Consider the following 111583-nt stretch of genomic DNA (forward strand, 5'->3'; position numbering starts at 1 on the left):
CGAACAGGCGGGCCCATGCGTCAGCGCGTCCACGGCACTTGGCGACCGGGCGGGTATCGCCCTGGCGGCCCAGCACGATGGGTTTGATATCCAGCGCGCCGCCCAGCAGCACGCTGGCCAGGCTGATGCTGCGATCACCGCGCACCCGCGAGCGGGCGCGTGCGTAGCCCAGGTTGTCGGGCACGTAATACGTGTGGGTGGCGTCGATGATGCGCTGCAGTTCGCCGCGGATGTCCTTGGCCGGCACCTGCGCGCGCAGCAGGTCCTGCAGCACCATGGCGGGAATGCCGGAGCCGGCAAACATGTTGCGAGTGTCGATGACCCGGAACTGGAACGGACGGGCGATACCTTTTTCCTGGCGTGCCTGGCGGATGGCGCTGGTGGCCAGCAGGCTGCCGTGGCTGGCAGCCTCGTGGATCGGGCTGCGGCTGGCGGTGATGGTCAGGCAATAGACCGAGTCGTAGTCCAGCGCGAAGTGTTCCAGGAAGAATCGGCTCATCTGTGCCGCATCCAGCGGCAGGGACTGTCCGGTGGCGCCTTCGCCGTTGGCGTTCTCGCGCATGTAGCGGGCGGTGGCGCTGGCGTCATGCTGGTCGATGTAGGTGGTGCTGCCGATCCGGATCGGAATCGGAATCACCGCCACATCCGCGCTGGCGAGAAAGGCCGGCGCCACATCGCAGGAGGCATCGATCACGATGCCGGTACGCGCCGGGCGGCGCGGGTTGCTGCTGAGGTCACCGCTGGCTGCGGTTGTTTCCGGGTCAAGCACCTGCATCTGGCGTCCTTTCGCGATGGGTAACCGCGAAGAAAAAACATGCGGCAGGGGCGCGGGTCAAATACACGATGACCGGACGCGGCAGGAGGCTCACATCCCCTTGATTCCATGGCGCACGCGTGGTGTCTGCATGCGCCGGCGTATGTGCGGATTGCGCGAATTTGCGGCGCGGTCAGTCCGGCGCATAGTGGATGGACAGCACGGCGAAGGTGTGCGGTCCGGCGGGTAGCTCCACGGTGAATTCGTCATCGACGCGCTTCTTCAGCAGCGCGCGCGCCAGCGGCGAATCGATGCTGATCCAGCCGGCGGGCGCGTCGGTTTCGTCCGGACCGACGATGCGATAGATCACCGTTTCGCCCGAGTCCACGTTCTCCAGTTCGACTGTCGCACCGAAGAACACCGCGTCCGGATCACTGGGCCGGGTATCGACCACACGCAGGGCTTCCAGCCGTTTGCTGAGGTAGCGCACGCGGCGGTCGATCTCGCCCAGCTGCTTCTTGCGGTAGGTGTATTCGGCGTTCTCCGAACGGTCACCTTCTGCGGCGGCGGCGGCCAGTGCCTTGACCACTTCCGGCCGGCGCTGCCGCCACAGCTCATCGAGCTCGGCCTTCAGCCGCGCATGGCCTGGCGCGGTGATCAGTGCGGTACTTTTTTCAGCGGGAGGGCGCCAGCGGCTCATGGAGTCAGCGCTTTCCGCCGAAGATGCCACCGAGGATGCCGCGCACGATCTGGTTGCCCAGCTTGGTGCCGACGGTGCGGGTGGTCTGCTTGGCCATGGTTTCGAGCATGCCCTGGCGGCGCCTGGTGCCGAAGATCGCATCCTTGATCGCCTGGCCAAAGCCGCTGTCCTGTTCGTCGTCCTGCTCGCGGGTGCGGGCCTTGGGGGCGTCGGCCTGTTCCACCACCTTCTGCGCACGCTGGGCCAGCCGTTCGGCGGCCGATTCGCGATTGATGGCGGTGTCGTAGCGGGTGCCGACCGGGCTGCCTGCGCGTACCTGCGCACGCTCCGCCTCGGTGATCGCGCCCATGCGGCAGCGTGGCGGCGCGATCAGGGTTTTCTGTGCCGGCGAGGGAATGCCCTTGTCCTGCAGTGTGGAGACCAGGGCTTCGCCGGTGCCCAGCTGCGAGAGCGTGGCGGTGACATCCAGTTTGGGGTTGGGCACGAAGGTCTCGGCGGCGGTCTTGACCGCCTTCTGGTCGCGCGGCGTGAACGCGCGCAGTGCATGCTGCACGCGATTGCCGAGCTGGCCGAGGATGTTGGCTGGCACGTCATCGGGAAACTGCGAGCAGAAGTACACGCCCACGCCCTTGGAGCGGATCAGCCGCACCACCTGCTCGATGCGCTGCACCAGCGCCGGCGGGGCATCGTCGAACAGCAGGTGGGCCTCGTCGAAGATGAACACCAGTTTGGGCTTTTCCAGGTCGCCCACTTCCGGCAGTGTTTCGAACAGCTCCGACAGCAACCACAGCAGGAAGGTCGAATACAGGCGCGGCTTGAGGATCAGCTGGGCGGCGGCGAGGATGCCGATCACGCCGCGGCCGTCGTGGTTGACGCGCATGATCTCGGCCAGCTCCAGTGCCGGCTCGCCGAAGAAGGCTTCGCCGCCGTCCTGCGACAGGCGCAGCAGCGCACGCTGGATCGCCGCCACCGACTGCGCGCTGACCAGTCCGTACCCGGTGGAGATGTCTTTGCGCTCTTCGGCGACCAGGTTCAGCAGCGCGCGCAGATCATCCAGGTCCAGCAGCAGCAGGCCGCGGTCGTCGGCCAGCTTGAACACGATATCGAGCACACCGGCCTGGGTGTCGTTGAGCTCCAGGATGCGCGCCAGCAGGGTCGGGCCCATCTCACTGACGGTGGTGCGAACCGGATGGCCGAGTTTGCCGTACAGGTCCCAGAACACGGTGGGACTGGCGGCCGGCGCGTAGCCTTCCACACCGATGTCGGCCGCGCGCTGGGCCAGCTTGTCGCTGATCTCGCCGGCGACCGCCAGACCGGCCACATCGCCCTTCACGTCGGCCAGGAACACCGGCACGCCGATCCGCGAGAAGCCCTCGGCCAGCGTCATCAACGTCACCGTCTTGCCGGTGCCGGTGGCGCCGGCCACCAGGCCGTGGCGGTTGCCAAAACGCGGGAGCAGGGTGACGGCGATGTCGTCGGTGACGCCTTTGCCGAGCAGGATCGGGTCCATGGAGGCACTCATAGATGAACGAAGGGGGATTCTACCGGCCGACTATATCGGCGCCGCAGCCATGTTGCCCCCGGGCAAGCGGGGCGGCTACCCTGCCTGACCCTTCGCGTGCAGTGCTGCTGATGTCCGTTTCCCTGTCTTCCCTCCGCACCTGGCCGCTGCTGCTGGCGACCAGCCTGTTGATCGCCGCTCCTTCGGCCCACGCGCTGTCGGCCCGTGACCAGGCCAAGGTGAGCGCCCTCCACGAGCGCATGACCGCCGCGGAAAAGCGCTATACCGATGCGCTGGTGCTGATGGACAACGCCGATCCCAAGGGCAGCAGCGAGGGCGATGCGGCGCTGGAGGACATGGAAGATGTGATCGCCGACTGCATCGCGCAGAAGGGCTGCCAGGTCGGTGGTCTGCTTGCCACCTACAAGCGCCTGCTCAAGCAGCGCGCGGACAGCGCCGGCGAGAGCGACGGTGACGAGGCCATCGGTCCGCTGGAAGCCGATCCGGACCATGTCGCGCCACTGGTCGCCGATGTGCCGGAGGCGGCGCGCGCGGCGGCCCTGTTGAACGACCACCGCCACGCATTCGATGACATGGTCGAGTACAACCCGGCGGTGCAGGCCGGCATCCGGCGCTGGCTCACCGACATGCGTCCGGCGTTGCTGACCAGCTATGAGAACTACATGAACCTGCGTGCGGTGATGTGGCCGGAGTGGGAGAAAAGCGCGCTGCCGGAAGCGTTGCTGTTCGGCATCATGGCCAAGGAATCCAACGGCCGTGTGCATGCCTCCTCGCGCGCCGGCGCGGCCGGGCTGATGCAGTTCATGCCCGCCACCGGCCGCCGTTTCGGCCTGGGCCCGGACGGCACCGGTTTCGATACCCGGTTTGATGCCCGCAGCGCGGCCGAAGCCAGCGCCGCCTACATGAATGAGCGCATGCGGGTGCTCAACAAGAACATCGAGTATGCGCTGGCCGCTTACAACGGGGGCGAGGGGCGCGCGGCCCGTATCTACCGTGAAGCCGGCGGGCAGAGCTTCTGGACCGATTCGGCCTATTCCCAGTTCCCGGGCGAAACCAAGGACTATGTGCCGATGGTGATCGCTGCGGCGTGGATCTTCCTGCACCCGCAGCAATATGGCGTGGAGTTTCCCAAGGTCAACGCGCAGCCGGCGACGCTGCGCCTGGCCAAGTCGACCACCATCTACGAGCTGACCATCTGCCTGGGCAGCGCCGGTACCCGTGACGGCTACATGCGCGTGTTGCGCAACCTCAACCCGCGCTACGAGGCCGACGGCTGGATTCCGGCCGGCACCACGATCAACGCGACCACCCGTATCGCCGGGCTGTACAACCGCTACTGCGTCAGCGGCCCACGCGCGGATCTGGCCCGTACCCTGATCACCGCCGATCTGAATGCCGCGATCAAGCGCCCGTCGGCGGCAACATTCACCGGCAGTGTCGCGGTAGGGGATGTGCAGTCCATGCAGGCAGCACAGGGGGCGGGCCCTGCGGCCGTGCCGGCACCACGTCCGGCGGCTCCGGCGCGGCGCGCCGCGCGAACCTACAAGGTCGCCAAGGGCGACACGCTGGGCCGTATCGCCAGCCGCTTCCAGTGCGAAGTGCCTGCCCTGGCACGTGCCAACGGCCTGCGCGCACCAGCCTACGCGATCAAGCCGGGCCAGAGTCTGAAGCTGGAAGGCTGCGGCCGCTGAGCGGCCTGCGGGCGGGACACGAAAAAGGGCGCCCGGTGGCGCCCTTTTTCCATTGTTCCCACAGGTGCGGGTTACTTCAGCCGCGCCAGCGCCTGCCCAAGTTGCACCGGGCTTTCGGCCTTCAGCGAGGGATCGAATTCGGCCACGCCCGGCGGCAGCAGCATGATCACCGTGGAGCCGTAATTGAAGCGCGCCATCTCGTCGAAGCGTTCCAGCGTGATGCCCTTGCCACGCCAGTCCTTGCGGGTGATGCGATCGCCATAGGCGGGGATTTCCTCCCCGCTCCACACCGTCTCCACGCCCGAAACCAGCAGTGCGCCGACCATCACCTGCACCATCGGGCCGAAGTCGGTGTCGAAGTGGCAGACCAGCCGCTCGTTGCGGGCGAACAGGCGCGGCACGTTGGCCACCGCGTCGGTGCCAACGCTGAACAGACGGCCGGGCACGTGCACGGTCTCGCGCAGGGTGCCGGTCCACGGCATGTGCACGCGGTGGTAGTCGCGCGGAGACAGGTACACCGTGGCGAACAGGCCATTGTGGAACGGCGCCGCGTCGGCGGCGTCGCCCAGCAGCTCGGCGGCGGTGAACGACTGGCCCTTGGCCTGGAAGATGCGACCGTCCTCGATCGGGCCCAGCTGGCTGATGCGGCCGTCGGCCGGCATGGTCAGGGTGTGCGGGTCGGCCGCGGCCACGCGCGCGCCGGGCTTCAGGGCGCGGGTGAAGAAGGCGTTGAAGCTGGGGTAGCTGCGCGGGTCCGGGTTGGCCGCTTCGGCCAGGTTGACGTTGAACTTCTCCGTCACCGTATCGATCAGCCAGCGTGAGAGGCGCGGGTTCTGCGAGTAGGCCAGCGAACGGGCCATCGAGGAGAGCAGGCGATGCGGCAGGACGTAGCTGAGCGTTGTTACCAGACTCATGGGGCGGTTTTCTCGGTGAGCTTGAGCAGGTCCGTGGCGATGGCCTGCGGGTTGAACGGTGGACGCATCAGCCCGGCCAGGCGGCCCTGCGGATCGAGCACGGCGATGCTGGCCGAGTGATCCATGCTGTAGTCATCGGGGTTTTCATCGAAATGCTTGCCGGGGGACTTCTGGAACACCATGCCCAGCGAGGTGGCAAAGCGCTCCAGCGAGGGGATGTCGGCCGTGGCGGCAATCGTGTCCTTGTGGAAGGCGTGGGCGTACTCGCCCAGCCGCGCCGGGGTGTCCCGTTCCGGGTCCACCGAAACCAGCACTACGCGCGGACGCAGGCTGTCAGGCAGGGATTCCCATTGCTTCTGCGCGGCGGCCAGCTCGGTCAACGTGGTCGGGCACACATCCGGGCAGGAGGTGAAGCCGAGGAAGACCAGCGTCCAGTGTCCGCGCAGCTCGCCGGGAATCAGGCGGGTGCCATCGGATTGGGCCAGATCGAACTCCGGCAAGATACGCGGCGTACCGTAGAAGATGATCGAGCTGCTGCCCTCGGTCTGCGCGTTGTCGGGGCCGAAAACCTTCTGCGCCAGAACCAGTCCCAGGCCGGCGGCCAGGGCGATGGCCAGGATGATGCCGATATTGCGATTGAACATGGGCGGTATTTTCCGTACAGGTGCCAGGCGTCGCAGCAGGCGCTCGGCCACGGGCAGGACCCGGGAGTGTAGGGGATTGCAGTGGCCCACCAGCACGCGAGGGCGCGGTTTGCCGTCGGATTCGGCGCCCGATGGCGGGTGTTGCCGAAGTTTCGGCTGCAACTGGGCGCTCAATATACCGGGCACGCGCCTATAATCGCAGGCCATTCTGTACTCCTGTATCGCCATGACTGCCCAAGCGGCCGCTGAACTCCACACGATCGTCGATCTGATCCGCTACGGCGCCAGTCGTTTCAATGCCGCCGGCCTGACCTTCGGTCACAGCTATGACAACGCGTTGGACGAGGCGACCCAGCTGGTCCTGCACAGCCTGCACCTGCCGCCGGACCTCGGCCCGGCCTATGGCTCGGCGCGCCTGCTGCAGGAAGAGCGCGAGCAGGTGCTGGCACTGTTCCAGCGCCGTATCGATGAGCGCCTGCCGGCGGCCTATCTGACCGGCGAGGCCTGGTTTGCCGGGCTGAGCTTCAAGAGCGATGCGCGCGCGCTGGTGCCGCGTTCACCGATCGCCGAGCTGATCCTGGGCGGTTTCGAGCCGTGGCTGGCCGGCCGTGAGGTCACCCGTGCACTGGACCTGTGCACCGGTTCGGGCTGCATCGCCATCGCCATGGGCCACTACTACCCGAACTGGCAGGTGGATGGCAGCGACATCAATGATGCCGCGCTGTCGCTGGCCCATGAGAACAAGCAGCGCCTGCTCGCGCACAACGTCGAGATCATCAAGTCCGACCTGTTCGACGGGCTGGAAGGCCGCGTCTACGATCTGATCGTCACCAATCCGCCGTACGTCACCAACGACGAGACCGATGCGCTGCCGCAGGAGTATTCGCACGAGCCGGATCTGGCGCTGCGCGCCGGCGACGACGGGCTGGACCTGGTGCTGAAGATCCTGCGCGACGCGCCGGAGCATCTCACCGAAGACGGTCTGCTGATCTGCGAAGTGGGTGATTCCGAGCAGCACCTGGTCAAGCTGCTGCCGGAAGTCTATTTTGCCTGGATCGAATTCAAGGTCGGGCAGATGGGTATTTTCGCCGTCGAAGCGGCCGAACTGCGCGCCCACCACGCGCGTATCGCTGAACTGGCCAGCGTCCGCTGAGGGCGCCGGTTTCACAGAACAACGCCGGTGGTATCCACGCCGGCACGCAGGCGTCTGCAAAGGTCGTGCATGTCCAGTAACTCGTTCGGAAAGCTGCTTACGGTCACCACCTTCGGCGAGTCACACGGGCCGGCCATCGGTTGCGTGATCGACGGGTGTCCGCCGGGACTGGAGATCAGCGCCGAAGAGTTCGCCCACGATCTGCAGCGCCGGGCCACCGGCAAGAGCCGCCACACCTCGGCGCGGCGCGAAGCCGACCAGGTGGAGATCCTGTCCGGTATCTACGAGGGCAGGACGACCGGTACCCCGATCGGTCTGCTGATCCGCAACACCGACCAGCGCAGCAAGGATTACAGCACCATCGCCGCGCAGTTCCGTCCGGGCCACGCCGATTACAGCTACTGGCAGAAGTACGGCATCCGTGACCCGCGCGGTGGTGGCCGCTCCTCGGCGCGCGAAACCACCATGCGCGTCGCCGCCGGCGTCATCGCCAAGAAGTGGCTCAAGCAGCGCTATGGCGTGAGCGTGCGCGGCTATCTGTCGCAGCTGGGCGAAATCGTCCCGGCGGGGCACGACTGGAGCGCGGTCGAGGACAATCCGTTTTTCTGGCCCGATGCCGCCCAGGTGCCGGCGCTGGAGGCGTACATGGATGCGCTGCGCAAGTCCGGCGATTCGGTCGGTGCGCGCGTGACCGTGGTCGCCGACGGTGTGCCGCCCGGTTGGGGCGAGCCGATCTACGGCAAGCTCGACGGCGATATCGCCGCGGCACTGATGAGTATCAACGCGGTCAAGGGCGTGGAGATCGGCGACGGTTTCGCCAGTGCCGCGCAGAAGGGTACCGAACACCGGGACCTGATCACCCCGGACGGCTTCCAGTCCAACCACGCTGGCGGCATCCTCGGCGGCATCGCCACCGGCCAGCAGATCGTCGCGTCGATGGTGCTCAAGCCGACCTCCAGCCTGCGCCTGCCCGGTGCCACCGTGGACACGGGCGGCAACGCGGTGGAGGTCATCACCACCGGTCGCCACGATCCGTGCGTCGGCATTCGCGCCACCCCGATCGCCGAGGCGATGCTGGCGCTGGTGCTGATGGACCAGGCCCTGCGCCACCGCGCGCAATGCGCTGGTGTGGGCGAGATGACACCGCGTATTCCCGGCAGTGTCGATGGCTGAGCAGCGGCCACGCGTCTGGGTATCGCAGCCCCTGTTCGACGATACCGTCGCGCAGCTGGGGGCGTACTGCGATGTGGTGGCCACACCGGAAGTCACCGCGCACGACAGTGCCGCATTGGCCGCGCAGCTGGCGGGCATGGACGGTGCGCTGGTCACGCTCAACGACCGTATCGGTGCGGCGGAAGTTGCCGGCGCGGCGCGCCTGAAGGTCATCGCCAATGTCGGCGTCGGCTACAACAACCTCGATATCCCCGCGTTGAGCGCGGCCGGCATCCTCGCCACCAATACGCCGGACGTGTTGACCGAAACCACGGCCGATCTGGGATTTTCCTTGCTGATGGCGGCGGCGCGGCGCATCGTCGAATCCGACCGCTGGCTGCGTGAAGGCCAGTGGGGGCAGTGGTCGTTCACCACCATGCTCGGCGCCGATCTGCATGGCAGCACGCTGGGCATCCTGGGCATGGGGCGGATTGGCCAGGCGATTGCCCGCCGCGGCCACCACGGCTTCGGCATGCCGGTGCTGTACCACAACCGCTCACAACTGCCGGCCGAGCAGGAGCAGGCAGTCGGTGCACGCTATGTCGGCTTCGATGAATTGCTGGCCCGTGCCGATCATCTGCTGCTGGTGCTGCCGTACACCGCGCAGAACCACCACATCATCGATGCCGCCGCACTGGCGAAGATGAAGCCGACCGCCACGCTGGTCAACATCGCCCGCGGCGGCATTGTCGATGAGCGGGCGCTGGCCGACGCACTGGCCAATGGCCGGCTGGCCGCAGCGGGGCTGGATGTCTACGAGAACGAGCCACAGGTGCACCCCGAACTGCTTGGCCTGCGCAATATCGTGCTGACCCCGCATATCGGCAGCGCCTCGCTGGCCACGCGCCGGGCGATGATGCAGCTGGCGGTGGATAATCTGCTCGCCGGCCTGGGGCTGGGGCCGGATGCCGGCCATCCGGCCAATGCGATCAATGCCGACGTGCTGGCCTCCGGTGCGGCGCGGCTGGCTGTTGCCAGCAGCAAAACCATCATCAAAAAACGGTAGGGAGCCTCCGCGGCGGTTTGCCGGAGGTTCCCCGAACCTGGCTCGACGTGTGTCCCCCCTCTCCCTTTTTTCGAGTGCACCCCATGAGCAATGAAGCCCGTCGTTTCCATGTAGCCGTCGTTGGCGCCACCGGCGCGGTCGGCCAGACCATGTTGTCGATCCTGGCCGAGCGCAACTTCCCTATCAGCACGCTGACCCTGCTTGCTTCCGAGCGTTCGGCCGGTCAGCAGGTCGACTTTGAAGGCGACAAGATCACCATCCAGGACCTGGCCACGTTCGACCCGGCCGGCGTCGAGATCGCTCTGTTCTCCGCCGGTGGCGGTATTTCCCGGGAATTCGCGCCCAAGTTCGCCGCAGCTGGCGCGGTGGTGATCGACAACTCCTCCACCTTCCGTTACGACGATGACGTGCCGCTGGTGGTGTCCGAGGTCAACCCGGAAGCGGCGAAGAACCGTCCGCGCGGCATCATCGCCAACCCGAACTGCTCGACCATGCAGCTGATGCCGGTGCTGGCGCCGATCCACCGCGAATACGGCATCGAGCGCGTCAACATCGCCACCTACCAGTCCGTGTCCGGTGCCGGCCAGACCGGTATGGAAGAACTGGGCAAGCAGACCGCGCAGCTGCTCGGTTTCCAGGAGATCGAACCGAAGAAGTTTCCGGTGCAGATCGCCTTCAACCTGATCCCGCATATCGACGAGTTCCTCGACAACGGCTTCACCAAGGAGGAAATGAAGCTGGTCTGGGAAACCCGCAAGATCCTCGGCGACGACAGCATCCTGGTGAACCCGACCGCGGTGCGCGTGCCGGTGTTCTACGGTCACTCCGAGGCGGTGAACATCGAGACGAAGAAGAAGATCAGCACCGAGCAGGCGCGCGAACTGCTGGCCGCCGCACCGGGGGTGAAGGTAGTGGACGAGCGCAAGGCCGGCGGCTATCCGACCCCGGTCACCCATGCCTCGGGCACCGATCCGGTCTATGTCGGCCGCATCCGCGAGGACATTTCGCACCCGCGCGGGCTGAACATGTGGGTGGTGGCGGACAACATCCGCAAGGGGGCTGCGCTCAACGCCGTGCAGATCGCCGAGCTGGTGGCCGCCGGCGGGTGATCGGAAACAACGGGGCCGGCCCGCCGGGCCGGCTCGCAAATCGGCACGTGTTTCCTGCGGTATTCGAAATCGGGGCGAGCCGTTATATTGGCTCCATGAAAAATAGGGGCAGGGGCGCCATGCGCTCGATACAAGGCGTGCTTGTTCTCATCCTGGCGCTGTTCAGCAGCGCCGCGATGGCCTTGGGGCTGGGCGACATCCGCGTGCTGTCCAAGCCAGGCCAGCCCTTTCTGGCGGAGATCCCGATCATTTCCAGCGATCCGGGGGAGCTGGAAAACGCCACGGTTGGTCTGGCTTCGCCGGTCACCTTCGAACGTGTGGGCCTGGCCCGCCCGCAAGGACTGGTCAGCGAGTTGCAGTTCCAGTTCGCGCAGGACCGTGAGGGACGTGCGGTCATCCGCGTTACCAGCGCCGCGCCGGTACAGGTGCCGGCGCTGGGCTTCCTGATCGAAGTCGATTGGGGCAAAGGGCGGCTGGTGCGCGAATATTCGGCACTGGTGGCCGCGCCGGAAACCGCCACCGCGGTGGCCGAGCCGGTGATTGAAGCCCCGGCGGCGGCACCTTCCAACCTGATCGTGCGCGAGCCCGAACCGCTGCGCGAAGCGCCGCTGCCCAACGCACCGGCGGCTCCCGCCGCGGCGCCGTCGACGCCAGCTCCGGCGCCCGCGCGTCCTGCGGCGGCGCAGATGCCTGGCCAGCTGGCGCCGGTGCAGCGTGGCCAGAGCCTGTCGCAGGTCGCCAGAGAGCTCGCGCGCGAAAGCGGCACTTCGCTGAACCAGACGATGGTGGCGCTGATGCGCGCCAATCCGGAGGCGTTCATCCGCGGCAACATCCACCTGCTCAAGCAGGGCGCGGTGTTGCGTACGCCATCGCAGGAAGAGTTGGCGCGGGTGGATGCGGCCGAGGCACGGGCCATGGTGCGTGAGCAGACCGCGCAGTGGCGGCAGGCGCGCGCGCCGGTTCCGCAGCCGGCGGTCGCCGATGCCGCCGCACAGCCGGCGCGTTCCGCTTCTCCGGCGGCCGCGGCCACCGGCGCGCGGCTGGAGATCGCCGCGGCGGCCGCCGGTGCACAACAGACCGCAGGAATGACAACCGGCCTCGACGCCGGGGGCGAGGGTGACATGCTGGCAAATGAACAACTGCGGCAGGCCAAGGAAGATCTGGCCACACGTGATGCCGAATTGCAGGAACTGCGTGATCGCGTCGGTGAGCTGGAGAAACTGCAACAGCAGCAGCAAGCGCTCATTGCGATGAAGGATTCGGACCTGGCGGCCGCCCAGATGCGACTGGCCGAGGCCGGCAGGCGTGAGGACGGGGCTTCATTGGGCTGGTTGTGGTTGGGTCTCATACTGGTGGTGGTTGGCGGGCTGGGCTGGTGGCTGTCGCGCCGTCGCAAGCCGCTGCCGCCTGCCCCGCGCCGCGACTTTGGTGCCGACGGGCTGGTGGCGGCGATGCCGGTGATGGGCATGGCCGCCGATCAGGTGGACGATCAGAGCGCAGATGCCGCCCGGGGGCGGGATTCCGAGGCTGAAGCGGTTGTGGTCCAGCCAGTGGCAGAAGACCACGTCGCGGTGCAGCCGGACGCCTATGAAGAGCCGATGCCGGCATGGCTGAGGGGCGGTCCGACGATCTATGCCGAGCCGCTGCCGCCGACTGTTGAGCCGGCGCCCGCGGCGCTGGGGGAAGCCTCGCCCCCGGTGGTGGAAGCGCCCGAGCCGTCGGCGATAGTGCAAGCGGCCGAAGTGCCGGAATCGGCCTGGGATGCGGCTGACACCGCGGCGGTGGCGCCCCTGAGCCCGGCGCCGGCCGGTCGCGAGCGGCTGGAACTGGCCATCGCCTATCTGGACCTGGGTGACGCGGAAACCGCGCGCACACTGCTGGGCGAAGTGATGCAGGGCGGCGATCCGCAGGCGCGGGACGAAGCCCTGGAACTGCTCGGCCGGATGCGGTGACGGAGGTTGCGATGAAGCGCGAGCGTGGTATCGATTACGTGGAATTTGCCTCATCCGACCCGGCCGCCAGTCGCCGCTTCTTCGAGCAGGTGTTCGGCTGGCAGTTCGAGGACTACGGCCCGGACTACACCGCGTTCGATGACGGCCAGCTGCAGGGTGGCTTCTTCCGCGGTACACCGGTGACCACCAGCGCCGGCGCGCCGCTGGTGGTGCTGTATGCGGCGCAGTTGACGCCGGTGCAGGCCCTGGTGTCGGCGCATGGCGGCGAGGTGGTCAAGCCGGTGTTCGTGTTTCCCGGCGGCCGCCGCTTCCAGTTCATCGAGCCCGGGGGCAATGAGCTGGCGGTGTGGTCCGAGCGCGACAGCGACTGACCGCGCCGCGATGTCCGCGGCTGCGAAATTCCAAGAGGTTTGACGATGCGTTACGCGCTGGGCGTGGAGTATGACGGCAGCGAGTTCAAAGGCTGGCAGCAGCTCGGTGAGAGCGGCTGTGCCAGCGTGCAGGCGACGTTGCAGGATGCGCTGTCCTCGGTGGCGAACGCGCCGATCCATGTGGTCTGTGCCGGCCGTACCGATGCCGGCGTGCATGGCGAATGCCAGGTGGTGCATTTCGACAGCGAGGTTGCGCGCACGCCGCGCGGCTGGATGTTGGGAACGACCACACGGCTGCCGCCCTCGGTCTGCGTGCGCTGGTGCGTGCCGGTCGACGAGGAGTTCAACGCCCGCTTCTCGGCCCGTGCACGTCGCTACCGCTACCGGCTGATGAACCGGCAGGTCCGGCCCGCGCTGTACCGGCAGACCCTGAGCTGGGAGCGGCGGCCGCTGGATGCCGATGCGATGCACCGGGCCGCGCAGGCGCTGCTGGGCGAGAACGATTTCAGCTCGTTCCGCAGCGCGCAGTGCCAGGCGTTGCACGCACGCCGTGAGCTGCAGGCGATCTCGGTCCGCCGTCATGGCGAGGTGGTGGAGGTCGAAGTGCAGGCCAATGCGTTCCTGCACCATATGGTGCGCAATATCGTCGGCTCGCTGCTGATGGTGGGGGCGGGCGAGAAGCCGGAAAGCTGGATCACCGACGTGCTGGCGGCCCGTGATCGCAATCAGGCCGGGCCCACCGCGCCGCCGCAGGGGCTGGTGTTCGTCGGTCCGCTGTATCCTGAGCACTGGCAATTGCCGGCCGAGGTGACGCTGTGAGTCGCACGCTGTTCCGTACCCGCATCAAGTTCTGCGGCATGACCCGCGCCGGTGACATCCGTCTGGCCAGCGAGCTGGGGGTGGATGCGATCGGCTTCATCTTCGCCAAAGGCAGCGTGCGCCGGGTGGCGCCGGCCGAGGCGCGCGCGATGCGTCAGGCGATCGCACCGATGGTGGACGTGGTGGCGCTGTTCCAGAACAACAATCGCGAGGAAGTGCGCGAGGTGCTGCGTGCGGTGCGGCCCACCGTGTTGCAGTTCCATGGTGATGAGGACGACGGTTTCTGCCGCAGCTTCAACATGCCGTACCTGAAGGCGATCGCGATGGGCGGTGGCACCGAGATCACCGCGCGCGGGCTGCAGCAACTGTATCCGCATACGGCCGGCTTCCTGTTCGACAGCCACGCGGTCGGCGGCAGTGGTGGCACCGGGGTCTCGTTCGACTGGTCGCAGATTCCGCCGGGCGTGCATCGCCCGTTCCTGCTGGCCGGCGGTCTCCGCCCGGAGAACGTGCACGACGCGATCCTCGCCACCCAGCCGTGGGGCGTGGATGTGTCCAGCGGCATCGAGTCGGCGCCGGGCCTGAAGGACGGCTACAAGATGCGCCAGTTTGTCGAAGAGGTGCGCCGTGCCGACATGGCCGCCGACGACACCACCGAGGCGGGTTCAGCCCTGTAACTGGCGCTGCAGCCACTGTGCCAGCAGTTCCACGCGCGGGTCGTCGCCACGGGTGGTGCACAACCCCCAGCTGCCGTCGGTATCGACAAAGCCCCACGGGGCGACCAGCCGGCCACGGGCCAGCTCTTCGGCCACCAGCGGCTGTGGCGCGATGGCCACACCGAGTCCGGCGACGGCCGCTTCCAGCAGGTAATAGAGATGCTCGAAACCGGTGCCGTAGTGCAGGTGCTGGTGATCGATACCGTTGCGCATGGCCCAGGTTGGCCAGGCCTGCGGGCGCGAGCGGGTGTGCAGCAGCGCGTGCTCGTGCAGGGCGCCGGGCGGCTGCTGTGCCAGTAGCTGCGCGCCGGGCATGGCCGGGCTGAACACCGGCCCGATCCGCTCCGGCGCCAGGGTGTGGACCTGCCAGCCCGGCGGCCACGGCGCCTGGCCGAGCATCAGGGCGGCATCCAGGCCTTCCAGGCGCGGGGTGAAATCGCCTTCCTGCGCGGCCAGGTGCAAGGTCAGCTGCGGCAGGTCGTGCTGCAGGTCGGGCAGGCGCGGAATCACCCAGCGGGCGAGGATGCTGCCGGGGCAGCCAAGCACGAACGCAGCGTTGCGTTGTGGCCGGCGCAGCGCCGCCACGCAGTCAGTGATCTGCGCAAAGGCCGCCGAGCTGGCCTCGAGCAGGCGATGTCCTGCGGCATTCGGGCGGATGCCGCGGCCATCGCGTTCGAACAGGGTTAGGTCCAGCTCCTCTTCCAGTGCCCGCAACTGGCGGCTGACCGCGCCGTGGGTGACGTGCAGTTCCGCTGCGGCCAGGCTGACGCTGCGCAGCCGTGCGGCGGCCTCGAAGGCACGCAAGGCATTGAGTGAGGGCAGGGCGCGATCGTCTTTCATGGCGCACGTCTGACCGCTACGGATGACGGGAATGCCGGTTTTGCAGGAGCAAAAGTCGGCCCTGCGCCACCCTTCGGGCGGTTTCGTCCTGAGAAACGACTGTCCTGCTGTTTTTTCATGTGAGTTTTTCTAACACATGGATCAGGATTTATCGATATTCATGTCAGCTTGGGTGGGCTAGATTGCAGTCCTGTTCCTTGTTGCCGTGATTGCCATGACCGCCTCACCGATCGACGATTTCCACGCCTTCCCGGACGCCCGGGGCCACTTCGGCCGCTATGGCGGCAGTTTTGTCGCCGAAACGCTGGTTGGCCCGCTGCAGGAACTGGCCGCCGCTTACGACCAGGCGCGGGTTGATCCGGCCTTTATCGCCGCCTACGACAAGGACCTGAAACACTACGTTGGCCGGCCGAGTCCGATTTACCATGCCGAGCGTCTGAGTCGCGATGTGGGCGGTGCGCAGATCCTGCTCAAGCGCGAGGACCTCAACCACACCGGCGCGCACAAGATCAACAACACCATCGGCCAGGCGCTGCTGGCCGCGCGCATGGGCAAGACCCGCATCATCGCCGAGACCGGAGCCGGCCAGCACGGTGTGGCCTCGGCGACGGTGGCCGCGCGGCTGGGTATCGAGTGCGTGGTCTACATGGGGGCCACCGATATCGAGCGGCAGAAGATCAACGTCTACCGGATGAAGCTGCTCGGGGCGACGGTGGTGCCGGTGAGCAGCGGTTCGGCCACGCTCAAGGATGCGCTCAACGAGGCGATGCGCGACTGGGTGACCAATGTGCGCGACACCTTCTACATCATCGGCACCGTGGCCGGTCCGGACCCCTATCCGCGCATGGTGCGCGACTTCAATGCGATTGTCGGGCGCGAGGCGCGCGCGCAGATGCTGGAGGATTACGGCCGCCTGCCCGACGCGATCACTGCCTGCGTTGGCGGCGGCTCCAACGCCATCGGCCTGTTCCACGCCTTCCTCAACGATCCTGAAGTGAAGATCTACGGTGCTGAGGCGGGCGGTGATGGCATCGCTACGGGTCGCCACGCCGCGTCGATATCGGCCGGTCGGCCGGGTGTGCTGCACGGCAATCGCACCTATGTGCTGTGCGATGACGATGGCCAGATTACCGAAACCCATTCGATTTCCGCCGGCCTGGATTACCCGGGCGTCGGTCCGGAGCATTCGTTCCTGGCCGACACCGGTCGCGCCCAGTACGTGGGCATCACCGACGAGGAAGCGCTGGCCGCCTTCCATCGCCTGACCCGTACCGAGGGCATCCTGCCGGCACTGGAGTCCAGCCATGCCGTGGCGCAGGCCATCAAGCTGGCGCGCGAACTGCCGAAGGACGCGCTGGTGCTGTGCAATCTGTCCGGCCGTGGCGACAAGGATGTGCACACTATCGCCGCGCGTGAGGGGCTGGTGCTGTGAGAGCCGCCGCGATGCGAGCTCCGTTGCCGATCGGCCTGGCCGTGGTGTTGACGGCGTGCACGCTTTCTGCGCTACCGCCGGCGGCGACGGCGTCCGCCGCGTGTGTAGCACCGGAAGGGGATTGCGCCACCTTCACCGGCCACGCCGTCCGCGTGGTCCTGCGCCTGGAAACACTCCATGGTCTGCTGACCCCGCTTTACTGGGGCCAGCCCGACGCGGTTGAACTGATTGAAGGATGTGCCTGAGATGTCCGTAACCCGAATTGACGACTGCTTCGCCCGCCTGCGTGCCTCCGGTCGCAAGGCGCTGATTCCTTTCATCACCGCCGGCGATCCTTCGCTGGAGGCGACCGTGCCGGTGATGCATGCGCTGGTCCAGGCCGGCGCCGATGTGATCGAGCTGGGCGTGCCGTTCTCCGATCCGATGGCCGATGGCCCCACCATCCAGCGCAGCTCCGAACAGGCGCTGGCACGCGGGGCTGGGCGGCAATATGTGCTGGACACAGTGGCGCGCTTCCGCAAGACCGATGTGGCCACGCCGGTGGTGCTGATGGGCTATCTCAACCCGGTCGAGATCCGCGGCGCTGTCCGTTATGCACAGGAGGCGGTCGCTGCCGGTGTGGATGGCGTGCTGCTGGTGGATCTGCCCCCGGAAGAGGCCGAGGATATCCGCGCAGCCTTCACTTCCGCCGGCTTGGCGCTGATCCTGCTGGCGTCGCCAACCAGCAGCCCGGTCCGTCTCGATGCCTTGTGCGAAGCGGCGCAGGGGTACCTGTACTACGTGAGTTTCGCCGGCGTCACCGGTGCCTCCGAACGACTGGACAGTGCGGCCGCGGGCGAGCGCCTGCGGCTGTTGCGGGCCGGTGCGAAAGTGCCGGTGGTGGCCGGTTTCGGTATCAAGGACGCCGCCAGTGCGGCGGCGATGTCGGTGGATGCCGATGGCGTGGTGGTTGGCAGTGCGCTGGTGGCGCGCATGTCCGCCGCGGCCGATCCAGCCGGGGCCGCGGTATTGGCGGGCGAGTTCCTGCGGCCGTTGCGCGCGGCGCTGGATGGCGCTGGCTGAGCCCGGGCAGGCCGGTTGCCCGCGCCCCTTGTAAGGAGTGAAACGTACGCGGGGGTAGGGTTTGCGTCGTCCTGGCATAGGCCCGGATGTGTGCAGGCGGGGGGGGGGCGCCACCGTCGCAGGGGTGAGCTAGACTGTGGGCCCTGTCGCGGCCGCAAGGTCGCCCTGAACGGAACCGTCACCCCGCATGAGTTGGCTCAGCAAGTTGATGCCGTCCGGCATCCGTACCGACAACACGCCTTCCAAGAAACGCAGCGTCCCCGAGGGCCTGTGGGAAAAATGCAGCAGCTGCGGCGCGGCCCTGTACCGCCCGGAACTGGAAGAGAATCTCGAGGTCTGCCCCAAGTGTGGCCATCACATGGCCATCCGCGCCCGCGCGCGCCTGGCCTCGTTGTTTGATGCCGACAGCACCACCGAGATCGCCGCCCGCCTCGGGCCGACAGACGTGCTCAAGTTCAAGGACCAGAAGAAGTACGCCGAACGCATCAAGGCCAGCCAGAAGAACACCGGCGAGTACGACGCGCTGGTGGCGATGCGCGGCCTGCTGAAGGGCCGCCCGCTGGTGGCCTCGTCCTTCGATTTCGCCTTCATGGGCGGTTCGATGGGATCGGTGGTCGGCGAGCGCTTCTCGCTGGCGGCGGAAACCGCACTTGAGCTGGGCTGCCCGTATGTGTGTTTCTCCGCCAGTGGCGGCGCGCGCATGCAGGAAGGCCTGTTCTCGCTGATGCAGATGGCCAAGACCTCGGCCGCGCTAGGCAAGCTGCGTGACGCGGGGTTGCCGTATATCTCGGTGCTGACCCATCCCACCACCGGGGGCGTGTCGGCCTCGTTCGCGATGCTCGGCGATATCAACATCGCCGAGCCGCACGCGCTGATCGGCTTTGCCGGCCCGCGCGTGATCGAGCAGACCGTCCGCGAGAAGCTGCCGGAAGGCTTCCAGCGCTCGGAATTCCTGCTCGAGCACGGCGCCATCGACCAGATCTGCGACCGTCGCGAAATGCGCGACCGCCTGGCCGAGCTGCTGGCGATGATGATGCGACAGCCTGAGAACGAAGACGAAGCGGCCTGATGAGTACACGCAAGTATTTCGGCACCGACGGCATCCGTGGCCGGGTCGGCCAGGGCGTCATTTCCGCTGATTTCGTGCTGCGTGTGGGCAATGCGCTGGGGCGGGTGTTGCTCGAACGTACCGGGCGCCGGCCGACCGTGGTGATCGGCAAGGACACCCGCATCTCGGGCTACATGTTCGAGGCGGCGCTCGAGTCCGGGCTGGTAGCCGCGGGGGCCGATGTGCAGCTGCTGGGGCCAATGCCGACCCCGGCAGTGGCGTTTCTGGCCCACACGCTGGGTGCCGACGCCGGCATCGTCATCAGTGCCTCACACAATCCGCATCACGACAATGGCATCAAGTTCTTCTCCGGTGAAGGCGAGAAGCTCGACGATGCCACCGAGCTGGCGCTGGAAGCGGCACTGGAGGCGCCATTTTCTACGGTCGAGTCCGACCGGTTGGGCAAGGCAATGCGTGCCCGCGACGCGGTCGGCCGCTATATCGAGTTCTGCAAGGTCAGCGTGCCGCGCGATTTCTACCTGCGCGGGCTCAAGATCGTGCTGGACTGCGCCCATGGCGCGACCTATCACATCGCTCCACTGCTGTTCCGCGAACTGGGGGCCGAGGTGATCGCCATCGGTGCCGAGCCGAACGGCATCAACATCAATGACGGGGTGGGGTCCACCCACATTGACAACCTGGCGCGCAAGGTTGTCGAGGTGGATGCCGATCTGGGCATCGCCTTCGACGGTGACGGCGACCGTGTGCTTATGGTGGACGATACTGGTGCCGCCGTGGACGGTGATGGCCTGCTCTATATCCTGGCCAAGGCCTGGCAGGCCAGCGGTCGTTTGCGTGGGCCGGTGGTCGGTACCTTGATGACCAATTACGGGCTGCAGCAGGCGCTGGAACGGCTGGATATCCCGTTCGTGCGGGCCAATGTCGGTGATCGCTATGTGCATCAGGCGCTGGTCGAGGGCAAGGGCGTGCTGGGGGGCGAGGCGTCGGGACACATCCTGTGCCTGGACCGGGCCACGACCGGTGACGCCATCATCAGTGCGTTGCAGGTGCTGGAAGTGCTGGGAAGTGCCGGCCAGACCCTGCGCCAGGCGGGTGCGGGGCTGGTGATGGTGCCGCAGAAGACCATCAATGTGCGCCTGGAGTCGGGGGCGCGCGAAGTGGTCAGGAGTGCGCCGGTGCAGGCGGCGCTGGCCACGGCGCAGGCGGCGGTTGCCGGACGGGGCAGGGCGTTCCTGCGGCCGTCGGGCACCGAGCCGGTGGTGCGGGTCACCGTCGAGGCCGACCAGGCCGGGTTGATGGCGGACACGCTCGAAGCACTGGCCGACGCCGTCCGTTCGGCTGCCGCACAGGTTTGAGCTGGATCATGGTGTTGCTGTCGGGGTCCCGGTTCCAATAGCTGGCGCCCCGTTTCCTTCTCTGGAGTAGTTGAATGAGTTCCCGTATTCCCACCCTCGACATCACCCGTTTCGATACCGACCGTGACGCCTTCGTGGCTGAGCTGGGCGCGGCGTATCGCCGGTGGGGGTTTGCCGGTATCCGCAATCACGGTATCCCGCAGGCCGAGATCGATGCCGCCTATGAGGCCTTCAAGGCGTTCTTCGCGCTGCCGGAGGCTGTGAAAAAGCAGTATCACGTGGCCGGTGGTGGTGGTGCTCGCGGTTACACGCCGTTCGGGGTGGAGACCGCCAAGGGTTCCAAGCATTTCGACCTGAAGGAGTTCTGGCATATCGGCCGTGAGATTCCGGACGATTCCAAGTACCGCGAAGTGATGCCGCCGAACCTGTGGCCGAGTGAGGTGCCCGGCTTCAAGGAGTACGGGTACGGTCTTTACCAGAAGCTGGACCAGCTGGGCTCGCGCGTGCTGTCGGCGCTGGCGCTGCACATCGGTCTGCCGGAGGACTATTTCGCCGACAAGACCAACAACGGCAACTCGATCCTGCGGCCGATCCACTACCCGCCGATCACCACCGACGACATCCCCAATGTGCGTGCCGGCGCCCATGGCGACATCAACTTCATCACCCTGCTGGTCGGCGCCAGTGCCGCCGGCCTGGAAGTGCAGTCGCACGAAGGCGAGTGGGTGCCGTTCACCTCCGATGCCGACACCATCGTGGTCAATATCGGCGACATGCTGCAGCGCCTGACCAACCACGTGTACCCGTCCACCATCCATCGCGTGGTCAATCCTCCGGGCGAGCTGGCTCGCCAGCCGCGCTACTCGGTGCCGTTCTTCCTGCATCCGAATCCGGATTTCCTGATCGATGTGCTGCCTTCGTGCGTTAGCGCGGAGAATCCGAGCCGTTACCCCGAAGCGATTACCGCCCATGGCTTCCTGGAAGAACGCCTGCGCGAGATCAAGCTGAAGTAACGCGTTGGCCGGCCGGTCTGTCCGGTGCGGCTCCGCCACAACGCCGTCGCGGCCTGCGGGTCCGGCGGCGTTTGTGCATGTTGTCCCGGATTGTCCGGTGTTGTCCTGTCGATGGCCGCAATTCGGCTATCCTTCGCCCACCTTTTTACGGGGAGTCATTCCTGAATGCGCCAGAAGATCGTTGCCGGTAACTGGAAGCTGCATGGCAGCCGTCAATTCGCCACCGAACTGGTGGGCCAGGTGGCCGCTGGCCTGCCGCTTGAGGGGGTGTCACTGTTGATTCTGCCGCCACTGCCGTATCTGGGCGATCTGATCGAGGACTTCGAGCGCACGGAACTGGCATTCGGGTCGCAGGATGTCAGCAGCAACGAAAAGGGCGCCTATACCGGCGAGGTCTCCGCCGCCATGCTGGTGGATGTCGGGGCAACGCATGGGCTGGTAGGGCACTCGGAGCGCCGCCAGTACCATAACGAAAGCAGTGAGCTGGTGGCACGGAAGTTCCTGGCGGCCATCCATGCCGGACTGATCCCGGTCTTGTGTGTCGGTGAGACGCTGGAGCAGCGTGAGGCCGGTCAGACCGAGCAGGTGATCGCCTCGCAACTGGCGCCGGTCCTGGATCTCGCCGGAGTCGATGCATTTGCCAAAGCGGTGGTGGCCTATGAGCCGGTCTGGGCGATCGGTACCGGAAAGACCGCGACGCCAGAGCAGGCGCAGGCCGTGCATGCGTTCATTCGTGGCGTAGTGGCCAAGGCCGATGCTAGAATCGCTGATTCGTTGCCGCTCCTTTATGGTGGCAGCGTCAAGCCCGACAATGCTGCAGAGCTGTTTTCACAGCCTGACGTCGATGGCGGGCTGGTAGGTGGCGCTTCGCTGGTGGCGGCTGATTTTCTGGCCATCGCGAGAGCAGCGGCCGGTCGCTAATCGGGTGGAATTGTCCGGGACGGATTTCAAATGCTGATGTTGATCCTCAATGTGGTCTATGTGCTGGTGGCGGTCGCGATGATCGCGCTGATCCTGATGCAGCGTGGCTCGGGTGCTGCGGCTGGCTCGGGATTTGGTGCGGGTGCGTCAGGTACGGTGTTCGGCGCGCGTGGCGCCTCGAATTTCCTGTCCAAGAGCACCAAGTGGCTGGCGGTGGTGTTTTTCGGTATCAGCCTGTTCATGGCCTGGTATGCAAGCCACGGCGCGCGTCCGGCGGGTGAGGGGCTCGGGGTCATGTCCCAGGCAGTAGCGCCGGCAGTGGCTCCTTCGGTGCCCGTGGGTGAGTTGCAGTCGGTGCCGCAGGTGCCGGCAGTGGGTGATGTGCCGCAGGCGGCCGCTCCCACGGAAAATATTCCGGTCCAGAGTGAAGAAAAGCCCGTCGAGGGCGCACAGAAAGACTGAAGACGGTTACAATACGCGGCGCACTGCAAAACAGTTGCGCTGACGTAAGCCCAGGTGGCGGAATTGGTAGACGCACTACCTTGAGGTGGTAGCGACGAGAGTCGTAGGGGTTCGAGTCCCCTCTTGGGCACCATTAGTATTTGCGGGTTCGCGGGGCGCGTTGGCGCCCCGTCATCACATTCCCGACAATCACCCATGCCGCGGCGCCCGCAGGTGCCAAGGCAGAGGCAAGAGAGAATCGCTGTGCTGGCCGAATATTTGCCGTCTCTGCTGTTTCTGATCGTCGCCACCGGTATCGGTATCGCGCTGATGCTGATCGGCCGGTTCCTCGCTCCGCGTAGCCCGGACAGTCAGAAGCTTTCGCCGTACGAGTGCGGCTTCGAGGCGTTTGAGAACGCGCGCATGAAGTTCGACGTGCGCTATTACCTCATCGCCATCCAGTTCATCGTCTTTGATCTGGAAATCATCTTCATCGTGCCTTGGACCCAGGTCTTCATGGAGCTGGGCGCCCGTTCGCTCGTCACCATGGGGCTGTTCGTAGGCATGCTGTTCCTCGGCTTTATCTACGTGTGGAAGAAGGGAGCGCTGGAATGGGAGTGATCCAAACTCTCGACGGCCTGATGAACAACCCGATCCCGGAAGGGCGGGTCGACGACATCCTGCGGCCTGAAGGCGACAATCCGCTGCTCGAGAAGGGCTATGTGACCACCAGTGTCGATGCGCTGTTGAACTGGGCGCGTACCGGCTCGATGTGGCCGATGACCTTCGGTCTGGCCTGCTGTGCGGTGGAGATGATGCACGCCGGTGCGGCGCGTCTGGATCTGGACCGTTACGGCATCGTGTTCCGCCCGTCGCCGCGTCAATCGGATGTGATGATCGTGGCAGGCACGCTGGTCAACAAGATGGCGCCGGCGCTGCGCAAGGTCTATGACCAGATGCCGGATCCGAAGTGGGTCATCTCGATGGGCAGCTGCGCCAACGGTGGCGGCTACTACCACTATTCGTATTCGGTGGTCCGTGGCTGTGATCGCGTGGTGCCGGTGGACGTGTACGTCCCGGGTTGCCCGCCGACCGCCGAGGCGCTGGTGTACGGCATTTTGCAGTTGCAGAAGAAGATCTGGCGCACCCAGACCATCTCTCGCTGATTTCCCTTTCAAATCAAGAGCACGCCAGCCCCCATGGCCCAGCAAGCACATTCATTGATCGATCGACTTCGCGCCCGTTTTGCCGGTGCGCAGGTCTTCGTGATCGAACCGCGCGGCGAAGTTACGTTGGAGGTGGCTGCGGCCGACTGGCACGCAACCGCCTTGGCGCTGCGTGACGAGTTCGGCTTCGAGCACCTCACCGATCTTTGCGGCGTCGACTATCTCGGCTACGGCAGTGATGAGTGGGATACCTCGGATGTGTCCTCGCACGGCTTCAGTCGTGGTGTGGAAGGAAAGAGCACGGGCCGCTTTGCCTGGGGTGAGTTCCCCAGTCATGAGTCGACCGCTGGTGCGACGCCTGACGCTATGCCGAAGCAGCGTTTTGCCGTGGTTGCCCAGCTGCGTTCCTACCAGCACAACCAGCTGCTGCGCATCCGTTGTTTTGCGCCGAACGAAGAGTTGCCGGTGGTCGCTTCGCTGACCAGCGTCTGGCCGGGTGTGAACTGGTTCGAACGCGAGGCGTTCGATCTGTTCGGCGTGATTTTCGAAGGTCACCCGGACCTGCGCCGGATCCTGACCGACTATGGTTTCGTGGGCCATCCTTTCCGCAAGGATTTCCCGCTGATCGGCAACGTCGAAGTGCGTTACGACGAAGAGAAGAAGCGCGTGATCTACGAACCGGTGACGTCGGTCGAGCCGCGCGTCGGCGTGCCACGCGTCATCCGCGACGACGCCCGCTTCCAGACTGCGGAAGGCGAGCGCGCGCAGACGGAGGCAAGCAAGTGAGTGAGTTCAAACAGGCCTCGCAGGCCTTCGCCAGCAATCCTGTTGAAGCCCAGCAGGAGATCCGCAACTACACGATGAACTTCGGTCCGCAGCATCCGTCTGCGCACGGCGTGTTGCGTCTGATCCTGGAGATGGATGGCGAGACCATCATGCGCGCCGATCCGCATATCGGCCTGTTGCATCGTGGTACCGAAAAGCTGGCCGAATCCAAGCCGTTCAATCAGTCGATCGGCTACATGGATCGCCTGGATTACTGCTCGATGATGTGCAACGAGCATGCCTATGTGCGTGCCATCGAGAATCTGGTCGGGATCGAAGCGCCGGAGCGGGCGCAGTACATCCGCACCATGTTCGACGAAATCACCCGCATCCTGAACCACCTGATGAACATCGGCACCGGTGCGCTGGACCTGGGTGCGATGGCGGTGATGTTGTACACCTTCCGTGAGCGTGAAGAGTTGATGGACTGCTACGAGGCCGTTTCCGGTGCTCGCATGCATGCAGCCTATTACCGCCCGGGTGGTGTCTATCGCGACCTTCCCGATGCGATGCCCAAGTATAAGGAATCGCGCTGGCACAAGGGCAATGCGCTGAAGCGTCTGAATGCTTCGCGCGAGGGTTCGATGCTCGACTTCCTAGAGAATTTCACCAATGAATTTCCCAAGCGTGTCGACGAATACGAAACCCTGCTGACCGACAACCGCATCTGGAAGCAGCGTACCGTTGGTATCGGCGTGATCACGCCCGAACATGCGATGGCATGGGGCATGACCGGCGTGATGCTGCGTGGTTCGGGTGTGGCCTGGGATCTGCGCAAGAAGCAGCCCTACGCCAAGTACGATGCGGTGGATTTCGACATTCCGCTCGGCACCAATGGCGATTGCTATGACCGCTACCTGGTCCGTGTTGCCGAGATGCGCGAATCCAACCGCATCATCAAACAGTGCGTGCAGTGGCTCAAAGCCAATCCCGGTCCGGTGATGGTCCAGAACTTCAAGGTCGCGCCGCCCTCGCGCGCGGAAATGAAGGACGACATGGAAGCGCTGATCCATCACTTCAAACTGTTCAGCGAAGGCTATTGCGTGCCAGCCGGTGAGACGTACGCGGCAGTCGAGGCGCCGAAGGGCGAATTCGGTTGCTATCTGCTCTCCGATGGTGCCAACAAGCCGTTCCGCGTGCATCTGCGCGCGCCTGGCTTCGCCCATCTGTCCTCGCTCGACTCGGTCGTGCGTGGTCACATGCTGGGTGACGTGGTGGCGATGATCGGTACCTACGATCTCGTGTTCGGTGAGGTCGACCGGTAATGCCGGTGAACTGCACAACGCTCGATGCCCGCGTGGCTCTGCTGCCGCGGGCCTCGCTTTTCCAGAATTTGCTATTCGTTGAGGTCGGCCGATGAAGGCGACAGGTAATTTCGAGGCGGCGCGTGACGTCGACCCGATGGTGGTGCTGAGCGACAAGACCCGTGCTCACATCGATCACTGGCTGGCAAAGTTTCCGCCCGATCGCAAGCGCTCGGCGGTGCTGCAGGGCCTGCATGCGGCCCAGGAGCAGAACCAGGGCTGGCTGAGCGATGAGCTGATCGCCGCCGTGGCCAAGTATCTGGATCTGCCGTTCGTGTGGGCGTACGAAGTGGCGACTTTCTACTCGATGTTCGAGACCGAGAAGGTCGGCCGCAACAACGTTGCGATCTGCACCAACATCAGCTGCTGGCTCAACGGTGCCGAGGATATCGTGCGCCATTGCGAGAAGAAGCTGGGCATCAAGCACGGCGAGTCGACCGCTGACGGCCGTGTCTACCTCAAGAAAGAGGAAGAGTGCCTCGCCGGCTGCGCGGGCGCGCCGATGATGGTCATCAACGGTCACTACCATGAGCGCCTGACGCTGGACCAAGTTGATGCGCTGCTGGACGGGCTGGAGTAAGGCATGGCACACCACGAATCCAAGGGGCCGGTAGGACCGGCACCGCTTCCGCACAACGTGGTCTACACCACGTTGCATTACGACACCCCGTGGTCGTACGAAAGCTATCTGAAGACCGGTGGCTACGCCGCGCTGCGCAAGATCCTTGAAGAGAAGATCCCGCCGGCCGACGTCATCGAGATGGTCAAGCAGTCCGGCCTGCGTGGCCGTGGCGGCGCCGGCTTCCCGACCGGCCTGAAGTGGTCCTTCATGCCCAAGGGCGACATGCAGAAGTACATTCTCTGCAACTCGGATGAGTCCGAGCCGGGCACCTGCAAGGACCGCGACATCCTGCGCTACAACCCTCACTCGGTGGTCGAGGGCATGGCGATCGCCTGCTACGCCACCGGTTCCACCGTCGGCTACAACTACCTGCGCGGCGAGTTCCACCACGAGCCGTTCGAACATTTCGAACAGGCCCTGGCCGATGCCTACAAGCACGGCTGGCTGGGCAAGAACGTGATGGGCAGCGGTGTCGATATCGACATCTATGGCGCCCTGGGCGCCGGTGCGTATATCTGCGGCGAAGAAACCGCGCTGATGGAGTCGCTGGAAGGCAAGAAGGGCCAGCCGCGCTACAAGCCGCCGTTCCCGGCCAACTTCGGCCTGTATGGCAAGCCGTCGACGATCAACAACACCGAGACCTACGGCTCGGTGCCGGCGATCATCCGCAACGGCCCGGAGTGGTTCAAGGGCCTGAGCAAGACCGCCAACGGCGGTCCGAAGTGCTTCTCGGTCTCCGGTTGCGTGCAGCGCGGTGGCAATTTCGAGGTGCCGCTGGGCACCACCTTCGACGAACTGCTGGAAATGGCAGGTGGGCTGCGTCCGGGCCGCAAGCTGAAAGGCGCCATCCCGGGCGGTGTGTCGATGCCGGTGCTGACCGCTGCCGAGCTCAAGGGCCTGCCGATGGACTACGACACCATCCGTGCGCTGGGCTCGGGCCTGGGCTCGGGGGCGATCGTGGTGATCGACGACAGCGTGTGCTGCGTGAAGTTCGCCTGCCGTATCAGCCAGTTCTTCCACAAGGAATCCTGTGGCCAGTGCACCCCGTGCCGCGAAGGTACCGGCTGGATGCACCGCGTGCTGGAGCGCATCGTCGCCGGTCAGGCCACGATGGAAGACCTGCACCAGCTCAAGACGGTGGCCGGCCAGATTGAAGGCCACACCATCTGCGCATTCGGTGAAGCCGCCGCATGGCCGATCCAGGGTTTCCTGCGTCAGTTCTGGGACGAATTCGAGTACTACATCGTCAACGGTCATTCGATGGTTGACGGCAAGAAGGTGGAGGCTGCTGTCGCATGAGCGCGCAACCGGTAAATCCCAATGAGACGACTGCGGTTGTGCCCGAAGGGCACGTGACCATCGAGATCGATGGCCAGTCGCTGGTCGTGCCCAAGGGTTCGATGATCATCCAGGCCGCCGACAAGGCCGGCATTCCGATTCCGCGCTTCTGCTATCACGAGAAGCTGCCGATCGCGGCCAACTGTCGCATGTGCCTGGTCGATGTGGAAAAGTCGCCCAAGCCGTCGCCGGCCTGTGCCACCCCGGTCATGGATGGCATGAAGATCCAGACCCGCAACGAGAAGGCGCTCAAGTACCAGCGTTCGGTGATGGAGTTCCTGCTCATCAACCATCCGCTGGACTGCCCGATCTGCGATCAGGGCGGCGAGTGCGAGCTGCAGGACGTGTCGCTGGGCTACGGCCGCTCGGTCAGCCGCTTCAACGAGCGCAAGCGCGTTGTGGTGGACGAGGATATGGGGCCGCTGGTCGCCACCGAGATGACCCGCTGCATCCAGTGCACCCGCTGCGTGCGCTTCACCGCCGAAGTGGCGGGCACCTACGAGCTGGGTGGCATGTACCGCGGCGAGAACCTGCAGATCGGCACCTACGACGGCAAGCCGCTGACCACCGAGCTGTCCGGCAACGTCATCGACGTGTGTCCGGTCGGTGCGCTGACCAACAAGGTGTTCCAGTTCAAGGCGCGCCCGTGGGAACTGACCGCGCGCGAGTCGCTGGGTTACCACGACGCGATGGGCTCGAACCTGTTCCTGCACGTGCGCCGCGGCGAAGTGCTGCGCGCGGTGCCGCGCGACAACGAGCTGGTGAACGAGTGCTGGCTGTCCGACCGTGACCGCTATTCGCACCAGGGCCTGTACGCCGCCGATCGCGCCGTCAAGCCGCTGCAGAAGGTCAATGGCGAATGGAAGGAAGTGAGCTGGGCCGAAGGCCTGGCCGCGGCCCGCGAAATCTTTGAAGCCAACGGTGGCGACGACCTGGGCGTGCTGGTGCATCCGTCCACCTCGAACGAGGAGGGCGCATTGCTGGCACGTCTGGCGGCCGGACTGGGTTCGACCAATATCGACCACCGCATCAACAACCGCGATTTCTCCGACGCTCCTGTCGCACAAGCGTTCGGCATGTCGCTGGCCGAGATCGAGAAGGCCGACCGCATCGTCGTGCTGGGTAGCAACATCCGCCACGAGCTGCCGTTGCTGCACGCCCGTCTGCGCAAGGCGCAGACCAGCAATGGGGCGCAGATCCATGTGGTCAACCCGGTCGATTTCGACTTCGCGTTCAAGCTGGCTGGCAAGCAGATCGTTGCACCGTCGCGCTTTGCCGAAGCGCTGGGCAGCGCGCAGCTGGTCGACGCGGTGAAGGGCGGCAGCAACACCGTCATCATCGTTGGCGCGATTGCCGAAAACCACCCGCAGGCCGCCGCCATCCGTGCTGCTGCCGGCGCGTTTGCCGCGGCTACCGGCGCCAAGCTGTGCCGCATTCCGCAGGGCGCCAACGCGCTTGGCCTGACTCGCGCTGGCGTGCTGCCGGCCGGCAAGGATGTCAACGCGATGCTGGCGCAGCCGCGCAAGGCCTATGCGCTGTATGGCATTGAGCCGGGCCTGGATTTTGCCGATGCCGCCGCTGCCCGCAAGGCGCTGGCCGGTGCCAAGGTCGTGGCTTTCAGCCAGTTCGCCTGTGCCTCGACCCGCGATGTGGCCGACGTGATCCTGCCGATCGGCGCGCTGCCGGAAATCGAGGGCACGCTGACCAATCTCGATGGTCGCGACCAGGTTGCCCGCGCTGGCGGCAAGTTGCAGGGCGAGGCCCGCGAGGGCTGGCGCGTGCTGCGTGCGCTGGGGGGTGACATGCAACTGGCCGGGTTCGGTTTCACCGATCTGGCAGGTCTGCGTGCCAGCCTGCAGTCTGTGGCGGTGAAGGTTGCCGCTTCGGCGCAGCCGCCGCTGGCCGGCGAGGGCCTGGAAGTGGCTTCGACGCCGGCTATCTACCGCACTGATGCGGTGGTACGTCGCGCCGAAGCGCTGCAGTCGCATCCGCTGAACAACGCACCGCGCATTGTGCTCAATGTGGAAGACGCCGCGCGTCTTCAGCTGACCGAAGGCCAGATGGCCAAGGTCGGTACGGAAGCGGGCAAGGCGACATTGCCGGTCGTCGTCGACGCACGCGTCGCCGCCGGTACGGTGTGGATTGAATCGGGCCACGGCGCAACCGCGCCGCTGGGCGCTGCACGGGTAACGGTGGTGGCTGCATGAACGAGTTGCTGTTGAACGCGGTCGACCCGCTGCACCAGTGGTTCCTCGCCCTGGGCGATATCGGCATCGTGCTGTGGACGGTGCTGAAGATCCTGGTGATCGCGATGCCGATCATCATCTCGGTGGCGTTCTACGTGTTGTGGGAACGCAAGCTGATCGGCTGGATGCACGTCCGCCACGGGCCGATGTATGTCGGCCTGGGGGGGCTGCTGCAGGCTTTTGCAGACGTCACCAAGCTGCTGTTCAAGGAGATCATCGCCCCGACCAGCGCCCACAAGGCGATGTATGTGATCGCGCCGCTGATTGTGCTGGCACCTTCTTTCGCCGCGTGGGCGGTGGTGCCGTTCGACGCCAAGCTGGTGCTGTCCAACTCCAACGTGGGTCTGCTGTATCTGCTGGCCATGACCTCGCTGGGCGTGTATGGCGTGATCCTCGCCGGCTGGGCATCCAACTCCAAGTACGCCTTCCTCGGCGCGATGCGTTCTGCCGCGCAGGTGGTCAGCTATGAGATCGCGATGGGGTTCGCGCTGGTTGGCGTGATGATCGCCGCGGGCAGCCTGAACCTGAGCGAGATTGTGTTGGCGCAGAAGGGCAATTCGGGCCTGTTTGACTGGTTCCTGCTGCCGCTGTTCCCGCTGTTCGTGGTGTATTGGGTGTCCGGTGTGGCCGAAACCAACCGCGCGCCGTTCGACGTGGTGGAAGGCGAATCGGAAATCGTTGCCGGACACATGGTCGAATACTCCGGTGGTGCGTTCGCGCTGTTCTTCCTGGCCGAATACGCCAACATGATCCTGATCAGCTTCCTGATCGCGATCTTCTTCCTCGGTGGTTGGTTGAGCCCGATCCAGGGCTGGGTCACGGCGGATATCTCGCCGTGGATCAACTGGATCTGGAACGGTGGCTGGCCGTGGCTGCTGCTGAAGGTGTTGTTCTTCGCCAGTGCCTATATCTGGTTCCGTGCAAGCTTCCCCCGTTTCCGTTATGACCAGATCATGCGTCTGGGCTGGAGAGTGTTCATCCCGCTGACCATTTTCTGGATCGCGGTGACGGCACTGATGGTGTTCTACGGCGTGATCCAGAAGGGCGTTTGATTCATGAATAAGATCACCCACTATTTCAAGAGCCTGCTGCTGCTCGAGCTGATCGGGGGTATGTGGCTGACGTTGAAATACACGTTCAAGCCCAAGTACACCGTGCTGTACCCGATGGAGAAGTTTCCGCAGTCGCCGCGTTTCCGTGGTCTGCATGCACTGCGTCGCTACCCGAACGGGGAAGAGCGCTGCATCGCCTGCAAGCTCTGCGAAGCGGTGTGCCCGGCATTGGCGATCACCATCGATTCGGCCAAGCGCGAAGACGGCACCCGCCGTACCACGCGGTACGAGATCGATCTGTTCAAGTGCATCTTCTGCGGCTTCTGTGAGGAAAGCTGCCCGGTGGATTCGATCGTCGAGACCCACATCCTCGAGTACCACTTCGAGAATCGTGGCGAGAACATCATCACCAAGCCGCAGCTGCTGGCCATTGGCGATCGGCTTGAAGCCGAAATCGCCGAGCGCCGCGCCGCCGACGCTGCCTTCCGCTGAGGTCTTGAGATGGATTGGGTAAATATTTCGTTCTGGTTTTTCTCGATCGTCGCCGGCATATCCGCCGCTTCGGTGATCAGTGTGCGCAACCCGGTGTACGCGGTGTTGTGCCTGATCCTGACGTTCTTCTCGGTGGCCTGCGTGTGGCTGCTGGTGGGAGCCGAGTTCCTGGGCGTCACGCTGGTGCTGGTGTATGTCGGCGCGGTGATGGTGCTGTTCCTGTTCGTGGTGATGATGCTCGACATCGATACTTCCGACTTGCGTGAAGGCTGGGTGCGTTACCTGCCGGTCGGGCTGGTCGTGGCGGTGGTGATGCTGGTGCAGATGTTGATCCTGATCGGTGTAAAGGCCCGTTCTGCGGCGCCCTTCCCGGTGGACAACGCGGCGGCGATCGCGGCCGACACCTCCAATATCACCTGGCTGGCGCGCAGCCTGTTTACCGAATACCTGCTGCCGTTCGAGTTCGCGGCCGTGATCCTGACTGTGGCCGTGGTTGCCGCGGTGATGCTGACCCTGCGTCGCCGCCCGGGTCTGAAGAAGCAGGATCCGACCGAACAGACCATGGTCAAGGCGAAAGATCGTCTGCGCATGGTGAAGATGACGGCCGAAAAGCCGGTCGTGCAGGTTGACGTCAAAAATTCCGGTGGCGAGGAGGCCAAGCCATGATTTCCCTGGGCCATATGCTCGCGCTGGGTGCGGTTATGTTCTGCATCAGCGTTGCCGGCATTTTTCTGAACCGCAAGAACATCATCGTTTTGCTGATGTCGATCGAGTTGATGCTGCTGTCGGTGAACATCAACTTCATCGCGTTCTCGCGCGAGCTGGGCGACACCGCAGGCCAGCTGTTCGTGTTCTTCATCCTGACCGTGGCCGCAGCCGAAGCTGCAATCGGCCTCGCGATCCTGGTGACCTTGTTCCGTACTCGCCACACCATCAACGTGGGCGAAGTTGATTCGCTGAAGGGCTGATCCGAAGATGGAAATCACTCTCTCCAAGAGTCTGTTGATTGCGGTGGTGCTCGCACCGCTGCTAGGCAGCATCGTCGCCGGCCTGTTCGGTCGCCAGGTGGGGCGCAAGGGCGCCCAGTACATCACCATTCTTGGCGTGGCCGTCAGCTGCGCGCTGTCGGCTTACGTGTTCTCGCAGTTGCTGTGGGGTGGGGCACAACCGTTCAACCAGAACGTCTACACGTTCTTCGAAGTCGGCCAGTATTCGGCGCACGTCGGTTTCATGATCGACAAGCTGACCGCGATGATGATGGTGGTGGTGACGTTCGTGTCGCTGCTGGTGCATATCTACTCGATCGGCTACATGGCCGAGGATGACGGCTACCAGCGTTTCTTCAGCTACATTTCGCTGTTCACCTTCTCCATGCTCACCCTGGTGATGAGCAACAACTTCCTGCAGCTGTTCTTCGGCTGGGAAGCGGTGGGTCTGGTGTCGTACCTGTTGATCGGCTTCTACTTCAAGCGGCCGACTGCGATCTTCGCCAACATGAAGGCGTTCCTGGTCAATCGCGTGGGTGACTTCGGTTTCCTGCTGGGTATCGCGGCGATCCTGTGGGTGTTTGGCTCGCTCGACTACGCGACGGTGTTTGCCAATGCCGGCGTGCTGGGTGATCCCAATGCGCTGATGCAGGTCTGGTCGGGTTCGATCAACCTGTTCGGACAACAGATCCAGATTCTCAGCGAGCCGCTGATCTGGTCGGTGGCCACGGTGATCTGCATCTGTCTGTTCATCGGCGCGATGGGCAAGTCCGCGCAGGTGCCGCTGCACGTGTGGCTGCCGGACTCGATGGAAGGCCCGACGCCGATTTCGGCGCTGATCCACGCCGCAACCATGGTGACCGCGGGTATTTTCATGGTCACCCGCATGTCGCCGCTGTTCGAGCTTTCGCAGACCGCGTTGGACTTCATTCTGTTCATCGGCGCCACCACGGCCTTCTTCACCGGCCTGATCGGTATCGTGCAGACCGACATCAAGCGGGTGGTGGCCTATTCGACCCTTTCCCAGCTGGGCTACATGACCGTCGCACTGGGCGTGTCGGCCTATTCTGGCGCGGTGTTCCACCTGATGACCCACGCGTTCTTCAAGGCCCTGCTGTTCCTGGGTGCCGGCTCGGTGATCATGGGGATGCACCATGAGCAGAACATGATGAAGATGGGCGGCCTGCGCAAGTACATGCCGATCACCCACATCACCATGTGGATCGGTACGCTGGCGCTGGTGGGTACCCCGTTCTTCGCCGGGTTTTACTCGAAGGACACCATCATCGAAGCTGCTGCGATGCACGCGCACGCTGCCGATGCCGGCTGGGTAGCCCTGTACGGTTACTGGGCGGTACTGGGCGGCGTGATCGTCACCAGTTTCTACAGCTTCCGTCTGCTGTTCCTGACCTTCTTCGGCAAGGAACGCTTCCGTGATGCACATGACGACCACCACGCTGATCATGGCCATGGCCACGATGACCACCACGGTCATGGTGCGCACGAGCCGCATGAGTCGCCGCTGGTGGTGACCGTGCCGCTGATCCTGCTGGCAATCCCGTCCATCCTCATCGGCTTCTTTACCATTGGCCCGATGCTGTTCGGTACCGGCTGGGATGGTCATGCTGCCGCTGCCGGCATCCCCGGTCAGACCATGTCGTTCTTCACCGGCATCGTCGACTTCTACGATCCGGCGCGTGACACCATTGCTGCGGTAGGCAAGGAGTTCTGGCACGGTTCGGTGGCCTATGCGGTACACGGCATGCAGATGCCGGCGTTCTGGCTGACGGTTGCAGGTTTCGTGCTGGCCTGGGTGTTCTACATCTGGAAGCCGGAACTGGCAGGCAAGGCCCGCAAGACTCTGGCGCCGGCGGTTTCGGTGCTGGAAAACAAGTACGGCTTCGACAAGCTCTGGATCGACGGCTTTGCCGGCGGTGGTGTGCAGCTCGGCAAGGCCGCCCGTGCCGTGGATAGCACGGTCGTTGACGGGGTGGTGGTCAACGGTTCGGCCCGCGTGGTCGAGCTGGCTGCCAACCTGCTGCGCCGCACCCAATCCGGTTTCCTCTACCACTACGCCTTCGCAATGATCATCGGCCTGATTGCCCTGTTGGGCGTCCTGATGCATTTCTGGCGTTGACCTGTACGGAATAGAAGACGTGTCGAACTGGCCTCTACTTAGTATCCTCATCTGGCTGCCGATCATCGGCGGTGCGTTGATCCTCGCCGTGCGCAACGCCCAGGCAGCCCGGTGGGCCTCCTTGGCGGTGGCATTGCTCACCTTCCTGTTCAGTCTCGGTCTGCTCAGCGGCTACGACCGCACCGCGGCCGACGTGATGCAGTTTGTCGAACAGCATCCGTGGATTCCGGCATTCGGTATCGGTTACAACCTCGCCGTTGACGGCATCGCGATCGCGCTGGTGCTGCTGACCACGCTGGTCGGTGTGCTGGCGCTGATCGGCGCCTGGGGCGTGGTCGACAAGCGTGTCAACCAGTACGTGGCGTCCTTCCTGATCCTGGAAGGTGTCACCGTCGGTATATTCGCTGCGACCGACGCGATGCTGTTCTACGTGTTCTTCGAAGCCATGCTGATTCCGATGTTCCTGATCATCGGCGTCTGGGGCGGTCCGCGTCGCATCTACGCGGCGATGAAGTTCTTTCTGTACACCTTCCTCGGCTCGGTGCTGATGCTGGTTGCGCTGATCTACCTGTATCTGAAGGGGGGCAGCTTCCAGTTGGCCGACCTGTATCAGCTGCAGCTTTCGGGCAAGGAACAGACCTGGATCTTCTTCGCGTTCCTGATCGCCTTCGCGGTCAAGGTGCCGATGTTCCCGGTCCACACCTGGCTGCCGGATGCGCACGTGGAGGCGCCGACCGCCGGTTCGGTGATCCTGGCCGCGATCGCGCTGAAGATCGGCGGCTATGGCTTCCTGCGTTTCAATCTGCCGATCGTTCCCGATGCCAGCCACGAGTGGGCCTGGCTGGTGATCGCGCTGTCGCTGGTGGCGGTCATCTACGTCGGTCTGGTGGCCATGGTGCAGGACGACATGAAGAAGCTGATCGCCTATTCGTCGGTCGCTCACATGGGCTTTGTCACACTGGGTACGTTCACCGCGCTCTGGCTGGTGCGGGAAGCCGGCAATGCCGATGCCGCGCGACTTGGCTTGCAGGGTGCGATGGTGCAGATGGTCTCGCACGGGTTCGTGTCCGGCGCCATGTTCTCCTGCGTGGGCGTGCTGTATGACCGCATGCACAGTCGCCGCATCGCCGATTACGGCGGCGTGGTCAACGTGATGCCATGGTTTGCCGCGTTCTCGCTGCTGTTCTTCATGGCCAACTCGGGCCTGCCGGGTACCAGCGGTTTCGTCGGTGAATTCATGATCGTGCTGGCGGCGTTCCAGTGGAATCCGCTGGCTGCGTTTGGCGCCGCGACCACGCTGATCATCAGCGCGGCCTATTCGCTGTGGCTCTACAAGCGCGTGTTCTTCGGCGAAGTGGGTAATGCCCATGTGGCAGAGCTGAAGGACATCAATGGTCGCGAATGGCTGGTGTTGGGTGTATTTGCCGTCGGTACGCTGGTGCTGGGTTTCTACCCGATACCGCTGACCGACCTGATGGAGCCGTCCATCGCCAAGCTGGCGATGCAGATCGCTTCGAGCAAGCTGCTGTAAGCGGCCCGTCGAGAGTATTGATTCCAGGATTTGATGATGACCACGCCGACGTCCCTGCCGTTGACCACCGCTGACCTCCTGCCGTTGCTGCCCGAACTGGCGGTGATTGGCGGCGCTTTCGCCCTGCTGATGATCGACCTGTTTATCAGCAGCAAGCACAAGGTCTGGACCCAATTCCTGTCGGTGGCCGTTCTGGCTGTCGCCTTCGTGCTGCTGCTGTCCGGTGTGGGCGGGCAGGGCGAGGTGTTCCACGGGATGTTCATCCGTGACAATGCCGCCGATGTCATGAAGACCGTTATCGTGCTGGTCAGCGGTCTGAGCCTGGTCTATGGCTGGAGCTACCTGCGCGAGCGCGATCTGTACCAGGGCGAGATCCCGGTGCTGGTGCTGTTCGCCACCGCCGGCATGATGATCCTGGTCTCCGCCGGCAGTCTGCTGATGGTCTATCTCGGTCTGGAGTTGCTGGCGCTGTGCTCCTACGCGCTGGTGGCCAGCAATCGCGACAACAAGCTCGCCGCCGAAGCAGGCATGAAGTACATCGTGCTCGGTTCGCTGGCATCGGGCCTGCTGCTGTACGGCATGTCGTTGATCTACGGCGCGACCGGCTCGCTGCACCTGGATGTGATCCACGGCTCCATCGCGCATTCCGATGAGCGTCTGCTGCTGCTGACCGGCGCGGTGTTCATGGTCGCTGGCGTCGCCTTCAAGCTGGGTGCTGCGCCGTTCCACATGTGGCTGCCTGACGTCTATCAGGGTGCGCCGGCACCGATCGCGCTGTTCATCAGCTCGGCACCGAAACTGGCCGCATTCGGTATGGCGTACCGCCTGCTCGAAGCCGGCGTCGGTCCGCTGTCAACTGAATTGCAGTATGTATTGGCTGGACTGGCCGCTCTGTCGTTGATCGTCGGTAATCTGATGGCCATCGCCCAGGCCAACCTGAAGCGCATGCTGGCCTACTCGACTGTCTCGCATATCGGCTTCCTGCTGATGGGTATTGCCGGCGGTGGCGAGCAGGGCTATTCGGCGGCCATGTTCTATGCGATCGCCTACGCCATCATGTCCACCGCCGCTTTTGGCGCGATCATCGCGCTGTCGCGGGCCGGCTTTGAAGCCGAGAATATCGAGGACTTCAAGGGGTTGAATGCCCGCAGTCCATGGATGGCCGGTCTGGTGCTGTGCATCATGGCGTCGCTGGCTGGCATTCCGCCGTTCCTCGGCTTCTGGACCAAGCTGGCGGTGCTCAGTGCGGCGCTCAATGGCGGCCTGCTGTGGCTGGCCATGGTCGGTGTGATCTGCGCTGTCATCGGCTGCTTCTACTACCTGCGGGTCATCAAGGTGATGTATTTCGATGAGCCTGTCGGTGAGCCGCTGCCGCGCAACAATGACCGCATCCTGGGCATCGTGCTGGGTGTCAATTCGATCCTGTTGCTGTTCCTGCCGCTCGGCCTGGGGCCGATCATGGAGTGGATGCGCAATTCTTTTGCACATTTGTCCTGAAAATAGGTGCAAATCTGCGGGATTCGTGTATTATTCACAGCCTGAGTTGTCGATGCAGCGGTTCAGCCAGAACGACGTTGCGGCAGGTTCCTCTTAGGTGAGGGCAATTCAATCACTTCCGGTGCGGGGTGGAGCAGTCTGGCAGCTCGTCGGGCTCATAACCCGAAGGTCGCAGGTTCAAATCCTGCCCCCGCTACCAACGCCAAGCCGGTTGTTTGTGGCTTGGTTGATGAGAGGCGCTTGCATTCACTGGGGCGATCCTTCATCATTCCGCTTCTGATGCGGGGTGGAGCAGTCTGGCAGCTCGTCGGGCTCATAACCCGAAGGTCGCAGGTTCAAATCCTGCCCCCGCTACCAGCTTCGGTCTTTGCTGCACATTGTGTGGGTAGGGGCATAGGTTGGGCTCGCAGGAACGATTGCTTCCGTTTCTGCAACCGGGACCCGGTCAACGGGTTCATATCGGACAAAGGGCCCAGTTGGGCCCTTTGTTGTTTCCAGAGCGCGGAAATCCCGGCAGGGTGGCAGTCGCGCTCTCATTTACGAATCAAGGCTGGCTGTGAGCGACAAGGCTACTGAAATCGCGAATCTGCTGGGCCCCGCCGTGCAGGCATTGGGGCTCGAGTTGCTTGGTGCCGAGTATTTGCCGGCGCCGGGTGGGGCCACGTTGCGTCTGTATATCGACGTGCCGTTGGCCGAGCAGCCCGAGCGCATGGTGAACATTGACGACTGTGAGCGGGTGAGCCGAGAGGTGTCCGCGCAGCTGGATGTGGAAGATCCGATCAGCGGCAATTACACGCTGGAAGTGTCTTCGCCCGGCGTTGACCGTCCGCTGTTCACCCTGGAGCAGTTTGAACGCGCTATTGGCGAATCCGCCAAGGTCGGGTTGAAGCTGCCACAGGAAAATCGCCGTCGCCTGCAAGGGGAGATCGTTGCGGTCGACCACGCGCAGGGTACGGTGGCGTTCGTCGTTGATGGCAAGCCATTTGTGGCTTCGTTCGACAATATCGACAAGGCGCGCATCATTCCGGACTGGGCTGCATTGGGCCTGGCTCCCACCAAACCGACAGGTCCGGCGCCCAAGCAGGGTGGCAAGGCCAAAAATAAATCCAACAACGAAACGGCGGCGGACAAGCCGCGCGCGGAGTGAGTCGATGAGCAAGGAACTTTTGCTGGTAGTTGACGCAGTCGCCAATGAAAAAGGCGTGCCGCGTGAAGTGATTTTCGATGCGATCGAAGCGGCGCTCGCGTCGGCTGCGAAGAAGCGTTACGTGGATCAGGATGTGCTGACCCGTGTTTCCATCGATCACAAGGATGGCACCTACGAAACCTTCCGTCGTTGGGAAGTGGTCGCCGATGATGTGGTGATGGAGTCGCCGGATCGCCAGATCCGCATGATGGACGCCGTGGAAGAAGCCGATGATGTGGAAATCGGCGATTACATCGAAGAGCAGATTGAAAACCCCGATTTCGGGCGCATTGCCGCGCAGGCCGCCAAGCAGGTGATCGTGCAGCGCGTGCGTGAAGCCGAGCGCCAGCAGGTGGTCGACGCTTGGAAGGATCGCGTGGGCGAGCTGGTGACGGGTGTGGTCAAGCGCGCCGAGCGCGGCAACATCTATGTCGACCTGGGTGGCAACGCCGAGGCCTTTATTCCGAAGGACAAGGGTATTCCGCGCGATGTGCTGCGTGCCGGAGACCGCGTGCGCGGTTACCTGGCCGAAGTGCGCTCGGAGCCCCGTGGTCCGCAGCTGTTCATCAGCCGCGCCGCGCCGGAGTTCATGATCGAGCTGTTCAAGCTGGAAGTGCCGGAGGTCGGTCAGGGTCTGGTTGAGATCAAGGCATGTGCACGTGATCCGGGCGATCGCGCCAAGATCGCGGTGCTCGCCCATGACAGCCGCACCGATCCGATCGGTGCCTGCATCGGCATGCGTGGTTCGCGTGTGCAGGCGGTCTCCAACGAGCTCAATGGCGAGCGTGTTGATATCGTGCTGTGGAACGAAAGTCCTGCCAATTTCGTCATCAACGCGATGGCGCCGGCGGAAGTGCAGTCCATCATCGTCGACGAAGACCGTCACTCGATGGACCTGGCGGTGGCTGAGGACCGTCTGGCCCAGGCTATCGGCAAGGGCGGGCAGAACGTTCGTTTGGCCAGCCGTTTGACCGGTTGGCAGCTGAATGTGATGACGCAGGACCAGGTGACAGCCAAGTCCGAGGCTGAACAGGCTGTGGCCCGCCAGTTGTTCATGGACAAGCTGGAAGTGGACGAGGAAATCGCCGGTATTCTGGTCAGCGAAGGCTTCAATACGGTTGAAGAAATCGCCTATGTGCCGGTGGGTGAGCTGCTGGCAGTGGAAGGCTTTGACGAGGACATCGTCGAAGAGCTGCGAGCCCGCGCCCGTGATGCATTGCTGAACGACGCGCTGGCGATTGAAGAGAGCGCTGAAAGCGGCGTGCCGGCGGCGGACCTGCTGGCATTGGACGGCATGGATGAGGCCACTGCCTACGCGTTGGCCGGTAACGGCGTGCGTACAAGTGAGGATCTGTCGGACCTGGCTGCCGACGAGATTCTGGAATTCGGCATTGAGGGTATGGATCTGGAGCGCGCCGCGGCGCTGGTCCTGGCAGCCCGCGCCGAGGAGATCGCCCGCCTGGAGCGTGGCGAATGAGCCAGCGATGAACAGTGCCCTGATCCGCTCAGGGCGTAGACTCCGCGCTGCCTTCGCTTGTGTCGAGGGGGCGCCAACAAGATCATAGGATCCGAATGTCGCAGCAAACCACCATCCGCAAGCTCGCCGAACTGGTCAATACGCCGGTCGAGAAACTGCTGGAGCAGCTGGCTCAGGCCGGTATGAAGTTCAGCGGTCCCGACCAGATCGTGACCAGTGCCGAGAAAGTGAAGCTGCTTGGCTTCTTGCGCCGTTCACACGGCAAGGAAGAGCAGCCCGCCGAAGAAGCTGAAGCCGCACCGAAGAAGATCACCCTGAATCGCCGCAAGGTGCAGGAAGTGACTGTCAATGCTGGCCGCAGCAAAACCACGGTCAATGTCGAAGTGCGCCAGAAGCGTACCTACGTCAAGCCGGAGGGCGGCAAGACGGCGATGACGCCGGACGAAGAGCGCGCGGACATCCTGCGCAAGCTCGAAGAGTCGCGTCAGCGCAATCTCGACGAACAGCGGATGCTGGCCGAGAAGGATCGCCTGCGCGACGAGGAAATCGCCGCGCGCCAAAAGGCTGCCGAGGAAGCTGAGCGGCAGCGCGAAGAGGCGGCGCGCAAGGCTGCCGAGGATGCGATCAAGGCGGCAGAGGCGCCGCCGGCGCCTGCAGTCCGGCAGCCGATCATTGAAGAGCTGGCCAAGCCGCGCAAAGCCCCGGCAGCGTCGCGCGCCGCTGCGGCAACGCCAGCAGCGCCTGCGCGTGATGATCGCGGTGGTGCGGCAGCCAAGCCCGGCAACAAGTCGCGAGGCTCCGATGGGGACGGTGGCAACCGTTTCGGTGGCCAGCTGCACCTGTCGGCGGCCGATCGTGCCCGTCGCGGCAACAGCAACAACAATTCCCGTGGTCGTCCGGGCGGCCGTGCACCGCAGGGTCGTCGTGGCAACGAGCAGTCCCGCAGCGGTGCTGGCAGCCATGGCTTCGAGCGCCCCACCGCGCCGGTGGTGCGTGAAGTGGCGATCGGCGACACCATCACCGTGGCCGATCTGGCCCAGAAGCTGGCCCTGAAGGGCGGCGAAGTGGTCAAGGCGCTGTTCAAGATGGGCGTCATGGCGACCATCACCCAGAGCATCGATCACGATACCGCCGCGCTGGTGACCGAGGAACTCGGCCATACGGTGGTGCGTGCAAGCAACAACGACGCCGAAGACGCGTTGCTGGCGATCGCCGACACCAACCAGGGTGAGGCAGTGCCGCGTCCGCCGGTGGTCACCATCATGGGTCACGTCGACCATGGCAAGACCTCGCTGCTGGACTACATCCGCCGCACCAAGGTGGCGACCGGTGAAGCCGGTGGCATCACCCAGCATATCGGTGCCTATCATGTGACCACGCCCAAGGGCGTGATCAGCTTCCTCGACACCCCCGGCCATGCCGCGTTCTCGTCGATGCGTGCCCGTGGTGCGCAGCTGACCGACGTGGTGGTGGTGGTGGTGGCGGCCGATGACGGCGTCATGCCGCAGACCAAGGAAGCGATCAAGCACGCTCGCGCGGCCAATGCGCCGATCGTGGTGGCGATCAACAAGATCGACAAGTCCTCGGCCGATCCGATGCGGGTCAAGAACGAGCTGCTCGCCGAGCAGGTCGTGGCCGAAGATTTCGGTGGTGACATCCAGATGGTGGAAATTTCCGCCAAGACCGGCCTTGGTATCGATGACCTGTTGGATGCGATCTCGCTGCAGGCCGAATTGCTCGAACTGAAGGCCGTGGCCGAAGGCCGCGCCAGCGGCGTGGTCATCGAATCGTCGCTGGACAAGGGCCGTGGCCCGGTCGCGACGGTGCTGGTGCAGCAGGGTACGCTGAAGAAGGGCGACTACCTGGTCTGCGGTATCCAGTACGGCCGTGTGCGTGCCCTGTTCGATGAGACCGGCAGTCAGGCGGCTGAAGCCGGCCCGTCGATCCCTGTGCAGGTGCTGGGTCTGTCCGGCGTGCCCGAAGCCGGCGATGACTTCGTGGTCGTGGAAGACGAGCGTCTGGCCAAGGAAGTCGCGCAGACGCGTGAAACCAAGCGCCGCGAGTCGCGCCTGGTCGCCACGGCGGGCAGCCGCATGGAAGACATCATGGCGCAGCTGGGCAAGGGCGAAGGCCAGCAGGTGCTCAACCTGCTGATCAAGGCCGACGTCCAGGGCTCGGTGCAGGCGCTGAGCCAGGCGCTGGTGGCGTTGTCCAACGATGACATCCGTATCAACGTGATCCACTCCGGCGTGGGTGGCATTACCGAGTCGGACGCCAATTCGGCGGCCGCCTCCAAGGCCACCGTGATCGGCTTCAATGTGCGCGCCGACGCTTCGGCCCGTCGCATCATCGAATCGCACGGTGTGGATCTGCGTTACTTCTCGATCATCTATGACGTGATTGACCAGGTGAAGCAGGTGGCCTCGGGTCTGCTGGGTGTGGAGATCCGCGAAGAGATCATCGGTATCGCCGAGGTCCGCGATGTCTTCCGCAGCTCGAAGCTGGGCGCTATCGCCGGTTGTATGGTGGTCGAGGGCGTGGTCAAGCGGAACAAGCCGATCCGCGTGCTGCGTGACAGCGTGGTGGTGTTCGAAGGTGAATTGGAATCGCTGCGCCGCTTCAAGGAAAACGTGGAAGAGGTGCGCAACGGTACCGAGTGCGGTATCGGCGTGAAGGCCTACAACGACGTCAAGCCGGGCGACCAGATCGAGTGCTTCGAGCGTATCGAAGTGCCGCGCACGCTGTAACTGCGACAACGGCCGTTCCGCCATCTGGCGGGCGGCCGGTTTCCCCCGTATCGAATCAGAAGAGCCAAGCAACGTGCCGAAGACTTTCCATCGTACCGACCGTGTTTCCGCGCAGATCCGCCGTGATCTGGGCACTCTGGTGCATGCCGCCGTGCGTGAGCACGGGCTGCCCTCGGTCAGCGTTTCGGACGTGGAGGTCACGCGTGATATGGCTCATGCCAAGGTGTTCGTGACGGCGTTGATGCCGGAGCGCTCGCTGGAGGCGGTCAAGGGGCTGCGGGAGCTGGCTGGCGAGTTGCGTACCGGCCTGGCCCGGGCGATGAAGCTGCGGCATGTGCCAGAGCTGCATTTCCACTACGACGATTCGGTGGATCGCGGCGAGCGAATCGACAATCTTCTGCGTGATCTTCCCGATACGTTGGTGGCGCAGAACAAGTCCGACGAAGAGTGATACCGAGACAGCCCGCGAGGGCTGTTCTGGTATTGGGCTTCCCGCGGGTGTGGGTTGACCGCCTTGCGGTTTGATATTCCCTGTGTCGCGGTGGGCCAGGCCTGCCGCGCAGATACAAGAGTGGGTGTTACATGCGTCCTCGAATCCAATTCCGTCGGCTGGATGGCATCGTCCTGCTCGATAAGCCCGCCGGTATGAGCTCCAATACGGCATTGCAGGTGGCACGGCGGCTGTTCCGGGCGGAGAAAGGCGGCCATACCGGCAGTCTGGATCCTCTGGCGACCGGACTGTTGCCCCTGTGCTTTGGTGAGGCGACCAAAATCGCCGGATTGTTGTTGGGCTCGGCCAAGGCCTATGACGCCGATATCGTGCTGGGCGTGACTACAGATACGGACGATTCCGATGGTGCGGAGCTGCTGCGTCGCCCGGTGCCGGTCATCGCGGAAGCGACGCTGGCGGCGGCGCTGGCATCGCTTACCGGGCATATCCGCCAGCGTGCACCCATCTATTCGGCGCTCAAGCAGGGCGGTGAGCCGCTCTACGCCAAGGCCAGACGTGGTGAAGTCATCGAAGCGCCAGAGCGCGAGGTGCATGTGCAGGCCATCGAGGTGCTGTCGCACGACGGCGCGCGACTGTCACTGCGGGTGACCTGCGGCTCGGGCACCTACATCCGGGCGCTGGCGCGTGATCTGGGCGAGCTGCTCGGATGCGGTGCACATATCACCGGGTTGCGCCGGTTGTGGGTGGAGCCGTTTCTGGCGCCCCGCATGATCGGGCTGGATGAGTTGCGGATAGTGGCCGAGCGGGGCGATGAGGCTGCGCTGATGGACTGGCTGCTGCCCATCGAGGCCGGGTTGAGCCATTTTCCGCGCGTCGAGATCGAGGCTGAACAGGCGCGGCGCTTCCGGATGGGGCAGCGTCAGCGCAATGCCGGCTGGCCCGAAGGACTGGTTGCGGTGTTCGAGCAAAATGCGGGCGCCGTCGGCCTGGGGCAGGTGACAGACGGTGGACTTCTGTCGCCTCAGCGCCTGTTCAACCTCTGAGCGCATCCCTGCACTCCGGCCCTGCGCCTTGTGACGGGGGGCCGGGATCGTTACAATTTCGCGGTCCCCTTGTGGGGCACCGTCTGCCGTCGGCAGGCGGCATTCCTGAAACGGCGAGCTGGGCGGTGCGTCATTGGACGTTCCTGCCGGCCACGCATCAATGAGAAAAAACAATGTCGATCGACACCCAGAAGGTTATTGAAGAAAACAAGCGCGGCGCTGCCGACACCGGTTCGCCGGAAGTCCAGGTCGCCCTGCTGACCGCCCGCATCGAGCTGCTGACCGGTCACTTCAAGACCCACAAGAAGGATCACCACAGCCGTCGCGGCCTGCTGCAGATGGTCAATCGCCGCCGCAGCCTGCTCGACTACCTGAAGAAGAAGGATGTCGAACGTTACAAGGCTCTGATCGAAAAGCTCGGTCTGCGCCGCTAAGAGATTTCCGGCCGCGGCGCAGCGATGCGCCGCGGTTTTGCTTTTAGAGTTTCAACCGCAGTAGATAGGCCGGAACCGCCCGGCAAACCATGGCTGGCAAGGGTCGGCAATGGTCCATCTGAAGAATGCATCATCCAAGGACACCCCCGTGGCAAAAATCACCAAAACCTTCCAGTACGGCAAGCACACCGTCACGCTTGAAACCGGCGAAATCGCCCGTCAGGCCGGCGGCGCCGTCATCGTCAAGATGGACGACACCGTGCTGCTGGTCACTGCCGTGGCCGCCAAAAGCGCACGTGAAGGCCAGGACTTCTTCCCGCTGACCGTCGATTACCAGGAAAAGTTCTACGCCGGCGGCCGTATCCCCGGGGGGTTCTTCAAGCGTGAAGGCCGTGCGACCGAGAAGGAGACGCTGATCTCGCGTCTGATCGATCGCCCGATCCGTCCGCTGTTCCCGGAAGACTACCGGAACGAAGTGCAGATCATCGCCACGGTGATGTCGCTGAACCCGGAAGTGGACGGTGATATCGCTGCGCTGATCGGCGCCTCGGCCGCCCTGTCGCTGGCCGGTACGCCGTTCAAGGGCCCGATCGGTGCCGCCAAGGTGGGTTACAAGGATGGCGAATACATCCTCAATCCGACCGTTTCGGAGCTGAAGGAATCGCAGCTGGAGCTGGTCGTCGCCGGTACCGCCAACGCCGTGCTGATGGTGGAATCCGAAGCCGCGCTGCTGTCTGAAGACGTGATGCTGGGCGCCGTGACCTTCGGTCATCGCGAGATGCAGAAGGTCATCAACGCGATCAACGAGCTGACCGTTGAAGCCGGCACCAAGCCGAGCGACTGGGTCGCTCCGGCCAAGAACACCGCGCTGATCAGCGCGCTGCAGGAAGCTGTCGGCACCAAGCTGGCGGAAGCGTTCCAGGTGCGTGACAAGCTGCAGCGCCGCGACGCCATCGCCGCCATCAAGAAGGATGTGACCGAAGCCCTGGCTGGCCGCGTCGCCGCGGAAGGCTGGAGCCTGGCCGAGCTGTCGAAGGAATTCGGCGAGCTGGAATACAGCACCATGCGCAACTCGGTGCTGGACACCAAGGTCCGCATCGATGGCCGTGCGCTGGACACCGTCCGCCCGATCGCCGTGAAGACCAGCGTGCTGCCGCGCACCCACGGCTCGGCGCTGTTCACCCGCGGCGAAACCCAGGCCATCGTGACCATCACGCTGGGCACAGCACGCGACGGCCAGATCATTGACGCCGTTGCCGGTGAGTACAAGGAAAACTTCCTGTTCCATTACAACTTCCCGCCCTACTCGGTCGGTGAGTGCGGTCGTTTCGGTGCGCCGAAGCGTCGTGAAATCGGCCACGGCCGTCTGGCCAAGCGCGGTGTGCTGGCTGTGATGCCGTCGCTGGAAGCCTTCCCGTACACCATCCGCGTGGTGTCGGAAATCACCGAATCCAACGGCTCCTCGTCGATGGCATCGGTCTGCGGTTCCTCGCTGGCCCTGATGGACGCCGGCGTGCCGGTCAAGTCGCCGGTGGCCGGTATCGCCATGGGTCTGGTCAAGGAAGGCGAGCGTTTCGTCGTGCTGTCCGACATCCTGGGTGATGAAGATCACCTGGGCGACATGGACTTCAAGGTTGCCGGTACCGCCGAGGGCATCTCCGCCCTGCAGATGGATATCAAGATCGAAGGCATCACCGAAGAGATCATGAAGCAGGCCCTGCAGCAGGCCAAGGCTGGCCGTCTGCACATCCTGGGCGAAATGGCCCATGGCCTGACCACCCCGCGTGCCGAGCTGTCGGACTACGCGCCGCGTCTGCTGACCATCAAGATCCACCCGGACAAGATCCGCGAAGTGATCGGCAAGGGTGGTTCCACCATCCAGGCCATCACCAAGGAAACCGGCACCCAGATCGACATCCAGGACGATGGCACCATCACCATCGCTTCGGTGAACAACGCCGCTGCCCAGGCCGCCAAGGCCCGCATCGAGCAGATCACCTCGGACGTCGAGCCGGGCCGCATCTACGAAGGCAAGGTCGCAAAGATCATGGACTTCGGTGCGTTCGTCACCATCCTGCCGGGCAAGGACGGTCTGGTCCACGTGTCGCAGATCTCCAGCGACCGCGTCGAGAAGGTTGGCGACGTGCTGAAGGAAGGCGATGTGGTCAAGGTCAAGGTGCTGGAAGTCGACAAGCAGGGCCGTATCCGCCTGTCGATGAAGGCCGTGGAAGAGGGTGAAGGCGAAACCGCCTCGGCCGAATAAGCCGCAGCGCGATTGCTGATCCAGGAAAAGCGGGCTTCGGCCCGCTTTTCTTTTGCCTGCGGCTTCGCGTTTTCCCTACGGTCACGACTCCGTTTGCCTGATATCGGGCTGGCGTTGTGGGCCTCAGCATCCGTCTGGTCATAGCGGGGGATGCTGCTGATGAAGTCCGAACCGGTATCGCTGAAATCCCGGGCGCGCTCTGTCCTGGCAAGTGGCGATGCACCCGCGCCGTTTGGCAAGTCGGTGGCGGTGCTGTTCGTCACCGGCATCTGCGCGGCACTGTGGGCGCCGGCATTGCCGCCGTTTTCCTTGCGGGTGCTGCTGCTGACCAGCGGGCTGGCAAGCTGGCTGCTGGGAGGAAGGTTGCGATGGATCGGGGCCTTGCTTGCGGGTGCCGGCTGGGCCGCGTTGCACGCCGGGTGGGCGTTGACAGGACAATTGCCCGCCGCGCGGGAAGGACAGGTAGCGCAGCTGGTGGGGACCGTCGAGGGGCTGCCCGATGTCGAGGCGCGGCGCACCCGCTTTCTATTGCGTGTGGATGGCGACCCGGGGCAGCCGGTGCCGCTGCGTGGTCGCTTGCTGCAGCTGGCCTGGTATGACGATTTCGACGCCACGGCGGTCGGCCCGCGGCGTGAGCTGCATGCCGGCTCCCGCTGGCGCTTTTCCGCGAAACTCCGGGCGCCGCGCGGGCTGCAGAATCCGGGCGGTTTCGATGCCGAGCGGCATGCACTGGCGCAGCGGATCGCCGCGACCGGAATAGTCGGTGAAGCGGGTGGGCAGGCCCTGGGCGTGCCCCGTGGCCTGGATGCATGGCGCGAGCGTATGGCGCAGCGGATCGACGTCGCCGTCAGTTCGCGTTCTTCGCGCTATGTGCGGGCATTGGCATTGGGGGATACGCGGGGGCTGGATGAGGCGGACTGGCAGGTGTTGCGTGCGACCGGGTTGACCCATCTGATCGCGATCTCCGGTTTCCACGTGGGCATGGTGGCGGGATGCGTGGCCTGGCTGACATGCCTGCTCTGGTGGTGCATGCCGGGGCTGGCGCGGCATATCCCCCGGCCGCAGGCCGCGGCCCTGGCGGCGTTGGGCGGCGCGTTCGGCTATGCGGCGATCGCCGGTTTCTCGCTGCCGACTGTACGCACCGTGCTGATGATTGCCGTGGTGGTCGCAGCGCGTCTATGGCGCCGCCCGGCCGGCCTGGGCAGCTGTCTTGCGCTGGCGGCCCTTGCCGTTTCCCTGTGGGATCCGCTGTCGATCCTGGCGGCCGGGTTCTGGCTGAGTTTTGCAGGCGTGGCGTGGCTGATCTGGTGTCTGCCGGAGCGAACGCACTGGTTCCGTGGATTCTTGTCGGCGCAATGGGTGGCGACGGTCGGCCTGCTGCCGTTGACGGTGATGCTGTTCGGGCAGGCATCGGTGATCGGGCCGATGGCCAATCTGCTGGCGATTCCCTGGTGGACGCTGGTGGTGGTGCCGCTGGCGCTGCTGGGAACCGCAGTGGAAGCCGTGCTGCCCGGCGTCGGCGGATGGCTGTGGCGGGCTTCCGGTGCATGCTTTGATATGAGTTGGCCATTGTTCGGCTGGCTTGCCAAAAGCCGGTTCGCGCTGTGGTGGCTGCCGGAGAGCGGATGGGGGGCGCTGCTGCTGGCGGTGGCGGGAGCGCTGTGGATGCTGCTTCCGAGGGGTGTGCCGGGGAAGTGGATGGCGTGTGTGCTGTGGCTGCCGCTGCTTTGGCCTTCCCGTGGACTGCCGGCTGCCGGCGAGGTCCAGCTGCAGGTACTGGACGTGGGGCAGGGGCTGTCGGTGCTGGTGCGGACCGCCACGCATCAGCTGCTGTACGACGCCGGGCCGGCTGTCCGGGATGGGTTCGATGCCGGGGAGCGGGTTGTGGTGCCCGCGCTGCGCGCGCAGGGGATCGGGCATCTGGATGCCATCGTGATCAGCCATGGCGATGCCGATCATGCCGGGGGTGCCGACGCGGTTCGCGCCGGAGTGCCGGCGGCACGCTGGCAGGCGCCGCCGGGCCTGAGCCTGGCGGCGGCCACTCCCTGCGTGGCCGGGCAGCGCTGGCGGTGGGATGGCGTGGAATTCCAGTTCCTGCATCCCACACCGGGGTTTCCCTATCTGGGGAACGAGTCCAGCTGTGTGCTGCGTGTGGCATCACCCCATGGCACGGTACTGCTGACCGGGGATATCGGCGAGGTGATCGAGCAGGGGCTGGTGAAGCGCAGCCGGGCGCTGCTGAAGGCCGATGTCGTGGTGGCCCCGCACCATGGCAGTGGCGGATCCTCGCGCCCGGATTTTGTCGCCGCCATCCGGCCCCGGCTGGTGGTGGTCTCTACCGGGCATGGCAACCGCTTTGGCCATCCGCGCGCGGACGTTGTCCGGCGCTGGCAGCACGCGGGGGCCGAAGTGCTGAATACCGCAACCAGTGGCGCGGTCAGCGTCTGGCTGGGTGGTCAGGATCTGCAGGTGCGTGAACGCCGGATCTGGCGCTCGCATGTATGGGATGCAGCGGAGCGGGCCCGGGCGGCTGCTATCCTATCGCCGATCGAACAGATGGCCGCAGTGCCAGAGGGTTGAAACGTGTGGGAACTGGTCAAGGCGGGCGGCTGGCCGATGGTGCCGCTGCTGTTGTTGGGCGTACTGGCTTTGGCGATTGTCCTGGAGCGTTTCTGGACACTGCGGCGTAACGAAGTGCTGCCGCCGGGGTTGGGGCAGGAAGTCCGCAACTGGGCCGCACGGGGCAAGCTCGATGCCTCGCATATCGAATCCCTGCGTGCCAATTCTCCCCTGGGGGCGTTGCTGGCGGCGGCATTGGAAGCGCGCAACCGGCCGCGCGACCAGATCCGCGAGCGAATCGAAGACACCGGTCGCCATCTGGTTCACCGCATGGGCCGTTTCCTCAATGCGCTGGGCACCATCGCTTCGGCGGGCCCGTTGCTGGGCTTGCTGGGTACCGTGGTCGGCATGATCCAGATGTTCCTGGGGATACTGGACCATGGTGTGGGCGATGTGAATCAGCTGGCTGGCGGTATCGGCAAGGCGCTGGTGTGCACGGCCACGGGCATGATGGTGGCGATTCCGGCGTTGATGTTCCATCGCTATTTCCGCGGGGTCATCGACGGCTATGTGATCGAAATGGAGCAGGAAGCCGGTGCCCTGCTGGATTCGCTCGATGGCCGTCCGGCGGTGCTGGCGGCCAACAAGGCCACCGGTGTCCAGCGTCCGGCTGCGATGGAAAAGGCCTGAGCCGTGCGTATCCGTGACAACCGCTTGCAGGATGAGCCGCAGATCGATCTGGTTCCGCTGATCGATGTGATTCTGGTGCTGATCATCTTCTTCGTGGTCACCACCACGTTCGATGCGCGCTCCACCTTGCAGCTGCAGTTGCCTACTGCCAGCGACCAGAACAACCCCGAGCCGCCCCGCTCGCTGAGCGTGCTGGTCAATGCCGATGGCCGTTATTTCATCAATGACCAGGAAGTGCTGCGCACCGACATCGAGTCGTTGAAGCAGACCATCGGTCAACTGGCCGGTGCTGATCGCGAGCAGACGGTGCTGCTGCGCGCCGACGCCCGCACACCTTATCAAGCCGTGGTCACCGCGCAGGACGCACTGGGCCAGTTGGGCTTCCGCCGCATCGCCATCGCCACTGCACCGGAAGCCAGGCAATGAGCGTACTGGCCAGCCCATGGCAGACCTACAAGCGCCTGCTCGGCTTTGCCAGGCCCTACCGGGTGCTGCTGCTCATGGCCTTGGCGGGCATGCTGATCGAAGCGGCCGCCGGCATGGGCTTTCTGGCGTTGATGAGCCCGATCACCGACAACCTGGTGAATCCGGAGGACATCAATCCATGGATGCCCTTGGCGATCATCGGCCTGTTTCTGCTGCGGGGTGTGGCCGGTTACCTGACCGACATCGGCATGGGCAAGGCCGCGCGCAGCATTGCGCGGGACCTGCGGGTGCGGGTGCTGGGCAAGTATCTGCGGCTTCCCGGCCAGCGCTTTGATGCCGAGCCGGTTCCATCGATGCTGGTGCGATTGGGCTCGGACAGTGACCAGGTCGCGCAGGCCGCCATTGATGCGATGAAGGTGGTATTGCAGCAGTCGCTGCAGGCACTGGGTTCGCTGGCGATGATGTTCTATTACAGCTGGCAGGTGACGCTGGCCATCTTCGTGCTGGCCCCGCCGCTGGCATGGGTGATGAACAAGGTGGCCAAGCGCTACCGCCGTATCAGCCACCGGATCCAGGAAAGCAGTGCCGAACTGTTGCAGGCGGCCGACCAGACCTTGTCCAGTCAGCAGGAAGTGAAGATCTACGGTGCCCAGCCCCGTGAGATGGCGCGTTATTCCGGCCTTGCCAACACCAATCTGCGACTGGCGATGAAGGTGGAGGCGACGCGCAGTATTTCTTCGGGAATGGTGCAGCTGATCGGTGCCATCGGTCTGGCCGCGCTGCTGTTTATCGCCGGTCACGAAGCCGCGGCAGGGCGGCTGACCGTGGGAGATTTTGTCGCCTTGATGATGGCGATGCTGACCATCATTCCAGCGCTCAAGCAGTTGACCAATGTGCAGAACATGACCCAGCGTGGCATTGCTTCCGCACAGCGTCTTTTCACGGTGCTGGATGCGGCCGACGAGACGGACACCGGGAGCGTGCCTTTGACGCGTGCACGGGGAGAGCTGGAATTCCGGCATGTCAGCGCCCGTTACGAAGGCCAGACCAAGCCCGCCCTGGAAGACATAAGCTTCATCGCCAAGCCCGGTACGGTGACGGCCATCGTCGGCCGTTCCGGCAGCGGCAAGTCGACGTTGATCAAGTTGATTCCACGTTTCTACGAGATCGAAAGTGGGCAGATCCTGCTCGACGGGCATCCGCTGCAGGACTACAGGTTGGCCGACCTGCGTCGTCAGGTCGCACTGGTCGGACAGCATGTGACGCTGTTCAACGGCAGTGTCGCCGAGAATGTGGCGTATGGCGAGCTGGCCTCCAGCAGTGATGAACAGCTGGAACGGGCCATTGCCGGTGCCAATGCGCGGGAGTTCGTCGAACAGATGCCGATGGGTGTGGATGAGCAGGTTGGGGCCAAGGGCGGCAAGCTTTCCGGCGGCCAGCGCCAGCGTCTGGCCATCGCCCGCGCGATGCTCAAGGACGCGCCGATCCTGATCCTGGATGAAGCCACCGCCGCGCTGGACAACGAGTCCGAGCGTCTGGTGCAGGATGCGCTGCAGAAACTGATGCCTGATCGCACCACGCTGGTCATCGCGCATCGCCTTTCGACCATCGAACACGCCGACCAGGTGCTGGTGATGGACCAGGGGCGCATTGTGGAGCGCGGCACCCATGCCGAACTGATGGCGCACGGCGGCCTGTATGAGCACCTGCACCGTATGCAGTTCCGGGAGAGCCAGGGCTGATGGCACGGCAAGGTCCACAGACACCGGCGTACTGGTACGACGGTGGCCAGGTGCCGGCGGTCGCGAAAGTGCTGGCGCCGCTGTATGGCGCCGTTTCCGGCCTGCGTCGCTGGTTGTATCGCCGGGGGGTTCTGCGCAGCCGGCAGGTGCCGGTACCGGTGATCGTGGTGGGGAACATCACCGCCGGCGGTACGGGCAAGACGCCATTGACCATCGAACTGGTCACGCGCCTGCGCGAAGCCGGCTGGAAACCGGGTGTCGCCAGTCGCGGCTATGGCCGTGACGAGGCCGATACGGCGCGATGGGTCACCCCGGAGATGCAGCCGGGCCTGGCTGGCGATGAGCCCCTGCTCATCGCATGGAAAACCGGGGTGCCGGTACGCGTGGACAAGGATCGCGTCGCCGCCGCCAAGGCTCTGCTGGGCGCCGGGTGCGACGTGGTCGTCTGCGATGACGGATTGCAGCATTATCGTCTGGCGCGCGATATCGAGATCGAAGTGGTTGATGCGCAGCGTCGTTACGGCAACGGCCGCCTGTTGCCGGCCGGTCCATTGCGTGAGCCTGTGGCACGCGCCGCTGCCTGCGATTTCCGCGTGGTCAATCTGGGGCAGGCCAGCGATTCGGCAGGTGGTGCGCCGGCATCGGGCTTTGGCGAATGGGCCATGCGTCTTCGAATCGATTCGGCGCGGCCACTCAAGGGCGGGCGTGTGCGCAGCTTGCACAGTTTTGCTGGACAGCGCGTGCATGCCGTGGCGGGAATCGCGCATCCACAGCGCTTCTTCCAGATGCTGCGCGCCTGGGGCATCGGCGTGGTGCCGCATGCGTTCGCCGACCATCACCGCTATCGGCCCGAAGACCTTTCATTCGGCAGCGAGTTGCCGGTACTGATGACCGAGAAAGACGCGGTGAAGTGCCAGGCGTTCGCCAATGACTGGCATTTTGTAGTGCCGTTGCAGGCCGAGCTGCCTGCCGCCTTCTGGGTGGCCTTGCTGGACCGGCTGGTCAAGCTGGCGCGTGGTTGAAAGACTGGATCATTTGACGCCTTCCACTTCCCGGATCCGGGAGCGGATGGACAGGGCGGAATACAGGCAGCTGTTGCCGGTCAAGGAGTGAATATGGGCTCGATTCCCGATTTCGTTGTCGCCATACCGGCGCGTTTTGCCTCCACGCGCCTGCCCGGCAAGCCGCTGGCGCTGCTGGCCGGCGAGCCGATGGTGTTGCATGTCGCCAAACGTGCGCTGGATGCCGGTGCGCGCGAGGTGTGGGTCGCCACGGATGATGCGCGTATCGCCACCGCGCTCGACGGGCTGGAAGGGATCCGTGTGGCGATGACGGATACCGCGCATGCTTCCGGAACGGACCGTCTGGCCGAATGCGCGCGCCATGCCGGCTGGGACGACGATGTGATCGTGGTGAATCTGCAGGGGGATGAGCCGTTCGCGCCCGCCGCCGGCATCCGTGCAGTTGCCGAGGCAGTGGCGCAAAGTGGCGCCCCCATGTCCACCCTGGCTGCGCCGGTGGAAGATGCTCCCACCTTGTTCGATCCCAATGTGGTGAAGCTGGTCCGCACCGCCGACGGTGACGCCCTGTATTTCAGCCGGGCGCCGATCCCGTGGCATCGCGATGCCTTTGCGCAGTCAAAGGACGTTCTGCCTGCCGGGCAATGGCTCCGCCATATCGGTATCTACGGCTATCGCGCGGGTTTCCTGCGCCAGTTCGCGGCGATGCCGCCGGGCGTGCTGGAGCAGGTCGAATCACTGGAGCAACTGCGAGCACTTGAAGCCGGGTTCCGTATTTCGGTCTCGCTGTCGCCGGCACCGTTTCCGCCGGGTATCGATACCCCCGAAGATCTGGAGAGGGCCGAGGCGATGATGAGGGCAGGCGGGTGAGGCTGCTGGTGGTTTGCCTGGGAAATATCTGCCGTTCACCGATGGGCGAGGGCGCCCTGCGGCGGCGGATCGCCCAATCCCCGTTGGCCGGGAGGGTCGAGCTGGATTCGGCGGGAACCTCCGATTGGCACATCGGCCGCGCACCCGATCCGCGTGCGGTTGCCTGCGCACGCGGACATGGCGTGGATATCGGCGGATTGAAGGCCCGACAGCTGCTGCGCGAGGATTTCGATCGCTTTGACCTGATCCTGTGCGCCGATCAGGGCAACCTGGAAGATGCGCGGGCGCTGGCGCCTGCCGGTGCGGCGCACAAGGCGGTGCTGTGGCTGCCGTGGGCCGGAATGCCCGGGGAAGCCGTGCCAGACCCCTATTACGGCGATGGGCGGGATTTCGAGCACAGCTGGGCGCTGGTGGACGCGGCGGCGCAGGCGACCGTGCGCCGCCTGTCAGCGGCAGCCGACTCCGGCATAATCGGCCCATGAACGTTCAGCTTGCTATGGAGCTTCCCAAGTCCGGCATCTGGCTCAATGCCGCGCCGTCGACCCTGCAGGACTATCGTGGAAGGCCGCTGGTGCTGGCCTTCGTCAATGGTGCCTCGGTGTGGTGTGCGCAACGGCTGGCCGAGATCGCGCAGTGGCAGGCACGCAACCCGGGGCGTATCCAGCTGCTGGTGGTGCAGGTGCCGCGCTTTGATTTCGAGCGCGAACCGCAGCCGGCTTTGAAGCTGTTGCGGCGCCATGGTGTCAGTGCGCCGGTCATCCTGGATGCGCAGTGGGAGACCTGGCGCAGGTTCGGTATCGAAAGCTGGCCCACGCTGGTGCTGATTGATGCGCAGGGGCAGGAGCGCGAGCGCATCGTCGGCGGTGGGGCTGATCTGGAGCGCATGCTCAATGGTCTGTGCGATGGATTGATGCGTCCGTTGGACGGGGATACCAGCGACGGGCGCGAGATCAATGCCGAGCCGATGCTGCCGCTGCGCTTTCCGGCGGGGCTGCTGGCAACGGAGGATCGGCTGTACGTGGCAGACACCGGCCATCACCGCATCCTCGAGTGTGCCCACAGCGGACGTGTGCTGCGCCAGTTCGGCGTTGGTACCGCTGACATGATCAATGGCGCAGCTGCCGAGGCCGCGTTCAACCGTCCGCATGGCATGGCGCTGGTGCGTGACGTGCTCTACGTCGCCGACACCGGCAATCATGCGCTGCGCCGTATCCACCTGCTTTCCGGGCAGGTAGAGACCCTGTGTGGCACCGGGCGTGCCGGCGATCCGGTGGAAGGCATCCTCGCCCAGCCCTGGGACAGTCCACTGAACCATCCGATGGATGTGGCCGTTGCAGACAACCAGTTGCATATCGCCATGGCCGGTGACAACCACATCTGGAGTTATGACCTCGGCAGTCGCGCACTTCGCTGGCGGGCCGGTGCCGGTTCTGCGGAAGTCCGTGATGGCAGCGGCCATCTGGCCGCATTCGCGCAGCCATGCGGACTGGTAGCCGTGCAGCAGGTCATGTACGTCTGTGACGCGCTGGGCTCGGCGATCCGCTCGGTACAGTTGCGTGGCGATCTGGTGCAAACCTTGATCGGCAAAGGCGTCTGGGAGTTTGGCAGCGAGGATGGCGTTCGCGCGCAGGCACAGCTGCAGTATCCCCAAGGCTTGGCGATGGGGGTTGATTCCCCGCTGCTGTGGATTGCCGATGCCGGCAACGGCACCCTGCGGACTCTGCGGTTGGGCGGGGGGGTTCTTTCCACGGTCAACCTTCCCCGACGATTGCATGGCCCGTGCGCGCTGGCGGTCGCCGCCGGCGTGGTCTGGATTGCTGAAACCGATGCGCACGCGATTTTGCGATTCGACCCGGTCAGCGGTGAATTGAGTGACGTGCCGATAGACGGATGAGTGGCAAGAGTTCCAGTGAATTTGACGGCAAGGCCTTCGCGGCGGGATTGAGTACGGCGCCCGGGGTTTATCGCATGTATGCGGCCGACGATACCTTGCTGTATGTCGGCAAGGCCGGTGCGTTGCGCAAGCGGGTGGGCAGCTATTTCAACGGTTCGCCCAAAAGCCGGCGGATCATGATGATGCTGTCACAGGTGGCGCGGATGGATGTCACCGTCACGCGTACCGAGGCGGAGGCGTTGCTGCTCGAGAACCAGCTGATCAAGTCGCTGGCGCCGCGCTACAACGTGTCCCTGCGCGATGACAAGACCTATCCCCAGGTGCTGCTCACGCGGGAAGCTTGGCCGCGTATCGCGCTGCACCGCGGGCCGCGCGCGGTTCCGGGCAGGTACTTCGGCCCCTATCCGGGCGTAGGCGCGGTGCGTGAAACCTTGAATCTGATGCACAAGCTGTTCCGCTTGCGCAGCTGCGAGGACAGCGTCTTCCGCAACCGTTCGCGTCCGTGCCTGCAGTATCAGATCGGACGCTGCAGTGCGCCGTGTGTGGAGCTGGTGGCGCCGCAGGAATATGCCGAATCCGTTCACCGGGCCGCGCTGTTCCTGGAAGGAAAGAGCGACCTGCTCGCGCAGGAACTTGGCCAGCAGATGCAGGAAGCCAGTGATGCCCTGGAGTTCGAGCGTGCCGCGCGTCTGCGCGATCTGATCACCTCCCTGCGCAGCATGCAGAATCGCCAGTACGTCGATGGACGGGCCGCGGATCTGGATGTGCTGGCATGTGCCATGCAGGGAGCCAGTGCATGCGTGATGCTGCTGTCCTTCCGCGATGGCCGCAATCTGGGGACACGTGCATTTTTTCCGCGGACCAATGGCGAAGACAGTGCTGAAGAAGTGCTGGCGGCGTTTGTTTCGCAGTACTACGGTGAGCATGCGCCGCCAGCGGAGATTCTCCTGGATCGCGAGATCCCGGATGTGGACGTGATCGAGCTTGCCCTGAGCGAGGCTGCCGAGCACAAGGTCGCGTTGAAGTGGAATGTGCGCGGTGAGCGCGCCGGTTACGTTGAACTGGCCAGTCGCAACGCGCAGATCACACTGGTGAGCGAGCTCGACAGTCGTGGCGCGCAGCAGGCGCGCAGCGACGCATTGCGTGACCTGCTTGGCCTGGCCGAGCCGGTCAAGCGCGTGGAATGTTTCGACATCAGTCACACCATGGGCGAGGCGACCGTCGCCTCCTGCGTGGTGTTCGATGCGGCAGGGCCGGTCCGGGCGCAGTACCGGCGTTTCAATATCAGCGGGATCGAGCCGGGCGACGACTACGCAGCCATGCATCAGGCCATCGAGCGTAGATTCCGTCGCGCGGTCGAGGAGGGAGGGGCGCTGCCGGATATCCTGTTGATCGACGGTGGCGCCGGACAGCTTGCGCAAGCCGCTGCTGCCTTGGCTGATCTCGGAGTTGAAGGGGTGATGCTGGTGGGTGTCGCCAAGGGCGTTGAACGCCGCGCGGGCGACGAGACGCTGGTGTTGCCCGACGGGCGTGAGCTCCGTCCCGGGGCGGCTTCACCCGCGCTCCAGTTCATCCAGCAGGTTCGTGACGAAGCGCACCGGTTTGCGATCACCGGACACCGCGGTCGCAGGCAGAAGGCGCGTATGACCAGCAAACTGGAAGATATTCCGGGCATTGGTCCTCGCCGCAGAGCCAGCTTGCTGAAACATTTTGGTGGCCTGGCTGGGCTCAAGGCTGCCGGCGAGGCGGAGATCGCGCGCGTGGACGGCATCAACGCAGCCCTCGCGGCGCGGATCTACGCTAACCTTCATGGACTGTCGATTCCGGATGCGGCAGCGGAGTAGCGTTTTAATGAATTTGACTGTCCCCACCTGGCTGACGTTGCTGCGGATCCTGATGATCCCGGTGCTGGTGCTGGTTTTCTACCTGCCCTATGCCTGGACCAACTTCGCCTCCGCAGCGATTTTCGGTCTGGCGGCGATCACCGACTGGCTTGATGGCTGGGTGGCGCGTCGCTACCAGATGCATTCGGCCTTTGGTGCCTTTCTGGATCCGGTTGCAGACAAGCTGATGGTGGCAGTGGCGCTGTTCCTGATTGTGCAGGGACATCCCACCCCATGGATGGCGTTCTGGGCGGCGGTGATCGTCGGACGTGAGATCGCAGTGTCGGCGCTGCGCGAATGGATGGCTGAGATCGGCCAGCGCGCCAAGGTGCGTGTGGCGATGATCGGCAAGGTCAAAACCACCGCGCAGATGGTCGCGCTGCTGTGTCTGTTGTATTCGGTTTCACCCAATACTCCAGCCGCTGACATCTGGATGGGAGTGCCGGTTTTCCATATGGGCGACTGGATGCTGGCGATCGCCGCACTGCTGACCTTGATCTCCGGTGCGCAATATCTGATGGCGGCGTGGCCGAGCCTGCGCGAAGAGGAAAAAGCCGCGCGGCAGAAGATCAAAAAAAGTTGAAGGGGCTGTTGACAGGTGGGTGAATGCCTGTAGAATTTCGCCTCCCAAGCGGGAATAGCTCAGTTGGTAGAGCGCAACCTTGCCAAGGTTGAGGTCGCGAGTTCGAGTCTCGTTTCCCGCTCCAGTTTGGGTATGAATTGGATCCCGCCAAGCGGGAATAGCTCAGTTGGTAGAGCGCAACCTTGCCAAGGTTGAGGTCGCGAGTTCGAGTCTCGTTTCCCGCTCCAGTTCATGGTGAAGCCGCTGCTGTAAAGGCGGTTTCATCCGGGAAATCCACGCCGGCAACGACATGGGTTTTTCATGAGGCACGTTGAAAACACGCTCCTCGAGATGTGAAGAAATTTGTTAAAAGTGCTGGCGCATTGTTTCGGAAGACTGTAGAATGCGCTGCATCAAATGCGGGAATAGCTCAGTTGGTAGAGCGCAACCTTGCCAAGGTTGAGGTCGCGAGTTCGAGTCTCGTTTCCCGCTCCAAATTCGGAAAAAGCCCCGTAAAAGGGGTTTTTTCATATCGGGAATGAATCCCCCGGCGTTTCAGATTTTGGCCTGGTAGCAGAGTGGTTATGCAGCGGATTGCAAATCCGCGTACGCCGGTTCGATTCCGACCCAGGCCTCCAATTGAAAAATGCAAAATTTTGGCCCGCGCAAGCGGGCCTTTTGTTTTGCATGATTTTTGAAGCGGGTTTGTAGTTCCTGGCGTGAAGCCTGCCTCAAGTCAAGGTGCTGGCGGTGAGGACTGCCGCCGCGAAGCAGATCAGCATTGCGCCGGCAAAAACCAGCGGCTTGATGCGCAATGTTTTTTTTTCATCTGTCTGGCCCGCTGCGATATGGGTTCGGCGTATCAGGCCTGCGGGGAATCGGTGTCGGGCCATGATGCTGTCGCAGGCATCGACGCAGGCAGCGCATTCAATGCAGTTGCTGGAGTGTCCGGTCCGGATATCCAGGCCGATCGGACAGGCGCCGACGCACGCACCGCAGTCGATGCAATCTCCCAGGTGCGCCGGAGCGAACTTGGGCAGGGCACCGGCGATTTCCGGATGGGCGGCGCGAAAGGCGTAGTCACGCGCAGTCTCGGGATCCAACAGGCCTCTGGGGCGATTCAGGACGCTTTCACTGTGGCCACTGCGCGTACCGCGGGGCTCGCCGCGTGCGGCGTCGTATTGGATGGATGGCGTGCGGCTGTCGGTGATCAGGTGTTGCACGCGGTTGTAGGGGCATAGATACGTGCATACCTGCTCATGCAGGTACAGCACATTGGCCCAGGTGGCCAGCGCATAGAAGCTGATCCAGAAAATCTCCCAGCCGTTGAGGGAGAAACCCGCCAGGTTGCGAGCCAGATCCGCGATCGGCGTGAAGTAGCCGACGAAGGTGACGCCGGTCCACAGTGCGATGCCTGCCCAGGTGGCGTGGCGGATCGCCACTCCCAATGAGGTGTAGGGGGCGGGCAGTGTTGTCCGTCGGGCCAAGTTGCGGAACAGGCGGGTCAGCACACTTTGCGGGCAGGTATAGCCACACCAGATGCGGCCATACAGGTTTGTCACCAGGAAAAGTGCGGCGATCAGTGCCAAGGCGATCCAGAGCAGCAGGACGGATTGCTCCGGTTGCATGGACAGGCCGAAGGCATGGAACTGGCGAGTGCCGATATCAAGCAGAAATCCCGGCTTGCCGTTCCAGGTCAGCCAGGGTGTCGCGTAGAAGGCGCCGAGCATGATCGCCATCGTGGCGGCCCGGGGGCCGCTGCGGCCGGTCAAAGGCAAGGCCGGACCGGCGCCTGTCATTCAAAGATCTCCGGGTCTTCGCGGTATGGGCGCAGTAGCAAGGCGGTGACGCTGCAGGCGCACAGCGTGCCCAGCCAGAACGCGAAGAAGCCCAGCGAATAGCCCAGTTCGCGACTGATGGAGAGCGCGGGAAAGCTGATCCGCTGCAGTTCAACCGGATCCACGCGTGCGAACAGCACCGCCGACATCGCTGCGGCGGTGAAGAAGCTGGGCCACAGTACGGCGCCGAGCAGTTGGAGCAGCGGTCGTGGTTCGGTCGGTGCGGGCTTGTCGGGAGCGGTCATCGCGGAGTCCAGGTAGGCCGTATTGAGAGAGCACGACGCCGGGTTGCACGCATGGCAATGCCTGAATGCACGCGGGGCGCCAATGTGCAAGGCTAGGTGGCGCCCGTCGTGTGGTCCTTGATCCTGATCAAGTGGATACCATCGGAGGGCGGTTGTAGGGAAAGGAGAACGGCGGTGAGGCCTGAAGTGAATGTGTGCACTGAACAGGAGGTGGAAGCGCTGGTGCGGCGCTTCTATGCACGCGTGCGCGAAGACGAGCTGCTTGGCCCGATTTTCGAGGCGCGGGTACATGACTGGGAGTCGCACCTGCTGTTGCTGATCGATTTCTGGTCGACGATGTTGCGCGGCACATCCCGCTTCAGCGGGGCGCCGATGCCCAAGCATCTGGCGATACCGGGGCTGCAGTGGTCGATGTTCCAGCGTTGGCTGGAGCTGTTCGGGCAGACCACCGCGGAGCTTGGCAACCCGCAGATGAAGCAGCTGGCAGATGCCGCGGCGCAACGGGTTGCCACTGCCATCTGGCGCCGCTACAGCGCACCGGCCTTCCCGGTTCTTTGAATCAGGCGTACATGACACATCCGGACGGCGGTTGACCGCACCACTGGCTGAATGGATGGGCGCGCCTTTTTGACGCGGGCGGGCACGATTGATCCAGCTCAAGGCAGCGATGGCGGGACTGGGGCACGCTGGCTCCATGGACATGCAACCTGTACCGCTGAACCCGCTGGGCTGGACGTTTGATCCGGAGCTGCTGCGCCGCCATGACCGCCCGGGGCCGCGCTATACCTCGTATCCCACCGCGCCACATTTCCATGACGGTTACGGCGAGGCGCAGTTCCGCGCGGCGATTGCGCGTAGCAATGCGTCCGGGCGGCAGTTGTCGCTGTATGTGCATGTTCCTTACTGCACCAGCCCCTGCTTCTACTGCGGCTGCAACCGGGTCATCAGCCGTGACCGGAGCAAGGGGGAGGCGTATGTCGAGCGGGTGCTGCTGGAAGCCGATCGCGTCGCGCCATTGTTCGCGCCTGGGCGCGATGTCATCCAGCTGCACCTGGGCGGCGGCACGCCCAATTTCCTGGAGCCTGCGCAGCTGGAGCGGCTGATCGACGGATTGGGACAGCGCTTTGACTTCAGTACCCGCGCCGCGCGGGATTTCTCCATCGAGCTGGACCCGCGCTCGGTCAGTGTCGACGACATCGGGCGCCTGGTCCGGTTGGGTTTCAACCGCGCCAGTCTTGGCGTGCAGGACTTCGATCCGGCGGTGCAGCAGGCGATCAATCGCGAACAGGGTGTGGCCGAGACATTGGCGATCATCGATGCCTGTCGCGCATCGGGCATGCGCTCGGTGAATGTGGATCTGATCTACGGCTTGCCGCGACAGACCCTGGAGGGCTTCGGCCGCACGCTGGACACCGTGCTGCAGGCAAGGCCGGACCGGCTGGCGATCTATGGCTACGCGCATCTGCCGCACATGTTCAAGGCTCAACGGCAGATCGCCGATGGCGACCTGCCGGGGCCCGAGCAGAAGCTGGCCTTGCTGGGACTTGCAGTGGAGCGGCTGTCGGCGGCGGGCTACCAGTACATCGGCATGGATCACTTCGCATTGCCCGAAGAAGATCTTTCACGGGCGCAGCGCGAAGGTTCGCTGCATCGCAACTTCATGGGTTATACCACCCATGCCGACACCGATCTGATCGGATTGGGCGTCAGCGCGATCAGTCGCATCGATACCGGCTACAGCCAGAATCCCCGGGAATTGAAAGACTGGGAGGCGCGTATCGATGCCGGGGCGCTGCCTGTATGGCGTGGCCTGGAGCTCGATCAGGACGATCTGCTGCGGGCGGAGCTGATCCAGCAGCTGATGTGTCATGGCCGGGTGGACGGGCGCGGCGTCGCCGCATCCCACGGCGTCGATTTCGACCGCGAATTTGCCGCGGAAATCGAATCACTGCGGCAGCTGGTCGATGACGGATTGGCCCATATCGAGGACGGCGTGGTTTCGGCGACCCGGCCGGGAAGGCCGTTGCTGCGGCTGATCGCCATGTGCTTTGACCGCTATTTGAAAGCTCCGCAGCAGCCGGCCCGGTACTCCAGAGCGATCTGACCACAGCCGGTGTGCGCTCTGTGGTCCGGAAACGGGCAGGCCGGCACGCCATGCAATTCACAATTGCCGCGTGATCAGGCACGCTATCGCGATGCCCGGATGGCGAAATTGGTAGACGCATCGGACTTAAAATCCGCCGGCCGCGAGGCCATGCCGGTTCGATTCCGGCTCCGGGCACCACCACCTGACAATCGAGAATGGCATGAGCGACGGTATAGCCGCAGCGGCGGCCCCCCGGGTCGCCATCATCGGGCTGGGTTATGTGGGTCTTCCTCTGGCCGTTGAGTTCGGGAAGACGCTCGACACGCTGGGCTACGACATCGACCCGCAGCGCGTCCAGGAGCTTCAGGCCGGGCACGACCACACGCTTGAGACCGACGATGCGGAACTGGCAGCGGCGCTGCATGTGCGCTTTACCGGCGATACCGCAGGGCTGCGCGACCGCAACGTCTTCATCGTCACGGTGCCCACGCCTATCGACGCCTTTGAACAGCCGGATCTGGCGCCGTTGCGCTCGGCCAGCGAGCTCATCGCCGCTCATCTGAAGCCGGGCGATCTGGTGATCTACGAATCCACGGTCTATCCCGGTACCACCGAAGAGGTGTGCGTGCCGTTGCTTGAGCAGGGCTCGGGACTGCGCTTCAACGTGGATTTTTTTTGCGGCTACAGCCCCGAGCGGATCAATCCGGGCGACCGGCAACGGCGTTTGCCGGATATCCGGAAGATCACGTCAGGCTCCACGCCGCACGCGGCGCAGGTGGTCGATGCGCTGTACCGCCGCATCATCCGTGCGGGGACCTGGCCGGCACCTTCGATGAAGGTCGCAGAAGCGGCCAAGGTGATCGAGAACATCCAGCGCGATGTGAACATCGCCCTGGTCAACGAGCTGGCCCTGATCTTTGACCGGTTGGGCATCGATACGCTTGATGTGCTCGAGGCGGCGGGAACCAAGTGGAACTTCCTGCCGTTCCGACCGGGGATGGTCGGAGGGCACTGCATCGGCGTGGATCCGTACTACCTGCTGCACAAGTCCGAGAGCGTGGGTTACCACCCGGATCTGATCCATACCGCGCGACAGGTGAACAATCGCGTCGTCGCGCATGTGGTCACACGGGTGCGCACGTTGCTGGAGCAGAAAGAAAAATCACTGCAGGGCGCCAGGGTGCTGGTGCTCGGTGTCACCTTCAAGGAGGACTGCCCGGATCTGCGCAACAGCCGTGCGCTGGACCTGGTGCAGATGCTGTCTGCCGCGGGCGCACTGGTGCATGCGCACGATCCATGGGCCGATGCGACCAGCGCACAACGTGCTGCAGAGGTGGTGCTGATCGAATCCCCGCAGCCGGGAAAATACGATGCAATCGTGCTGGCGGTGGCGCACCGTCAGTTTCGTGAGTACAGCGCGGAAAAAATCCGTGCGCTGGGTGTACAGGACATGATCGTCTACGACATCAAATCCGCCTGGCCGCGGGACGTTGTCGACGACCGGCTGTAGAATCCGCGCCATCTCTGATCCGAGGACGGTAATGCATCGTTATCTTGTCTATGTGCTGGCATTGATTCTGCTGCCAGTTTCTTTGGCATTGGCTTCGCATTGGCCAGCGTGGTACTGGGGCGTGGGCCTGTTCGGTGTGGCCGCGCTGCTGGGTACCTGGGACGTGTTGCAACGTCGAAGCGTGTTGCGACGCAACTATCCGGTGCTGGCGCATTTCCGTTATGGCTTCGAGTCCATCGGCCCGGAAATCCGCCAGTACTTCGTGCAGAGCGATCTTGATGATGTTCCGTTCTCGCGGCAGCAGCGCCAGTTGATCTATGCGCGTTCGCGCAACGAAATGGACGTGGTGCCATTTGGTACCCTGCGCAGCGCCTATGCGGTGGACTACGAATGGATCAACCATTCCATGGCGCCGACCACCATCCCGCATCACGATTTCCGCGTGACCATCGGTGCCGAGTGCGCAAAGCCCTATTCGGCCAGCGTGTTCAACATCTCGGCCATGAGCTTTGGCTCGCTCTCGGCCAATGCCATCCGCGCGTTGAACAAGGGCGCCAAGCTGGGCGGCTTCTGCCATGACACCGGTGAAGGCTCCATTTCGCCCTATCACCGTGAGAATGGCGGTGACCTGGTCTGGGAAATCGGTTCGGGCTACTTCGGCTGCCGCGACGAGAACGGGCGCTTCAGCGAAGAGCGCTTTGTCGAGAACGCGCGCGACGATCAGGTCAAGATGATCGAAATCAAGCTCTCGCAGGGCGCCAAGCCAGGCCACGGTGGCGTGCTGCCAGCGGCCAAGGTCAGTGCGGAGATTTCCCTCACCCGCGGCGTGCCGATGGGCGTGGATTGCGTCTCGCCGTCCAAGCACTCGGCGTTCTCCACGCCGGTGGAGCTGCTGCAGTTCGTTGCGCGTCTGCGTGAGTTGTCCGGTGGCAAACCGGTCGGCTTCAAGCTGGCGATCGGCCATCCCTGGGAATGGTTCGGTATCGCCAAGGCCATGCACGAAACCGGTTTGCTGCCCGATTACATCGTCGTTGATGGTGCTGAAGGCGGGACAGGCGCCTCGCCTGCGGAATTCATCGATCACGTTGGCGTGCCGATGAATGAAGCGCTGATCCTGGTACACAACACGCTGATCGGTCTGAATCTGCGCGAGCGCATCCGCCTGGGTGCGGCGGGCAAGGTGACCAGTGCATTTGATATCGCACGCACCATCGCGCTGGGCGCGGACTGGTGCAATGCCGGCCGTGGCTTCATGTTTGCGTTGGGCTGCATCCAGGCGCTGAGCTGCCACAACGACAAGTGCCCGACCGGGATCGCTACCCAGGACCCGAGTCGCTGGCGTCACCTGGAGCCGGAAGACAAGGGCCAGCGTGTGCGCAACTACCACGCCAATACGATGCGCGCGTTGCGTGACCTGTTGGGCGCTGCCGGCCTGAACGATCCTTCCGAACTGGGACCGGAACATATCCTGCGGCGTGTTTCGCCGGTGGAGATCCGTTCGCTGGCTTCGCTGTATCGTTATCTGGGACCGGGCGAGCTGCTTGACCGGGTGCCCGAGCACGTCGTGTTCCGCGAGTACTGGGCGGATGCGCGCAGCGATTCGTTCGCACCGCCGGCACGCATTTCGGGGCTGCGCGGCAGCAAGCTGCAGTGATCTGCGCCGGTGCGGAGACGGTCGCACCGGCATCGCAAATGAAAACACCGCCCTTGCTCGACAGGGGCGGTGTTTTTTTACAGGTCGCGGTTGTCGCGCCGCGGTGTAATCAGCGCGCCAGCCACTGGATCACCCCTTCGGCGGCGCGCTGGGCGCTGGCGTAGCAGGCGGTAAGCAGGTAGCCGCCGGTTGGCGCTTCCCAGTCCAGCATTTCGCCGGCGCAGAACACACCTGGCACGGCATCCAGCATCAGGCCTTCGTTCATCGCCTCGATGCGCACACCGCCGGCGGTACTGATGGCTTCGGCCATCGGGCGCGGCCGTTGCAGCGTCAGTGGCAACCGTTTGAGGGTGTGCGCAACGGCATCCAGATCACTGCCGGCGTCTTTGCCCAGTACCTCGAACAGCAGCGCGGCTTTGGGCGCGTCCAGACCGGCGGCGCGGCGCAGGTGTTCGCCGAAGCTGCGGCCCTTGCGCGGCCGTCCCAGGTCGGCGCGCAGGCGGTCCAGCTCGCGGCCTGGTACCAGATCCAGCTGCAGCTGTGCGCTGCCGTTGCGATGGAGGGTTTCGCGCAGGTCCGCCGCCAGTGCATAGATCAGGCTGCCCTCAAGGCCGTATTCGCTGGCGACGCATTCGCCCTGCAGGTGCTGCGCATGGCCTTGCAGATCGATCCAGTGTGCGATCACCGGTTTGAGCGGGCTGCCGGCGTGGCGCTGCCGGAAATGTTCGGACCAGGCCACGTCGAAGCCACAGTTGGCCGGCTGCAGCGGTGTGATATCCACGCCACGACCCGACAGAATTTCCGTCCAGCGACCATCGGAGCCGAGCTGCGGCCAGCTGCCACCGCCGAGGGCGAGCACGGTGGCATCGCTGTGCATATCGACCGTGCCATTGCCGGTCTCGAAGCGCAGCGTCCCGTCCTCATTCCAGCCGGACCAGCGGTGCTGCACGTGGAAGCGCACGCCTTGCTCTTTCAGACGGCGTACCCAGCCGCGCAGCAGGGGCGCGGCTTTGCGGTCAACCGGGAACACGCGTCCGGAACTGCCGACATAGGTGTCCACGCCCAGGCCTTGCGCCCAGTGGCGCAGCGCTTCTGCATCAAAACCGTCGAGCCAGCGGGCGACGACATCCTGGCGTTCGCGATAGCGGTTGTCGAACTGTGGCCGCGGTTCGGAATGGGTCAGGTTGAGCCCGCCTTTGCCGGCGATCAGGAATTTGCGTCCCGGCGAACCTTTGGCCTCGTACAGGTGCACCTCCAGCCCGGCCGCGCACAAGCGTTCGGCGGCGAACAGGCCGGCAGGGCCGCCGCCGATGACGGCGACGGTGTGTTTAGCGGGGCTGGACATCAAGCAATTCAACATCGAAAACCAGGGAGGAGCCGGCCGGGATCGGTCCGGTGCGGCGATTGCCGTAGCCGTATTCGGCCGGAATCATCAAGGTGCGCTTGCCGCCGACCTTCATGCCGGCAAAGCCTTCATCCCAGCCACGGATGACCTGCTTTTCACCGAGGTTGAAGGTGAAGGGCTCGCCACGGTCGAGCGAGCTGTCGAATTTTTCACCGTGCTTGTCAGCGGCGCGCCCGTCATACAGCCAGCCGGTGTAGTGCACGGTGACTTTGGTGCCGGGAACGGCTTCAGCGCCGGTGCCCGGCTGGGTGTCGATGCGCTCGAAAGTGGCGATGGTGCCTCCGGGCGGAGGTCCCGGCGGGGTGCACCCGGCCGCGAGCAGGGACAGCAGAGTCGGGATGAATAGACGGCGCACGGCGACCTCCGGCAGACAGGGCGTGCAAGGGTAGCGCATCGTCGCCGGGTATCATGGTGCCATGGCTAAACTGCTGCTCAATCTACGCAATGTCGGTGAAGACGAAAGTCGCGAGGTCGGCGAGCTGCTCGACCGCAACGCGATCGCCTGGTATCGCACCGAACCCAGTCCCTGGGGCATCTCGCACGGCGGGATCTGGTTGCGTGACAACGACGACCATCCGCGCGCCAAGGCGTTGATGGCGATCTATCAGGCCGAGCGCGGCCAGCGTGTCCGTGCCGAACGCGAGGCGGCTTTGCGTGATGGCAGTGCCGAGACCTTCGGCTCGCTGTTGCGGCAGCGCCCGCTGTATGTGGTGGTGGTGTTGCTGGGCATGGTCGCGGCTGCGGCGCTGGTGCTGCTGCCCTTCATGCTGTTGCGCGGCTGAGCCGGCTTTCCACCGTCTCCATTTTTCCCACTGTTCCGCCGATGGGCCTTTTCCCGGGCTCTGGCAACCGACCGTTCTAGAATATGTCCATGATCGTCAATACCGCCGCCTACCATTTCGTCCCGCTTCCCGATGCCGACACGCTGGCGGCAACGCTGCTCGAGTGCGCCCAGACCCAGGAGCTGCGCGGCACCATCCTGGTTGCCGAGGAGGGCATCAACCTGTTCCTGGCCGGCAGCCGTGACGGTATCGATGCGTTCTACGCGCAGCTGAAAACCGATGCGCGCTTTGCCGCTATGCGTGTCAAGTACAGCTACAGCCAGATGCAGCCGTTCGCCCGGCTCAAGGCCAAGGTCAAATCCGAAATCATCAGCTTCCGCCGCGACGACGGCCAGCCGCTGGACTATCCGCGTGCGCCCAGCGTGGCCCCGGCCACGGTGCAGCGCTGGTTGCGGCAGGGCCATGACGATGCCGGCAAGCGCGTGGTGATGCTCGATACCCGCAATGTCCAGGAGTTCGCGCACGGCACCTTTGCCGGTGCCCTGACCCTGCCGATCGACAAGTTCACCGATCTGCCGGCCGCACTCGAGCCGCACCGCGAGGGCCTGGCCGATGCCACCGTGGTCAGTTTCTGCACCGGCGGTATCCGCTGCGAGAAGGCCGCGCTGTGGATGCGCAACGACGGCATGGACAATGTGCTGCAGCTGGAAGGCGGCATTCTGGGCTATTTCGAGGAAGTGGGCGGGGAGGGCTACGACGGCCGCTGCTTCGTATTCGACGAGCGCGTGGCACTGGATCCGCAGTTGCAGCCGCTGGTCGACCGCGAGGCTGAACAGGCCGCCTGATGAGGGTGTCCGGATGTCGTGCCCGGAAAGCAGTGTTGTGGCGGTGAGGTGTCGGGGCAGCTGGCAATGCAGTGTCATCGGCCCCAACTGGAGGTGGTCCCCAATGGAAACTCCCGATGATTCCTCTGTCGATTCTCGATCTGGCACCGGTATGTGAAGGCGCCACGCCGCAGCAGGCCTTCGGCAACATGCTGGATCTGGCCCAGCACGCCGAGCGTTGGGGTTACCGGCGCTACTGGCTGGCCGAGCACCACAACATGCCGGGTATCGCCAGCGCGGCGACTTCGGTGTTGATCGGGCATGTGGCCGGCGGGACCTCCACCATCCGTGTGGGCGCCGGCGGGATCATGCTGCCCAACCACTCGCCGCTGCAGGTGGCCGAGCAGTTCGGCACGCTGGCCTCGCTGTACCCGGGGCGCATCGATCTGGGGCTGGGGCGTGCGCCCGGCACCGATCACGCCACGGCGCGCGCGCTGCGCCGCTATTTCGACAGTGCCGACCAGTTTCCGCAGGATGTTGCCGAGCTGCTCCATTATTTCGAGCCGGCGCAGCGCGGCCAGTCCGTGCAGGCGGTGCCGGGAGCGGGGGTCGAAGTGCCGGTTTGGTTGCTGGGATCCAGCCTGTTCAGTGCACGCCTGGCGGCGGCGATGGGGTTGCCGTTCGCGTTCGCCTCGCACTTCGCGCCCGATGCGATGGATGAGGCGCTGGCGCTGTACCGGCGCGATTTCCGGGCTTCCGCGCGGCTGGCTGCTCCCTACGCCATCCTGGCGCTGAACGTGGTGGCCAGTGACTCCGAGGCCGAGTCGCGGCGCCTGTTCACCACCCAGCAGCAGAGCTTCGTGAATCTGCGTCGCGGCCAGCCCGGACAGATCCCGCCGCCGGTGGCCGATATCGAATCCTTCTGGGCGCCGCAGGAGAAGGCCGGCGTCGAGCGCGCTCTGGCTTGCACGGTGCTGGGCGATCCTGCGCAGGTTGCCGAAGGCCTGGCGGACTTTGCCGGGCGGCATCGCCCGGACGAGCTGCTGATCACCGCCAACATCTTTGACCATCAGGCCCGCTTGCGCTCCTTCGAGCTGGCCATGCAGGCCTGGCAGGCGCAACAAGCGCGTTGACCGGGGCGGCCTCGTTGCCGCCCCTCCGCGCTGTGCAATTTCCGTCAGCCGCCGGTCCAGCGCTGCAGCAGCTGGCCGGTATGGCTGACCAGTTGCCCGGAGCCGAGTCCGAAAAACATGCCGGCGGCAACGGCTGCCACCCAGTTGAACAGCATCAGCGCGCCATCGCGCTCGATCAGGGCCAGTGCAAACAGCAGCAGCTGGAAGCCGAACAGGTAGTTGGTGAACGGAATCGGCAGCGACAGCAGCAGGCCGACCAGGATCAGCAGCAGGCCAGTGAACATCCGTGCCGGCAATGGCCGGAGCAATGGCGCCATACGCGGTCTGAGCATCCGGTCCAGCCGCCGCAACGGGCGGCCGATCTTGCCCAGGAACCTGTGCATGGTCGCGCGCTTGGGGCCTCGGCGGGCAATGAAGCCGGGCACCCAGGGTCGCGACAGTCCGCCCAGCAGTTGCACGCCGATCAGCACCACCAGCGGGCCGCTGACCGCACCACCGACGCCCGGGATCGGAATGAACGACGGCAGGATCGCGATGAACAGGAAAACGCCGAAGGCGCTTTGCTGCAGGTTCTGCAGGATATGCCGCAGCGGCAGATGTTCGGCCGGATCGCCATGCTCGAACAGGGCCAGCAGGGTGCGGATACCCTCGTTGCGGTAGCCGTCGCTGCCGGTGCCGTCCGCGGCGGGGTCAGCCGGTGAGTTCATCGGCATCTTCCTCGGCCAGCTTGCGCAGCAGCAGCTTGTCGATGCGCGCGCCGTCCAGGTCGACGATTTCGATGCGCCAGCCCGCCCAGTCGAAGTACTCGCCGGCGTGGGGGATGCGGCCGAAATAGTGCATGCACATGCCGGCCAGCGTGTAGTAGTCGCCTTCCTCCGCGTCAGGCAGCGCGGCGCCCTCCATCAGTTCGCGCAGGTCATCGATCGGCAGCGAGCCGTCCACCAGCTGCGAGCCGTCTTCACGGGTGACCACCAGGGCGTCCTCATCGGTGTTTTCCGGCGCCTGCAGGCGGCCGACCACGGCGCCCATCAGGTCGCTGATGGTCACCAGCCCTTGGATCTCACCGTATTCATCCACCACCAGGGCCATCGACTGCTGCTCCTCGCGGAAGATTTCCAGCAGTTTCATCGCATGGGTGGACTCGGACACATACAAGGTCTCGCGCAGATTCTGGAACAGCGAGTGCTCGGAGCCCTCCAGCCGGGTGACCAGGGTCTTCACCTCCAGAATGCCGACGATGTCCTGGTCGTTGTCGCGGTACACCGGGTAGCGCGAGAACGCGTGCTCACGCATGGTGTGCAGGTTCTTTTCGGCCGGCGCGGTGGTGTCCAGCCAGGCGATGCGGTTGCGGGGGGTCATCAGGCTGTCGGCGGTGCGGTCGCCCAGGCGCATCACCCGGTTCATCATGTTGCGCTCGTCGGCGTCGATCACGCCCTGCTCGTGGCTTTCGGCCACCAGCATGCGGATCTCCTCTTCCGTCACCGAGGCCGATTCGGTCTGGCCCAGGCCCAGCAGGCGCAGCACCAGATGGGTGGAGCGCGAGAGCAGCCATACGCCCGGCGCGGCGATGCGTGCCAGCCAGCTCATCGGCACCGCCACGACCCCGGCAATGTCCTCCGAGCGGGTCAGGGCGACGCGCTTGGGGACCAGTTCGCCGAAAATCAGCGTCAGATAGGTGATCAGGGCCACCGCCAGGGTCTTGCCGAGGAAGTCGGCATAGGGCTGGGTCGAGCCGAACAGGGCGAAGTTGGCCGACAGTGCCGGGAACAGCGATTGCAGCTGCGCGGCGATGGCGCCGCCGATGGCGTCGCCGCCATAGACACCGGTCAGGATGCCGATCAGGGTGATCCCGATCTGTACGGTCGACAGGAAATTTTCAGGTTTTTCAGACAGTTCCAGTGCACGTGCGGCGCGTTTGCTGGAGCCGGCCATCTGCTTGAGGCGGCTTTTGCGCGAGGTCATGACCGACATTTCGGACATGGCAAAAAAGCCGTTCAGCAGGATCAGGGCGATTACGATGAAAAACTCAAGCACGGGAATCTCCCCGGGTTGGTTGCAGGGGAGGGTGTGTCAGGCAGGCGGCGTCCAAGTCACCACAGGTGTGGTGTACCGGGATTCGCGGCGGGGGATGAGGGTCGTCGTCCATAAGGTGCGCCCTGAAGGCGCCCGCGCATCTTAGCAAAACGCGGCTGGCGGGCGCTAACCGCGGCCTCGCGGGCGCTGCGGACAACCGCAAGGAATACCCGAGATGACTTCTAGCAGTCATAATTCGCGCTGGTGCCGTCCCTCCCGCGACGGCGAATAGGCTCCCCATGTTTTCGTTGCAGACCATTTTCGGTTCCGGCAAGCAGTTCTATACCTATCTTGACGAGGCCGCACAGGCCGCTTCCGACAGCGCGAAGGCGCTGCATTCAATGATGCGCGAAGCGGATCGCGAGCCTGCTCTGGACGCTTTCAAGCTTGCACGTCTGCGCGAACGGGCCGCCTCGGACAAGATCAGCCAGGCGCTGGTGGACAGCTTCATGACGCCGATCGAGCGCGAGGACATCGAAGCACTGGGTTCGGCGCTGTACAAGATTCCCAAGCAGATCGAGAAGTTCGCCGATCGCTATTCGCTGGCCGTGGCGCATCTGGAGCACATCGACTTCGCGCCGCGCGCGGCGATGCTGGAGCAGGCCGCCGGCGTGGTGGTGGAAATGGTCAACGACCTGCGCCACATGAACCTGGACCGGATGACCGCGTTGAACGAAAAGCTGCGCGCGCTGGAGAACGAGGCCGACCGGCTGATGCTGGAGCTGTACCGCGACATCTACTCCGGACGTCTGGACAACCTGCAGATGTTCCTGCTCAAGGAATTCTTCGAGATTCTGGAAAAAGCCATCGACCGTTGCCGCGAGGCCGGTGTGGTGGCGTACCAGATCGTGCTCAAGAACAGCTGACGGGGCCGCTCGATGCTCACCCTAGTACTGGTGGTGATCCTGGCTGCGCTCGTCTTCGAGTTCATCAACGGCTTCCACGACACCGCCAACTCCATTGCCACCGTGGTGGCGACCAAGGTGCTCTCGCCCGGCTGGGCGGTGATGCTGGCGGCCTTCATGAACCTGATCGGCGCGCTGACCGGCACCGCGGTGGCGCTGACCATCGCCAACGGCCTGCTCAATACCGACGTGGTCGCGGTGACGCCACAGGTGATCCTGTGCGCGCTGCTGGGCGGCATCGTCTGGAATCTGATCACCTGGTGGAAGGGCCTGCCGTCCTCCTCCTCGCATGCGTTGATCGGTGGCCTGTGCGGCGCCGGTCTGGCGGCGGCCCACAACAACTGGGACGCGCTGATCTGGTCGCAGAATGTCGGCAACTGGGCGCAGAACAAGGGCCTGTTGTGGAAGGTGTTCGTGCCGATGATCACCTCGCCGATCGCCGGCTTCCTGCTGGGTATTGTGGTGATGTGCCTGCTGTGGGCGATCATCGCCGCCATGGCGCGCGCGGGTGGCCTGTTGCGCCGGCTGGCGCGTCCGCGCTGGGTCAATGCGTTCTTCGGCAAGGCGCAGATCGTGTCGGCGGCCTACATGGGCTTTGCCCACGGCCACAATGACGCGCAGAAGACCATGGGTATCATCGCCATGACCCTGATCGGCGCCGAGGCGACCGGTGCGCTGGATGACCTGCCTTCCTGGCTGGCCTTCATGCATCCCAATGCGCAGGCTGGGGACGGCATCGCGATGTGGATCGTGCTGACCTGTGCGGTTGTGATGGCAGCCGGTACCGCCTCGGGTGGCTGGAAGATCATCAAGACCCTGGGTCACAAGATGGTCAAGCTGCACCCGATCCACGGCTTTGCCGCGGAGACCAGTTCGGCCACGGTCCTGACCCTGGCGGCGCATTTCGGCATGCCGGTCTCGACGACCCACAGCATCTCCACCGCGATCATGGGCGTCGGATTTGCCAAGAACCCCAAGTCGCTGCGCCTGGGCGTGATCGAGCGCATCCTGTGGGCCTGGATCCTGACCATCCCGGCAGCCGGTGGCTGCGCCTACCTGATCCTGAAACTGTTCGAGCTGGTGGGCTGGAACTGACGGCAGCCGGTTGTCAGGTGGCAAAAAGCAAACAAAAAAGCCCGCCAGTGATGGCGGGCTTTTTTGTTGGGCCGCAGATCGGCGAGGCAGGGGTGTGGGTGTTATGTGCCGGAGACGGCTCCGGGTTGTTTGCATGGCTGGAGGATCGGATGTGGCGGGAAGCAGAAAGCCCGCCGGTGAGGGCGGGCTTCGGGTGGTACGGGTCAGGCTGCGGGAATCAGGCTTCCAGTGAAGCCAGATCACCCTTGTTCTCCAGCCATTGCTTCCGGTCCGAGGCGCGCTTTTTGGCCAGCAGCATGTCCATCAAAGAGCTGGTCTGCTCACTGTCGTCCACCGTCAGCTGCACCAGGCGGCGGGTATCGGGGTAGATGGTCGACTCGCGCAACTGCTGCGGGTTCATCTCACCCAGGCCCTTGAAGCGGGTGACGTTGACCTGGCCCTTGAGCTTCTCGCGCTGGATCTTGTCCAGCAGCGAGCGCTTTTCTTCCTCGTCCAGTGCATAGAACACCTGCTTGCCCACGTCCACGCGGAACAGCGGTGGCATTGCCACGAACACGTGGCCGGCATCGACCAGAGCCGGGAAGTGTTTCAGGAACAGGGCGGTCAGCAGCGTGGCAATGTGCAGGCCGTCGGAGTCGGCGTCGGCCAGGATCACCACCTTGCCGTAGCGCAGGCCCGACAGGTCCTCCTTGCCCGGGTCGCAGCCGATGGCTACGGCCAGGTTGTGCACTTCCTCGGAGGCCAGCACGCTGCCCGAGGCCACTTCCCAGGTGTTCAGGATCTTGCCGCGCAATGGCAGGATGGCCTGGAAATCCTTGTCGCGGGCCTGCTTGGCGCTGCCGCCGGCCGAGTCGCCTTCCACCAGGAACAGCTCGGTGCGCGACAGGTCCTGGCTGATGCAGTCGGCCAGCTTGCCGGGCAGGGCCGGGCCCTGGGTGACCTTCTTGCGGGTGACCAGTTTTTCGGTCTTCAGCCGCGCGCTGGCGCGTTCGATGGCGATCTGCGCGATCTTCTCGCCCAGCTCCACATTCTGGTTCAGCAGCAGGCTGAAGGCGTCATGCACCGCACCCTCGACGAAACCGGCGGCCTGGCGCGAGGACAGGCGTTCCTTGGTCTGGCCGGAAAACTGCGGATCGGTCATCTTCAGCGACAGCACGAACGACACCCGGTCCCACACGTCTTCCGGCGCCAGCTTGACGCCGCGCGGCAGCAGATTGCGGAAGTCGCAGAACTCGCGCAGCGCCTCGGTCAGGCCGGTGCGCAGGCCGTTGGCGTGGGTGCCGTGCTGGGCGGTGGGAATCAGGTTGACGTAGCTTTCCTGGACCAGCTCGCCCTCCGGCAGCCAGGCCACGGCCCAGTCCACCACCTCGGTTTCCTTCTTCAGGTTGCCGGTGAACAGTTCGGCCGGCAGCATCTCGCGCTCGCCCAGTTCGGCTTTCAGGTAGTCACGCAGGCCGTCCTCGTAGTACCAGGTGTCGACTTCACCGGTGGCTTCGTCGGTCAGCTTGACGGTCAGCCCCGGGCACAGGACGGCCTTGGCGCGCAGCAGGTGGCGCAGCGCGCGCAGGTTGAATTTGGGGGTGTCGAAATACTTCGGGTCCGGCCAGAAGCGCAGACGGGTGCCGGTGTTCTTCTTGCCAACGCTGCCGACCACTTCCAGCGGGCTGGCGCGGTCACCATCGCGGAAGGTGATGCGGTGTTCGCTGCCTTCGCGGCGGATATGGATCTCCACCAGGGTGGAGAGCGCGTTCACCACCGACACGCCGACGCCGTGCAGGCCGCCGGAGAAGGTGTAGTTGCGGTTGCTGAATTTGCCGCCGGCATGCAGCCGGGTCAGGATCAGCTCGACGCCGGGGATCTTCTCTTCCGGATGGATGTCCACCGGCATGCCGCGGCCGTCATCGCTGACCTCGCAGCTGCCGTCCTTGAACAGGATGACTTCCACCGTCTTGGCGTGGCCGGCCAGCGCCTCGTCGACCGAGTTGTCGATGACTTCCTGCGCCAGATGGTTCGGGCGCGCGGTGTCGGTGTACATGCCGGGGCGGCGTTTGACCGGGTCCAGGCCGGAAAGGACTTCGATGTCGGCGGCGTTGTAACGGGCGTTCATGTATCTCGGTAGGGCGCAAAACGACGCTGGAGTGTGCGGTCTGGCGGCGATTTTTGCACGCGGGGCATTCAGGGCGCGGCGAGGCGGGGCCGGGTATCCTGTGCACGGTCCAATCCAGGCGCTGTCCTGTCTGGCGCGCGAATTGAGGAGGAACGGGATGAAAACATCGAAATTGCTGGTGCTGGCCGCAGTTGCCGCGGCTGTGGTCGCTGCCCCCCTGGTGATGGCGCAGAGCGCCGACAAGGGCAAGACGGCTGAAGCCGCCCAGAATGCATCGGCGGACAAGGCGCAGACCGAGGCCGAGCAGAAAGCCAAGCGCCGTGCGGCAGCTGCCGCGCAGGAAAAAACGCAGGCCAGTCAGCCGGCACCGCGTGAGGAAGAGGAAGAAGAGGAAGGCCGTCGCCGTCGCTGACGCCTGCTTTCAACGATTCGTGGACGCCCCGGCGCAGGTTGGGGCGTCTTTTTTTTGATCTCGCCACATCCCGTGCTTGGGTGTTGAGGCGACAACCTTTAAACTAGGGCTTTCCGGGAGGCGCTTGAGCCATGACCCCCCTTATTTTTGTTACTGGCGGTGTAGTGTCCTCGCTTGGCAAGGGCATTGCGGCCGCGTCGCTGGCCTCCATTCTCGAGGCGCGTGGCCTGAAGGTCACGATGATGAAGCTGGATCCGTACATCAACGTCGATCCAGGCACGATGAGTCCCTTCCAGCATGGTGAGGTCTATGTCACCGACGACGGTGCCGAGACCGATCTGGATCTGGGGCATTACGAGCGTTTTCTGCGCACCCGGCTGAGCCGCAAGAACTCGGTGACCACCGGTCGCATCTACGAGAACGTGATCCGCAAGGAGCGTCGCGGGGATTACCTCGGCGCCACCGTGCAGGTGATCCCGCACATCACCGACGAGATCCGCCGTTGCATCGACGAGGCCACCGCGGGTTTCGACGTGGCGCTGGTGGAGATCGGCGGTACCGTGGGTGATATCGAATCGCTGCCATTCCTGGAGGCGATCCGCCAGGTGCGGACCGAGCGTGGGCCGGAGAAGGCGCTGTTCATGCACCTGACCCTGGTGCCGTTCATCGCCGCGGCCGGCGAGTTGAAGACCAAGCCGACCCAGCACTCGGTCAAGGAACTGCGTTCGATCGGTATCCAGCCGGATGTGCTGCTGTGCCGCTCCGAGCAGGTGATTCCCGATTCCGAGCGCCGCAAGATTTCGCTGTTCACCAACGTGTCCGAGCGCGCGGTGATCAGCGTGCCGGACGTGGAGGTGCTGTACCGCGTACCGATGGGGCTGCACGCGCAGGGCCTGGACGAAATCGTCGTCAATCAGCTCAAGCTGGGTGACAAGGCCGGTCCGGTGGATATGGCCGAGTGGGAGGCGGTGCTGGATGCGGCGCTGCACCCGTTGGACGAGGTGACCATCGCGGTGGTCGGCAAGTACATCGACCACCAGGACGCCTACAAGTCGGTGGCCGAGGCGCTCAAGCATGGTGGTCTGCGCCAGCGCACCCGGGTCAACCTCAAGTGGCTGGAGGCGCAGGAGCTGGAAAGCGCCGGTCTGTCCGCGCTGGACAATGTCGACGGCATCCTGGTGCCGGGCGGCTTTGGTGATCGCGGATTCGAGGGCAAGGTGCTCACCTCCCAGTACGCCCGCGAGCACCAGGTGCCGTACTTCGGTATCTGCTATGGCATGCAGGCGGCGGTAGTCGATTTCGCGCGGCATGTGGCCGGGTTGGAAGGTGCCAACAGCACCGAAAACGACCGCCAGTCGCCGAATCCGGTGATCGGTCTCATCACCGAGTGGCGTACGGCCAGTGGTGAGGTTGAAAAGCGTGACGAGAAATCCGATCTGGGCGGCACCATGCGTCTGGGCCTGCAGGAGCAGCGGTTGAAGCCGGGCACGCTGGCACACGAGCTGTATGGCAAGGACGTGGTGGCCGAGCGCCATCGCCATCGCTACGAGTTCAACAACCGCTATCGCACCCAGCTGGAAGATGCCGGGCTGGTGATCTCGGGCAAGTCGATGGATGACACGCTGGTGGAAGTGGTGGAACTGCCGCGCGACAAGCACCCGTGGTTCCTTGCCTGTCAGGCGCATCCGGAATTCCTGTCCACTCCGCGTGACGGTCACCCGCTGTTTGTGGGCTTTATCCGTGCAGCGCGTGAGAAGAAGGCGGGCGGCAAGCTGCTCAAAGAGGCGCGGGCATAAGTATTTGCGGGCCGGGTTGATCCGCTCTGGCAACGGGGTGGGGTGTGGTCACCTTCGCGACCGCACGTTTCGGTTGCCGCACCTTGGGATGGGCCGCGATTTCGCGGCCCTTCTGCATTGTGGCGGGATCGGTCCGGCGGCGCTGTCAGAACAGCACCGGCAGCCGGGTTCCCATTCAGTCTGTTAGGGGCGCCGCTTTCAATGAAAGCAACGCCCCGCGCCGGTGTCTGCTTCGTTTAAACTTGCCGTCGCTTTTGCGTTTCTTCTTCCGATACCCGATCCATTTCAGACGAGCTCCCGCCCCCGATCATGACCAATATCGCCAAGATCCACGCCCGTGAAATCCTCGACAGCCGTGGCAACCCCACGCTGGAAGCCGAAGTCACCCTGCAGGACGGTTCGTTTGGCCGTGCCATGGTGCCGTCGGGCGCCTCCACTGGCACCAAGGAGGCGGTGGAGCTGCGCGATGGTGACAAGACCCGTTACCTGGGCAAGGGCGTGCGCGATGCGGTGGCCAACGTCAACGGCGCCATCGCCACGGCGCTGAAGGATTTCGATGCGGCCGACCAGGAAGGCCTGGACCGTCGCCTGATCGATCTGGACGGCACCGAGAACAAGGGCCGCCTGGGCGCCAACGCCCTGCTCGGAGTTTCGATGGCCGCCGCGCACGCGGCTGCCGCGTCGAAGAAGCAGGCACTGTGGCAGTACCTGGCGGGCAAGACGGGTGCGACCCCGTCGCTGCCGGTGCCGATGATGAACATCATCAACGGCGGTGCCCACGCCGACAACAACGTCGACTTCCAGGAGTTCATGGTGCTGCCGGTCGGCTTTGATTCGTTCGCCGAATCGCTGCGTGCCGGCACCGAGATCTTCCATTCGCTCAAGTCGGTGCTCAAGAGCCACGGCCTGAGCACCGCGGTCGGCGACGAGGGTGGTTTCGCCCCGGATTTCCGCAGCAATGTCGAAGCGCTGGACACCATCCTCGAAGCCATCGGCAAGGCCGGCTACACGGCCGGTGAGGATGTGCTGCTGGGTCTGGACGTGGCATCCAGCGAATTCTTCGAGAACGGCAAGTACAACCTGGTCGGCGAGAACAAGCGTCTGACCTCCGAGCAGTTTGTCGACTTCCTGGCCGACTGGGCCGCGCAGTACCCGATCATCACCATCGAAGACGGCCTGGCCGAGAACGACTGGGCCGGCTGGAAACTGCTGACCGAGCGCATCGGCAAGAAGGTGCAGCTGGTCGGTGACGACCTGTTCGTGACCAATCCGAAGATCTTCCAGGAAGGTATCGACTCGGGCACCGCCAATGCGATCCTGATCAAGGTCAACCAGATCGGCACGCTGAGCGAAACCCTGGAAGCCATCGCCATGGCCGACAAGGCCGGCTACGCGGCGATCGTCTCGCATCGCTCGGGCGAAACCGAAGACACCACCATCGCCGATATCGCCGTGGCCACCACTGCCACCCAGATCAAGACCGGCTCGCTGTGCCGCAGCGACCGCGTTGCCAAGTACAACCAGTTGCTGCGTATCGAGGAAGCCCTCGGCAGCAACGCGCGTTACGCCGGTCGTAACGCGTTCGTCTCGCTCAAGCGCTAAGCCATGCGCAACTGGCGCTGGCTGCTGCTGGTGCTCGCGGTACTGCTGGCATTGCTGCAGTACCGTTTCTGGTTCGGCCCGGGCAATTCGGGTGAAGTGCTGATGCTCGAAGCCCAGGTCGCCAACCAGAAGCGTGACAACGAAGGTCTGCAGCAGCGCAATGATGCGTTGGCGGCCGAGGTCAAGGATCTGAAGGAAGGCGAGGCTGCCATCGAGGAGCGCGCGCGCAGCGAGCTGGGCATGATCAAGCCGGGTGAGAAGTTCTATCGCGTGGTGGAGAACGCTCCGGTCATCGCGCGCGCGGCGGTGGGCGGTGGACAGGGCAATCCGGCGCAGCCAGCGGAGGATCTGCCATGAGTGTCACCCAGGTATGGGCGGTGGTGCCGGCTGCAGGTCGCGGTACCCGATTTGGTGGGCCCGTTCCCAAGCAGTATCTGCAGGCCGGCGGTCAGCCCCTGCTGGCGCACACGCTGGAATCGCTGCTGTCCCATTCCGGTGTTGCCGGGGTCATGGTGGCGATCGCCGAGAACGACGCGGACTGGCCGGGATGGACTTCATTTGCCGACAAGGCGGTGCTGACCTGCACCGGCGGTGAAACGCGCGCATTGTCGGTACTGGCGGGGCTGCAGGCGCTGCCGGACAGTGTCCGTGCCGACGATTTCGTGCTGGTCCACGATGCGGCGCGTCCGAATCTGGCGGCGGCCGATCTCGGGCGCCTGCTGGAGGTAGGGCGTGCCGATCCGGTCGGTGCGATTCTGGCGGCACCGGTGCGCGATACGCTCAAGCGTTCTGGCGATGATGGCGGCATTGATCGTACCGAGCCGCGTGAGCGTCTGTGGCGCGCGCTGACTCCGCAGCTGTTCCGTCGTCACCAGCTCACCCGTGCGCTGATGGATGCCACTGCCGCCGGCGTCGAGGTGACCGACGAGGCCATGGCCATGGAGCTTCAGGGGGCCCGGCCGTTGCTGGTGGAAGGGGCCGAGAGCAATTTCAAGGTCACCACGCCGGCGGATCTGGCCCGTTTCGAATTCGAGCTGTCGCGGCGCGATGGCTGACTGTCCGCTGGCGCTGCGAGCGCTGGCTCTGCATAGAAGTAGCGAATCCCCATGAACAGTTCTGTTTCTTTCCCGCCGATCCGCATCGGCCAGGGCTATGACGTCCATGCCTTCGGCGAGGGCGACCACATCATGCTCGGCGGGGTGCGCGTGCCGCACCACTGTGGCGTGCTGGCGCACAGCGATGGCGATGTGATCCTGCATGCGCTGTGTGATGCGATGCTCGGTGCGGTGGCGCTGGGCGATATCGGTGTGCATTTCCCGCCATCGGATGACCGCTGGAAGGGGGCGGACAGCAGCCGGTTCGTCAGCCATTGCAATGGGCTGCTGCGTGAACGCGGCTGGCAGGTCGGGAATGCGGATATCACCGTGATCTGTGAGCGGCCCAAGGTCGGCCCGCATGCGCTGGCGATGCGCGAGAAGGTTGCGCAGCTGCTGGGAATCGAGTTGGAGCGGGTCAGCATCAAGGCCACCACCAGCGAGAAGCTGGGATTCACCGGCCGTGGGGAAGGCATTGCCGCGCAAGCGGCCGTGCTGCTGGTGGCGCTGTGAGCGCGCTGCCGCTGGCGTTCGGTGCGCCGTTGCTGACGGCGGACATCCGCACCGTGCCGGAAGATTTCCAGGTGGATGAATTGCCGGCATTCGAACCAACCGGCGAGGGGGAGCATCTGCTGCTGGAGATCCGCAAGCGCGGTGCCAATACCGTGGCCGTGGCCAAGCGCCTGGCGCAGTGGGCGGGCGTGCCGGAGATGGGCGTCAGCTACGCCGGGCAGAAAGATCGTCATGCGGTCACCACGCAGCGTTTCAGCGTGCACCTGCCCAAGCGGGTGTCGCCGGATGTCGCCATGCTGGAGTCCGATGAGATCCATGTGCTCTCCGCGACCTGGCACAACCGCAAGCTGCAGCGCGGCGCGTTGGCGGGCAACCGCTTCAAGCTGGTGTTGCGCAAGGTGCGCGGTGATGTGGCGGCGATCGATGCGCGGTTGCAGATGATTGCCGAGCGCGGCCTGCCGAACTGGTTCGGGGAGCAGCGTTTTGGCCGGGATGGCGGCAATGTGCCGGCGGCGCTGGCGATGTTTGGCGGACGCCGGGTGCGTCAGGACCAGCGCTCGATGCTGCTGTCCGCGGCCCGTTCGGCCCTGTTCAATCGCGTGCTGGCCGCGCGTGTGGAGCACGACAGCTGGGATCGGCCGCTGGACGGTGAGGTGTGGATGCTCGATGGCAGCCGCTCGGTGTTCGGCCCCGAGCCGATGAGCGAGGTGCTGGCCGAGCGGCTGGCACGTTTCGATATCCATCCCAGTGGCCCGTTGTGGGGCTTGGGCGAGTTGCGTTCCACCGGCCAGGCGCTGGCGCTGGAGTCCGCGGCCCTGGCCGATGAGCAGGCCCTGGCGTTGCGGGCGGGTCTGGAGGCGGCGGGGCTGAAGCAGGAGCGGCGACCGCTGCGGTTGCGTCCGGCCTTGCTGCAGCATCAATGGCTGCAGGACGGTGTGCTGGAGATGTCATTTGCACTGCCACCGGGCTGCTATGCCACGGCGGTGCTGCACGAGCTTGGTGCCGTCAACGATGCCAGCCAGGCTTACAGCGACAGCTGAGGTCTGGCGCGCTCAGCGGTTGGCCAACAGCACCAGTACCGCGCCGGTACCGCCTTGGGTGGCCGGCGCGGAGTGAAACGCCAGCACGTCGTTGCGCAGCCGCAGCATGCGATCGACCAGATTTTTCAGTGCCGGCGCGCCGCCGTCGGATTGCAGGCCCTTGCCATGGATGATGCGTACGCAGCCAAACTCGTGGGCGTGCGCTTCCAGCAGGAACTCCCGCAGCAGAACCTCGGCCTGGGATGTGGTTGCACCATGCAGGTCCAGTTCGTCCTGCGCGGAATACTGGCCGCGCTTGAGGCGCTGGAACATCCGCGCCGGCAGATTCTCGCGGCGATAGCTGGCCACGTCGCCGGCTTCCAGTGGCGCGGCTGATCGCAGCAGTCTGGCGAACTCGCCCAGAGCCAGCGCCTCATCCTGTTCGGCCATGCGCGCGCGCGGCTTCGGGCGTGGCTTGCCGGTTGCCGGCGCCTCCACCTGTGGCAGCCGTTTCACCTCGCCTATGGCCGAGAGGAACAGCGCGCTGTCATCTTCATCTTCGGGGTACGACATCTGCACAGCGTAACGTGCTCTGGGTCGCAGGCAAGCGTCCGGGTGGGAAGGCTGGCGCGTGCATTCCGGTATCATTGGGAAAACAGGCCGCTGCGCATCCGAGGATGCACAGCAGTGGCGCGGCAGTCGGAGCGGTGAGGTAGTGTGGACACCGCAGTTGATTCGGTGACTCAGGTCTTTAATGCGCGTACTAGTATCAAATGACGATGGTGTGGACGCCCCCGGCATCAAGATGCTTGCCGAGGAACTGCGCAACGCTGGCCACGAGGTGACGGTGGTTGCGCCGGATCGTGATCGCTCCGGCGCCAGCAACTCGCTGACGTTGGATCAGCCGGTACGGTTGCGTCGGATCGACCACTACACCTGCGCGGTGGCGGGCACGCCCACAGACTGCGTGCATCTGGCGCTGACCGGAATGCTTGAGTATGAGCCGGATATCGTGGTGTCGGGCATCAACAATGCAGCCAACCTCGGTGATGACGTGATCTATTCGGGCACGGTCTCGGCGGCGATGGAGGGACGTTGTCTGGGTCTGCCTTCGGTGGCGGTGTCGCTGGTAACGCACAAGCACGAGGCAAAAAATTTCCGTACCGCGGCACGCGCGGCGGTGGAGATCGTGGCGCGCCTGATTGCCGATCCGTTGCCGGCGGACACCATCCTCAATGTGAATGTTCCGGATCTGGCCTGGGAGGATATCCGCGGTTTCGAGGTCACCCGTCTGGGTAACCGCCACCGCGCGGAGCCCTGCGTCCCGGCGACCGATCCACGTGGCAATACGGTGTATTGGATAGGTCCGGCCGGCAGCGAGCAGGATGCCGGCCCCGGCACGGATTTCCACGCGGTACGCACCGGGCATATCTCGATAACCCCGATCCAGGTAGACCTGACCCGCTACTCCGCGTTGGAGAAGGTTGCAAGCTGGGTCGGTGGGCTGTCGGCCACACTGGGGTCGAAAGAATGACGCCGCGCCTGCGGTTGCAGCCAGAAGCGGTGGGCATTGGCATGACTTCGCAGCGCGTGCGCGACCGCCTGGTGGATCGCCTGCGGGAGGCTGGGATTGCCAGCGAGCCAACGCTCAATGCGGTGCGGGTGGTGCCACGCCATCTGTTCATCGATGAGGCACTGGCGTCGCGGGCGTACGAAGACACGGCCTTGCCGATTGGACACGGGCAGACCATTTCCCAGCCATGGGTGGTGGCGCGGATGACCGAGGCGGTGCTGGCGGTCGAGCCGAAGACCGTGCTGGAAGTGGGTACCGGTTCCGGCTACCAGGCCGCGATCCTCGCCGCGCTGGGGCTGGAGGTCTACACGGTGGAGCGTATCGGCGATCTGCTGCGGCAGGCGCGCAAGCGTTTCCGCCAGCTGGGCATGAATGTGCGCAGCAAACACGACGATGGCCGCATCGGTTGGCCGGAGCATGCTCCCTATGACGCCATCGTGGTGACCGCGGCGGCTCCGGCTCTGGTGGACGCGCTGATCGAACAGCTTGCCGTCGGCGGCCGGCTGGTGGCGCCGGTCGGAGGACCGGGCGGGCAGGCACTTCTGCAATTGACACGATTGGCCGATGGCAGCATCCAGCAGGAGGAACTGGCGCTGGTCAGCTTCGTGCCGCTGCTGTCGGGCATGCTGGACTGAAGCTAAGGATCAAGCGAACCATGAAGATTTTCGGGCCTCTTTACGACCGGGCGCTGGTCTGGGCCAGCCACGAGCGTGCTCCCACCTACCTGACCGTGCTGAGCTTCATAGAAGCCATCATTTTTCCGGTGATGCCGGAAGTGATGTTGATGCCGATGTGCGTGGCGCAGCCGCGCAAAGGCTGGCGTTTTGCCACGCTGAGCCTGATCGGCTCGATGGCCGGTGCGATGGTCGGTTATGCGCTCGGCCATTACGCGTTCGAGCTGATGAAGCCGCTGTTCGAGATGATGGGCATGCTGCCGTCGATTGAATCGGGCATCGCCACCATCCAGGAAAAAATGGCCGAATCGCCATGGGCGGTGTTCACTTTCCTCGTGCTGGGTGGCTTCATGCCGATCCCGATGAAAGTTTTCACATGGGCCTCGGGTATCGTCGGCGTGCCGCTGCCGCAGTATGTATTGAGCATGCTGATCGGTCGCGGCAAGCGCGTTTATATTCTGGCTGCGGTGATCCGTTTTGGCGGGGCGCGTGCGGCCCAGGCGTTGCGGCGCTGGATTGAGCCGCTGGGCTGGATCGCAACCGTGCTGGTTGCCGGCCTGGTGGGCTGGCTGGTCTGGAGAGCGAAATTCGCATGAGTGCAAAAATGATGGGCAAGGGTTTCGGTCGCGTCGCTGCGCTGGCGCTGGTGGTTGCATTGGCAGGCTGCGGTACGGCAACGGTGGTCAGGCCTTCAGGTGCCGGTGCTTCCACCGGCCATGCGACACCCCAGAAGTCGGTCCCCAAGCCGGGGCAGACGGCGGTTGTCCGGCGTGGCGACACCCTGTTCGCATTGGCGCGCATCCATAACATCACGCCGCGTGACTTGGCGGCATGGAACGGCTTGTCGGAGCCGTACACGATCTATCCGGGGCAGTCGTTGCGCCTGTATCCGGGTGGGGCTGCTGCCAGCCGTCCGGTGGGCGGTACCGCAACCACCACGCGACCCACTCCGGCGCCGACTACGCCCGTTGCGGCCCCGGTCAATAGCGGTATCGGCTGGCGATGGCCGGCAGATGGCGCGCTGGTAGGCCGTTTTGTTGCCGGCGAGGCCACCAAGCAGGGGATCGATATCGCCGGCAGCAGCGGGCAGGCGGTGCGTGCGGCAGGTCCGGGGGTGGTCGTCTACTCCGGCGCCGGCCTGGTGGGCTACGGCGAGCTGATCATCATCAAGCACAACGAGCAGTGGCTCTCGGCGTATGGGCACAACCGCAAGCGACTGGTGAATGAAGGGCAGAGCGTGAAGGCCGGCGATCAGATCGCCGAGATGGGCCGTACCGGCACCTCGCGCGACATGCTGCACTTCGAGATCCGTTACAACGGCAAGCCGGTGGATCCGCTGCTGTATCTGCCGAAAAAATAGGTGGCGGTTGGCGGCACAAAAAAGGCCCGGTGCGATGCGCCGGGCCTTTTACTTTGTGTCCCCGAGGTAATCAGCTGCCGTTTTCGAGAATGAAGGCGGCAACCACCTTGCGGTCCTCGGCGGCCAGAACATTGAAGGTGCGGGCGGCCGAGGCGTTGTTCATCACCTCGATACCGATGCCGCGCGTCAAGCAGGCGGCCAGCACCGCGGCCGGCGGGAACATCTGCTGTTCGCCTGTGCCGAGAATGACCAAGGCCGGGTTCAGCTCCAGGGCCGCGTTCAGGTGACCTGCGGTCAACTCCGCAAGCGATCTGACCGGCCAGTCTTCGACCAGCTGGTTCGGCGCAAGAATGAAGCTGTGCGTCAGTACGCGATCATTCACCTTGGCCTGGCGGCCATCGGCTGCGCGCAAACTGTAGGTGTAATCAGGCAGTTCCCGGCTCAGTTGCATCGAAGGACTCCTCGGCGATCAGCCGCGGGGCAGCACGATCTGGCGCTGTTCCTTGCTTGGACGGTACAGCACGGCGACATGTCCGATGCGCTGCACCAGCGCGCTGCCGCTGGCCTGGACCAGCTCGGAAATCATCGCATCACGGGCCTCGCGGTCTTCCGCGCCGACCTTCACTTTGATCAGTTCATGACGCTCAAGTACTTCGTCCAGTTCTGCCAGGAAGGCTGGCGTGACCCCCTTTCCACCGATCTGCAGCAGTGCTTTCAGATCGTGCGCGGCACCGCGCAAAAATCGGGTCTGGGCCGGGGTCAGGACGATAGACATGCAGGAATACAGGTAATCAAGGGGGTTCAGGGTATCATGACCACCCCATCTGGCCCCATTTCCAATGGCTTCCCGCAGCAAAAGCAGTCAACGCTGGTTGAAAGAACACTTTTCCGATCCTTTCGTTAAGAAGGCGCAGGCGGAGGGCATGCGGTCGCGCGCCGCCTACAAGCTGGAGGAGCTGCTCAAGCGCGACCGGCTGCTGAAACCGAACATGGTCGTGGTCGATCTGGGCGCCGCGCCCGGCGGCTGGTCGCAGCAGGTACGCAAGCAGATGGGTGACAGCGGCCGGGTGCTGGCACTGGATATCCTGGAGATGCCGCCGCTGGCGGGAGTGGAGTTCCTTCACGGTGACTTCAGGGAGCAGGCCGTCCTATCGCAGTTTGAAGCCATGCTCGGGAATCAGCCGGTAGACCTTGTGCTGTCGGATATGGCCCCCAATAAGAGTGGCATGGATGCGGTCGACCAGCCGCGGATGATGTATCTGGCGGAGTTGGCGTTGGATTTTTCCGACAACCACCTCAAGCCCGGTGGGGCGTTCCTGATCAAGTTGTTCCAGGGCGTCGGCTTTGATGACTACGTGCGTGAAATGCGCCGTCGTTTCGACAAGGTCGTGATCCGCAAGCCCGAGGCCTCCCGCGCGCGTTCGCCGGAAGTCTATGCCCTCGGGCAGGGCAAGCGGGCGCAGATCAAGTAAGCTCAACCATACGCATTGCGTCAGAAATTAGAGGGACACCGGAGCCGATGAGGATGAACGACCTGACCAAGAACCTCCTGCTATGGGTGGTTGTCGCCGTCGTGCTGATGGTGGTGTTCCAGAGCTTTGCGCCACGCGGTGGTGCAGTGACCGCCGGTGACGCGCGCAACTACACCCAGTTCCTGCAGGAAGTGGACTCGGGCCGCATCAAGGCGGTCGAGTACACCGACAAGACGACGCTGACCACCAACCATCTGCGCTTCAAGCGTGCCGATGGCTCGGAAGGCCAGCTGTTCGCCCCGGCCGATCCCAAGCTGCTGGATCAGCTGTATTCCAAGAATGTCGAAGTGGTGCGCCAGGAGCCGGCCACCGGTCCGGGTTTCTGGGGGCTGGTGCTGCAGTTCCTGCCGGTGCTGCTGCTGATAGGCTTCTGGATTTTCATGATGCGCCAGATGCAGGGCGGTGGTGGCGGTGCCAAGGGTGCGATGTCCTTCGGCAAGTCGCGCGCCAAGCTGCAGGGCGAGGACCAGATCAAGGTCACCTTCGCCGATGTCGCCGGTTGTGACGAAGCCAAGGAGGAAGTCGGTGAACTGGTCGAGTTCCTGCGCGATCCGTCCCGTTTCACCAAGCTCGGCGGCAAGATTCCGCGCGGTGTGCTGATGGTCGGCCCGCCGGGTACCGGCAAGACGCTGCTGGCCCGTGCGATCGCCGGCGAGGCCAAGGTGCCGTTTTTCGCCATCTCCGGTTCCGACTTTGTCGAGATGTTCGTCGGCGTCGGCGCCAGCCGCGTGCGCGACATGTTCGAGCAGGCCAAGAAGCACGCGCCGTGCATCATCTTCATCGACGAAATCGATGCCGTGGGCCGTCACCGCGGTTCGGGTATGGGTGGTGGCCACGACGAGCGCGAGCAGACCCTGAACCAGATGCTGGTCGAAATGGACGGCTTCGAGGGCGGTGAAGGCGTGATCGTGATCGCCGCGACCAACCGTCCGGACGTGCTGGACAAGGCGCTGCTGCGTCCGGGCCGTTTCGACCGCCAGGTCATGGTCGGCCTGCCGGACATCAAGGGCCGCGAGCAGATCCTGCGCGTGCACCTGCGCAAGGTGCCGGCCGCCGATGACGTGCGTCCGGAAGTGCTGGCGCGCGGTACCCCGGGGTTCTCCGGTGCCGATCTGGCCAATCTGATCAATGAAGGCGCCCTGTTTGCGGCTCGTCGCAACAAGCAGGAAGTCGACATGAAGGACTTCGAGGACGCCAAGGACAAGATCTACATGGGTCCTGAGCGGCGCAGCATGGTCATGCGCGAGGATGAGCGTCGCAACACCGCCTATCACGAGTCCGGCCACGCCGTGGTTGCCATGTCGCTGCCCAAGGCCGACCCGGTGCACAAGGTCACCATCATGCCGCGCGGCTGGGCACTGGGCGTGACCTGGCAGTTGCCCGAGCACGACCACATCAGCAAGTACAAGGACCGCATGCTCGAAGAGCTGGCGATCCTGTTTGGTGGCCGTATCGCCGAGGAGTTGTTTGTGGGCGAGATGTCCACCGGCGCGTCCAATGACTTCGAACGTGCCACCAAACTGGCGCGCGGCATGGTCACCAAGTACGGCATGTCCGATGTGATGGGCACCATGGTCTACGCCGACGAGGAGGCTGGCTACGGCATGCACAGCAAGACCATTTCCGAGGCCACCCAGCAGAAGGTGGACGCGGAGATCCGTCGCATCCTGGACCAGCAGTACGCCGTAGCGCGCAGCATCCTGGAGGAAAAGCGCGACATCGTCGAGGCGATGACCGTCGCGCTGCTGGACTGGGAAACCATCGATGCCGAGCAGGTCAAGGCGATCATGGAGGGCCGCAAGCCTTCGCCGCCCGCTGGATGGGTGGAAAAGGGCGGCGGCAACGGACCGACCGGTGATGACAAGGGCGGCGACGCGCAGAGCCCGGTTGCGCCGATCACCAGCGATCCCGCCAGCCAGCACTGATCGATAGTGCGATCTGCAACGAAACGGGCCGGTTTTCCGGCCCGTTTCCGTATGCGGCGATCGCGGCGCTGGGCGAGAATAGGCGCCATCCAGTCTTCCGGTACTTCCGCATGAACACGCCTTCGACGCCCCCCCCACCTCCCACGCATCTTCCGGAAATGATCATCGCCACCGTGGCCGGTGTCGCGTTCGGAGTGAAGACCGGCAACTACCTGACCGGTATTTTTGTCGGCGTTGTGCTGGGGGTGGTACTGAGCTTTATTGGCAGCAAGCTGCGCGCGCGGAGCAAACGCTGATGTTCGACCTGGCTCCCCAGCTGGATTGCAACGGCCGTCTGTTGCGCCTGGACCGGCCCCGGGTGATGGGCATCGTCAACGTCACGCCGGACTCGTTTTCAGACGGTGGCCAGCATTTTGATGCGGCCGCGGCAATCGCCCACGGCCTTGCGCTGGTGGAGCAGGGGGCGGACCTGCTCGACGTCGGTGGCGAGTCCACGCGTCCCGGTGCGGCCCAGGTGTCGGTGCAGGAGGAGGTCGACCGCGTCGCGCCGGTGATCGAAGCACTGGCGACACGCGTGGCTGTGCCGATCAGCGTGGACACGTTCAAACCGGACGTGATGCGGGCTGCGTTGGCGGCCGGTGCCGGCATGGTCAATGACGTGCAGGCGCTGCGGCAGCCGGGCGCGCTTGAGGTGCTGGCGAACTCGGGTGCGGCCGTGGTGCTGATGCATGCGGTTGGCGGCCCTTACGATGCGGGCGCGACGCACGGCTATGACGAGATCGCCGGCGACGTGCAGCGGTTTCTCGCCGAGCGGGTGTTCGCCGCGGAGATGGCCGGGATCGCGCGCAAGCGGTTGGTGATCGATCCCGGTTACGGTTTCAACAAGGACACCGCGCAGAATTTCACTCTGCTGGCCGCGCAGGCGCGTCTGTTGGCGCTGGGCGTGCCACTGCTGGCCGGGTTTTCGCGCAAGCGGTGCATCGGTGAGGTGACCGGGCGCACGGTGGCGTGCGAGCGTGTCGCCGGTTCGGTCGCGGCACATCTTCTGGCCGTGCAGCGTGGTGCGAAGATCGTACGCGTGCACGACGTGGCCGCCACGGTGGACGCGCTCAAGGTGCTGGCGGCGGTCGATGCTATACCGGCGCCGCGCGCCGACACGCCGTCACTGCCGCGCTGGCCGGACGAGGATTGATGGGCAGCGATCAACGACCGTTGGCGATCGCGCTGATGGGGCCGACCGCGTCGGGCAAGACCGCTGCGGCGATCGCGCTGGCCAAGGCCTACGACGGAGAGATCGTCAGCGTCGACTCGGCGCTGGTGTATCGCGGGCTGGAAATCGGTGCGGCCAAGCCGGACCTGGAGGAGCGCGCGGGCGTTGCGCATCACCTGCTGGATCTGCGCGATCCATGGGAAACCTATTCGGCGGCGGAGTTCGCCAGCGACGCAGCGGCGGCGGTGCGCGATATCGCGGCCCGCGGCCGCTTGCCGATCCTGGCTGGCGGCACCGGGCTGTATTTCCGTGCGTTGCTGCAGGGCCTGTCGCCGATGCCGCAGGCCGATCCGGCGATCCGCGCGCAGATCACAGCCGAGGCGGCGGTGGTCGGCTGGCCGGCCCTGCATACGCAACTGGCGAAGGTCGATCCGCTAGCTGCCAAGCGCATCCATGCGACCGACCCGCAGCGCATTCAGCGGGCGCTGGAGGTGTTCCGCCTAACCGGCAAGCCGATCAGTCATTGGCAGGCGCTGCCAAGTATCGCCCGCCTGCCGGCGCGCGTGCTCAAGCTGGTACTCGCTCCGGCCGACCGCGCGGTGTTGCACCAGCGCATCGAAAGGCGCTTCGACCTGATGCTGGAGCAGGGCTTTCTGGACGAGGTGCGGCGCTTGCGGGCCTTGCCGCAGATGGCGCGGGTAGCCGCGCCCCTGGATCTTCCTGCAATACGGGCGGTGGGTTACCGGCAGGCCTGGCAGTTCCTGGAGGGGCAGGGCAGTGCGATGGAATTCCGCGACAAGGCCATTTTCGCCACGCGCCAGCTGGCCAAGCGCCAGCTGACCTGGTTGCGTGGTGAGCTGGATGCGCGCTGGTATGACCCGGCGAGCGATATGCCCGGTTTGCGGAACGCGGTCTCACTGTTTCTGGGAAGGTGAGAAGGCGCCGGCCGGTGTACCATCATCGTTCCGGACAGGCATGGGGCGCTTTCGGTCCGGACCATAAAAACAATAACGAGGAGTGGACGATGTCCAAAGGACAGTCTTTGCAGGACCCGTTTCTGAATGCACTGCGCCGCGAGCGCGTGCCGGTGTCGGTGTACCTGGTCAATGGCATCAAACTGCAGGGCACGATCGAATCGTTCGACCAGTTCGTGGTGCTGCTGCGCAATACCGTCAGCCAGATGGTCTACAAGCACGCCATTTCCACCGTGGTTCCCGCGCGCAACGTGCGTGTGGGGCCGGGCGGCGGTTATGTGCAATCCGGTGAGGGCAGTCAGGCAGGCGATGACGACAACGACAGCGAGTAAGAAGGACGTGGCGCGTGTTTGACCGTTCCAAGAAGGGCGAGCACGCACTGTTGATCCAACCGCACAGTGGGCGGCTGGAAGAGGATGTGCTGGAAGAATTCACCGATCTGGCCCGTTCGGCGGGTGCCAGTATCGCCGCGACCATCACCGCGCGTATGGATCGCCCCAATCCCTCCACCTTGATCGGCAGCGGCAAGCTGGATGAGGTCAAGGCCGCAGCCGATGCCACCGGTGCGGATCTGGTGCTGGTCAACCATCAGCTCAGCCCGGTGCAGGAGCGCAACCTGGAGCGCTTCCTGGAGCGCCGGGTGATCGACCGTACCGGCCTGATCCTGGATATCTTCGCCCAGCGTGCGCACAGCCATGAAGGCAAACTGCAGGTCGAGCTGGCCCAGTTGCGTCATCTGGCCACGCGTCTGGTGCGCGGCTGGACCCACCTGGAGCGACAGCGTGGTGGTTCCATCGGCCTGCGCGGCCCGGGCGAAACCCAGCTGGAAACCGACCGCCGTCTGCTGCAAAAACGCGTGGAACAGCTGCAGAAGCGCTTGGAAAAAGTCGAAGTGCAGCGCACCCAGATGCGTCGTGCGCGCGTGCGCAGCGAGTTGCCACGCATCGCACTGGTGGGCTACACCAACGCCGGCAAGTCGACCTTGTTCAATGCCTTGACCGGCGCCGAAGCCTACGCCGCCGATCAGCTGTTCGCCACGCTGGATCCCACCGTGCGGCGCATCGCGCTCCCGGGTGGCAGCGCGATGCTGGCCGACACCGTGGGCTTCGTCCGCGACCTGCCGCATGATCTGGTGGCCGCGTTCCGCTCCACGTTGTCCGAGGCACGTGAGGCCGACTTCCTGCTGCATCTGGTGGATGCGGCTGATCCACTGCGGGAAGATCGGATCGCGCAGGTCGATGAAGTGCTTGAGGCGGTAGGGGCCGGAGATCTGCCGCAGCTGCTGGTCTTCAACAAGATCGATCGCATCGAAGGGGCCGAGGTGCGTCATGACGCACAGGATGGCGTTCCGGACGAGTCGCGGCGCGAGCGGGTGTGGATTTCCGCGCGTGACGGGCGAGGCCTGGAGCTGCTGCAATCGGTGCTCGGCAAGCGCCTGGGGCTGCAGCATGTGACTGGCACCGTGCGTATTCCGCCCAGTGCCGGCCGCTTGCGTTCGCGTCTGCATGAGCTGGAAGTCGTCCGCAGCGAGCAGGCCGACGAAGAAGGGTGGCTGGTCGAGGTGGATATTCCCATCGCCGAGGCCGAGAAGCTGGCCGGTGGCCGTGATGGTGCGGTAATCCGGGCGTTGTTGCCCGAGGCCGAGCCGGAATGGTGAGTCGCTTTCCACGGGATAGATGAATGGCAAAGGGTCGCTCAGCGACCCTTTGTCTTATCCGGCGTTACCGCCCATCAGCAATGCATGTGGCGTGGAAATGCGCTACAACGCAGCGGCCTCCCTCCAGGAATTTCCATGGCCGCTCTTACCGACCACGAACTCGATCAACTCGCTGCCCGGCTGGGCGAGCGGCTGCGTGCTGTACGTGATCACGTCGTCACTGCTGAAAGCTGTACCGGAGGCTGGATCGCCAAGGCGATGACCGGCGTCTCCGGCTCCTCGGACTGGTTCGACAGCGGGATGGTGGCTTACAGCTACGAGGCCAAGCAGGCGTTGCTGGGGGTCAGTCCGCAGACATTGGAGGTCCATGGTGCGGTCAGTCGCGAAACGGTGATTGAAATGGTCTCGGGCGCGCTGGTGCGATCCGGTGCCAGTATTGCGGTCGCTGTCACCGGCATTGCCGGGCCCGGCGGCGGCAGCGAGGACAAACCGGTCGGAACGGTCTGGATCGGCTGGAAGCGCCGTGGCGGCTATACCCGCGCCGAGCTGTTCCATTTCGATGGCGACCGCGACGCGGTGCGCCGGCAGACCGTTGCCGCGGCGCTGATCGGGCTGGAGACGCTGTAGCTTCATGGGGTCGCCGTTGGTGACCGGGGGTATTGACGGGGGTGTTTGTTAGTAGCAATACTGCTAACCATGAATCTGACCGATACCCAGCAGGCCATCCTCGATTTGATCGCACAGCGGATCGAGGCGGAGGGCGTACCGCCGTCACAGACCGAGATCGCCCGGGCGTTCGGCTTCAAGGGCGTGCGCTCGGCGCAGTACCACCTGGAGGCGCTGGAAGCTGCCGGTGCCATCGAGCGTGTGCCGGGACGGGCGCGGGGGATCCGGCTGGTGCGCCCGGCTGCAGAAGATCCGGCGTTGCCTCTGGTGAGCGCGGCCCAAGAACAGGTGCTGCGTCTGCCGGTGCTTGGCCGGGTCGCGGCGGGCCTCCCGATTGGCGCCGACATCGGCTCGGACGATTTTGTGGTGCTGGACAGGGTGTTCTTCTCGCCTGCGCCGGATTACCTGCTGAAAGTGCAGGGCGATTCGATGGTCGATGAAGGCATCTTCAATGGCGACCTGATCGGCGTACACCGTACCCGCGACGCCCGAACCGGGCAGATCGTGGTGGCGCGGATCGATGACGAGATCACCGTCAAGCTGCTCAAGATCGGCAAGGACCGGATCCGGCTGCTGCCGCGCAACCCGGACTATGCGCCCATCGAGGTGCAGCCTGACCAGGACTTCGCGATCGAGGGGCTCTACTGCGGCCTGCTGCGGCCCAACCGGTAAGCCGGATGTTTTTCGCCGCCATGAAGGTGTGTTTTTCCTACGGGCTAAGGCGGTATCCGCTGCTGCCGGTATGCTGGCCGGCCAGATAATTTGCCCTGTCGCACGCAATCTCAGCCTGTGCGATGGGGCAGCGCTAAAGTGGACCCATGACGAAATCAGCTAAATCAACGACGAGGACGAACCCGATGGACGAGAACAAGAAGCGCGCGCTCTCCGCCGCACTGAGCCAGATCGAGAAGCAGTTCGGCAAGGGCTCGGTGATGCGCATGGGGGATCGTGTGGTCGAGCCCGTCGAGGCGATCCCGACCGGTTCGTTGATGCTGGATATCGCGCTGGGGATCGGTGGCTTGCCCAAGGGGCGCGTGGTCGAGATCTATGGTCCGGAATCCTCCGGCAAGACCACCCTGACGCTGCAGGCAATTGCCGAATGCCAGAAGCTGGGCGGCACGGCCGCCTTCATTGACGCCGAGCATGCGCTGGACCCGATCTATGCAGCCAAGCTGGGGGTGAATGTTGACGATCTGCTGCTGTCGCAGCCGGATACGGGTGAACAGGCGCTGGAAATCGCCGACATGCTGGTGCGCTCGGGTTCGGTCGATATCGTGGTGATCGATTCGGTGGCTGCGCTGACCCCCAAGGCGGAAATCGAAGGCGAGATGGGTGACCAGCTGCCGGGTCTGCAGGCCCGCCTGATGAGCCAGGCGCTGCGCAAGCTGACCGGCAACATCAAGCGCTCCAACACGCTGGTGGTCTTCATCAACCAGTTGCGCATGAAAATTGGTGTGATGATGCCGGGCCAGAGTCCCGAGGTGACCACCGGCGGCAACGCCCTGAAATTCTATGCCTCGGTGCGGCTGGATATCCGCCGTATCGGTGCGATCAAGAAGGGCGATGAGATCATCGGCAACCAGACCAAGATCAAGGTTGTGAAGAACAAGCTGGCACCTCCCTTCAAGCAAGTCATCACTGAGATTCTGTATGGCGAGGGCATCAGCCGTGAAGGCGAGCTGATCGACATGGGCGTGGAGGCTAAGCTGGTGGACAAGGCAGGCGCCTGGTACAGCTATGGCGACGAGCGCATCGGTCAGGGCAAGGACAACGCCCGCGGCTATCTGCGTGACAATCCGCAGGTGGCGGCTCGTCTTGAGGCAGAGCTGCGCGAGAAGTTCCAACCGGCGGAAGCTGCACGCGAGGAAGGTGACAGCGACGGCGAGGATTGATTTTCCGCAGGGCGGGCGGCGCATCGTCAGTGACGTCGTCCCGCCCTTGCGGTATTGAATCCAGCAGGGATGCCATGGATGGCGCCACCCTGAAAGGCAGCAGATCAGATGAGTGATAGGGATGACGGCCCGGCCAAGCCGGGCAGGCGGCGGGAGCAGACCCCGCTGCAGCGGGCACTGGGTTTGCTGGTGCGGCGGGAGCACTCGCGCAAAGAACTTGCGCGCAAGCTGAAGGCGCGCGGGCTTGATGCCGAGGCTGTGGACGTTGCGGTGTCGCGGCTGGCCGATGAAGGTTGGCAGAATGACGCGCGATTTGCCGAATCGGTCGTGCGCAACCGCTCAAACGGCGGCTATGGACCGCTGCATATCCGCGCGGAGCTGGTAACGCATGGCTTGGATGCAGAGGCGATCGAGGCTGCGCTGGCAACATTCGAGGGCGATTGGGCCGAGAGAGCGCGTGAGCTGGTGTGCCGCCGGTTCGGGCCGGATGGGCCGCAGGAGCTTGCTCAGCGACGCAAGGCGGCGGACTTGCTGGCGCGGCGTGGGTTTGACGGCAGCTGCATCCGCAGTGCGACCCGATACGACCCTGAGGACTGAGCGCGCTGGGCCTGATACCCTTTCAGGGTTTCGGTTGTCCCGAATTCCCGCGCCCTTGGGGCGATCGGGACCCGCTAGCCCGCTTATTGCCAGTCCCCCATGAATAATCCTGCCAAATTCACCACTTCCCAGATCCGCGCCGACTTCCTGGAATTCTTCAAGTCCAAGGGGCACACGATCGTGCCCTCCGCACCCCTGGTGCCGGGCAACGACCCGACCCTGCTGTTCACCAACTCCGGCATGGTGCAGTTCAAGGACGTGTTCCTGGGGGCTGAAAAGCGCAGCTATGTGCGTGCAGCCGACGTCCAGCGTTGCCTGCGCGCTGGCGGCAAGCACAACGATCTTGATTCGGTCGGCTATACCGCCCGCCACCACACGTTCTTTGAAATGCTCGGCAACTGGTCCTTCGGCGATTACTTCAAGAAGGAGGCCATCGCCTGGTCGTGGGAGTTGCTGACCAAGGTATGGGGACTGGCGCCGGAACGCCTGCTGGTTACCGTCTACCACACCGACGACGAGTCGTACGAGCTGTGGAACAAGATGATCGGCCTGCCGCCGGAGCGCATCGTGCGCATCGGCGACAACAAGGGAGCGCCGTACGCGTCGGACAATTTCTGGCAGATGGCCGATACCGGTCCGTGTGGCCCCTGTACCGAAATCTTCTACGATCACGGCGAGCACATTGCCGGTGGCCCGCCAGGCTCGCCAGATGAAGATGGTGACCGCTATATCGAGATCTGGAACAACGTCTTCATGCAGTTCGATCGCCAGCCGGACGGCACCCTGGTGCCACTGCCGGCGCCATGCGTGGACACCGGTATGGGTCTTGAGCGCCTGGCGGCGATCCTGCAGCACGTGCATACCAATTACGAGATCGACCTGTTCCAGGCGCTGATCCGCAAGGCCAGTGAGCTTACCGGTATGGCTGATCTGGAGAACAAGTCGCTGCGCGTTATCGCCGATCACATCCGTGCCTGTTCGTTCCTGATCGTCGATGGCGTACTGCCGTCGAACGAGGGTCGTGGTTATGTCCTGCGCCGGATCATCCGCCGTGCGCTGCGCCATGGCTGGATGCTGGGGGTGCGCCAGCCGTTCTTCAGCAAGCTGGTGCCGACGCTGGTCGAGCAGATGGGCGAGGCCTATCCCGAGTTGCCGGCGCAGGCCGATACGGTTGTGCGTGCATTGCAGGCCGAGGAAGAGCGCTTCGCCGAGACGCTGGACTCGGGCATGAAGATTTTCGACGACGTGGCCGCCAAGGTGACCGACGGCGTGATCCCCGGCGTGGATGCCTTCCGTCTGTATGACACCTACGGTTTTCCGGTCGACCTGACCGCCGACATCGCGCGCGAGCGCGGTATGACGGTGGATATGGAGGGCTTCGAAGCCTCGATGGAGCACCAGCGCGAAACCGCGCGGGCTGCCGGCAAGTTCGGCGGTGGCGTAACCCTGTCGGCCGAGCTGGTGGCCAGCCTTGAGCCGACGGTCTTCCTCGGTTACGAGCGCTTGCAGGCCGATGGCTTGAGCGTGGTCGCTATCCTCAAGGACGGCGTTCCGGTCCAGTCCGCGCAGGTGGGCGACGAGGTCATCGTGTTCACGGCGCAGACACCGTTCTACGCCGAATCCGGTGGCCAGGTCGGTGATACCGGTCTGCTGTCCGCTGACGGCGTGCGTGTCGAGGTAGCGGATACTCAGAAGTTCGCCGGCCAGTTCCACGGCCATGTCGGCAAGATCGGCGAGGGTGCGCTGCGCGTGGGCCAGGTGCTGTCGGGTCAGGTCGATGGTCAGCGTCGCAGTGCCACGATCCTCAACCATTCGGCCACCCATCTGCTGCATGCCGCGCTGCGCGAGGTGTTGGGCACCCATGTGCAGCAGAAGGGCTCGCTGGTGGCGCCGGATCGTCTGCGTTTCGACTTCTCGCACTTCCAGCCGATCAGCGCCGAGGACCTTGCGCTGATTGAGCGCAAGGTCAACGAGCAGGTGCGTGCCAACAACGCGGCTGAAGTACATCACATGGGCATGCAGGAGGCGCTGGATTTCGGTGCCATGGCGCTGTTCGGCGAGAAGTACGGCGAAAACGTGCGGGTGCTGAAGATGGGCGAGTACTCCACCGAGCTCTGCGGTGGCACCCATGTTTCACGCACCGGTGATATCGGCTTGTTCAAGATCACTTCCGAGGGCGGTGTTTCCTCTGGCGTTCGTCGTATCGAGGCGGTTACCGGGCAGGGTGCGCTGGACTATGTGGCCGAGGAAGAGTCGCGATTGCAGCAGGCGGCGCAGTTGCTCGGCGGTAGCGCGGCGGATGTTGTCGAGAAGATCCGCCAGCTCGGCGAGCGCCAGAAGAAGCTGGAGCGTGAGCTGGAATCGCTCAAGGCCAAGGTGGCGTCCGGTGCGACTGCTGACCTGGGTTCGGCAGCGGTCGATGTCGGCGGTGTGAAGGTGCTGGTGGCGCGGCTGGAGGGGTTTGACGCCAAGGCGTTGCGTGAAGCCGTTGACCGCCTCAAGCAGCAGCTGGGCGATGCGGTGATCTTGCTGGCGGGCGTGCAGGATGGGAAGGCCGCTCTGGTCGCGGGTGTGAACGGATCTGCAATGGGCAGGGTCAAGGCCGGTGAACTGGTGTCCTACGTTGCGGGTCAGATCGGAGGTAAGGGCGGCGGTCGCCCTGACATGGCTCAAGGCGGGGGTGAGGATGGTCCTCAGCTTGTTGCAGCACTTGATGGTGTGTTGGCCTGGGCCAAGCCACATTTGGCCTGAATGTGAAAAGCTTTCTGCCTTGAAGGTACGCGCGCCCTGCAGTTAACATTGGGCAGTCTTTTCCCTTTGTCGTGGGGCGCACGCTGCAGCGCGCCAATGCCGGTGGGAATCCATCCGGTTCCATGGAGATTCGCAAAAATGTTGATCCTGACTCGCCGTGTAGGCGAAACCTTGATGATCGGCGACTCGGTCAGCGTGACCGTGCTCGGCGTCAAGGGCAACCAGGTACGTATCGGTATCACCGCTCCAAAGGATGTGGCGGTGCACCGTGAGGAGATTTTCCAGCGTATCCAGCGCGGTGACGAGCCCGCTGCTTCCGGAAGTGAAGAAACTTCGGAATAAGGGTTTACCTTTCACCCCGATAAACGTTATTCTTCGCGCCCCGCTACTGAATAAGTAGCCGGGCAATAAGAACGGAGTGATGCCCGAGAGGCCGAAGGGGCTCCCCTGCTAAGGGAGTATAGGGTCAAAAGCTCTATCGAGGGTTCGAATCCCTCTCACTCCGCCAGTTGTAAAAAAGCCCCTCTCAGGGGCTTTTTTATTGTCCGCGTTATTTGCCGGCGGGGCGGTCTTGGTGATTGTGCTGGTGCATTGCTTTCGTTGATTTGATCCGCGGGGAATTGGGCTGTGGACGGTGAGTCCGGTGTGATGCTGGCGAGCTCGTCGATGGGTCATAGGGCCTGTCGTGCGATGTGTCGTGTGGTGACCTCCGTGACCTCTGCTCCGCTGTTGATTTCGTAGAGGTGGTGCCTGGCGTGCGGCCGCCGGGAAAGAGGTTGCCGGCGCTGTTCGGCCTGTCGGAAGTTGGCGTTGGCTTTGGAGGCTGTTCAGGACAAGGCGGGCGTTTCGGGGTGGGCTGGCCGGTTTGATCAGCCTCCGTCGGGGATCGAAAGCCGGGTTGCTGTCGGGAAGTGCGTTATGACGGGCGCGCTGTGTGGGTCGCCTGGTGGGGTGGCGCGCCAAGAGCACGAGTGCCAGCTGAGGGGTGTGCAGGAGGCCTATGGCGAGGTCGTGCTGTCGCTGCGCGCCTGAAATAACGGGCGCCCCGGCGGGCGAGGGTGAGAGCGGGTTGTATCCCTCCGGTAAGGGCGGAAGCGGGAGGTATTTGAGGTGTCGATCAGTCGGCAGTGCCGCTGGTTTGAAATTGCTTTGGTGGACCGAATGCTGAGCCAGGCCTGGGTGGCGCCGAAGGTGGTTTCCGACCTGGCCGGGCCGACCTAAGAGGCTGATCGAGGCGGTGCCCTCGTTGGATTGCCCGGCGGAAGTGGGCGGGAGTGCCATGTGGCGAGTGTTCCAGTTGATAGGGTGACTGGAGTGCAAGTGGGCCGGGCATGCGTTATCGATCCAGGTAATACCTCTACTGACGCATGCGCCAGACTTGTGCCGGGTTTGGCGTGGTCGAGGGGGTGGTGGACTTCGGCGTGCTGCGCCCGGCAGCTGCTGGGCTGGTCATTGCTGCCGGCGCTACCTTGAGGTGAGCGCTGTCCCTTCGGCTCGGCACGCTGCGTCGGATGCCGATCCGCTTCCTGTTGTGCTCGGACAATGGTGTGGGGTTCTGGTCACTGTCACTACGCTGGGCCGGTAGGCGGTAGGCGGGTGCGGCAAGAATTCATCGCGCCGTGCTGTCTGCGGTGGGGCGGGATTGTGGGGCGTGTCATGCGCGCGTTGGAGGGGCAGTGCATCCGCCGGCTGCACTTAGGCTGGCTGGTGGCGGGCTGCCGGCCTTGTGGGCGGTTGGAGCCAGTTCTACCGCTATCCGCAGCAACTGCTGGGTATGAAGGCTGCGCTAAAGGCTGTGCTTGGGAGGCTTGGGCTCTGCAGAGCCGACCGGGGCATTATCCCTGTGGCTTCGGCTTCTTCGGGTTGCGGCAGTTTGATCTGCGCTTGTGCGTTGCTGGATAGCGCGCATGCAAAAACAGCAGGCTATGCCTGCTGTTTTCTTTAATGTAATGGTGCGCCCGGAGAGATTCGAACTCCCGACCGCCTGGTTCGTAGCCAGGTACTCTATCCAACTGAGCTACGGGCGCGCGTTACATTATTCTGGTTTGAAGCTGCGGAAGCTGGTTCCGATTTCTGACGTGGTGGGCCCGGAGAGATTCGAACTCCCGACCGCCTGGTTCGTAGCCAGGTACTCTATCCAACTGAGCTACGGGCCCGTCGTCAGGAGCGAGATTATGCGGATATGCTGCGTGTGCGTCAATGCTTTTGTGAAATTTTCTTAATCATTGTGACGGAGCAGGGTGGCGGCGACCTGTTGCGGTGTTTTCATCCAGTGGAAGTGATCTGCCCTGGTGCCCAGTTGCTGTGATGACAGCACATGCAGCATGGGCTTGGATGCGGGCATCTTCGCCAGCAGCTGCTGCATCGAACCGGCAGGAGCCAGCCAGTCACGATTGAATACGATCGCCGAGACCGGGGTCGAGACGGTGCGCATGCCCGCTTCCAGGTCGTTGGCCAGATCGCGCGCGGCGTAGTGGTTGCTCAGGCCGACGCGCGCCCAGTCATGGATCAGACCGCGTGCCTCGGTGCCGCCGAAGCCGACCCGGCGGCCGGGCAGTGCGCCCAGGCGCTGCGCCAACCATGGCAGGAACCGATAGGCCAATGGCAGCAGGTAGCGGCGCGGTGCGGGAAAGCTGCGCCACCACGGTGTGCCGCTGGCGATGAGCCACAGTGCATCCAGATCTCCGGTGCGCAGCCCGGCGTGACAGCAGCCCAGTTGGCCGCCGAGGCTGTGTCCGCCCAGTCGGAATGGCAGGCCGGGTGCGGCCGCGCGGATGGCGGCTTCGGCAGCGGGCAGGTCGTACTGCAACAGTTCGCTATAGCCCCAGTCGTGATGGCGATCAGGCCGCAGGCTGCTGCTGCCATTGCCACGCCATTCGTGCACGAACACGGCGACGCCTTCAGCGGCCAGGGCTTCGGCGAAGGGCTGATAGTGGCGTGCGGCGACGCCCAATGCAGGCAGCCACAGCAGGCTGGCTGTCGCCTGCTCGGGTACATGGCTCAGCAGCTCGAACTGGTGTCCGTCGGCGCTGGTGATGGACACTCGCGCTGTAGCGTTCATGCCGTGCGCGCGGCGCCGAAGTGATCGAGCACCATGACGTCGCTGTGGCCGGGCCGATAGCCGCCCTGGAGGCCGCGCGCGATGTAGTCGATTGCCGCTTCGCAGGCGTTGGGCATCGACAGGCCGCAGCACAGTTGCGCGGCGATGGCCGAGGCCAGTGTGCAGCCGGTGCCGTGGGCATCGACCGGCAGTCGCGCATGGCTGAATTCTTCGCGGGTGACGCCATCGAAGTAGCGATCGGTGACGCGGTTGCCTTCAAACAGGTGCCCACCTTTGAGCAGGACCGCGCTGGCGCCCATGCCGATCAGTGCATCGGCCGCATCATCGGCGTCGGCGGCGTTGTTGATGCGCCGGCCAAGCAGCAGCTCGGCTTCGGGCGTATTGGGGGTGATCAGTGTCGCCAACGGCAACAGGCGTTCGCGCAGGGTTTGCAAGGCGCTGTCTTGCAGCAGTCTGGCACCACTGGTGGCGATCATGACCGGATCGAGCACGACCTGTGGCGGGCGACGTTGTTCCAGTATGCCGGCGACGAGATGGATGACCTCGGCGTTGGCCAGCATGCCCAGTTTGACTGCATGGATGTCGAAGTCGTCGAAACAGGCGTCGATCTGTGCCTGCAGGAAATCCAGTGGCGGGACATGCACGGCGGTAACGCCGCGGGTGTTCTGTGCGGTGAGTGCGGCGATGGCGGAGAGGCCGTGTACGCGATGCGCGGCGAAGGCCTTTAGGTCGGCCTGGATGCCTGCGCCGCCGCCGGAGTCGGAGCCGGCGATGGTCAGGGCGGAGAACGGCGTTGAAGGGCTCATGTGCACGATTGTGCAATGTTTGCGGAAAACATGTCTCAGCCGCGTTGCCGTGTCATCCATTGGCGATACAGCACATAGCCAACACCGGTGGCTCCGGTCAGAAGGGCCGGTGCAAGCAGGGCGTCGTACTTCCAGCGCGCAAACAGCCACGCACCTATCACGCCGCCACTCAGGAAGCCGCTGATGATCAGGCCGCTCAGGGTCAGGCGCCGCATGGGCAGGGGCAGTCCGCGTAGCAGGTGGCCCAGGCCGATGCCGAGATCGGTGAACATGCCGCTCAGATGGGTGGTGCGTACCACCGCGCCGCTGAAGGTGGTGGCCATGGCATTTTGCAGTCCGCAAGCCATTGCCGCTGCCCAGGCGCCCCAGACCTGTTGCTGCTTGAACAGTGGAATGGCCAGCAGCAGCAGTGCCGATTCAAGTGCCAGTGCAACCCCGTAGCGCCGCCCGATCTGCAGGGTGCTGTCCTGGATGATCAATCCACTGAGCATGGCGCCCAGCGAGAACGCGATCAGCAATCCCCACAGGTGCCCGACCTGGCGCCAGTGACCTTGTGCCAGCGCAATGCCCAGCTGGCTGGTGCTGCCGGTAAGGTGGCTGACAGCCTGGTGTTCAAAGCCCAGAAAGCCGGCCACGTTGACCATGCCGGCCACACAGGACAGCGCGACAGCGCCGATCCAGACCCACACCGGCAGGCGGATTCCCATGTGGCCGCCTCAGGGTGACGGCGGCGGGCCGTTGCGCTCGACGCTGGAGAAGGTGCCGCTCTGCGGATCGTAGACGGCGCCCCAGAAACTGTCGCCGCCATCGCAGGCGCGTATGGCCTCGCGCGCCGGATCCCTCTTGCTGTGGTCCGGCAGGGTGAACGCGTTGATGTAGATCAGGCGCTTGCCGCCGGATTCGAAGCCCACGTATTGCCGACTGGACAGGGCCGGTTCGGCAACCTCCGGCTGCAGGCGTGAGAGCTGGCTTTCCAGGGTCTCGATATCGGCGCGGCTGGGGGCCCAGTAACCGCTAATGGCGCCGGCATGTTTGGCGGGGCTGTCACGCGAGCAGGTGTCCAGCACCTCCGCGGCGATCACCGGCCGGGTCACCACCCAGGACTGTCCGGCCTTGATCGCTGTGGGCACGACAGCGCCCGGTTTCACGTTGGAAGGAGTACATGCGGCCAGTGCGAGAGCGGCGCAGGCCGACAGCAGGACGTGCAGGTGTTTCACAGGACCTCCGAGGCATAATCGGCCAGGCGCGAACGCTCGCCCCGACGCAGGGTGATGTGCGCACTGTGCGGCCAGTTCTTGAAGCGGTCCACCGCATAGGTGAGGCCGGAGGTGGTTTCGGTCAGATACGGTGTATCGATCTGTTCGACATTGCCCAGGCAGACGATCTTGGTGCCGGGGCCGGCACGGGTGATCAGCGTCTTCATCTGTTTGGGCGTGAGGTTCTGCGCCTCATCCAGGATCAGGTAGCGCGACAGGAAAGTGCGGCCGCGCATGAAGTTCAACGAGCGGATCTTGATGCGGCTGGCGAGCAGGTCGTTGGTGGCCGCACGGCCCCATGAGCCGCCGTCCTGGTTGTGGGTGAGCACTTCCAGATTGTCGGTGAGCGCCCCCATCCAGGGCGTCATCTTTTCTTCCTCGGTGCCCGGCAGGAAGCCGATGTCCTCGCCGACGCTGACCGTGGCGCGGGTCATGATGATCTCGCGGTAGCGTTGCTGGTCCAGCGTCTGCGCCAGGCCGGCCGCCAGCGCCAGCAGGGTCTTGCCGGTACCGGCGGTGCCGAGCAGGGTCACGAAATCGATCTCCGGGTCCATCAACGCGTTGAGCGCGAAATTCTGCTCACGGTTGCGCGCGGTGATGCCCCACACCGAATGCGCGCTGTGGCGGAAATCACTGACCAGCGAGAGGGTGATGCGACCGTCGCCTTCAACCCGGGTGACCTTGAGTTCGACCTCATCCTCGCCCGGAAGGTAGGCGTACTGGTTGGGGTGCCAGTCCTCGTCGTCGGCGGCCAGGATCTCGTAGCTGGTACGGCCCTTGTCGCTCCAGCTGCGCAGGTTGTCGCTGTGCTTCTTCCAGAAATCTTCCGGCAGCTGGGTGGCGCCGGTATAGAGCAGGCTGAAATCGTCCAGCGCGCGGTCGTTCTCGTAATCCTCCGAATCGATGCCGGCGATGGCGGCCTTGATGCGCAGGTTGATGTCCTTGGAGATGAACACCACCGGCGTATCCGGGTGCTGCTCTCTCAAGACGAGGATCGCGCCGAGGATGGCGTTGTCCGGGATGACCTTGCCAAAGCTCTTGCCGGCGTCGAAATGGCTGGTCTGGAAGTACAGACGGCCGGCACTTTGCGCACCGCGCAGCTGCAGGCCCTTGGGGCGGTCCAGTGGCACCCCGTCCTGCACGCTGCCGATGCCGGCGGCCTCGATCAGCTCGTCCAGGAAACGGCTCACCTGGCGGGCGTTGCGGCTGGCCTCGGTGGTGCCCTTCTTGCTGTTGTCCAGTTCCTCGATCACCTGCATCGGCAGGTAGACATCATGTTCCTCGAATTTGAACAGCGCGGTCGGATCGTGCATCAGCACGTTGGTGTCCAGCACGTAGATGCGCTTGCCTCGGGTCATCATCGATTCCTGGTGGCGGGCAGGGTCACACCATCGCACCTGCGGGGCAGGGCGATGGGGCGGGTGGGGACGGCAGGTGGCTCACTTGCTCGGGGCGGCCTTCAGGGCTTCAAGTACGGCATCGGCATGGCCGGCGACCTTGACCTTGCGCCATTCCTGCACCAGCGTGCCGTCGGGCGAGATCAGGAAGGTGCTGCGTTCGATCCCGCGCACCTGCTTGCCGTACATGTTCTTCATCCTGATCACGTCGAAGGCGCTGCACAGCGCTTCATCGCTGTCGCTGATCAGTGGGAAATCGAATCCCTGCTTGGCGCAGAAATTGTCGTGTGACTTCACCGAGTCGCGCGAGACGCCGAATACACGGGCGCCGGCCTGCTTGAACTGGGGCAGCAGGGCGTTGAAATCCAGACCTTCGGTGGTGCAGCCCGGGGTACTGTCCTTCGGGTAGAAGTACAGCACCAGCCAGTGGCCGCCCTGCTCGCGCAGAGTGGTGGTCGTGCCGCCGGACAGTGCCAGCGGAAGATCGAGGGTGATGCTGTCCAGGGTATCGCCGATGTTCATCAGATCCTTTCCGGAGCCTGGGGTGATTCGATTGCAATTGCATGAAACGCCGCGCACCTGTGACGGGCGCGCGAATGGGTCAGAACTTCATCGGATCCATGATCGCGTCCAGGTTGAGGTGGTCGCAGAACTCAAGGAAGTCATCGCGCAGCGCGGCGATATGCATGTTCGCCGGCACGCCGATGGTGATCTGCGCGGAGAACATCTCCGCACCGGTCTGCATGGCCTGGTAGCGTGTGCTCTGCAGGTTCTCGATGGTGATGCCCTGGCGGTCGAAGAAATCGGCCAGCTGGAACAGGATGCCCGGCTTGTCGGCGGCGATGACCTCGACGATATACGGCAGCAGATTGGACTGGACCTGCTTGGCCTCGGTGCGGTACCAGACCAGCTTCATGCTTTCTTCGCGCTCAAGCCGGGTCAGCATGGATTCGAGTTTGGCAACCGCGTCCCAGGAGCCGGTCGCCAGCGTGGTCACCGAGACATCACGCCCGACCGTGGACAGGCGGGCATCGACCAGGTTGCAGCCACTGTCGGCGATGCGCCGGGTAACGGACAGCAGGGGAGACTCCGGATGCGTCGTATAGGCGTTGATCAGGAGGTGGTTTTCGGTCGGCAACGGCCGCGGAGTGGTGTCGGTCAAGGTGGTTCCGGTAATGCGTGAGAGGCTGAACGGTGCCGGCGGCGGTCCGTTTACTGGCCTCCAGCATACTTGCCCCCCCTTTCGACCGGCAAGTAACATGCTTTCGGTCACGAACCTGCCCGCCGGCAGGCCTCTTTACCCCACAAAGAGCACCGGTTCCCTTGTCAATTTCAGGACTTATCACCGCGCTTGCCACCCCGTTCCGGGCTGACGGCGCACTCGACCCGGAAGGCTGGCAGCGCCTGCTGGCGATGCAGCTGCAGGCAGGTGTTCACGGTGTGGTGGTGGCCGGCTCCACCGGTGAGGCATCCACGCTCTCCGACGAAGAGTATGAAACCCTGCTGCGCTCGGCCGTGGCCGCTGTCGGTGGGCGGATACCGGTGCTGGCCGGGACCGGGGTTTCCGGTACCGCGAAGACCATCGATATCACCCGGCGTGCCGCGTGTGCCGGCGCCACCCACGCACTGGTGGTGACGCCGCCTTATGTGCGCCCCACCCAGGAAGGGCTGCGCCAGCACTATCTGGCCGTGGCTGAGCAGGGCGGATTGCCGGTCGTGCTGTACAACGTGCCCGGCCGCACGGGCTGCGATCTGTTGCCCGAAACCGTGGCGGAGCTGTCGGCGCACCCCAATGTCGTCGCGATCAAGGAGGCCGTCAGTGACGTGTCGCGCCTGAAGGCGTTGCTTGAGCTTCGCAGCGACAGCTTCACCCTGCTCAGTGGCGACGATGCCACTGCAGCGCGTTCCATGCTCGCCGGCGCCGATGGTCTGATTTCGGTCGGCTCCAATGCGTTGCCGGGTGCATACCGGGTCCTGTGTGATCTGGCCCGTGCCGGCGATGCCGCTGCCGCCGAGGCGTGGGATGCCCGCTTGCAGCCGTACCATGACTTCTGTGGTGTCGAATCCAATCCGATTCCGGTGAAGGCGCTGTTGCAGCGCGCCGGTATCGGCCACGGCCTGCGTCTGCCACTGTTGCCGCTTTCCGCCGCGTACCACGCTGCCGCCGATCATCTGGCCGCCGATATCGGTGCGTTGGAAGAACTATCCAGCCACTGAACTGCAGTGGCCTGAACCAGGAGATACACCATGCGTCAAACCTCCACCTTCCGCGTGCTTTCTTTGGCGCTGCTTGCCGTTGTCACCACCGTTGCCGCCACCGGCTGCTTCAAGCGCGGGGCGCGAGGTGACTACGCCCTGGCGCCGGAAGCCCGTCCGCTGGAAGTGCCGCCCGATCTGACCCTGCCCAATACCGCCGGTGCGGCGCCGGTTCCGGCATTGGCGTCGGCAGCCAAGCCGGCCGCGGCTTCGGCGGCAACGGTGGCCGCCTCGCAGAGCGGTTTCACTGTCAGTGGTGGTCGCGACGACGTTTTCGGCAAGGTGGGCGATGCCCTTGCGGCGATCGAGGGCGTGACTATCGCCAGCCGTGCGCAGCTGCTGGGCTCCTACGACGTGGCCTATGAAGGCAGCAACTTCCTGGTGCGCGTGGTGGCCGTCGATGCGGGCGTCTACGTTTCGGCGGTGGATCCGCGTGGCTTGCCGGCCACCGATGCGGCCGCGCTGAAGTTGATCGCCACCTTGAAGACGCAGCTGGGCGGTTGAACCCGTATTGCCAAGTTGAAAGCAAAACGGGCGCCATCGGCGCCCGTTTTCATTGTGCTGCCGCTGGCGATGCTCAGCGTTCCAGCAGCTTGAGTTTGTCGGGCTTGCCATCCCATTCGGCGGCATCAGCCGGCGGATCCTTGCGCACAGTCAGCACCGGCCACGCCTTGGCCAGTTCGGCGTTCAGGGCGACAAAGCCTTCCTGGCCGGCTGGCACGTCGTCTTCCGGGAAAATGGCGTTGACCGGGCATTCGGGTTCGCACAGCGTGCAGTCGATGCACTCATCCGGGTCGATGACCAGGAAGTTCGGGCCCTCGTGGAAACAGTCCACGGGGCAGACTTCAACGCAGTCTGTGTGTTTGCACTTGATGCAGTTTTCAGTAACGACGAAGGGCATGGCAGGGTCCGGCGATTAGCCGCCATATTCTAGTGCACGATGCTGTGCTGGGGCGCACTTGTTCTCATTTGGGGCGGGGACTCTCGAGGCGTTTGAGCGCTTTCTTTTATGTGTGTTGCCGCCCGCGTGGTGGTCTGCAATTCGCCGCCGGGCGCGCGCCGGCAGCCGGCGCGCCGGTGTGATGGGGCTGTCTGCCAAGGGGTGAAGAGACGAGGGTGTCGTCTGGCCGGCCGGATGGTGAGGCGTGAGGAGGTGCGCTGGTGGCGCCTGCTTCTCCGCTCCGCATCGCCCATGCCGGTGCGGCACTCCATCACCGGCGTTGTGATCGTCGGGCCTGTAAACGCAAAAACCCCGCATAAGCGGGGTTTCGCGTGGATCTGCCGGGCGCGTGGCGCTCCCTAGGGGACTCGAACCCCTGTTTTAGCCTTGAGAGGGCCACGTCCTAACCACTAGACGAAGGGAGCGTATTGGTCGCGTCCGGCGAGCGCGCTAGTATATGCATCTGGTTGCCGCTCGGCAATCCCGTAAACCCAACTGGAAGCGCCAACATCAATTCCACAGTTACAAAGCCGTTCACGCTGCGCACCATCCCCCGCGACCAGCACACTATTTCGCGCAAGGACATCAGTCCCAATGCATTGCGTGTGCTCTACCGTCTGCGCGAGGCCGGTTTCGCCGCCTATCTGGTCGGTGGTGCGGTCCGAGATCTTCTGGTGGACGGTCGTCCCAAGGATTTCGACGTGGCCACCGATGCCACGCCCGAGCAGATTAAGCAGCTCTTCCGCAATTGCCGCCTGATCGGCCGCCGTTTCCGCCTTGCCCATGTGGTGTTCGGGCGCGAAATCATCGAGGTGGCCACGTTTCGCGCCAACACCGACGATGGCAGTGGTGATCGCGAGGTCGAGAACGGCATGCTGGTGCGCGACAACGTCTACGGCACGATTGAAGACGATGCGTTGCGCCGCGATTTCACCTGCAATGCGCTGTATTACGCGATCGAGGATTTCTCGGTGCGCGATTACACCGGCGGGTTCGAGGATGTGCAGGCGCGCACGATGAAGCTGATCGGCGATCCTGAGCAGCGCTATCGCGAGGATCCGGTGCGCATGCTGCGTGCGGTACGGCTGGCGGCCAAGCTGGATTTTACGATCGACGAGGCCACGGCCGAGCCGATTCCGCGTCTGGCCAACCTGCTGGGTGAGGCGGCACCGGCGCGGCTGTTCGAGGAAGTGCTCAAGCTGTTCCTTTCCGGGCATGGCGTTGCCGGTTTCGAGGGGCTGGAGCGCTACGGCCTGCTGGCGGTGCTGTTCCCGGAAAGCGCTGCAGCGCTCAAGAGCAACCGCACCGGCGCCTTGCGCAGCATCCTGATCGAAGGGCTGCGCAATACCGACGAGCGGGTGGCCAATGACGAGCCTGTGTCGCCGGCATTCCTGTTCGCGTTGCTGCTGTGGCCCGCGTTCTGCCGTTCCTTGATGGCGCTGCAGAAGCAGGGCGTGGCGATGGAGGAGGCGCAGCGCCGCGCGGCAGACCGGGTGACGCTGCACCAGCTCACCACCATCGCGCTGCCGCGCCGGTTCTCGCTGCCGATGCAGGAAATCTGGCTGCTGCAATCGCGCTTCAGCTCGCGTCAGCGCAAGCGGGTGTTCCGTACGCTGACCCATCCGCGCTTCCGTGCGGCATTTGATTTCCTGGTGTTGCGTGGCGTCGCCTCGACCGAGCATGCTGAAGACATCGCGTTCTGGCGCGAAGCGCAACAGCAGTCCGGGCGGCAGCTCGAGTCTTCGCTTGATGAAATGAATAGCGAGGTGCTGGCAGAGGGGGATGCACCGCGTCGCCGCCGTCGCCGTCGCCGGTCCGGGGCTCC

Annotated in this window: 106 protein-coding genes, 12 tRNA genes and 1 pseudogene (2 of these 119 running past the window's edge); 92 read left to right on the forward strand and 27 right to left on the reverse strand. The window is 64.4% G+C overall.

Features of this window, described 5'->3' with window-relative positions:
• The 3 genes from ACVOMC_RS07165 to ACVOMC_RS07175 form a co-directional block, all read right to left on the reverse strand.
• On the reverse strand, positions 1-775 hold the 5' portion of the coding sequence (locus tag ACVOMC_RS07165) for a DegV family protein (protein ID WP_481523414.1). It extends 236 nt beyond the left edge of the window; 775 of the gene's 1011 nt are visible here — the first part of the coding sequence; the start codon lies at positions 773-775; the stop codon falls past the left edge of the window.
• A 172-nt stretch (positions 776-947) separates the two neighbouring features.
• A complete protein-coding gene (gene greB, locus ACVOMC_RS07170) occupies positions 948-1454 on the reverse strand; it encodes a transcription elongation factor GreB (protein ID WP_054658998.1) in 507 nt (168 codons plus the stop codon).
• Positions 1455-1458: 4 nt separating this feature from the next.
• Positions 1459-2964, reverse strand: a complete 1506-nt coding sequence (locus ACVOMC_RS07175) for a helicase HerA-like domain-containing protein (protein ID WP_481523415.1) — start codon at positions 2962-2964, stop codon at positions 1459-1461.
• 122 nt (positions 2965-3086) lie between these two features.
• Between ACVOMC_RS07175 and ACVOMC_RS07180 the strand changes: the two genes are divergently transcribed.
• Entirely contained in the window at positions 3087-4667 is a 1581-nt protein-coding gene (locus ACVOMC_RS07180) for a transglycosylase SLT domain-containing protein (protein ID WP_481523416.1), read from the forward strand.
• A 71-nt stretch (positions 4668-4738) separates the two neighbouring features.
• Here the strand turns inward: ACVOMC_RS07180 and asd are convergent, their stop codons facing one another.
• Both asd and ACVOMC_RS07190 read right to left on the reverse strand, forming a co-directional pair.
• Positions 4739-5581 (reverse strand): archaetidylserine decarboxylase, encoded by an 843-nt coding sequence (asd, locus tag ACVOMC_RS07185; protein ID WP_481523417.1) that lies wholly within the window; start codon positions 5579-5581, stop codon positions 4739-4741.
• Positions 5578-6225, reverse strand: a complete 648-nt coding sequence (locus ACVOMC_RS07190) for an SCO family protein (protein ID WP_481523418.1) — start codon at positions 6223-6225, stop codon at positions 5578-5580. The genes asd and ACVOMC_RS07190 overlap by 4 nt, the downstream gene beginning before the upstream one ends.
• A 226-nt stretch (positions 6226-6451) precedes the next feature.
• Between ACVOMC_RS07190 and prmB the strand changes: the two genes are divergently transcribed.
• The 8 genes from prmB (at position 6452) to ACVOMC_RS07230 (ending at position 14524) form a co-directional block, all read left to right on the forward strand.
• Positions 6452-7378 carry a 50S ribosomal protein L3 N(5)-glutamine methyltransferase gene (gene prmB / locus ACVOMC_RS07195; RefSeq protein WP_481523419.1) on the forward strand — a complete coding sequence of 309 codons (927 nt, stop codon included), beginning with the start codon at positions 6452-6454 and terminating at the stop codon, positions 7376-7378.
• Between the two features lie 69 nt (positions 7379-7447).
• Positions 7448-8551, forward strand: a complete 1104-nt coding sequence (gene aroC, locus ACVOMC_RS07200; RefSeq protein ID WP_481523420.1) for a chorismate synthase — start codon at positions 7448-7450, stop codon at positions 8549-8551.
• On the forward strand, positions 8544-9596 hold the full coding sequence (locus ACVOMC_RS07205; protein WP_481523421.1) for a 2-hydroxyacid dehydrogenase: 1053 nt from the start codon (positions 8544-8546) through the stop codon (positions 9594-9596). Before aroC ends, ACVOMC_RS07205 begins: the two co-directional genes overlap by 8 nt.
• An 83-nt stretch (positions 9597-9679) precedes the next feature.
• Positions 9680-10705, forward strand: coding sequence for an aspartate-semialdehyde dehydrogenase (locus ACVOMC_RS07210; RefSeq protein ID WP_481523422.1), 1026 nt, complete (start codon positions 9680-9682; stop codon positions 10703-10705).
• Between the two features lie 95 nt (positions 10706-10800).
• Positions 10801-12657 (forward strand): type IV pilus assembly protein FimV, encoded by a 1857-nt coding sequence (locus ACVOMC_RS07215; RefSeq protein ID WP_481523423.1) that lies wholly within the window; start codon positions 10801-10803, stop codon positions 12655-12657.
• An 11-nt stretch (positions 12658-12668) separates the two neighbouring features.
• Entirely contained in the window at positions 12669-13028 is a 360-nt protein-coding gene (locus ACVOMC_RS07220) for a VOC family protein (RefSeq protein WP_481523424.1), read from the forward strand.
• Between the two features lie 45 nt (positions 13029-13073).
• Positions 13074-13847, forward strand: a complete 774-nt coding sequence (truA, locus tag ACVOMC_RS07225) for a tRNA pseudouridine(38-40) synthase TruA (protein ID WP_481523425.1) — start codon at positions 13074-13076, stop codon at positions 13845-13847.
• Positions 13844-14524, forward strand: a complete 681-nt coding sequence (locus ACVOMC_RS07230; RefSeq protein WP_057505474.1) for a phosphoribosylanthranilate isomerase — start codon at positions 13844-13846, stop codon at positions 14522-14524. The genes truA and ACVOMC_RS07230 overlap by 4 nt, the downstream gene beginning before the upstream one ends.
• Here ACVOMC_RS07230 and ACVOMC_RS07235 read toward each other — a convergent pair.
• Positions 14513-15403 (reverse strand): LysR family transcriptional regulator, encoded by an 891-nt coding sequence (locus ACVOMC_RS07235; protein ID WP_481523426.1) that lies wholly within the window; start codon positions 15401-15403, stop codon positions 14513-14515. The genes ACVOMC_RS07230 and ACVOMC_RS07235 overlap by 12 nt on opposite strands.
• Positions 15404-15617: 214 nt before the next feature.
• Between ACVOMC_RS07235 and trpB the strand changes: the two genes are divergently transcribed.
• The 45 genes and pseudogenes from trpB (at position 15618) to ACVOMC_RS07460 (ending at position 59776) form a co-directional block, all read left to right on the forward strand.
• Positions 15618-16835 (forward strand): tryptophan synthase subunit beta, encoded by a 1218-nt coding sequence (gene trpB / locus ACVOMC_RS07240; protein WP_481523427.1) that lies wholly within the window; start codon positions 15618-15620, stop codon positions 16833-16835.
• Positions 16836-17081: 246 nt separating this feature from the next.
• Positions 17082-17897: a tryptophan synthase subunit alpha gene (trpA, locus tag ACVOMC_RS07245; RefSeq protein WP_481523428.1), complete on the forward strand. Its 816-nt coding sequence runs from the start codon at positions 17082-17084 to the stop codon at positions 17895-17897.
• 187 nt (positions 17898-18084) lie between these two features.
• A complete protein-coding gene (gene accD, locus ACVOMC_RS07250) occupies positions 18085-18966 on the forward strand; it encodes an acetyl-CoA carboxylase, carboxyltransferase subunit beta (protein ID WP_054660516.1) in 882 nt (293 codons plus the stop codon).
• The gene (glmM, locus tag ACVOMC_RS07255) at positions 18966-20321 is read left to right on the forward strand and encodes a phosphoglucosamine mutase (protein ID WP_481523429.1); all 1356 of its coding nucleotides are present in this window, start codon (positions 18966-18968) and stop codon (positions 20319-20321) included. The genes accD and glmM overlap by 1 nt, the downstream gene beginning before the upstream one ends.
• A 74-nt stretch (positions 20322-20395) precedes the next feature.
• Positions 20396-21334, forward strand: coding sequence for an isopenicillin N synthase family dioxygenase (locus ACVOMC_RS07260; protein ID WP_481523430.1), 939 nt, complete (start codon positions 20396-20398; stop codon positions 21332-21334).
• Positions 21335-21499: 165 nt separating this feature from the next.
• Complete coding sequence (gene tpiA, locus ACVOMC_RS07265; protein WP_481523431.1) at positions 21500-22255, forward strand: triose-phosphate isomerase; 756 nt, start codon at positions 21500-21502, stop codon at positions 22253-22255.
• A gap of 30 nt (positions 22256-22285) precedes the next feature.
• The gene (gene secG / locus ACVOMC_RS07270; RefSeq protein ID WP_481523432.1) at positions 22286-22717 is read left to right on the forward strand and encodes a preprotein translocase subunit SecG; all 432 of its coding nucleotides are present in this window, start codon (positions 22286-22288) and stop codon (positions 22715-22717) included.
• 48 nt (positions 22718-22765) lie between these two features.
• A tRNA-Leu gene (locus ACVOMC_RS07275) sits at positions 22766-22850 on the forward strand.
• Positions 22851-22960: 110 nt separating this feature from the next.
• Positions 22961-23317, forward strand: a complete 357-nt coding sequence (locus ACVOMC_RS07280; protein WP_054656929.1) for an NADH-quinone oxidoreductase subunit A — start codon at positions 22961-22963, stop codon at positions 23315-23317.
• On the forward strand, positions 23308-23862 hold the full coding sequence (locus tag ACVOMC_RS07285) for a NuoB/complex I 20 kDa subunit family protein (protein WP_054656931.1): 555 nt from the start codon (positions 23308-23310) through the stop codon (positions 23860-23862). The genes ACVOMC_RS07280 and ACVOMC_RS07285 overlap by 10 nt, the downstream gene beginning before the upstream one ends.
• A 33-nt stretch (positions 23863-23895) precedes the next feature.
• Positions 23896-24648, forward strand: a complete 753-nt coding sequence (locus tag ACVOMC_RS07290) for an NADH-quinone oxidoreductase subunit C (RefSeq protein WP_481523433.1) — start codon at positions 23896-23898, stop codon at positions 24646-24648.
• Positions 24645-25952 carry an NADH-quinone oxidoreductase subunit D gene (locus tag ACVOMC_RS07295; RefSeq protein WP_054656935.1) on the forward strand — a complete coding sequence of 436 codons (1308 nt, stop codon included), beginning with the start codon at positions 24645-24647 and terminating at the stop codon, positions 25950-25952. The genes ACVOMC_RS07290 and ACVOMC_RS07295 overlap by 4 nt, the downstream gene beginning before the upstream one ends.
• A gap of 91 nt (positions 25953-26043) precedes the next feature.
• Positions 26044-26571 (forward strand): NADH-quinone oxidoreductase subunit NuoE, encoded by a 528-nt coding sequence (gene nuoE / locus ACVOMC_RS07300; RefSeq protein WP_481523434.1) that lies wholly within the window; start codon positions 26044-26046, stop codon positions 26569-26571.
• Positions 26572-26574: 3 nt separating this feature from the next.
• Positions 26575-27912 carry an NADH-quinone oxidoreductase subunit NuoF gene (gene nuoF / locus ACVOMC_RS07305; RefSeq protein WP_481523435.1) on the forward strand — a complete coding sequence of 446 codons (1338 nt, stop codon included), beginning with the start codon at positions 26575-26577 and terminating at the stop codon, positions 27910-27912.
• Positions 27909-30158, forward strand: a complete 2250-nt coding sequence (nuoG, locus tag ACVOMC_RS07310) for an NADH-quinone oxidoreductase subunit NuoG (RefSeq protein WP_481523436.1) — start codon at positions 27909-27911, stop codon at positions 30156-30158. Before nuoF ends, nuoG begins: the two co-directional genes overlap by 4 nt.
• Positions 30155-31249 carry an NADH-quinone oxidoreductase subunit NuoH gene (nuoH, locus tag ACVOMC_RS07315; RefSeq protein ID WP_054656943.1) on the forward strand — a complete coding sequence of 365 codons (1095 nt, stop codon included), beginning with the start codon at positions 30155-30157 and terminating at the stop codon, positions 31247-31249. Before nuoG ends, nuoH begins: the two co-directional genes overlap by 4 nt.
• A 3-nt stretch (positions 31250-31252) precedes the next feature.
• On the forward strand, positions 31253-31741 hold the full coding sequence (gene nuoI / locus ACVOMC_RS07320; RefSeq protein ID WP_054656945.1) for an NADH-quinone oxidoreductase subunit NuoI: 489 nt from the start codon (positions 31253-31255) through the stop codon (positions 31739-31741).
• A 9-nt stretch (positions 31742-31750) separates the two neighbouring features.
• Entirely contained in the window at positions 31751-32407 is a 657-nt protein-coding gene (locus tag ACVOMC_RS07325) for an NADH-quinone oxidoreductase subunit J (protein WP_481523437.1), read from the forward strand.
• Positions 32404-32709 carry an NADH-quinone oxidoreductase subunit NuoK gene (nuoK, locus tag ACVOMC_RS07330; RefSeq protein WP_054656949.1) on the forward strand — a complete coding sequence of 102 codons (306 nt, stop codon included), beginning with the start codon at positions 32404-32406 and terminating at the stop codon, positions 32707-32709. Before ACVOMC_RS07325 ends, nuoK begins: the two co-directional genes overlap by 4 nt.
• Before the next feature lie 7 nt (positions 32710-32716).
• Positions 32717-34864 (forward strand): NADH-quinone oxidoreductase subunit L, encoded by a 2148-nt coding sequence (gene nuoL / locus ACVOMC_RS07335; protein ID WP_481523438.1) that lies wholly within the window; start codon positions 32717-32719, stop codon positions 34862-34864.
• A 19-nt stretch (positions 34865-34883) separates the two neighbouring features.
• Complete coding sequence (locus ACVOMC_RS07340) at positions 34884-36395, forward strand: NADH-quinone oxidoreductase subunit M (protein WP_481523439.1); 1512 nt, start codon at positions 34884-34886, stop codon at positions 36393-36395.
• A gap of 36 nt (positions 36396-36431) precedes the next feature.
• Complete coding sequence (nuoN, locus tag ACVOMC_RS07345) at positions 36432-37892, forward strand: NADH-quinone oxidoreductase subunit NuoN (RefSeq protein ID WP_481523440.1); 1461 nt, start codon at positions 36432-36434, stop codon at positions 37890-37892.
• Positions 37893-38014: 122 nt separating this feature from the next.
• A tRNA-Met gene (locus tag ACVOMC_RS07350) sits at positions 38015-38091 on the forward strand.
• A gap of 81 nt (positions 38092-38172) precedes the next feature.
• A tRNA-Met gene (locus ACVOMC_RS07355) sits at positions 38173-38249 on the forward strand.
• A gap of 199 nt (positions 38250-38448) precedes the next feature.
• On the forward strand, positions 38449-39039 hold the full coding sequence (gene rimP / locus ACVOMC_RS07360) for a ribosome maturation factor RimP (protein WP_481523441.1): 591 nt from the start codon (positions 38449-38451) through the stop codon (positions 39037-39039).
• A 4-nt stretch (positions 39040-39043) separates the two neighbouring features.
• Positions 39044-40555, forward strand: a complete 1512-nt coding sequence (gene nusA, locus ACVOMC_RS07365; RefSeq protein ID WP_481523442.1) for a transcription termination factor NusA — start codon at positions 39044-39046, stop codon at positions 40553-40555.
• Positions 40556-40650: 95 nt separating this feature from the next.
• Positions 40651-43302, forward strand: a complete 2652-nt coding sequence (infB, locus tag ACVOMC_RS07370) for a translation initiation factor IF-2 (protein WP_481523443.1) — start codon at positions 40651-40653, stop codon at positions 43300-43302.
• Positions 43303-43375: 73 nt separating this feature from the next.
• Positions 43376-43753 (forward strand): 30S ribosome-binding factor RbfA, encoded by a 378-nt coding sequence (gene rbfA, locus ACVOMC_RS07375; protein WP_481523444.1) that lies wholly within the window; start codon positions 43376-43378, stop codon positions 43751-43753.
• Positions 43754-43884: 131 nt separating this feature from the next.
• Positions 43885-44796, forward strand: a complete 912-nt coding sequence (gene truB, locus ACVOMC_RS07380; RefSeq protein ID WP_481523445.1) for a tRNA pseudouridine(55) synthase TruB — start codon at positions 43885-43887, stop codon at positions 44794-44796.
• A 173-nt stretch (positions 44797-44969) separates the two neighbouring features.
• Positions 44970-45230 carry a 30S ribosomal protein S15 gene (gene rpsO / locus ACVOMC_RS07385; protein ID WP_054656964.1) on the forward strand — a complete coding sequence of 87 codons (261 nt, stop codon included), beginning with the start codon at positions 44970-44972 and terminating at the stop codon, positions 45228-45230.
• Positions 45231-45378: 148 nt separating this feature from the next.
• A complete protein-coding gene (gene pnp / locus ACVOMC_RS07390) occupies positions 45379-47493 on the forward strand; it encodes a polyribonucleotide nucleotidyltransferase (RefSeq protein ID WP_054656968.1) in 2115 nt (704 codons plus the stop codon).
• A 159-nt stretch (positions 47494-47652) separates the two neighbouring features.
• Positions 47653-50183, forward strand: a pseudogene (locus ACVOMC_RS07395) (DNA internalization-related competence protein ComEC/Rec2).
• A complete protein-coding gene (locus ACVOMC_RS07400) occupies positions 50077-50742 on the forward strand; it encodes a MotA/TolQ/ExbB proton channel family protein (protein ID WP_054659409.1) in 666 nt (221 codons plus the stop codon). The pseudogene ACVOMC_RS07395 and the gene ACVOMC_RS07400 overlap by 107 nt, the downstream one beginning before the upstream one ends.
• Positions 50743-50745: 3 nt before the next feature.
• Positions 50746-51168 (forward strand): ExbD/TolR family protein, encoded by a 423-nt coding sequence (locus ACVOMC_RS07405; protein ID WP_054659411.1) that lies wholly within the window; start codon positions 50746-50748, stop codon positions 51166-51168.
• A complete protein-coding gene (gene msbA / locus ACVOMC_RS07410; protein WP_481523446.1) occupies positions 51165-52910 on the forward strand; it encodes a lipid A export permease/ATP-binding protein MsbA in 1746 nt (581 codons plus the stop codon). The genes ACVOMC_RS07405 and msbA overlap by 4 nt, the downstream gene beginning before the upstream one ends.
• On the forward strand, positions 52910-53932 hold the full coding sequence (lpxK, locus tag ACVOMC_RS07415) for a tetraacyldisaccharide 4'-kinase (RefSeq protein ID WP_481523447.1): 1023 nt from the start codon (positions 52910-52912) through the stop codon (positions 53930-53932). Before msbA ends, lpxK begins: the two co-directional genes overlap by 1 nt.
• A gap of 102 nt (positions 53933-54034) precedes the next feature.
• Complete coding sequence (gene kdsB, locus ACVOMC_RS07420; RefSeq protein WP_481523573.1) at positions 54035-54799, forward strand: 3-deoxy-manno-octulosonate cytidylyltransferase; 765 nt, start codon at positions 54035-54037, stop codon at positions 54797-54799.
• The gene (locus tag ACVOMC_RS07425; RefSeq protein ID WP_481523448.1) at positions 54796-55281 is read left to right on the forward strand and encodes a low molecular weight protein-tyrosine-phosphatase; all 486 of its coding nucleotides are present in this window, start codon (positions 54796-54798) and stop codon (positions 55279-55281) included. Before kdsB ends, ACVOMC_RS07425 begins: the two co-directional genes overlap by 4 nt.
• Positions 55278-56693, forward strand: a complete 1416-nt coding sequence (locus tag ACVOMC_RS07430) for a hypothetical protein (RefSeq protein WP_481523449.1) — start codon at positions 55278-55280, stop codon at positions 56691-56693. Before ACVOMC_RS07425 ends, ACVOMC_RS07430 begins: the two co-directional genes overlap by 4 nt.
• Positions 56690-58537 (forward strand): excinuclease ABC subunit UvrC, encoded by a 1848-nt coding sequence (uvrC, locus tag ACVOMC_RS07435; RefSeq protein WP_054658884.1) that lies wholly within the window; start codon positions 56690-56692, stop codon positions 58535-58537. The genes ACVOMC_RS07430 and uvrC overlap by 4 nt, the downstream gene beginning before the upstream one ends.
• A gap of 7 nt (positions 58538-58544) precedes the next feature.
• Positions 58545-59159, forward strand: a complete 615-nt coding sequence (gene pgsA / locus ACVOMC_RS07440) for a CDP-diacylglycerol--glycerol-3-phosphate 3-phosphatidyltransferase (RefSeq protein ID WP_054658885.1) — start codon at positions 58545-58547, stop codon at positions 59157-59159.
• 48 nt (positions 59160-59207) lie between these two features.
• Positions 59208-59283: transfer RNA gene (locus ACVOMC_RS07445), tRNA-Gly, on the forward strand.
• A 27-nt stretch (positions 59284-59310) separates the two neighbouring features.
• A tRNA-Gly gene (locus ACVOMC_RS07450) sits at positions 59311-59386 on the forward strand.
• A gap of 171 nt (positions 59387-59557) precedes the next feature.
• Positions 59558-59633, forward strand: a tRNA-Gly gene (locus tag ACVOMC_RS07455).
• A 69-nt stretch (positions 59634-59702) separates the two neighbouring features.
• Positions 59703-59776: transfer RNA gene (locus ACVOMC_RS07460), tRNA-Cys, on the forward strand.
• A gap of 93 nt (positions 59777-59869) precedes the next feature.
• Here the strand turns inward: ACVOMC_RS07460 and ACVOMC_RS07465 are convergent.
• Entirely contained in the window at positions 59870-60937 is a 1068-nt protein-coding gene (locus ACVOMC_RS07465) for a 4Fe-4S dicluster domain-containing protein (protein WP_481523450.1), read from the reverse strand.
• On the reverse strand, positions 60934-61221 hold the full coding sequence (locus tag ACVOMC_RS07470; RefSeq protein ID WP_481523451.1) for a hypothetical protein: 288 nt from the start codon (positions 61219-61221) through the stop codon (positions 60934-60936). Before ACVOMC_RS07470 ends, ACVOMC_RS07465 begins: the two co-directional genes overlap by 4 nt.
• A gap of 174 nt (positions 61222-61395) precedes the next feature.
• On the opposite strand from ACVOMC_RS07470, the gene ACVOMC_RS07475 reads away from it, so the two are divergent.
• The 5 genes from ACVOMC_RS07475 (at position 61396) to ACVOMC_RS07495 (ending at position 66471) form a co-directional block, all read left to right on the forward strand.
• Positions 61396-61779, forward strand: a complete 384-nt coding sequence (locus ACVOMC_RS07475; RefSeq protein ID WP_481523452.1) for a group III truncated hemoglobin — start codon at positions 61396-61398, stop codon at positions 61777-61779.
• Positions 61780-61915: 136 nt separating this feature from the next.
• The gene (hemN, locus tag ACVOMC_RS07480; RefSeq protein WP_481523453.1) at positions 61916-63325 is read left to right on the forward strand and encodes an oxygen-independent coproporphyrinogen III oxidase; all 1410 of its coding nucleotides are present in this window, start codon (positions 61916-61918) and stop codon (positions 63323-63325) included.
• A gap of 93 nt (positions 63326-63418) precedes the next feature.
• Positions 63419-63505: transfer RNA gene (locus tag ACVOMC_RS07485), tRNA-Leu, on the forward strand.
• A gap of 22 nt (positions 63506-63527) precedes the next feature.
• Positions 63528-64817: a nucleotide sugar dehydrogenase gene (locus ACVOMC_RS07490; RefSeq protein WP_481523454.1), complete on the forward strand. Its 1290-nt coding sequence runs from the start codon at positions 63528-63530 to the stop codon at positions 64815-64817.
• Positions 64818-64848: 31 nt separating this feature from the next.
• Positions 64849-66471 carry an FMN-binding glutamate synthase family protein gene (locus tag ACVOMC_RS07495; protein WP_054658929.1) on the forward strand — a complete coding sequence of 541 codons (1623 nt, stop codon included), beginning with the start codon at positions 64849-64851 and terminating at the stop codon, positions 66469-66471.
• Between the two features lie 109 nt (positions 66472-66580).
• Here the strand turns inward: ACVOMC_RS07495 and ACVOMC_RS07500 are convergent, their stop codons facing one another.
• The gene (locus ACVOMC_RS07500; RefSeq protein WP_481523455.1) at positions 66581-67816 is read right to left on the reverse strand and encodes a TIGR03862 family flavoprotein; all 1236 of its coding nucleotides are present in this window, start codon (positions 67814-67816) and stop codon (positions 66581-66583) included.
• Entirely contained in the window at positions 67800-68231 is a 432-nt protein-coding gene (locus ACVOMC_RS07505) for an FKBP-type peptidyl-prolyl cis-trans isomerase (RefSeq protein WP_481523456.1), read from the reverse strand. Before ACVOMC_RS07505 ends, ACVOMC_RS07500 begins: the two co-directional genes overlap by 17 nt.
• Positions 68232-68292: 61 nt before the next feature.
• Here ACVOMC_RS07505 and ACVOMC_RS07510 point away from each other — a divergent pair, with 61 nt between their 5' ends.
• The 3 genes from ACVOMC_RS07510 to ACVOMC_RS07520 all read left to right on the forward strand — a co-directional run bounded on the left by ACVOMC_RS07510 (position 68293) and on the right by ACVOMC_RS07520 (position 70615).
• Positions 68293-68658 carry a DUF6164 family protein gene (locus ACVOMC_RS07510; RefSeq protein ID WP_481523457.1) on the forward strand — a complete coding sequence of 122 codons (366 nt, stop codon included), beginning with the start codon at positions 68293-68295 and terminating at the stop codon, positions 68656-68658.
• Positions 68659-68747: 89 nt separating this feature from the next.
• A complete protein-coding gene (locus ACVOMC_RS07515) occupies positions 68748-69503 on the forward strand; it encodes a sulfurtransferase (protein ID WP_054656830.1) in 756 nt (251 codons plus the stop codon).
• 116 nt (positions 69504-69619) lie between these two features.
• Positions 69620-70615: an LLM class flavin-dependent oxidoreductase gene (locus ACVOMC_RS07520; protein ID WP_481523458.1), complete on the forward strand. Its 996-nt coding sequence runs from the start codon at positions 69620-69622 to the stop codon at positions 70613-70615.
• Between the two features lie 44 nt (positions 70616-70659).
• Here ACVOMC_RS07520 and ACVOMC_RS07525 read toward each other — a convergent pair whose 3' ends face one another.
• Both ACVOMC_RS07525 and ACVOMC_RS07530 read right to left on the reverse strand, forming a co-directional pair.
• Entirely contained in the window at positions 70660-71322 is a 663-nt protein-coding gene (locus tag ACVOMC_RS07525) for an exopolysaccharide biosynthesis protein (protein ID WP_054656795.1), read from the reverse strand.
• Positions 71306-72649: a hemolysin family protein gene (locus ACVOMC_RS07530; protein ID WP_057506540.1), complete on the reverse strand. Its 1344-nt coding sequence runs from the start codon at positions 72647-72649 to the stop codon at positions 71306-71308. The genes ACVOMC_RS07525 and ACVOMC_RS07530 overlap by 17 nt, the downstream gene beginning before the upstream one ends.
• A gap of 278 nt (positions 72650-72927) precedes the next feature.
• Between ACVOMC_RS07530 and ACVOMC_RS07535 the strand changes: the two genes are divergently transcribed.
• Together ACVOMC_RS07535 and ACVOMC_RS07540 are read left to right on the forward strand one after the other, a co-directional pair.
• Positions 72928-73554 (forward strand): DUF47 domain-containing protein, encoded by a 627-nt coding sequence (locus tag ACVOMC_RS07535; protein WP_481523459.1) that lies wholly within the window; start codon positions 72928-72930, stop codon positions 73552-73554.
• Between the two features lie 12 nt (positions 73555-73566).
• The gene (locus tag ACVOMC_RS07540; RefSeq protein WP_054656796.1) at positions 73567-74688 is read left to right on the forward strand and encodes an inorganic phosphate transporter; all 1122 of its coding nucleotides are present in this window, start codon (positions 73567-73569) and stop codon (positions 74686-74688) included.
• Between the two features lie 217 nt (positions 74689-74905).
• Here ACVOMC_RS07540 and parE read toward each other — a convergent pair whose 3' ends face one another.
• Positions 74906-76795, reverse strand: a complete 1890-nt coding sequence (parE, locus tag ACVOMC_RS07545; protein WP_054656797.1) for a DNA topoisomerase IV subunit B — start codon at positions 76793-76795, stop codon at positions 74906-74908.
• Between the two features lie 157 nt (positions 76796-76952).
• Here parE and ACVOMC_RS07550 point away from each other — a divergent pair, with 157 nt between their 5' ends.
• The 7 genes from ACVOMC_RS07550 (at position 76953) to truD (ending at position 83252) form a co-directional block, all read left to right on the forward strand.
• Positions 76953-77207: a hypothetical protein gene (locus tag ACVOMC_RS07550; RefSeq protein WP_481523460.1), complete on the forward strand. Its 255-nt coding sequence runs from the start codon at positions 76953-76955 to the stop codon at positions 77205-77207.
• Between the two features lie 131 nt (positions 77208-77338).
• Positions 77339-79003, forward strand: coding sequence for a CTP synthase (locus ACVOMC_RS07555; protein WP_481523461.1), 1665 nt, complete (start codon positions 77339-77341; stop codon positions 79001-79003).
• 309 nt (positions 79004-79312) lie between these two features.
• Positions 79313-80605, forward strand: coding sequence for a phosphopyruvate hydratase (eno, locus tag ACVOMC_RS07560; protein ID WP_054656800.1), 1293 nt, complete (start codon positions 79313-79315; stop codon positions 80603-80605).
• 3 nt (positions 80606-80608) lie between these two features.
• Positions 80609-80962, forward strand: a complete 354-nt coding sequence (gene ftsB, locus ACVOMC_RS07565) for a cell division protein FtsB (RefSeq protein WP_057506555.1) — start codon at positions 80609-80611, stop codon at positions 80960-80962.
• Positions 80959-81660, forward strand: a complete 702-nt coding sequence (gene ispD, locus ACVOMC_RS07570) for a 2-C-methyl-D-erythritol 4-phosphate cytidylyltransferase (RefSeq protein WP_481523462.1) — start codon at positions 80959-80961, stop codon at positions 81658-81660. The genes ftsB and ispD overlap by 4 nt, the downstream gene beginning before the upstream one ends.
• Before the next feature lie 51 nt (positions 81661-81711).
• Positions 81712-82212 (forward strand): 2-C-methyl-D-erythritol 2,4-cyclodiphosphate synthase, encoded by a 501-nt coding sequence (gene ispF / locus ACVOMC_RS07575; protein ID WP_481523463.1) that lies wholly within the window; start codon positions 81712-81714, stop codon positions 82210-82212.
• A complete protein-coding gene (gene truD / locus ACVOMC_RS07580; RefSeq protein ID WP_481523464.1) occupies positions 82209-83252 on the forward strand; it encodes a tRNA pseudouridine(13) synthase TruD in 1044 nt (347 codons plus the stop codon). Before ispF ends, truD begins: the two co-directional genes overlap by 4 nt.
• 12 nt (positions 83253-83264) lie before the next feature.
• On the opposite strand, the gene ACVOMC_RS07585 is transcribed toward truD, so the two are convergent.
• Positions 83265-83804 carry a Smr/MutS family protein gene (locus tag ACVOMC_RS07585; RefSeq protein WP_481523465.1) on the reverse strand — a complete coding sequence of 180 codons (540 nt, stop codon included), beginning with the start codon at positions 83802-83804 and terminating at the stop codon, positions 83265-83267.
• A 181-nt stretch (positions 83805-83985) separates the two neighbouring features.
• On the opposite strand from ACVOMC_RS07585, the gene surE reads away from it, so the two are divergent.
• Genes surE through ACVOMC_RS07605 form a run of 4 tightly spaced genes read left to right on the forward strand, consistent with a single transcriptional unit; the run spans position 83986 to position 86838 of the window.
• Positions 83986-84765: a 5'/3'-nucleotidase SurE gene (gene surE / locus ACVOMC_RS07590; RefSeq protein WP_054656804.1), complete on the forward strand. Its 780-nt coding sequence runs from the start codon at positions 83986-83988 to the stop codon at positions 84763-84765.
• Positions 84762-85439 carry a protein-L-isoaspartate(D-aspartate) O-methyltransferase gene (locus ACVOMC_RS07595; protein WP_481523466.1) on the forward strand — a complete coding sequence of 226 codons (678 nt, stop codon included), beginning with the start codon at positions 84762-84764 and terminating at the stop codon, positions 85437-85439. The genes surE and ACVOMC_RS07595 overlap by 4 nt, the downstream gene beginning before the upstream one ends.
• A 20-nt stretch (positions 85440-85459) precedes the next feature.
• Positions 85460-86074: a YqaA family protein gene (locus ACVOMC_RS07600; protein ID WP_054656806.1), complete on the forward strand. Its 615-nt coding sequence runs from the start codon at positions 85460-85462 to the stop codon at positions 86072-86074.
• On the forward strand, positions 86071-86838 hold the full coding sequence (locus ACVOMC_RS07605; protein WP_481523467.1) for a peptidoglycan DD-metalloendopeptidase family protein: 768 nt from the start codon (positions 86071-86073) through the stop codon (positions 86836-86838). The genes ACVOMC_RS07600 and ACVOMC_RS07605 overlap by 4 nt, the downstream gene beginning before the upstream one ends.
• Positions 86839-86908: 70 nt before the next feature.
• On the opposite strand, the gene ACVOMC_RS07610 is transcribed toward ACVOMC_RS07605, so the two are convergent.
• Both ACVOMC_RS07610 and yhbY read right to left on the reverse strand, forming a co-directional pair.
• Positions 86909-87289, reverse strand: a complete 381-nt coding sequence (locus ACVOMC_RS07610; RefSeq protein ID WP_481523468.1) for an Mth938-like domain-containing protein — start codon at positions 87287-87289, stop codon at positions 86909-86911.
• 18 nt (positions 87290-87307) lie between these two features.
• Entirely contained in the window at positions 87308-87613 is a 306-nt protein-coding gene (yhbY, locus tag ACVOMC_RS07615; protein ID WP_054656808.1) for a ribosome assembly RNA-binding protein YhbY, read from the reverse strand.
• 64 nt (positions 87614-87677) lie between these two features.
• Between yhbY and rlmE the strand changes: the two genes are divergently transcribed.
• The 14 genes from rlmE (at position 87678) to ACVOMC_RS07685 (ending at position 100550) form a co-directional block, all read left to right on the forward strand.
• Positions 87678-88310 carry a 23S rRNA (uridine(2552)-2'-O)-methyltransferase RlmE gene (rlmE, locus tag ACVOMC_RS07620; RefSeq protein WP_054656809.1) on the forward strand — a complete coding sequence of 211 codons (633 nt, stop codon included), beginning with the start codon at positions 87678-87680 and terminating at the stop codon, positions 88308-88310.
• A gap of 53 nt (positions 88311-88363) precedes the next feature.
• A complete protein-coding gene (gene ftsH, locus ACVOMC_RS07625; protein WP_481523469.1) occupies positions 88364-90295 on the forward strand; it encodes an ATP-dependent zinc metalloprotease FtsH in 1932 nt (643 codons plus the stop codon).
• 110 nt (positions 90296-90405) lie between these two features.
• A complete protein-coding gene (locus ACVOMC_RS07630; RefSeq protein ID WP_145974365.1) occupies positions 90406-90591 on the forward strand; it encodes a hypothetical protein in 186 nt (61 codons plus the stop codon).
• Positions 90591-91487, forward strand: a complete 897-nt coding sequence (gene folP / locus ACVOMC_RS07635; RefSeq protein WP_481523470.1) for a dihydropteroate synthase — start codon at positions 90591-90593, stop codon at positions 91485-91487. The genes ACVOMC_RS07630 and folP overlap by 1 nt, the downstream gene beginning before the upstream one ends.
• On the forward strand, positions 91487-92440 hold the full coding sequence (miaA, locus tag ACVOMC_RS07640; protein ID WP_481523471.1) for a tRNA (adenosine(37)-N6)-dimethylallyltransferase MiaA: 954 nt from the start codon (positions 91487-91489) through the stop codon (positions 92438-92440). Before folP ends, miaA begins: the two co-directional genes overlap by 1 nt.
• Before the next feature lie 89 nt (positions 92441-92529).
• Positions 92530-92811: an RNA chaperone Hfq gene (gene hfq, locus ACVOMC_RS07645; RefSeq protein WP_054656813.1), complete on the forward strand. Its 282-nt coding sequence runs from the start codon at positions 92530-92532 to the stop codon at positions 92809-92811.
• A 14-nt stretch (positions 92812-92825) separates the two neighbouring features.
• On the forward strand, positions 92826-94136 hold the full coding sequence (hflX, locus tag ACVOMC_RS07650; RefSeq protein WP_054656814.1) for a ribosome rescue GTPase HflX: 1311 nt from the start codon (positions 92826-92828) through the stop codon (positions 94134-94136).
• 135 nt (positions 94137-94271) lie between these two features.
• Positions 94272-94763, forward strand: coding sequence for a CinA family protein (locus tag ACVOMC_RS07655; RefSeq protein ID WP_057506553.1), 492 nt, complete (start codon positions 94272-94274; stop codon positions 94761-94763).
• Between the two features lie 69 nt (positions 94764-94832).
• Complete coding sequence (lexA, locus tag ACVOMC_RS07660; RefSeq protein ID WP_054656815.1) at positions 94833-95474, forward strand: transcriptional repressor LexA; 642 nt, start codon at positions 94833-94835, stop codon at positions 95472-95474.
• Positions 95475-95659: 185 nt separating this feature from the next.
• Positions 95660-96694, forward strand: coding sequence for a recombinase RecA (recA, locus tag ACVOMC_RS07665; protein WP_054656816.1), 1035 nt, complete (start codon positions 95660-95662; stop codon positions 96692-96694).
• 108 nt (positions 96695-96802) lie between these two features.
• The gene (gene recX, locus ACVOMC_RS07670; RefSeq protein WP_481523472.1) at positions 96803-97291 is read left to right on the forward strand and encodes a recombination regulator RecX; all 489 of its coding nucleotides are present in this window, start codon (positions 96803-96805) and stop codon (positions 97289-97291) included.
• Between the two features lie 99 nt (positions 97292-97390).
• Positions 97391-100042, forward strand: a complete 2652-nt coding sequence (alaS, locus tag ACVOMC_RS07675) for an alanine--tRNA ligase (RefSeq protein WP_481523473.1) — start codon at positions 97391-97393, stop codon at positions 100040-100042.
• Between the two features lie 138 nt (positions 100043-100180).
• Positions 100181-100384: a carbon storage regulator CsrA gene (csrA, locus tag ACVOMC_RS07680; protein ID WP_054656818.1), complete on the forward strand. Its 204-nt coding sequence runs from the start codon at positions 100181-100183 to the stop codon at positions 100382-100384.
• A gap of 73 nt (positions 100385-100457) precedes the next feature.
• Positions 100458-100550: transfer RNA gene (locus ACVOMC_RS07685), tRNA-Ser, on the forward strand.
• Between the two features lie 1442 nt (positions 100551-101992).
• Here ACVOMC_RS07685 and ACVOMC_RS07690 read toward each other — a convergent pair.
• The 9 genes from ACVOMC_RS07690 to ACVOMC_RS07730 form a co-directional block, all read right to left on the reverse strand.
• Positions 101993-102069, reverse strand: a tRNA-Arg gene (locus tag ACVOMC_RS07690).
• Positions 102070-102121: 52 nt separating this feature from the next.
• Positions 102122-102198, reverse strand: a tRNA-Arg gene (locus tag ACVOMC_RS07695).
• Between the two features lie 62 nt (positions 102199-102260).
• Positions 102261-103103 (reverse strand): alpha/beta hydrolase family protein, encoded by an 843-nt coding sequence (locus ACVOMC_RS07700; RefSeq protein ID WP_481523474.1) that lies wholly within the window; start codon positions 103101-103103, stop codon positions 102261-102263.
• Positions 103100-103909, reverse strand: coding sequence for a bifunctional hydroxymethylpyrimidine kinase/phosphomethylpyrimidine kinase (gene thiD / locus ACVOMC_RS07705; protein ID WP_481523475.1), 810 nt, complete (start codon positions 103907-103909; stop codon positions 103100-103102). Before thiD ends, ACVOMC_RS07700 begins: the two co-directional genes overlap by 4 nt.
• A gap of 35 nt (positions 103910-103944) precedes the next feature.
• The gene (locus ACVOMC_RS07710) at positions 103945-104616 is read right to left on the reverse strand and encodes a YoaK family protein (protein ID WP_481523476.1); all 672 of its coding nucleotides are present in this window, start codon (positions 104614-104616) and stop codon (positions 103945-103947) included.
• Between the two features lie 9 nt (positions 104617-104625).
• The gene (locus ACVOMC_RS07715) at positions 104626-105117 is read right to left on the reverse strand and encodes a hypothetical protein (RefSeq protein WP_083468354.1); all 492 of its coding nucleotides are present in this window, start codon (positions 105115-105117) and stop codon (positions 104626-104628) included.
• A gap of 5 nt (positions 105118-105122) precedes the next feature.
• Complete coding sequence (locus ACVOMC_RS07720) at positions 105123-106523, reverse strand: PhoH family protein (protein WP_481523477.1); 1401 nt, start codon at positions 106521-106523, stop codon at positions 105123-105125.
• 81 nt (positions 106524-106604) lie between these two features.
• Entirely contained in the window at positions 106605-107084 is a 480-nt protein-coding gene (locus ACVOMC_RS07725) for a peroxiredoxin (protein WP_481523478.1), read from the reverse strand.
• Positions 107085-107163: 79 nt separating this feature from the next.
• Positions 107164-107724, reverse strand: coding sequence for a glycine cleavage system transcriptional repressor (locus ACVOMC_RS07730; protein ID WP_481523479.1), 561 nt, complete (start codon positions 107722-107724; stop codon positions 107164-107166).
• A gap of 161 nt (positions 107725-107885) precedes the next feature.
• Between ACVOMC_RS07730 and dapA the strand changes: the two genes are divergently transcribed.
• The gene (dapA, locus tag ACVOMC_RS07735) at positions 107886-108779 is read left to right on the forward strand and encodes a 4-hydroxy-tetrahydrodipicolinate synthase (protein ID WP_481523480.1); all 894 of its coding nucleotides are present in this window, start codon (positions 107886-107888) and stop codon (positions 108777-108779) included.
• Positions 108780-108809: 30 nt separating this feature from the next.
• The gene (locus tag ACVOMC_RS07740) at positions 108810-109322 is read left to right on the forward strand and encodes a hypothetical protein (RefSeq protein ID WP_481523481.1); all 513 of its coding nucleotides are present in this window, start codon (positions 108810-108812) and stop codon (positions 109320-109322) included.
• Positions 109323-109395: 73 nt separating this feature from the next.
• On the opposite strand, the gene fdxA is transcribed toward ACVOMC_RS07740, so the two are convergent.
• Together fdxA and ACVOMC_RS07750 are read right to left on the reverse strand one after the other, a co-directional pair.
• Positions 109396-109719: a ferredoxin FdxA gene (fdxA, locus tag ACVOMC_RS07745; protein ID WP_054656826.1), complete on the reverse strand. Its 324-nt coding sequence runs from the start codon at positions 109717-109719 to the stop codon at positions 109396-109398.
• A gap of 389 nt (positions 109720-110108) precedes the next feature.
• Positions 110109-110183 (reverse strand) — tRNA-Glu (locus tag ACVOMC_RS07750).
• A gap of 42 nt (positions 110184-110225) precedes the next feature.
• Between ACVOMC_RS07750 and pcnB the strand changes: the two genes are divergently transcribed.
• Positions 110226-111583, forward strand: the 5' portion of a protein-coding gene (pcnB, locus tag ACVOMC_RS07755; protein WP_481523482.1) for a polynucleotide adenylyltransferase PcnB. It continues 19 nt past the right edge of the window; 1358 of the gene's 1377 nt are visible here — the first part of the coding sequence; it begins with the start codon at positions 110226-110228; its stop codon lies beyond the right edge, outside the window.

The sequence above is a fragment of the Stenotrophomonas sp. STEN014 genome, from assembly GCF_056760315.1.

Bases quoted from the DNA above. Each gene is read 5' to 3' on its own strand.
- ACVOMC_RS07190 (WP_481523418.1), bottom strand. From the start codon at position 6,225: ATGTTCAATCGCAATATCGGCATCATCCTGGCCATCGCCCTGGCCGCC.
- surE (WP_054656804.1), top strand. From the start codon at position 83,986: ATGCGCGTACTAGTATCAAATGACGATGGTGTGGACGCCCCCGGCATC.
- lpxK (WP_481523447.1), top strand. From the start codon at position 52,910: ATGGCACGGCAAGGTCCACAGACACCGGCGTACTGGTACGACGGTGGC.
- ACVOMC_RS07710 (WP_481523476.1), bottom strand. From the start codon at position 104,616: ATGGGAATCCGCCTGCCGGTGTGGGTCTGGATCGGCGCTGTCGCGCTG.
- ACVOMC_RS07210 (WP_481523422.1), top strand. From the start codon at position 9,680: ATGAGCAATGAAGCCCGTCGTTTCCATGTAGCCGTCGTTGGCGCCACC.
- uvrC (WP_054658884.1), top strand. From the start codon at position 56,690: ATGAGTGGCAAGAGTTCCAGTGAATTTGACGGCAAGGCCTTCGCGGCG.
- ACVOMC_RS07605 (WP_481523467.1), top strand. From the start codon at position 86,071: ATGAGTGCAAAAATGATGGGCAAGGGTTTCGGTCGCGTCGCTGCGCTG.
- pgsA (WP_054658885.1), top strand. From the start codon at position 58,545: ATGAATTTGACTGTCCCCACCTGGCTGACGTTGCTGCGGATCCTGATG.
- lexA (WP_054656815.1), top strand. From the start codon at position 94,833: ATGAATCTGACCGATACCCAGCAGGCCATCCTCGATTTGATCGCACAG.
- ispF (WP_481523463.1), top strand. From the start codon at position 81,712: ATGAACAGTTCTGTTTCTTTCCCGCCGATCCGCATCGGCCAGGGCTAT.
- asd (WP_481523417.1), bottom strand. From the start codon at position 5,581: ATGAGTCTGGTAACAACGCTCAGCTACGTCCTGCCGCATCGCCTGCTC.
- ACVOMC_RS07595 (WP_481523466.1), top strand. From the start codon at position 84,762: ATGACGCCGCGCCTGCGGTTGCAGCCAGAAGCGGTGGGCATTGGCATG.
- nuoG (WP_481523436.1), top strand. From the start codon at position 27,909: ATGAGCGCGCAACCGGTAAATCCCAATGAGACGACTGCGGTTGTGCCC.
- ftsH (WP_481523469.1), top strand. From the start codon at position 88,364: ATGAACGACCTGACCAAGAACCTCCTGCTATGGGTGGTTGTCGCCGTC.
- ACVOMC_RS07740 (WP_481523481.1), top strand. From the start codon at position 108,810: ATGCGTCAAACCTCCACCTTCCGCGTGCTTTCTTTGGCGCTGCTTGCC.
- nuoI (WP_054656945.1), top strand. From the start codon at position 31,253: ATGAATAAGATCACCCACTATTTCAAGAGCCTGCTGCTGCTCGAGCTG.
- infB (WP_481523443.1), top strand. From the start codon at position 40,651: ATGTCGCAGCAAACCACCATCCGCAAGCTCGCCGAACTGGTCAATACG.
- prmB (WP_481523419.1), top strand. From the start codon at position 6,452: ATGACTGCCCAAGCGGCCGCTGAACTCCACACGATCGTCGATCTGATC.
- ACVOMC_RS07205 (WP_481523421.1), top strand. From the start codon at position 8,544: ATGGCTGAGCAGCGGCCACGCGTCTGGGTATCGCAGCCCCTGTTCGAC.
- ACVOMC_RS07215 (WP_481523423.1), top strand. From the start codon at position 10,801: ATGAAAAATAGGGGCAGGGGCGCCATGCGCTCGATACAAGGCGTGCTT.
- ACVOMC_RS07290 (WP_481523433.1), top strand. From the start codon at position 23,896: ATGGCCCAGCAAGCACATTCATTGATCGATCGACTTCGCGCCCGTTTT.
- ACVOMC_RS07700 (WP_481523474.1), bottom strand. From the start codon at position 103,103: ATGAACGCTACAGCGCGAGTGTCCATCACCAGCGCCGACGGACACCAG.
- ACVOMC_RS07540 (WP_054656796.1), top strand. From the start codon at position 73,567: ATGCTCACCCTAGTACTGGTGGTGATCCTGGCTGCGCTCGTCTTCGAG.
- ACVOMC_RS07430 (WP_481523449.1), top strand. From the start codon at position 55,278: ATGAACGTTCAGCTTGCTATGGAGCTTCCCAAGTCCGGCATCTGGCTC.
- nuoH (WP_054656943.1), top strand. From the start codon at position 30,155: ATGAACGAGTTGCTGTTGAACGCGGTCGACCCGCTGCACCAGTGGTTC.
- ACVOMC_RS07220 (WP_481523424.1), top strand. From the start codon at position 12,669: ATGAAGCGCGAGCGTGGTATCGATTACGTGGAATTTGCCTCATCCGAC.
- ACVOMC_RS07470 (WP_481523451.1), bottom strand. From the start codon at position 61,221: ATGACCGCTCCCGACAAGCCCGCACCGACCGAACCACGACCGCTGCTC.
- ACVOMC_RS07520 (WP_481523458.1), top strand. From the start codon at position 69,620: ATGATTCCTCTGTCGATTCTCGATCTGGCACCGGTATGTGAAGGCGCC.
- alaS (WP_481523473.1), top strand. From the start codon at position 97,391: ATGAATAATCCTGCCAAATTCACCACTTCCCAGATCCGCGCCGACTTC.
- ispD (WP_481523462.1), top strand. From the start codon at position 80,959: ATGAGTGTCACCCAGGTATGGGCGGTGGTGCCGGCTGCAGGTCGCGGT.
- yhbY (WP_054656808.1), bottom strand. From the start codon at position 87,613: ATGTCTATCGTCCTGACCCCGGCCCAGACCCGATTTTTGCGCGGTGCC.
- nusA (WP_481523442.1), top strand. From the start codon at position 39,044: ATGAGCAAGGAACTTTTGCTGGTAGTTGACGCAGTCGCCAATGAAAAA.
- nuoK (WP_054656949.1), top strand. From the start codon at position 32,404: ATGATTTCCCTGGGCCATATGCTCGCGCTGGGTGCGGTTATGTTCTGC.
- ACVOMC_RS07260 (WP_481523430.1), top strand. From the start codon at position 20,396: ATGAGTTCCCGTATTCCCACCCTCGACATCACCCGTTTCGATACCGAC.
- ACVOMC_RS07180 (WP_481523416.1), top strand. From the start codon at position 3,087: ATGTCCGTTTCCCTGTCTTCCCTCCGCACCTGGCCGCTGCTGCTGGCG.
- ACVOMC_RS07725 (WP_481523478.1), bottom strand. From the start codon at position 107,084: ATGAACATCGGCGATACCCTGGACAGCATCACCCTCGATCTTCCGCTG.
- ftsB (WP_057506555.1), top strand. From the start codon at position 80,609: ATGCGCAACTGGCGCTGGCTGCTGCTGGTGCTCGCGGTACTGCTGGCA.
- nuoE (WP_481523434.1), top strand. From the start codon at position 26,044: ATGAAGGCGACAGGTAATTTCGAGGCGGCGCGTGACGTCGACCCGATG.
- ACVOMC_RS07325 (WP_481523437.1), top strand. From the start codon at position 31,751: ATGGATTGGGTAAATATTTCGTTCTGGTTTTTCTCGATCGTCGCCGGC.
- ACVOMC_RS07285 (WP_054656931.1), top strand. From the start codon at position 23,308: ATGGGAGTGATCCAAACTCTCGACGGCCTGATGAACAACCCGATCCCG.
- trpA (WP_481523428.1), top strand. From the start codon at position 17,082: ATGTCCGTAACCCGAATTGACGACTGCTTCGCCCGCCTGCGTGCCTCC.
- recX (WP_481523472.1), top strand. From the start codon at position 96,803: ATGAGTGATAGGGATGACGGCCCGGCCAAGCCGGGCAGGCGGCGGGAG.
- ACVOMC_RS07600 (WP_054656806.1), top strand. From the start codon at position 85,460: ATGAAGATTTTCGGGCCTCTTTACGACCGGGCGCTGGTCTGGGCCAGC.
- ACVOMC_RS07235 (WP_481523426.1), bottom strand. From the start codon at position 15,403: ATGAAAGACGATCGCGCCCTGCCCTCACTCAATGCCTTGCGTGCCTTC.
- nuoL (WP_481523438.1), top strand. From the start codon at position 32,717: ATGGAAATCACTCTCTCCAAGAGTCTGTTGATTGCGGTGGTGCTCGCA.
- ACVOMC_RS07510 (WP_481523457.1), top strand. From the start codon at position 68,293: ATGGCTAAACTGCTGCTCAATCTACGCAATGTCGGTGAAGACGAAAGT.
- ACVOMC_RS07465 (WP_481523450.1), bottom strand. From the start codon at position 60,937: ATGACAGGCGCCGGTCCGGCCTTGCCTTTGACCGGCCGCAGCGGCCCC.
- ACVOMC_RS07500 (WP_481523455.1), bottom strand. From the start codon at position 67,816: ATGTCCAGCCCCGCTAAACACACCGTCGCCGTCATCGGCGGCGGCCCT.
- miaA (WP_481523471.1), top strand. From the start codon at position 91,487: ATGGGCAGCGATCAACGACCGTTGGCGATCGCGCTGATGGGGCCGACC.
- hfq (WP_054656813.1), top strand. From the start codon at position 92,530: ATGTCCAAAGGACAGTCTTTGCAGGACCCGTTTCTGAATGCACTGCGC.
- ACVOMC_RS07555 (WP_481523461.1), top strand. From the start codon at position 77,339: ATGACCCCCCTTATTTTTGTTACTGGCGGTGTAGTGTCCTCGCTTGGC.
- accD (WP_054660516.1), top strand. From the start codon at position 18,085: ATGAGTTGGCTCAGCAAGTTGATGCCGTCCGGCATCCGTACCGACAAC.
- parE (WP_054656797.1), bottom strand. From the start codon at position 76,795: ATGAACGCCCGTTACAACGCCGCCGACATCGAAGTCCTTTCCGGCCTG.
- ACVOMC_RS07515 (WP_054656830.1), top strand. From the start codon at position 68,748: ATGATCGTCAATACCGCCGCCTACCATTTCGTCCCGCTTCCCGATGCC.
- ACVOMC_RS07630 (WP_145974365.1), top strand. From the start codon at position 90,406: ATGAACACGCCTTCGACGCCCCCCCCACCTCCCACGCATCTTCCGGAA.
- greB (WP_054658998.1), bottom strand. From the start codon at position 1,454: ATGAGCCGCTGGCGCCCTCCCGCTGAAAAAAGTACCGCACTGATCACC.
- ACVOMC_RS07655 (WP_057506553.1), top strand. From the start codon at position 94,272: ATGGCCGCTCTTACCGACCACGAACTCGATCAACTCGCTGCCCGGCTG.
- fdxA (WP_054656826.1), bottom strand. From the start codon at position 109,719: ATGCCCTTCGTCGTTACTGAAAACTGCATCAAGTGCAAACACACAGAC.
- recA (WP_054656816.1), top strand. From the start codon at position 95,660: ATGGACGAGAACAAGAAGCGCGCGCTCTCCGCCGCACTGAGCCAGATC.
- rpsO (WP_054656964.1), top strand. From the start codon at position 44,970: ATGTCGATCGACACCCAGAAGGTTATTGAAGAAAACAAGCGCGGCGCT.
- ACVOMC_RS07720 (WP_481523477.1), bottom strand. From the start codon at position 106,523: ATGACCCGAGGCAAGCGCATCTACGTGCTGGACACCAACGTGCTGATG.
- csrA (WP_054656818.1), top strand. From the start codon at position 100,181: ATGTTGATCCTGACTCGCCGTGTAGGCGAAACCTTGATGATCGGCGAC.
- secG (WP_481523432.1), top strand. From the start codon at position 22,286: ATGCTGATGTTGATCCTCAATGTGGTCTATGTGCTGGTGGCGGTCGCG.
- ACVOMC_RS07535 (WP_481523459.1), top strand. From the start codon at position 72,928: ATGTTTTCGTTGCAGACCATTTTCGGTTCCGGCAAGCAGTTCTATACC.
- thiD (WP_481523475.1), bottom strand. From the start codon at position 103,909: ATGAGCCCTTCAACGCCGTTCTCCGCCCTGACCATCGCCGGCTCCGAC.
- ACVOMC_RS07525 (WP_054656795.1), bottom strand. From the start codon at position 71,322: ATGAACTCACCGGCTGACCCCGCCGCGGACGGCACCGGCAGCGACGGC.
- ACVOMC_RS07585 (WP_481523465.1), bottom strand. From the start codon at position 83,804: ATGTCGTACCCCGAAGATGAAGATGACAGCGCGCTGTTCCTCTCGGCC.
- aroC (WP_481523420.1), top strand. From the start codon at position 7,448: ATGTCCAGTAACTCGTTCGGAAAGCTGCTTACGGTCACCACCTTCGGC.
- rlmE (WP_054656809.1), top strand. From the start codon at position 87,678: ATGGCTTCCCGCAGCAAAAGCAGTCAACGCTGGTTGAAAGAACACTTT.
- ACVOMC_RS07175 (WP_481523415.1), bottom strand. From the start codon at position 2,964: ATGGACCCGATCCTGCTCGGCAAAGGCGTCACCGACGACATCGCCGTC.
- ACVOMC_RS07490 (WP_481523454.1), top strand. From the start codon at position 63,528: ATGAGCGACGGTATAGCCGCAGCGGCGGCCCCCCGGGTCGCCATCATC.
- hemN (WP_481523453.1), top strand. From the start codon at position 61,916: ATGGACATGCAACCTGTACCGCTGAACCCGCTGGGCTGGACGTTTGAT.
- truB (WP_481523445.1), top strand. From the start codon at position 43,885: ATGCGTCCTCGAATCCAATTCCGTCGGCTGGATGGCATCGTCCTGCTC.
- msbA (WP_481523446.1), top strand. From the start codon at position 51,165: ATGAGCGTACTGGCCAGCCCATGGCAGACCTACAAGCGCCTGCTCGGC.
- folP (WP_481523470.1), top strand. From the start codon at position 90,591: ATGTTCGACCTGGCTCCCCAGCTGGATTGCAACGGCCGTCTGTTGCGC.
- trpB (WP_481523427.1), top strand. From the start codon at position 15,618: ATGACCGCCTCACCGATCGACGATTTCCACGCCTTCCCGGACGCCCGG.
- ACVOMC_RS07610 (WP_481523468.1), bottom strand. From the start codon at position 87,289: ATGCAACTGAGCCGGGAACTGCCTGATTACACCTACAGTTTGCGCGCA.
- nuoN (WP_481523440.1), top strand. From the start codon at position 36,432: ATGACCACGCCGACGTCCCTGCCGTTGACCACCGCTGACCTCCTGCCG.
- ACVOMC_RS07550 (WP_481523460.1), top strand. From the start codon at position 76,953: ATGAAAACATCGAAATTGCTGGTGCTGGCCGCAGTTGCCGCGGCTGTG.
- eno (WP_054656800.1), top strand. From the start codon at position 79,313: ATGACCAATATCGCCAAGATCCACGCCCGTGAAATCCTCGACAGCCGT.
- nuoF (WP_481523435.1), top strand. From the start codon at position 26,575: ATGGCACACCACGAATCCAAGGGGCCGGTAGGACCGGCACCGCTTCCG.
- truA (WP_481523425.1), top strand. From the start codon at position 13,074: ATGCGTTACGCGCTGGGCGTGGAGTATGACGGCAGCGAGTTCAAAGGC.
- glmM (WP_481523429.1), top strand. From the start codon at position 18,966: ATGAGTACACGCAAGTATTTCGGCACCGACGGCATCCGTGGCCGGGTC.
- tpiA (WP_481523431.1), top strand. From the start codon at position 21,500: ATGCGCCAGAAGATCGTTGCCGGTAACTGGAAGCTGCATGGCAGCCGT.
- ACVOMC_RS07495 (WP_054658929.1), top strand. From the start codon at position 64,849: ATGCATCGTTATCTTGTCTATGTGCTGGCATTGATTCTGCTGCCAGTT.